Annotated in this window: 116 protein-coding genes, 1 riboswitch and 1 other annotated feature (2 of these 118 only partly in view); of the genes, 24 read left to right on the top strand and 92 right to left on the bottom strand. The window is 43.1% G+C overall.

What is annotated here, in order from left to right:
* From carB to NST79_RS08330, 42 genes are all read right to left on the bottom strand, one after another.
* Nucleotides 1-1,085 carry the 5' end (the start) of a carbamoyl-phosphate synthase (glutamine-hydrolyzing) large subunit gene (gene carB, locus NST79_RS08535; protein WP_212060504.1) on the bottom strand. Its footprint begins 2,131 nt before the window's first position, so the window shows 1,085 of its 3,216 coding nt (coding positions 1-1,085); the start codon lies at nt 1,083-1,085; its stop codon lies off the left edge, out of view.
* Nucleotides 1,070-2,164 (bottom strand): carbamoyl phosphate synthase small subunit, encoded by a 1,095-nt coding sequence (locus NST79_RS08530; protein WP_003232115.1) that lies wholly within the window; start codon nt 2,162-2,164, stop codon nt 1,070-1,072. Before NST79_RS08530 ends, carB begins: the two co-directional genes overlap by 16 nt.
* Nucleotides 2,161-3,447, bottom strand: a complete 1,287-nt coding sequence (locus NST79_RS08525; RefSeq protein ID WP_144482469.1) for a dihydroorotase — start codon at nt 3,445-3,447, stop codon at nt 2,161-2,163. Before NST79_RS08525 ends, NST79_RS08530 begins: the two co-directional genes overlap by 4 nt.
* Nucleotides 3,431-4,345: an aspartate carbamoyltransferase catalytic subunit gene (locus tag NST79_RS08520; RefSeq protein ID WP_015252126.1), complete on the bottom strand. Its 915-nt coding sequence runs from the start codon at nt 4,343-4,345 to the stop codon at nt 3,431-3,433. Before NST79_RS08520 ends, NST79_RS08525 begins: the two co-directional genes overlap by 17 nt.
* Before the next feature lie 144 nt (nt 4,346-4,489).
* Nucleotides 4,490-5,797, bottom strand: a complete 1,308-nt coding sequence (pyrP, locus tag NST79_RS08515; RefSeq protein ID WP_003221479.1) for a uracil permease PyrP — start codon at nt 5,795-5,797, stop codon at nt 4,490-4,492.
* Between the two features lie 173 nt (nt 5,798-5,970).
* Complete coding sequence (pyrR, locus tag NST79_RS08510) at nt 5,971-6,516, bottom strand: bifunctional pyrimidine operon transcriptional regulator/uracil phosphoribosyltransferase (protein WP_003232127.1); 546 nt, start codon at nt 6,514-6,516, stop codon at nt 5,971-5,973.
* 182 nt (nt 6,517-6,698) lie between these two features.
* Complete coding sequence (locus NST79_RS08505; RefSeq protein ID WP_003245307.1) at nt 6,699-7,610, bottom strand: RluA family pseudouridine synthase; 912 nt, start codon at nt 7,608-7,610, stop codon at nt 6,699-6,701.
* 1 nt (nt 7,611) lies between these two features.
* Nucleotides 7,612-8,076, bottom strand: coding sequence for a signal peptidase II (gene lspA, locus NST79_RS08500; protein WP_029317775.1), 465 nt, complete (start codon nt 8,074-8,076; stop codon nt 7,612-7,614).
* Between the two features lie 102 nt (nt 8,077-8,178).
* A complete protein-coding gene (ylyA, locus tag NST79_RS08495; protein WP_014479740.1) occupies nt 8,179-8,553 on the bottom strand; it encodes a sporulation-related RNA polymerase-binding protein YlyA in 375 nt (124 codons plus the stop codon).
* Between the two features lie 143 nt (nt 8,554-8,696).
* Entirely contained in the window at nt 8,697-11,462 is a 2,766-nt protein-coding gene (ileS, locus tag NST79_RS08490; RefSeq protein WP_029946171.1) for an isoleucine--tRNA ligase, read from the bottom strand.
* A 52-nt stretch (nt 11,463-11,514) separates the two neighbouring features.
* Nucleotides 11,515-11,741 (bottom strand) — a binding site (T-box leader).
* A 62-nt stretch (nt 11,742-11,803) separates the two neighbouring features.
* On the bottom strand, nt 11,804-12,298 hold the full coding sequence (gene divIVA, locus NST79_RS08485) for a septum site-determining protein DivIVA (RefSeq protein ID WP_003221468.1): 495 nt from the start codon (nt 12,296-12,298) through the stop codon (nt 11,804-11,806).
* A 93-nt stretch (nt 12,299-12,391) separates the two neighbouring features.
* Entirely contained in the window at nt 12,392-13,165 is a 774-nt protein-coding gene (locus tag NST79_RS08480; protein WP_015252130.1) for an RNA-binding protein, read from the bottom strand.
* Between the two features lie 60 nt (nt 13,166-13,225).
* Nucleotides 13,226-13,498 (bottom strand): YggT family protein, encoded by a 273-nt coding sequence (locus NST79_RS08475; protein ID WP_003221463.1) that lies wholly within the window; start codon nt 13,496-13,498, stop codon nt 13,226-13,228.
* A 6-nt stretch (nt 13,499-13,504) separates the two neighbouring features.
* The gene (gene sepF, locus NST79_RS08470; protein WP_003244791.1) at nt 13,505-13,960 is read right to left on the bottom strand and encodes a cell division protein SepF; all 456 of its coding nucleotides are present in this window, start codon (nt 13,958-13,960) and stop codon (nt 13,505-13,507) included.
* Nucleotides 13,957-14,649, bottom strand: a complete 693-nt coding sequence (locus NST79_RS08465) for a YggS family pyridoxal phosphate-dependent enzyme (RefSeq protein ID WP_014479734.1) — start codon at nt 14,647-14,649, stop codon at nt 13,957-13,959. Before NST79_RS08465 ends, sepF begins: the two co-directional genes overlap by 4 nt.
* A 6-nt stretch (nt 14,650-14,655) precedes the next feature.
* On the bottom strand, nt 14,656-15,492 hold the full coding sequence (gene pgeF / locus NST79_RS08460) for a peptidoglycan editing factor PgeF (RefSeq protein ID WP_212060505.1): 837 nt from the start codon (nt 15,490-15,492) through the stop codon (nt 14,656-14,658).
* Nucleotides 15,493-15,654: 162 nt separating this feature from the next.
* Nucleotides 15,655-15,900, bottom strand: coding sequence for a YlmC/YmxH family sporulation protein (locus NST79_RS08455; protein ID WP_003232153.1), 246 nt, complete (start codon nt 15,898-15,900; stop codon nt 15,655-15,657).
* Between the two features lie 82 nt (nt 15,901-15,982).
* A complete protein-coding gene (gene ylmB / locus NST79_RS08450; RefSeq protein WP_212060507.1) occupies nt 15,983-17,263 on the bottom strand; it encodes an acetylornithine deacetylase in 1,281 nt (426 codons plus the stop codon).
* Nucleotides 17,264-17,350: 87 nt separating this feature from the next.
* Nucleotides 17,351-17,452, bottom strand: a riboswitch (TPP riboswitch).
* A gap of 12 nt (nt 17,453-17,464) precedes the next feature.
* The gene (locus NST79_RS08445) at nt 17,465-18,259 is read right to left on the bottom strand and encodes an ABC transporter ATP-binding protein (protein ID WP_212060509.1); all 795 of its coding nucleotides are present in this window, start codon (nt 18,257-18,259) and stop codon (nt 17,465-17,467) included.
* 147 nt (nt 18,260-18,406) lie between these two features.
* Nucleotides 18,407-19,189: an RNA polymerase sporulation sigma factor SigG gene (gene sigG / locus NST79_RS08440; RefSeq protein ID WP_009967190.1), complete on the bottom strand. Its 783-nt coding sequence runs from the start codon at nt 19,187-19,189 to the stop codon at nt 18,407-18,409.
* Nucleotides 19,190-19,328: 139 nt separating this feature from the next.
* Nucleotides 19,329-20,048: an RNA polymerase sporulation sigma factor SigE gene (gene sigE / locus NST79_RS08435; protein ID WP_003221446.1), complete on the bottom strand. Its 720-nt coding sequence runs from the start codon at nt 20,046-20,048 to the stop codon at nt 19,329-19,331.
* Nucleotides 20,049-20,110: 62 nt separating this feature from the next.
* Nucleotides 20,111-21,040 carry a sigma-E processing peptidase SpoIIGA gene (spoIIGA, locus tag NST79_RS08430; RefSeq protein WP_003232163.1) on the bottom strand — a complete coding sequence of 310 codons (930 nt, stop codon included), beginning with the start codon at nt 21,038-21,040 and terminating at the stop codon, nt 20,111-20,113.
* 192 nt (nt 21,041-21,232) lie between these two features.
* Entirely contained in the window at nt 21,233-25,534 is a 4,302-nt protein-coding gene (locus NST79_RS08425) for a S8 family peptidase (protein WP_212060510.1), read from the bottom strand.
* A 302-nt stretch (nt 25,535-25,836) separates the two neighbouring features.
* Nucleotides 25,837-26,985: a cell division protein FtsZ gene (ftsZ, locus tag NST79_RS08420; protein ID WP_003232167.1), complete on the bottom strand. Its 1,149-nt coding sequence runs from the start codon at nt 26,983-26,985 to the stop codon at nt 25,837-25,839.
* A gap of 35 nt (nt 26,986-27,020) precedes the next feature.
* Nucleotides 27,021-28,343, bottom strand: coding sequence for a cell division protein FtsA (ftsA, locus tag NST79_RS08415; protein WP_003232169.1), 1,323 nt, complete (start codon nt 28,341-28,343; stop codon nt 27,021-27,023).
* Nucleotides 28,344-28,516: 173 nt separating this feature from the next.
* Complete coding sequence (locus tag NST79_RS08410; protein WP_003238683.1) at nt 28,517-28,882, bottom strand: small basic family protein; 366 nt, start codon at nt 28,880-28,882, stop codon at nt 28,517-28,519.
* Nucleotides 28,883-28,899: 17 nt separating this feature from the next.
* Complete coding sequence (locus tag NST79_RS08405) at nt 28,900-29,607, bottom strand: DUF881 domain-containing protein (RefSeq protein WP_015252136.1); 708 nt, start codon at nt 29,605-29,607, stop codon at nt 28,900-28,902.
* A gap of 22 nt (nt 29,608-29,629) precedes the next feature.
* Nucleotides 29,630-30,325, bottom strand: a complete 696-nt coding sequence (locus NST79_RS08400) for a DUF881 domain-containing protein (RefSeq protein ID WP_015483203.1) — start codon at nt 30,323-30,325, stop codon at nt 29,630-29,632.
* Nucleotides 30,322-31,113 carry a cell division protein DivIB gene (gene divIB, locus NST79_RS08395; protein ID WP_003232178.1) on the bottom strand — a complete coding sequence of 264 codons (792 nt, stop codon included), beginning with the start codon at nt 31,111-31,113 and terminating at the stop codon, nt 30,322-30,324. The genes NST79_RS08400 and divIB overlap by 4 nt, the downstream gene beginning before the upstream one ends.
* A 129-nt stretch (nt 31,114-31,242) precedes the next feature.
* Complete coding sequence (murB, locus tag NST79_RS08390; protein WP_003232182.1) at nt 31,243-32,154, bottom strand: UDP-N-acetylmuramate dehydrogenase; 912 nt, start codon at nt 32,152-32,154, stop codon at nt 31,243-31,245.
* 31 nt (nt 32,155-32,185) lie between these two features.
* The gene (gene murG, locus NST79_RS08385; RefSeq protein WP_212059689.1) at nt 32,186-33,277 is read right to left on the bottom strand and encodes an undecaprenyldiphospho-muramoylpentapeptide beta-N-acetylglucosaminyltransferase; all 1,092 of its coding nucleotides are present in this window, start codon (nt 33,275-33,277) and stop codon (nt 32,186-32,188) included.
* Between the two features lie 120 nt (nt 33,278-33,397).
* Nucleotides 33,398-34,498, bottom strand: coding sequence for a stage V sporulation protein E (spoVE, locus tag NST79_RS08380; protein WP_003244810.1), 1,101 nt, complete (start codon nt 34,496-34,498; stop codon nt 33,398-33,400).
* 60 nt (nt 34,499-34,558) lie between these two features.
* Nucleotides 34,559-35,914 (bottom strand): UDP-N-acetylmuramoyl-L-alanine--D-glutamate ligase, encoded by a 1,356-nt coding sequence (murD, locus tag NST79_RS08375; protein WP_163131322.1) that lies wholly within the window; start codon nt 35,912-35,914, stop codon nt 34,559-34,561.
* Nucleotides 35,915-36,889 carry a phospho-N-acetylmuramoyl-pentapeptide-transferase gene (gene mraY, locus NST79_RS08370; protein WP_003232192.1) on the bottom strand — a complete coding sequence of 325 codons (975 nt, stop codon included), beginning with the start codon at nt 36,887-36,889 and terminating at the stop codon, nt 35,915-35,917. It lies immediately after the preceding gene.
* Between the two features lie 111 nt (nt 36,890-37,000).
* The gene (locus NST79_RS08365) at nt 37,001-38,485 is read right to left on the bottom strand and encodes a UDP-N-acetylmuramoyl-L-alanyl-D-glutamate--2,6-diaminopimelate ligase (protein ID WP_003245326.1); all 1,485 of its coding nucleotides are present in this window, start codon (nt 38,483-38,485) and stop codon (nt 37,001-37,003) included.
* Between the two features lie 175 nt (nt 38,486-38,660).
* Nucleotides 38,661-40,601, bottom strand: coding sequence for a stage V sporulation protein D (locus NST79_RS08360; RefSeq protein ID WP_212059691.1), 1,941 nt, complete (start codon nt 40,599-40,601; stop codon nt 38,661-38,663).
* 116 nt (nt 40,602-40,717) lie between these two features.
* Nucleotides 40,718-42,868: a penicillin-binding protein 2B gene (pbpB, locus tag NST79_RS08355; RefSeq protein WP_151262160.1), complete on the bottom strand. Its 2,151-nt coding sequence runs from the start codon at nt 42,866-42,868 to the stop codon at nt 40,718-40,720.
* The gene (gene ftsL, locus NST79_RS08350; protein ID WP_003232200.1) at nt 42,865-43,218 is read right to left on the bottom strand and encodes a cell division protein FtsL; all 354 of its coding nucleotides are present in this window, start codon (nt 43,216-43,218) and stop codon (nt 42,865-42,867) included. Before ftsL ends, pbpB begins: the two co-directional genes overlap by 4 nt.
* A gap of 39 nt (nt 43,219-43,257) precedes the next feature.
* Nucleotides 43,258-44,193, bottom strand: a complete 936-nt coding sequence (rsmH, locus tag NST79_RS08345) for a 16S rRNA (cytosine(1402)-N(4))-methyltransferase RsmH (protein WP_014479723.1) — start codon at nt 44,191-44,193, stop codon at nt 43,258-43,260.
* Between the two features lie 69 nt (nt 44,194-44,262).
* Nucleotides 44,263-44,694: a division/cell wall cluster transcriptional repressor MraZ gene (gene mraZ, locus NST79_RS08340; RefSeq protein WP_003221402.1), complete on the bottom strand. Its 432-nt coding sequence runs from the start codon at nt 44,692-44,694 to the stop codon at nt 44,263-44,265.
* A 125-nt stretch (nt 44,695-44,819) separates the two neighbouring features.
* Nucleotides 44,820-46,439: a bacillithiol biosynthesis cysteine-adding enzyme BshC gene (bshC, locus tag NST79_RS08335; protein ID WP_017694820.1), complete on the bottom strand. Its 1,620-nt coding sequence runs from the start codon at nt 46,437-46,439 to the stop codon at nt 44,820-44,822.
* 70 nt (nt 46,440-46,509) lie between these two features.
* Nucleotides 46,510-47,406, bottom strand: coding sequence for a 2-dehydropantoate 2-reductase (locus NST79_RS08330; protein ID WP_029317765.1), 897 nt, complete (start codon nt 47,404-47,406; stop codon nt 46,510-46,512).
* Between the two features lie 159 nt (nt 47,407-47,565).
* Here NST79_RS08330 and NST79_RS08325 point away from each other — a divergent pair, with 159 nt between their 5' ends.
* The gene (locus tag NST79_RS08325; protein WP_014476736.1) at nt 47,566-48,048 is read left to right on the top strand and encodes an N-acetyltransferase; all 483 of its coding nucleotides are present in this window, start codon (nt 47,566-47,568) and stop codon (nt 48,046-48,048) included.
* A gap of 56 nt (nt 48,049-48,104) precedes the next feature.
* Here NST79_RS08325 and gerR read toward each other — a convergent pair whose 3' ends face one another.
* The 3 genes from gerR to NST79_RS08310 all read right to left on the bottom strand — a co-directional run bounded on the left by gerR (nt 48,105) and on the right by NST79_RS08310 (nt 49,551).
* Nucleotides 48,105-48,686 carry a sporulation specific transcriptional regulator GerR gene (gene gerR, locus NST79_RS08320; RefSeq protein ID WP_015383592.1) on the bottom strand — a complete coding sequence of 194 codons (582 nt, stop codon included), beginning with the start codon at nt 48,684-48,686 and terminating at the stop codon, nt 48,105-48,107.
* Nucleotides 48,687-48,831: 145 nt separating this feature from the next.
* Entirely contained in the window at nt 48,832-49,011 is a 180-nt protein-coding gene (gene rpmF / locus NST79_RS08315; protein WP_003154457.1) for a 50S ribosomal protein L32, read from the bottom strand.
* Between the two features lie 21 nt (nt 49,012-49,032).
* Entirely contained in the window at nt 49,033-49,551 is a 519-nt protein-coding gene (locus NST79_RS08310) for a DUF177 domain-containing protein (RefSeq protein ID WP_014479718.1), read from the bottom strand.
* 27 nt (nt 49,552-49,578) lie between these two features.
* Here NST79_RS08310 and NST79_RS08305 point away from each other — a divergent pair, with 27 nt between their 5' ends.
* Together NST79_RS08305 and NST79_RS08300 are read left to right on the top strand one after the other, a co-directional pair.
* On the top strand, nt 49,579-49,764 hold the full coding sequence (locus NST79_RS08305) for a hypothetical protein (protein WP_003232215.1): 186 nt from the start codon (nt 49,579-49,581) through the stop codon (nt 49,762-49,764).
* On the top strand, nt 49,761-51,008 hold the full coding sequence (locus NST79_RS08300; RefSeq protein ID WP_029317764.1) for a nucleotidyltransferase: 1,248 nt from the start codon (nt 49,761-49,763) through the stop codon (nt 51,006-51,008). The genes NST79_RS08305 and NST79_RS08300 overlap by 4 nt, the downstream gene beginning before the upstream one ends.
* A gap of 16 nt (nt 51,009-51,024) precedes the next feature.
* Here NST79_RS08300 and ddcP read toward each other — a convergent pair whose 3' ends face one another.
* Both ddcP and NST79_RS08290 read right to left on the bottom strand, forming a co-directional pair.
* Nucleotides 51,025-52,050 (bottom strand): protease DdcP, encoded by a 1,026-nt coding sequence (gene ddcP, locus NST79_RS08295; RefSeq protein ID WP_003245451.1) that lies wholly within the window; start codon nt 52,048-52,050, stop codon nt 51,025-51,027.
* A 1-nt stretch (nt 52,051) separates the two neighbouring features.
* Nucleotides 52,052-52,834, bottom strand: coding sequence for a patatin family protein (locus NST79_RS08290; protein WP_003232221.1), 783 nt, complete (start codon nt 52,832-52,834; stop codon nt 52,052-52,054).
* Between the two features lie 180 nt (nt 52,835-53,014).
* On the opposite strand from NST79_RS08290, the gene spoVV reads away from it, so the two are divergent.
* Nucleotides 53,015-54,241, top strand: coding sequence for a sporulation integral membrane protein YlbJ (spoVV, locus tag NST79_RS08285; protein ID WP_212059693.1), 1,227 nt, complete (start codon nt 53,015-53,017; stop codon nt 54,239-54,241).
* A 10-nt stretch (nt 54,242-54,251) separates the two neighbouring features.
* On the opposite strand, the gene coaD is transcribed toward spoVV, so the two are convergent.
* The 8 genes from coaD to NST79_RS08245 all read right to left on the bottom strand — a co-directional run bounded on the left by coaD (nt 54,252) and on the right by NST79_RS08245 (nt 58,966).
* On the bottom strand, nt 54,252-54,737 hold the full coding sequence (coaD, locus tag NST79_RS08280) for a pantetheine-phosphate adenylyltransferase (protein ID WP_003245283.1): 486 nt from the start codon (nt 54,735-54,737) through the stop codon (nt 54,252-54,254).
* 4 nt (nt 54,738-54,741) lie between these two features.
* On the bottom strand, nt 54,742-55,296 hold the full coding sequence (rsmD, locus tag NST79_RS08275) for a 16S rRNA (guanine(966)-N(2))-methyltransferase RsmD (protein ID WP_212059695.1): 555 nt from the start codon (nt 55,294-55,296) through the stop codon (nt 54,742-54,744).
* A gap of 322 nt (nt 55,297-55,618) precedes the next feature.
* Nucleotides 55,619-55,891 (bottom strand): YlbG family protein, encoded by a 273-nt coding sequence (locus tag NST79_RS08270; protein WP_015715839.1) that lies wholly within the window; start codon nt 55,889-55,891, stop codon nt 55,619-55,621.
* 54 nt (nt 55,892-55,945) lie between these two features.
* The gene (ricF, locus tag NST79_RS08265; RefSeq protein ID WP_003221370.1) at nt 55,946-56,395 is read right to left on the bottom strand and encodes a regulatory iron-sulfur-containing complex subunit RicF; all 450 of its coding nucleotides are present in this window, start codon (nt 56,393-56,395) and stop codon (nt 55,946-55,948) included.
* Between the two features lie 115 nt (nt 56,396-56,510).
* Nucleotides 56,511-56,750, bottom strand: coding sequence for a YlbE-like family protein (locus NST79_RS08260; RefSeq protein ID WP_003232231.1), 240 nt, complete (start codon nt 56,748-56,750; stop codon nt 56,511-56,513).
* A 15-nt stretch (nt 56,751-56,765) separates the two neighbouring features.
* On the bottom strand, nt 56,766-57,164 hold the full coding sequence (locus NST79_RS08255) for a YlbD family protein (protein WP_003232233.1): 399 nt from the start codon (nt 57,162-57,164) through the stop codon (nt 56,766-56,768).
* Between the two features lie 231 nt (nt 57,165-57,395).
* Nucleotides 57,396-58,436 (bottom strand): CAP domain-containing protein, encoded by a 1,041-nt coding sequence (locus NST79_RS08250; RefSeq protein WP_212059697.1) that lies wholly within the window; start codon nt 58,434-58,436, stop codon nt 57,396-57,398.
* Between the two features lie 83 nt (nt 58,437-58,519).
* Nucleotides 58,520-58,966, bottom strand: coding sequence for a CBS domain-containing protein (locus NST79_RS08245; protein ID WP_003221362.1), 447 nt, complete (start codon nt 58,964-58,966; stop codon nt 58,520-58,522).
* Between the two features lie 139 nt (nt 58,967-59,105).
* Between NST79_RS08245 and NST79_RS08240 the strand changes: the two genes are divergently transcribed.
* Nucleotides 59,106-59,468 (top strand): YugN family protein, encoded by a 363-nt coding sequence (locus NST79_RS08240; RefSeq protein WP_003232238.1) that lies wholly within the window; start codon nt 59,106-59,108, stop codon nt 59,466-59,468.
* Between the two features lie 31 nt (nt 59,469-59,499).
* On the opposite strand, the gene ctaG is transcribed toward NST79_RS08240, so the two are convergent.
* From ctaG to cyoE, 6 genes are all read right to left on the bottom strand, one after another.
* Complete coding sequence (ctaG, locus tag NST79_RS08235) at nt 59,500-60,393, bottom strand: cytochrome c oxidase assembly factor CtaG (protein ID WP_003244967.1); 894 nt, start codon at nt 60,391-60,393, stop codon at nt 59,500-59,502.
* 27 nt (nt 60,394-60,420) lie between these two features.
* Nucleotides 60,421-60,753 (bottom strand): cytochrome c oxidase subunit IVB, encoded by a 333-nt coding sequence (gene ctaF, locus NST79_RS08230; RefSeq protein WP_212059704.1) that lies wholly within the window; start codon nt 60,751-60,753, stop codon nt 60,421-60,423.
* A gap of 2 nt (nt 60,754-60,755) precedes the next feature.
* Nucleotides 60,756-61,379, bottom strand: a complete 624-nt coding sequence (gene ctaE, locus NST79_RS08225) for a cytochrome c oxidase subunit III (RefSeq protein WP_003232244.1) — start codon at nt 61,377-61,379, stop codon at nt 60,756-60,758.
* Nucleotides 61,379-63,247, bottom strand: coding sequence for a cytochrome c oxidase subunit I (gene ctaD / locus NST79_RS08220; protein WP_003232245.1), 1,869 nt, complete (start codon nt 63,245-63,247; stop codon nt 61,379-61,381). Before ctaD ends, ctaE begins: the two co-directional genes overlap by 1 nt.
* A 32-nt stretch (nt 63,248-63,279) precedes the next feature.
* A complete protein-coding gene (gene coxB, locus NST79_RS08215; RefSeq protein ID WP_014663859.1) occupies nt 63,280-64,350 on the bottom strand; it encodes a cytochrome c oxidase subunit II in 1,071 nt (356 codons plus the stop codon).
* 239 nt (nt 64,351-64,589) lie between these two features.
* Nucleotides 64,590-65,507: a heme o synthase gene (gene cyoE, locus NST79_RS08210; protein WP_003232250.1), complete on the bottom strand. Its 918-nt coding sequence runs from the start codon at nt 65,505-65,507 to the stop codon at nt 64,590-64,592.
* Between the two features lie 354 nt (nt 65,508-65,861).
* Between cyoE and ctaA the strand changes: the two genes are divergently transcribed.
* Complete coding sequence (ctaA, locus tag NST79_RS08205) at nt 65,862-66,782, top strand: heme A synthase CtaA (RefSeq protein WP_014476717.1); 921 nt, start codon at nt 65,862-65,864, stop codon at nt 66,780-66,782.
* A gap of 408 nt (nt 66,783-67,190) precedes the next feature.
* Here ctaA and pyc read toward each other — a convergent pair whose 3' ends face one another.
* The 4 genes from pyc to glsA form a co-directional block, all read right to left on the bottom strand.
* On the bottom strand, nt 67,191-70,637 hold the full coding sequence (gene pyc / locus NST79_RS08200; protein ID WP_116315524.1) for a pyruvate carboxylase: 3,447 nt from the start codon (nt 70,635-70,637) through the stop codon (nt 67,191-67,193).
* 74 nt (nt 70,638-70,711) lie between these two features.
* Nucleotides 70,712-71,923 (bottom strand): FtsW/RodA/SpoVE family cell cycle protein, encoded by a 1,212-nt coding sequence (gene ftsW, locus NST79_RS08195; RefSeq protein ID WP_212059046.1) that lies wholly within the window; start codon nt 71,921-71,923, stop codon nt 70,712-70,714.
* Nucleotides 71,924-72,128: 205 nt separating this feature from the next.
* Nucleotides 72,129-72,410 carry a YlaN family protein gene (locus NST79_RS08190; protein ID WP_003245286.1) on the bottom strand — a complete coding sequence of 94 codons (282 nt, stop codon included), beginning with the start codon at nt 72,408-72,410 and terminating at the stop codon, nt 72,129-72,131.
* Nucleotides 72,411-72,507: 97 nt separating this feature from the next.
* Nucleotides 72,508-73,437 (bottom strand): glutaminase A, encoded by a 930-nt coding sequence (gene glsA, locus NST79_RS08185; protein ID WP_003232263.1) that lies wholly within the window; start codon nt 73,435-73,437, stop codon nt 72,508-72,510.
* 102 nt (nt 73,438-73,539) lie between these two features.
* Between glsA and NST79_RS08180 the strand changes: the two genes are divergently transcribed.
* The gene (locus NST79_RS08180) at nt 73,540-74,025 is read left to right on the top strand and encodes a hypothetical protein (protein WP_003245279.1); all 486 of its coding nucleotides are present in this window, start codon (nt 73,540-73,542) and stop codon (nt 74,023-74,025) included.
* Between the two features lie 2 nt (nt 74,026-74,027).
* Here NST79_RS08180 and NST79_RS08175 read toward each other — a convergent pair whose 3' ends face one another.
* Complete coding sequence (locus tag NST79_RS08175; protein WP_003245272.1) at nt 74,028-75,356, bottom strand: PhoH family protein; 1,329 nt, start codon at nt 75,354-75,356, stop codon at nt 74,028-74,030.
* A 154-nt stretch (nt 75,357-75,510) separates the two neighbouring features.
* On the opposite strand from NST79_RS08175, the gene NST79_RS08170 reads away from it, so the two are divergent.
* Together NST79_RS08170 and NST79_RS08165 are read left to right on the top strand one after the other, a co-directional pair.
* The gene (locus NST79_RS08170; protein WP_003232269.1) at nt 75,511-76,140 is read left to right on the top strand and encodes a YhcN/YlaJ family sporulation lipoprotein; all 630 of its coding nucleotides are present in this window, start codon (nt 75,511-75,513) and stop codon (nt 76,138-76,140) included.
* 82 nt (nt 76,141-76,222) lie between these two features.
* Nucleotides 76,223-76,432 carry a YlaI family protein gene (locus NST79_RS08165; RefSeq protein ID WP_003232271.1) on the top strand — a complete coding sequence of 70 codons (210 nt, stop codon included), beginning with the start codon at nt 76,223-76,225 and terminating at the stop codon, nt 76,430-76,432.
* Nucleotides 76,433-76,487: 55 nt separating this feature from the next.
* On the opposite strand, the gene NST79_RS08160 is transcribed toward NST79_RS08165, so the two are convergent.
* Both NST79_RS08160 and typA read right to left on the bottom strand, forming a co-directional pair.
* Nucleotides 76,488-76,805 (bottom strand): YlaH-like family protein, encoded by a 318-nt coding sequence (locus NST79_RS08160; protein WP_003232274.1) that lies wholly within the window; start codon nt 76,803-76,805, stop codon nt 76,488-76,490.
* A 56-nt stretch (nt 76,806-76,861) separates the two neighbouring features.
* The gene (gene typA / locus NST79_RS08155) at nt 76,862-78,700 is read right to left on the bottom strand and encodes a translational GTPase TypA (protein ID WP_003232278.1); all 1,839 of its coding nucleotides are present in this window, start codon (nt 78,698-78,700) and stop codon (nt 76,862-76,864) included.
* 112 nt (nt 78,701-78,812) lie between these two features.
* Here typA and NST79_RS08150 point away from each other — a divergent pair, with 112 nt between their 5' ends.
* On the top strand, nt 78,813-79,001 hold the full coding sequence (locus NST79_RS08150; RefSeq protein WP_014476712.1) for a YlaF family protein: 189 nt from the start codon (nt 78,813-78,815) through the stop codon (nt 78,999-79,001).
* Between the two features lie 272 nt (nt 79,002-79,273).
* Complete coding sequence (locus tag NST79_RS08145) at nt 79,274-79,885, top strand: hypothetical protein (protein ID WP_015383573.1); 612 nt, start codon at nt 79,274-79,276, stop codon at nt 79,883-79,885.
* 39 nt (nt 79,886-79,924) lie between these two features.
* Here the strand turns inward: NST79_RS08145 and sigQ are convergent, their stop codons facing one another.
* Genes sigQ through NST79_RS08125 form a run of 4 tightly spaced genes read right to left on the bottom strand, consistent with a single transcriptional unit; the run spans nt 79,925 to nt 82,935 of the window.
* Nucleotides 79,925-80,218, bottom strand: a complete 294-nt coding sequence (gene sigQ, locus NST79_RS08140; protein WP_003232283.1) for an anti-SigP sigma factor SigQ — start codon at nt 80,216-80,218, stop codon at nt 79,925-79,927.
* Nucleotides 80,215-80,736: an RNA polymerase sigma factor YlaC gene (gene ylaC / locus NST79_RS08135; protein ID WP_038430006.1), complete on the bottom strand. Its 522-nt coding sequence runs from the start codon at nt 80,734-80,736 to the stop codon at nt 80,215-80,217. Before ylaC ends, sigQ begins: the two co-directional genes overlap by 4 nt.
* On the bottom strand, nt 80,736-81,005 hold the full coding sequence (locus NST79_RS08130) for a hypothetical protein (RefSeq protein ID WP_003232287.1): 270 nt from the start codon (nt 81,003-81,005) through the stop codon (nt 80,736-80,738). The genes ylaC and NST79_RS08130 overlap by 1 nt, the downstream gene beginning before the upstream one ends.
* A complete protein-coding gene (locus tag NST79_RS08125) occupies nt 80,995-82,935 on the bottom strand; it encodes a hypothetical protein (protein ID WP_212059048.1) in 1,941 nt (646 codons plus the stop codon). The genes NST79_RS08130 and NST79_RS08125 overlap by 11 nt, the downstream gene beginning before the upstream one ends.
* 284 nt (nt 82,936-83,219) lie before the next feature.
* On the opposite strand from NST79_RS08125, the gene nprE reads away from it, so the two are divergent.
* Entirely contained in the window at nt 83,220-84,785 is a 1,566-nt protein-coding gene (gene nprE, locus NST79_RS08120) for a neutral metalloprotease NprE (RefSeq protein ID WP_003245026.1), read from the top strand.
* A gap of 351 nt (nt 84,786-85,136) precedes the next feature.
* Nucleotides 85,137-86,051, top strand: a complete 915-nt coding sequence (locus tag NST79_RS08115; RefSeq protein WP_212059050.1) for a class I SAM-dependent methyltransferase — start codon at nt 85,137-85,139, stop codon at nt 86,049-86,051.
* Between the two features lie 76 nt (nt 86,052-86,127).
* Here NST79_RS08115 and NST79_RS08110 read toward each other — a convergent pair whose 3' ends face one another.
* The 3 genes from NST79_RS08110 to NST79_RS08100 form a co-directional block, all read right to left on the bottom strand.
* Nucleotides 86,128-86,556 (bottom strand): GNAT family N-acetyltransferase, encoded by a 429-nt coding sequence (locus NST79_RS08110; RefSeq protein WP_212059057.1) that lies wholly within the window; start codon nt 86,554-86,556, stop codon nt 86,128-86,130.
* Nucleotides 86,557-86,581: 25 nt separating this feature from the next.
* Nucleotides 86,582-87,379 carry an inositol-1-monophosphatase gene (suhB, locus tag NST79_RS08105; RefSeq protein WP_014476703.1) on the bottom strand — a complete coding sequence of 266 codons (798 nt, stop codon included), beginning with the start codon at nt 87,377-87,379 and terminating at the stop codon, nt 86,582-86,584.
* A 139-nt stretch (nt 87,380-87,518) separates the two neighbouring features.
* Nucleotides 87,519-87,707: a hypothetical protein gene (locus NST79_RS08100; RefSeq protein WP_009967148.1), complete on the bottom strand. Its 189-nt coding sequence runs from the start codon at nt 87,705-87,707 to the stop codon at nt 87,519-87,521.
* 239 nt (nt 87,708-87,946) lie between these two features.
* On the opposite strand from NST79_RS08100, the gene NST79_RS08095 reads away from it, so the two are divergent.
* Entirely contained in the window at nt 87,947-88,585 is a 639-nt protein-coding gene (locus NST79_RS08095) for a YktB family protein (protein ID WP_015252167.1), read from the top strand.
* A gap of 32 nt (nt 88,586-88,617) precedes the next feature.
* Here NST79_RS08095 and NST79_RS08090 read toward each other — a convergent pair whose 3' ends face one another.
* The gene (locus NST79_RS08090) at nt 88,618-88,884 is read right to left on the bottom strand and encodes a UPF0223 family protein (protein WP_014476700.1); all 267 of its coding nucleotides are present in this window, start codon (nt 88,882-88,884) and stop codon (nt 88,618-88,620) included.
* A gap of 184 nt (nt 88,885-89,068) precedes the next feature.
* Between NST79_RS08090 and speA the strand changes: the two genes are divergently transcribed.
* Complete coding sequence (gene speA / locus NST79_RS08085) at nt 89,069-90,541, top strand: arginine decarboxylase (RefSeq protein ID WP_017694801.1); 1,473 nt, start codon at nt 89,069-89,071, stop codon at nt 90,539-90,541.
* A 40-nt stretch (nt 90,542-90,581) separates the two neighbouring features.
* Here speA and NST79_RS08080 read toward each other — a convergent pair whose 3' ends face one another.
* Complete coding sequence (locus NST79_RS08080; protein ID WP_003232305.1) at nt 90,582-90,701, bottom strand: GapA-binding peptide SR1P; 120 nt, start codon at nt 90,699-90,701, stop codon at nt 90,582-90,584.
* Between the two features lie 417 nt (nt 90,702-91,118).
* Here NST79_RS08080 and slp point away from each other — a divergent pair, with 417 nt between their 5' ends.
* Nucleotides 91,119-91,493: a peptidoglycan-associated lipoprotein Slp gene (slp, locus tag NST79_RS08075; RefSeq protein WP_003245672.1), complete on the top strand. Its 375-nt coding sequence runs from the start codon at nt 91,119-91,121 to the stop codon at nt 91,491-91,493.
* A 44-nt stretch (nt 91,494-91,537) separates the two neighbouring features.
* Here the strand turns inward: slp and lpdA are convergent, their stop codons facing one another.
* From lpdA to NST79_RS08050, 5 genes are all read right to left on the bottom strand, one after another.
* The gene (gene lpdA, locus NST79_RS08070) at nt 91,538-92,950 is read right to left on the bottom strand and encodes a dihydrolipoyl dehydrogenase (protein ID WP_003232309.1); all 1,413 of its coding nucleotides are present in this window, start codon (nt 92,948-92,950) and stop codon (nt 91,538-91,540) included.
* Nucleotides 92,951-92,954: 4 nt separating this feature from the next.
* On the bottom strand, nt 92,955-94,283 hold the full coding sequence (gene pdhC / locus NST79_RS08065) for a pyruvate dehydrogenase complex dihydrolipoyllysine-residue acetyltransferase (RefSeq protein WP_003232311.1): 1,329 nt from the start codon (nt 94,281-94,283) through the stop codon (nt 92,955-92,957).
* A 114-nt stretch (nt 94,284-94,397) separates the two neighbouring features.
* Entirely contained in the window at nt 94,398-95,375 is a 978-nt protein-coding gene (gene pdhB / locus NST79_RS08060) for a pyruvate dehydrogenase complex E1 component subunit beta (protein WP_003232313.1), read from the bottom strand.
* Nucleotides 95,376-95,378: 3 nt separating this feature from the next.
* On the bottom strand, nt 95,379-96,494 hold the full coding sequence (gene pdhA, locus NST79_RS08055; RefSeq protein WP_003222294.1) for a pyruvate dehydrogenase (acetyl-transferring) E1 component subunit alpha: 1,116 nt from the start codon (nt 96,492-96,494) through the stop codon (nt 95,379-95,381).
* 423 nt (nt 96,495-96,917) lie between these two features.
* Entirely contained in the window at nt 96,918-97,589 is a 672-nt protein-coding gene (locus NST79_RS08050) for a YkyA family protein (protein ID WP_212059059.1), read from the bottom strand.
* A 213-nt stretch (nt 97,590-97,802) separates the two neighbouring features.
* On the opposite strand from NST79_RS08050, the gene NST79_RS08045 reads away from it, so the two are divergent.
* On the top strand, nt 97,803-97,961 hold the full coding sequence (locus tag NST79_RS08045) for a YjcZ family sporulation protein (protein ID WP_003232317.1): 159 nt from the start codon (nt 97,803-97,805) through the stop codon (nt 97,959-97,961).
* A 109-nt stretch (nt 97,962-98,070) separates the two neighbouring features.
* The gene (gene def / locus NST79_RS08040) at nt 98,071-98,625 is read left to right on the top strand and encodes a peptide deformylase (RefSeq protein ID WP_003245474.1); all 555 of its coding nucleotides are present in this window, start codon (nt 98,071-98,073) and stop codon (nt 98,623-98,625) included.
* A 35-nt stretch (nt 98,626-98,660) separates the two neighbouring features.
* Here def and NST79_RS08035 read toward each other — a convergent pair whose 3' ends face one another.
* On the bottom strand, nt 98,661-99,434 hold the full coding sequence (locus NST79_RS08035) for a Cof-type HAD-IIB family hydrolase (protein WP_015252170.1): 774 nt from the start codon (nt 99,432-99,434) through the stop codon (nt 98,661-98,663).
* Nucleotides 99,435-99,819: 385 nt separating this feature from the next.
* Here NST79_RS08035 and rnpZA point away from each other — a divergent pair, with 385 nt between their 5' ends.
* Both rnpZA and rnjA read left to right on the top strand, forming a co-directional pair.
* The gene (gene rnpZA / locus NST79_RS08030) at nt 99,820-100,029 is read left to right on the top strand and encodes an RNA polymerase subunit omega 1 (protein WP_003222303.1); all 210 of its coding nucleotides are present in this window, start codon (nt 99,820-99,822) and stop codon (nt 100,027-100,029) included.
* A gap of 5 nt (nt 100,030-100,034) precedes the next feature.
* The gene (rnjA, locus tag NST79_RS08025; protein WP_003245660.1) at nt 100,035-101,702 is read left to right on the top strand and encodes a ribonuclease J1; all 1,668 of its coding nucleotides are present in this window, start codon (nt 100,035-100,037) and stop codon (nt 101,700-101,702) included.
* Between the two features lie 33 nt (nt 101,703-101,735).
* Here the strand turns inward: rnjA and ade are convergent, their stop codons facing one another.
* The 5 genes from ade to abhA all read right to left on the bottom strand — a co-directional run bounded on the left by ade (nt 101,736) and on the right by abhA (nt 106,954).
* A complete protein-coding gene (gene ade, locus NST79_RS08020) occupies nt 101,736-103,472 on the bottom strand; it encodes an adenine deaminase (RefSeq protein ID WP_167559810.1) in 1,737 nt (578 codons plus the stop codon).
* 155 nt (nt 103,473-103,627) lie between these two features.
* Nucleotides 103,628-104,293 carry a Ktr system potassium transporter KtrC gene (gene ktrC / locus NST79_RS08015; protein ID WP_003222311.1) on the bottom strand — a complete coding sequence of 222 codons (666 nt, stop codon included), beginning with the start codon at nt 104,291-104,293 and terminating at the stop codon, nt 103,628-103,630.
* A gap of 63 nt (nt 104,294-104,356) precedes the next feature.
* Entirely contained in the window at nt 104,357-105,184 is an 828-nt protein-coding gene (locus NST79_RS08010; RefSeq protein ID WP_167559812.1) for a gamma-glutamylcyclotransferase, read from the bottom strand.
* 15 nt (nt 105,185-105,199) lie between these two features.
* Complete coding sequence (gene kinC, locus NST79_RS08005; RefSeq protein ID WP_003232333.1) at nt 105,200-106,486, bottom strand: two-component sensor histidine kinase KinC; 1,287 nt, start codon at nt 106,484-106,486, stop codon at nt 105,200-105,202.
* A gap of 189 nt (nt 106,487-106,675) precedes the next feature.
* A complete protein-coding gene (abhA, locus tag NST79_RS08000) occupies nt 106,676-106,954 on the bottom strand; it encodes a transcriptional regulator AbhA (RefSeq protein WP_003244728.1) in 279 nt (92 codons plus the stop codon).
* 283 nt (nt 106,955-107,237) lie between these two features.
* Between abhA and mreBH the strand changes: the two genes are divergently transcribed.
* The 3 genes from mreBH (at nt 107,238) to NST79_RS07985 (ending at nt 109,821) form a co-directional block, all read left to right on the top strand.
* Entirely contained in the window at nt 107,238-108,245 is a 1,008-nt protein-coding gene (mreBH, locus tag NST79_RS07995; RefSeq protein ID WP_003245743.1) for a cell shape-determining protein MreBH, read from the top strand.
* Between the two features lie 100 nt (nt 108,246-108,345).
* Nucleotides 108,346-108,480 (top strand): protein YkpC, encoded by a 135-nt coding sequence (locus tag NST79_RS07990; protein WP_003238865.1) that lies wholly within the window; start codon nt 108,346-108,348, stop codon nt 108,478-108,480.
* Nucleotides 108,481-108,588: 108 nt separating this feature from the next.
* Nucleotides 108,589-109,821, top strand: coding sequence for an aminopeptidase (locus tag NST79_RS07985; protein ID WP_003232341.1), 1,233 nt, complete (start codon nt 108,589-108,591; stop codon nt 109,819-109,821).
* Nucleotides 109,822-109,854: 33 nt separating this feature from the next.
* Here the strand turns inward: NST79_RS07985 and NST79_RS07980 are convergent, their stop codons facing one another.
* Nucleotides 109,855-110,766: a ketopantoate reductase family protein gene (locus NST79_RS07980; RefSeq protein ID WP_212059061.1), complete on the bottom strand. Its 912-nt coding sequence runs from the start codon at nt 110,764-110,766 to the stop codon at nt 109,855-109,857.
* A gap of 57 nt (nt 110,767-110,823) precedes the next feature.
* Entirely contained in the window at nt 110,824-112,446 is a 1,623-nt protein-coding gene (locus NST79_RS07975) for an ATP-binding cassette domain-containing protein (RefSeq protein WP_174223267.1), read from the bottom strand.
* Nucleotides 112,447-112,626: 180 nt separating this feature from the next.
* On the opposite strand from NST79_RS07975, the gene NST79_RS07970 reads away from it, so the two are divergent.
* Nucleotides 112,627-112,896: a hypothetical protein gene (locus tag NST79_RS07970; protein WP_003232345.1), complete on the top strand. Its 270-nt coding sequence runs from the start codon at nt 112,627-112,629 to the stop codon at nt 112,894-112,896.
* A 33-nt stretch (nt 112,897-112,929) separates the two neighbouring features.
* On the opposite strand, the gene lepB is transcribed toward NST79_RS07970, so the two are convergent.
* Together lepB and NST79_RS07960 are read right to left on the bottom strand one after the other, a co-directional pair.
* A complete protein-coding gene (lepB, locus tag NST79_RS07965; protein ID WP_029317744.1) occupies nt 112,930-113,511 on the bottom strand; it encodes a signal peptidase I in 582 nt (193 codons plus the stop codon).
* 144 nt (nt 113,512-113,655) lie between these two features.
* Nucleotides 113,656-115,343: the 3' portion of a fructose-specific PTS transporter subunit EIIC gene (locus tag NST79_RS07960; protein ID WP_212059062.1), read on the bottom strand. It continues 217 nt past the right edge of the window; only the last 1,688 of its 1,905 coding nucleotides appear in the window; its start codon lies beyond the right edge, outside the window — the gene reads right to left on this strand; its stop codon occupies nt 113,656-113,658.

Here is a 115,343-nt window from a genome sequence, read left to right as displayed (position 1 = left end):
AACGGCCAGCGCGGAATTTTGGATACGACATAGTCAAGAGCAGGTTCAAATGCTGCATATGTTTTTCCTGTCACCGGGTTCATCATTTCATCTAATGAAAGTCCGACTGCAATTTTAGCAGCGAGCTTTGCAATCGGGTATCCCGTTGCTTTTGATGCAAGGGCAGATGAACGGCTGACACGCGGATTTACTTCAATAATGTAATATTGGAAGCTGTCTGGATCTAAGGCGAGCTGGACATTACATCCGCCTTCGATCCCAAGCGCGCGAATCAGTTTTAACGATACATTCCGCAAGAGCTGATATTCGCGATCGCTGAGCGTTTGGCTCGGCGCAACAACAATACTGTCTCCAGTATGGATTCCAACTGGATCAATGTTTTCCATGTTACAAACGACAATGGCGTGATCCTGGCTATCTCTCATGACTTCATACTCGATTTCTTTATAGCCGGCGATGCTTTTTTCAAGCAGACATTGGTGTACCGGGCTTAATTTCAAGCCGTTCTCAACGATTTCTTTTAACTCTGTTTCATTCGAGCAGATGCCTCCGCCTGTTCCGCCTAATGTATATGCCGGGCGGACAATGACAGGGAATCCAATTTGACTGACGAATTTTTCTGCTTCTTCAAGGGAGTGAATAATCTCACTTTCAGGCACCGGTTCATTCAGTTCATTCATTAATGTTCTGAACAAGTCACGGTCTTCAGCTTGCTGAATCGCAGACAGTTTCGTGCCAAGCACTTCGACGCCGCATTCTGCCAAAACGCCTCTTTCAGAAAGCTCAACCGCAAGATTCAAACCGGTTTGGCCTCCGAGTGTAGGAAGAATGGCATCCGGGCGCTCTTTTCTGATGATTCGTGTCAGGAATTCAGGTGTGAGCGGTTCGATGTAAACCCGGTCAGCCATTTCTGTATCTGTCATGATCGTGGCAGGGTTTGAGTTGACAAGGATGACTTCATAACCTTCTTCTTTCAAAGCAAGACAGGCTTGTGTTCCCGCATAGTCAAATTCTGCTGCTTGGCCGATGATGATCGGTCCAGATCCGATTACTAAAATTTTGTTAATGTCTACGCGTTTTGGCATACCGCTTCCCCTTCTTTCTCTGTTGTTTCGATCATTTCGATGAATCTGTCAAATAGATGATTGGCATCCTCAGGACCAGGTGAGGCTTCGGGATGATATTGAACCGTAAATGCCGGCAATGTTTTATGCTTCAGCCCTTCAATCGTATCGTCGTTAATTGCGATATGCGTCACTTCCAGTTCTGTTTTACTGATAGACGAAACTGTATATCCATGGTTTTGAGATGTTAAGGCAACTTTTCCTGTAGCCAGCTCTTTTACCGGGTGGTTTGAGCCCCTGTGGCCGAATTTCATTTTTTCAGTATTCGCCCCGCACGCCAGCGCGAATAATTGGTGGCCGAGACATATTCCGAATAATGGCACTTTTCCAAGAACACCTTTAATCATTTCAATCGCTTCAGGCACATCCTTCGGGTCTCCAGGTCCGTTAGAAAGCATGATACCGTCCGGTTTCAGCTGAAGCACCTCTTCCGCTGTAATGTTGTAAGGCACAACGATGACGTCACATTTCCGTTTGTTCAGCTCTCTTAGAATCCCGTGTTTCATGCCGAAGTCAACCAAGACAATGCGTTTGCCTCTTCCCGGGCTCGGATATGCTGTTTTTGCTGATACTTGGGATACTTGATTTCTTGGCAATTCCGTTTCGTTCAGTCTTTTCAGCACTGCTTCGATATCTTCATCAGATGAAGCGAATGTTCCTTTTAGCGCGCCTGCCGTGCGGATCATTCTTGTCAGCTTCCTTGTATCAATTCCCTGGAGTCCGGGAATGTTTTTCATTTTTAAATACTCGTCTAAGGTGTATGCTGAACGCCAGTTGGAAGGCAGCTCACATAATTCTTTGATGATCAGCCCTTTGACAAAAGGGGTAATGGATTCAAAATCATCACGGTTAATGCCGTAATTTCCGATAAGCGGGTATGTTAATGTTACGATCTGTCCGCAGTAAGAAGGGTCAGATAAAATTTCCTGATAGCCTGTCATCCCAGTATTAAAAACGACTTCTCCCATGTTGTGTTCTAAGCTTCCGAAGGCTTCTCCCTCGAATACCGCTCCGTTTTCCAGTACTAATCGTCTCTTCATTTGACAAGTCTCCCCTCTTCATAAGCAAGCTTCCCTGCCGCAATTGTAGCGACCGGCCAGCCGGTGCAGCTGATGCCGTTGAATGGTGTATTTTTTCCTTTTGATAAAAATGTCTCTTTGTCTATAACTGCTTCTTTTTCTAAATCGATTAACGTAATGTCCGCAGCTTGCCCCGTTTGTAATGTTCCATATGGGAGACCGAACGCTTCGCATGGCTTGATTGTCATGTAGTCAATCAACTGCTTCAGCGACCAGCTGCCATTTTTGACAAAGTGTGTGTAAAGAAGCGGGAATGCTGTTTCTAAGCCGACAATTCCGAATGGCGCCAGTTTCATTTCTGTTTTTTTCTCTTCTTCCGTATGCGGTGCATGGTCTGTTGCGATAAAATCAATTGTTCCGTCTAAAAGACCTTCAATTAAAGCAGCTCTGTCTTCTGCACTGCGGAGCGGCGGATTCATTTTATAGTTTGTGTCCAGCCCCGGGATATCCTCATCACAAAGCAGCAAATGATGCGGCGACACTTCTGCTGTCACTCTGATTCCCGCTTTTTTCGCATCGCGTACAACTCTGACAGATTCTTTCGTGCTGATATGGCATACATGATAATGGCAGTTTGCCGCCTCAGCCAGCAGCACATCGCGGGCAATATGAACCGATTCACACACAGAAGGAATGCCGTTTAGCCCGTTCGCTTTGGAGAATGTCCCCTCATGTACGCTTCCTCCGTAAATTAAGGAGTTGTCCTCGCAATGTGCAACAATCGCTTTGTCAATTGCAGCTGCCCGTTTCATCGCTTCATACATCATTCCTGCTGTCTGTATACCAACACCGTCATCTGTAAAAGCAAATGCCCCGGCTTCTTTTAACGCTTCAAAGTTTGTCATTTCATCGCCGATTTGTCTGATCGTAATGGATGCATATGGAAGAACTCTGACGCATGATGTTTCTTTAATTCTGTTTTGCACCCATTCCATCTGCTCCTTTGTATCAGGAACCGGCCGCGTATTCGGCATTGCTGCTACTGTAGTATAGCCGCCGCGTGCCGCCGCTTTGGCCCCGGTTTCAATAGTTTCTTTTTTCTCTCCGCCCGGCTCTCTGAAATGCACGTGGAGATCAACAAACCCAGGTGAAACGAGCAAACCTTTCGCATCAATTACCGTTTCATTATCCGTTGCATCAAGCTTGCCGATTGCGGTGATGGTTTCTCCAGTCACTCGGATATCCGCTTCTGTTTTTTCACCATTTTCGTTTAGTATCCAGCCGTTTTTAATGAGATATGACATATGCTGCTTCTCCTCTTTTCACATTGGTTTGTAAGGCACGCTGTATCACTGCCATTCTGATAAATACGCCATTTTGCATTTGCTTGAAGATTCTTGATTTTTTGCTTTCTACTAAGCTGTCATCAATCTCCACTCCTCTGTTTACCGGAGCAGGATGCATGATGATCGCATGCTGCTTCATACGCTCAGCCCGTTCTACGGTCAAGCCGTATTTGTTTAAATAGCCTTCCTGGCTGACAGCGGACTGATGTCGTTCATTTTGAATGCGCAGCAGCATGACGACATCGGAAGACTCAACTGCTTCATCCATTGAGACATACGTGCCGAATGTATTTTCTTCATCCTGCCATGCCGAAGGGCCGGAAAATAGGACCCGGGCACCCAATCTTGTCAACACTTCCGCATTTGACCTTGCCACTCTGCTATGCTTGATGTCACCGTGAATGGAGACGGTAAGCCCTTTGAACGTATTGAACTCTTCATAAATCGTCATTAAATCAAGCAGTGATTGTGTCGGATGCTGGCCGCATCCGTCTCCCGCATTCAGAATCGGAATGTTCACCTGGCTGACAAGCTCTTCATAATACTCATCCTCACTGTGCCTGATGACGCAGACGTCCACACCGATTGATTCGAGCGTCCGGATCGTGTCATATAAGGTTTCGCCTTTTTGCACGCTTGTGCTTGTTCCATCAAGGTTGAGCACATTCATGCCCAGCTTTTTTTCTGCGACCTCAAAGCTGAACCGCGTTCTCGTGCTCGGTTCGAAAAACAGGTTTGCGGCAAACTTTCCTGTAAGCTGATTGTCTGTTTTTCCGCTTTTGAGATCTTGTGCTGTTTGAAGCAAATCTTTGATTTCCTCAGTGCTGAGTTCACTCATCGTCGTTAAATGCTTCATGTTCTTTCCCCTCTCTTTTCAACTTAAGGCTGAAAAAAACCCCGGTCTAAGATAGACTCGGGGTACGGTTAAATAGAGGGCAGCATTGAAGCTTCCTTCTCTTCATAACCCTTCCAAGCCTCTCTGGACTTTCATTAAAAGGTTTTAGATATGATGTTGTTCAGATGTGTCTGCCTGCTCTTCCTTCGCCTGCGGAAGAATCAGGTTTAAGATGACACCGACAATTGCGGCAAGCGCCATTCCTGACACTTGGAATCCGCCCTGAGATACTTGGATAAAAGCGCCACCTACACCGATGACAAGGATAACTGATGTAATAATGAGGTTTCTGTTGTTTTCATAATCAATTTTGTTATCAATCAGCATTCGCAGGCCGCTTGAAGCAATGATTCCGAACAGCAGGAAGGAGACGCCTCCCATGACCGCTGACGGCACTGAACTGATCAGCGCTGAAATTTTGCCGATAAAGCCGAAGCAAAGGGCAATCACTGCCGCGCCTCCTATGACAAAGACGCTGAATACTCTTGTGATGGCCAGCACGCCAATGTTTTCTCCGTAAGTAGTCGTCGGAGGGCCGCCGATCAGAGAAGCAAGAATTGTCGCCACGCTGTCACCCATAATGGAGCGATGCAGTCCCGGCTTTTTAATGAAATCTTGTCCAACAACCTTACTCAGCACCATTTGGTGGCCGATATGCTCTGACATTGTGACAAATGCGACAGGAACCATTGCGGCTGCGATGCCGAGTGTAACTGACGGTGAATAATCTTTGAACGGAATGATAAATTCAGGCACTGCGAACCATTTCGCGTCAAGCACCGGCTGGAAGTTGACAATCCCTTGAGTAAGGGCAAACAGGTATCCGCCGATGATTCCGATCAGAACCGGAATCAGGCTTAGAAATCCTCGTAAGAAAATCGCACAAATAATCGTAATTGCCAGCGTAACTCCTGCGACACTAAAGTGCTTTAAGCTGTAGACCAACTCACTCGCGTTTGGATCAGCATACATCGCCATGTTTACCGCAGTGCTTGCCAGTCCCAGCCCGATGACGATAATAACAGGCCCTACGACTACAGGCGGGAGAATCTTCATCAGCCATCCTGTTCCAAGCTGCCTAATCAATAAGGCAATCAGCCCGTACACCAGCCCTGCAAGAAACGCCCCAACCATTGCCGCTCCCGGCCCGCCGGTCGCTTTTACCAGAATGATCGGAGAAATAAAGGCGAAGGATGAACCGAGATACGCCGGAATTTGTCCTTTCGTAATAAGAAGGTACGCCAGTGTTCCGATGCCGCTTGTCACCAACGCCACAGCAGGACTCATTCCGACGAGCTTCGGAACCAAAATGGTTGAGCCAAACATGGCAAACAAATGCTGAAGGCTGAATGAAACCCAAGAGAAAGGTGTCGGGACATCCCTGACCCCTAAATTTACTTTTTTCTTACTCATGATGATTTCCCCCTGATTGTTGACTTTCATTTTAGGATGACTCAATGACTGTATAAAAAAACCTCTTTGCTTTTTTACGCAAAGAGGCATACAAAGACCTGCCGAATGCTTTTTGGGCCTTTGTTGTGCACCTCTTTGCAACCTCTCTGGATTGCCCTTAAAAAGGTGATCTATTATTCGTTTTCATAAATGGCGACGAGATCGTTTTGGTCTACCTCATCAAGCTGAACCATAACCTTTTCAGACTTTGATGTCGGGATGTTTTTCCCGATATAATCCGCTCGGATCGGCAGCTCCCGGTGTCCTCTGTCCACAAGCACTGCAAGCTGAATGGAGGAAGGTCTGCCTACATCAACAAGCGCATCCATTCCTGCTCTGACTGTTCTTCCGGTATACAGAACATCATCAACGAGAATGACTTTTTGATCTGTAATATCTACCGGAATATCTGCACCTTTTACAAGCGGTTCATCGTTGCTCGTTTTTTTAGAAAGATCGTCTCTGTAAAGAGTAATATCAATTTCACCGACTGTAACAGGATTTCCCTCAATCTGTTCAATGCGTTCCGCAAGGCGTTTTGCCAGGTAAATCCCTCTTGTCTTAATACCGACAAGAATGCAGTTATTCATTCCTTTATTGCGTTCGATCATTTCGTGAGCAATCCTGGTCAGCGCCCGTCTGATTGCCTGTTCGTCGAGAATGACAGCTTTTTGATTCAATGTGTGACACCTCACAGTTCATATAGAAGAAAAAACCCCTCCTGCCAGAGCATAGAGGGGTTTTAGGACAAGGTGCGCGCCTGTACACGCATCCCGTCTATCCGTTATCCTTCTCAGCCTCTCTGGACTGTTTTAAAGAATCTATTCAGCTTCGTTTATTATTTCAGAAAAGAAACCCTCTGTCAACCGTTTTTTCTGAGGTTTTCGATTAATTCTGCCATATCCTCAGGAAGCGGCGCTTCAAATTCGACATATTCTCCTGTTCGTGGATGGTCAAAACCTAAAACTCCCGCGTGAAGCGCTTGGCCATTAAAGTCGATTGTTTTTCTTGGGCCGTATTTCGGATCGCCTGCTAATGGGAATCCGATATATTTCATATGAACACGAATTTGATGGGTTCTCCCTGTTTCAAGCTGGCATTCCACTAACGTAAAATCCTGAAAACGCTCTAGTACATGAAAATGAGTGACAGCGTTTTTGCCATCACGTGTCACAGTCATGCTTTGACGGTCTTTCTTATCTCGTCCGATCGGCGCGTCAATTGTGCCGTCATCGTGAGAAATAAGCCCGTGGACAACTGCCGTATATTTCCGCGTGACCGTTTTGTTGACCAATTGGTTTACAAGTGACTCGTGCGCCATATCATTTTTCGCCACCATTAATAAACCGGACGTGTCCTTATCGATTCTGTGAACAATACCCGGACGCATCACGCCATTTATTCCGGAAAGGTCTGTGCAATGAGCCATAAGGCCGTTTACAAGTGTGCCCGTAAGATGCCCGGGTGCTGGGTGAACAACCATTCCGCGAGGTTTGTTGACGACCAGCACATCCTGGTCCTCATAATAAATATCCAGATCCATAGGCTCTGCCAGGACATCGAGCGCTTCCGGTTCGGGTACAGTGACGGTCACCTGATCACCCGGCTGAATTTTATAATTCGCTTTCACCGCGCTTCCGTTCACGACAACCTGTCCGTCTTTTACCCATTGCTGAACCTGGGTTCTTGACCAATCATTCTCAGTCGATGCCAAAAATTTATCAATCCGCTCACTTTTTTGTTCTTCTGAAGCGGTTATATCAATTTGATTCATGCTATTGCTCCTTTTTCTTTTTCCTGCTGTCCAACAGCATTTGTATAAATAAAAGCATTACGCCGACACATAGTGAAGAGTCCGCGATGTTAAATATCGGGTAATTGTAATTGACAATAATAACATGGATAAAATCCACAACTTCCTGTCTGACAGCCCGATCGATAAAGTTGCCGATGGCACCGCCAAGCATAAGTCCGAGGGCAACGCCAAGAAGCCTTTGTCCTTTTGTATAACGCTGTATGTAATAAACAATACCAATAATAACAGCGGTTGTTATGAGGTAGAAAAACCACATCTGACCCGCTAATATCCCCCATGCAGCACCCGTATTGCGATGGGAGGTGATATAGAATACCTGATCAATGATCGGAATGCTTTGGCCAAGTTCCATGTTCTTAACAACTAGCCATTTTGTCAATTGATCGGCTGCAATAATAAGTAGTGCAATCATATAATACAGCACAAACGTTCCTCCAGTTTACGGTTACTTTAATCCATTATGCATTTTATCAATAAAAAGCACTGGAGTAAAGAAATATCAGGCATAATAACCGGCCAGACACTGTTATTCATACAGTGCCTGACCATATTCGATATCCGTTGATTTCCATATCGGAAGCGTTTTTTTCTCAAATTGGACAGAATAAAGAAAATCGTTTGCTGTTCGGGCCGTCGGCAGCACTGCCAGCTTTGCAAGAGGAATGGGAGCCCCGGTTTCTTCACAGTATCCGAATGTGCCGTTTTCGATTTTGGACAATGCAAGGAGAACGTCTTGAAGCTCTTCTTTAATATGATAGATCAGAGTTGCTTTTTGTTTATGATTGATTGCTGCTTGCGGGCTTGTAGAAACCTGAAAGCAAGAATACTCAAATAATCTCGACTGTAATTCTTCTTTCATCAGAAGAAGTTCCGTATAAATTGCGGTCAGTTGATCATTCATTCTTCACAACTCCTGCTCTTAACGTAGTACCTTTATTGTTGCCTATGAATGATGATCTAAAGCCCATAAGATTTTTCCTGCCGTTCTAAAGGATGTCACTCTTGGCACAAAAAAAGCCCGGCTTTTACGCCGGGCCCTTTTCATTATTTTTGATAGTATTTTTCAACGATTTCAGCGTTGCGTAATGAAAGTGTAGGATATTTCGGATTTGCCCCTACATCTTTTGAAATCACACGAGATCTCTCACACATTTCGCCTTCCGCTTTCTCGACAGCGATTTTACCCGTCGCAAAGCTTTGCGCATCGTTCGGCGCTTCATTTTCTTCGCTGATTGTCAGTTCAGACACAATAAACAGCTGAGAAAGGTTTTCTTTTATGGAAGCCAAGAGCTCCTTGTTTTCTTTGTTTGGATACAATTTCAGGTTTGCTTCCAAAGATTTACCGATAATTTTTTCATTTCGCGCAGTTTCTAATGCTTTCAACACGTCATCACGAAGAGCCATAAAGCGGTCAAATTTTTCTTCAGTCGCTTCACTGTTTGGAACCGCGATTGTTTCCGGCATATCGGTCAGCTGAACGCTCTGCTCTTCAACAAATGTTAAATGAGACCACAATTCGTCTGCCGTATGTGGAAGGATAGGCGCTGAAAGCTTCACTAATGCAAGAAGCGTTTCATAGAATACTGTCTGCATGCTGCGTCTATCCGGATGATCCGCATGCTCGATGTAGACAATATCTTTTGCAAAATCAAGGTAGAATGAGCTCAATTCGATTGTGCAGAAATTATGAATGCTGTGATACACAACCGCAAATTCGTACTCATCATACGCTTTTTTCACTTTATCAATCAGCTTGTTCAGCTTAATCAGCATATACTGATCCACTTCGCGAAGATCTTCGACAGCCACCGCATTTGTTTTTGGATCAAAATCGAAAAGGTTGCCGTGAAGGAAACGGAACGTGTTGCGGATTTTACGATATACTTCCGCAACCTGCTTCAGAATGGCGTCAGACACGCGAACGTCCGCCTGATAATCCACTGAAGATACCCATAATCTTAAGATGTCGGCACCAAGCTGTTTCATGACTTTAGCCGGAACAACAACGTTACCGATTGATTTACTCATCTTGCGTCCTTCTCCATCCAGTGCGAACCCATGGCTGAGCACACCTTTATACGGCGCTTTCCCTGTTACGGCTACTGCTGTAGAAAGAGAAGAGTTAAACCAGCCGCGATATTGGTCAGATCCCTCTAGGTATAGATCAGCCGGGCGAACGAGGTCATCACGTTCTTCAAGCACTGCTTGATGTGAAGAGCCTGAATCAAACCAAACATCCATGATATCCTGTTCTTTTGTAAATGTGCCGTTCGGGCTGCCAGGATGCGTAAAGCCTTCCGGAAGAAGATCCTTTGCTTCTTTTTCAAACCAAATGTTTGATCCGTGCTGTCTGAACAATTCAGAAACATGTTCAATGGTTTCATCTGTAATAATCGGTTCTCCGTTTTCAGCGTAAAATACCGGAATCGGCACACCCCACGCACGCTGTCTGGAAATACACCAGTCTCCGCGGTCCCGAACCATGTTGTGCAAACGCTGCTCGCCCCATTCAGGAACCCATTTGGTTTCTTTAATGGCATCCAGCAGGTCTGATCTGAAATCTTTAATAGACGCAAACCATTGCGCTGTCGCTCTGAAAATGGTTGGTTTTTTCGTTCTCCAATCATGCGGATAAGAGTGAGTAATGAATTCAAGCTTCACAAGTGCGCCTTTTTCATCAAGCTGCTGTGTGATCGCTTTGTTTGCATCATCATAGAACATGCCTTCAAAGCCAGGAGCTTCGCTTGTCATTACACCTTTTTCATCGACCGGGCAAAGCACATCTAAACCGTATTTTTGGCCGATGATAAAGTCATCTTCCCCATGTCCTGGCGCTGTATGAACACAGCCTGTTCCGGCATCAGTTGTTACGTGTTCACCAAGCATAACGAGAGAGTCTCTGCCATATAGCGGGTGTTCAGCGATAATGTTCTCAAGGTCTTTCCCTTTGACCGTTCTTGTCACTTCATACTGATCAAATCCGCATGCCGATGCAACATTTTCGACTAAGGCACTTGCTACGACAAAGCGGTCTTCACCTACTGCAATCACGCTGTACTCAAGATCAGGGTGCACTGAGATTCCGAGGTTCGCCGGAATTGTCCAAGGCGTTGTTGTCCAAATGATGATGCGCTCGCCGTTTTCAAGAACGCCTTTTCCGTCTTTTACACCAAAAGCGACGTAAATAGATGCTGAACGTTTATCTTGATATTCGATCTCGGCTTCAGCCAGAGCAGACTCACTTGAAGGTGACCAGTTAACCGGTTTAAGGCCTTTGTAAATGTAGCCTCGTTTTGCCATTTCACCAAATACGCGGATTTGCTGCGCTTCGTATTCCGGTTTTAATGTCACATATGGGTTTTCCCAGTCACCGCGGACACCAAGACGTTTGAATTGCTCACGCTGTCCCTCGATTTGCTTCCAAGCGTACTCTTCGCATAGTTTGCGGAATTCCGCTACTGACATTTCTTTGCGGTTGACCTTTTTGTTTTTTGTCAGAGCTGTTTCAATTGGCAATCCGTGTGTATCCCAGCCCGGCACATACGGTGCGTTGTAGCCGCTCATTGATTTATAGCGGACAATGAAGTCTTTCAAAATCTTGTTAAGTGCATGGCCCATATGGATGTCGCCGTTTGCATACGGAGGTCCGTCATGTAAAACAAATTTCGGGCGGTCTTTCGTCCGTTCCTGAACAAGACGATAGATATCCTCTTCCTCCCATTTTTTTTGAATGTCAGGCTCACGGTTTGGCAAATTTCCACGCATCGGGAAATCTGTTTTCGGCATTAAGAGCGTGTCTTTAAAATCCATTTTCATTCCTCCACTGCATTTTTTCAGAAAATAAAAAAAGCCCTCTCATCCCATAAGGGACGAGAAAGCTTATCTCGCGGTACCACCCTTTTAGAAAAAGCCAGCATACGCTTTTTCCTCTTGAGCATCGTAACGTGATGAACGTCCTAACCTACTGTGAGTTCAGCAAGGAAACTAAAGGGCTGATCTACATGATTCCGGCCATCCCGGACTCTCACCATCTCCGGGTCGCTATGAAGGCCTGAAGGAAACATGACTGTCCCTTTCAACCGTTTTTTCATCTGAATTTATGAACGTATTATATTCGACAAGCTAAGAAAATGTCAAGATAATCAGAGAATTTATTCCTTTTCCTCAAATACAGCGTCGACTTCATACTCAAGGAGATGATCCCAATCGTCATTTTTCAGAAGATCAAGCTGAGCTTCAATCAGCATTTGGAAACGTGTTCTGAACACTTTAGACTGTTTTTTCAGCTCTTCAATTTCCATTGCAATTTTTCTTGATTTTGATAACGATTCGTTGATAATGCGATCAGCGTTTTTCTCCGCTTCCCGAACAATCAGCTTTGCCTCTTTTTGAGAATTGCGTTTTACGTCTTCAGCCGCTTCTTGAGCAACTAAAATTGATTTATTCAATGTTTCCTCAATATTGGCAAAGTGTCCGATTCTTTCATCTAGCTCATTGACTTTCGCTTCAAGCTCAGTTTTCTTGCGGAGAACAATTTCGTAATCTTTTCTGACTTGGGCTAGGAATTCATTTACTTCATCTTCATCATATCCGCGAAAACTTTTTGTAAACGTCTTGTTGTGAATATCATTTGGCGTTAATGGCATGATGCCACCTCCATTTTTACATTTCAGTACGGTTATCTAGTTCACATTATAAAACAAATTTCGCACAGATGGAGAAAAAAACTGAAAAACCGACTATTTTTGTCGTTCAAACGTAACTCTCCATTTGTCTTTTTTGGTTTTTCCTTCGATTTTTGTTAAGCTGCACCGGCCAAAACCTCTGATTGACAGCATGTCCCCTTCCGCGACTATGTATGAAGGATCTTCAACCACCTTCCAGTTCACTTTCACAAGGCCGTTTTTCACAAGCGTCTGTGATTTCTGGCGGGATTGCCTGCTCATAGAGGCGCAGACGGCGTCAAGCCTTAAAGAAGAAACCGTGTCATCTCTTATTTCGACATCAACTGCTGGAATGTTAAGGTCTGACAAGTCGATTTTCTCTAGGCTGACCGCCGCTTTGCCTGCTTGGGTCAGCTGTGCAGCCACAAAATCAGCGGTATCGGCTGAGACAATCAATTGCACTGCTGTCTCAGAAAACACGATGTCACCGAATTTTTGCCGCTTTAATCCTATGCCCATTAATGCACCAAGCAGAGAACGATGATCTACTGAGACAAACTTGTCAGCATAACGGACGTTAAACGCCTGCAATTCAAAATCCGATTCTTCCGGAGTAATGTACTCTGGATACAGAATCGCCCGTTTCCGCTCCGCTCTGTTATAACCGCCGGAAAAAGCAAGCCCGACGTCAGCCTGTCCCGTAACAGCAGAGAGGATGACCTGCTCTCGGGGGTCTAAAAAGTCGGTCAGCTTCATCCGGTACTGCTCCTGGACAATTCTTTTCCATTCGAGCGCCTGATCAATAAAGGCCCGCTCGTCTTTTCTGAAGTGCTGATATATATCGCTCATCGTCTTTCCCTTCTATGTAAAGAGGCTTGGCTGCTGCCAAGCCCCTATCAAACTGTCACATTAAAACGCAATCATGCGATAAAGTCCCCACAAGCCGGTTGTCGCAAACCGAAGCACAAGTATTGCTACGATTGGTGAAATATCCAGCATTGCAATCGGAGGGATGATTTTTCTGAATGGTTCGAGATATGGTTCACAAATCGAAGCCAAAAAACGCCCGACTGCTGTTTCCCTCGTACTCGGCACCCATGACATAAAAATATATATGATCAGGGCAAATGAGTATATTGTGATTAATAAGCTTAAAACCGAAAAAACTTGATAAAGGATCATCTCGCTTTACCACCTCTGATGTTCGTCTTCAGATATGAGCTCAGAAATTGTGCCTGATACATCTACGTTGTCAGGCGTGCAGAGGAAAATATCTGAGCCGATTCTTTGAATATCGCCGCCAATGGCATAAACGGTTCCGCTTAAAAAGTCAACAATCCGCTTCGCCTGGTCATGCTGTATCCGCTGAAGATTGACGACAACTGCCCGCCGGTTCTTCAAATGGTCGGCTATTTCCTGCGCCTCCGCATAAACGCGCGGCTCACTCAACACCACTTTAGAGGATTTCTGAACACTTTGCAAGCTCACTACATTCTGTTTGCCCGCAGGTTTATTCCCGTTGTAAGCCGGCTTTTCTTTTTGCTCATGCTCCTCATGAGATTCCCGCTCTGTCTCAATATATTCATATTCGTATTCTTCATCTTCCATTGAGAAAAAGTTTTTCAGTTTATTTTTCATACTCATTGCTGTACACCCCCTGTTTCATTTCCGACTAACGATGAGCCGATTCTAATATAAGTAGCTCCTTCTTCAATTGCAATTTCAAAATCATTTGACATGCCCATCGACAGTTCAGTACACGGAGCGTTCGGCTGGTTCAGCTTCTGAACCTGGTCACGGAGTTCTCTCAGCGACCTGAAACAGCTTCTGATCTGATCTTGATCATCAGTCAGCGGAGCCATTGTCATCAGCCCGGCAACAAGGATATGTTCGAAACCGGAAAGCTCCTGTATGAATGGAATGACTTCTTCTTTTTTCATGCCGTGTTTAGAAGGCTCAAGAGAGGTATTGACCTGCACAAAGCATCGTACAGTACCTTCAGCCCGTTTTTCAATTTCTTTCGCTAATGAGAGCCGGTCTAGGGAATGGATATAGGAAACCGCATTGACGACAGATTTTGCTTTTCTTGATTGCAGACTGCCGATAAAATGCCATTCCGGATTCCCTTTCATCAATTCCTGTTTGCGGAGCAGTTCCGCATCCCGATTCTCTCCGAGGCAGGTGATGCCAGCATCTACTGCCTCCTGTGCTCTTTCAGGCGATACATATTTAGTGACTGCAATAACCGTAACTTCATCGGAGCTGCGGCCCGATCTGTTACATGCTTCGTTTATTCGTTCGTTTATATGTCGTAAATTATCAACAACACGCAAGATCTTTTATGCCTCCTTCATTCCGATAAAGGACATCATCCGTCCAGTTTTCCCCTGATCGCGGCGGTGAGAATAGAAAAGAGACGGCTCGCTTTCCGTGCATAAACCGCTGACAGAAATTTGTTCACTTGCCAAACCGCTGTCCATCAGTATAAGACGGTTCAGCTCTTTCAGATCAAGCTGATATTGTGCCTTTGCCGTCTGATTAACGACAAGGTCTGCTGAAACCGGCAATGCGCGGACAGCATCCATGACGCGGTCGTCTACCGTATAGCATGCTCCGCTGATAGACGGGCCAATAACAGCGTAAATATCTGAGAGATTTGAACCTTCCTTCTCAGTCCATTGCTTCACCATTTCTCTGCCAATCTGTTTGACGGTGCCTTTCCACCCGGCATGGGCGACTCCGACAAGCGACTTAACCGGATCATAAAAGAAAAGAGGCACACAATCAGCAAAGCATAATGCTAAAAATACATTTTTTTCATTTGTATAGAGCCCGTCCGTTGCTTTTAGAGCCGTGTGATACTCACGGGCGCCTTTTCCCCTATCCCTCTGCGTCACTTTCTGAACGCGATTATCATGTGTCTGATCAGCGAATACCCAAGACTGCAAATCAGTATTAAACATATCGGCAATATATTCACGATTTTTAACTACATCTGCATCTTTGTCATGAACGTGCAATCCTGTATTTAACGATTCAAAAGGCTTTTGGCTGACACCGCCGTTTTTTGTCGTAAATCCGGCAATGACCTCTTTGTTGTTTTGATTCGTTTGAGCCCAGTCTTGTATCATGAGTGTCGAGGGTGTGGTAAGACTGAATGGGTGATATGTATTCATGATGATCCAACCTTTCGACAAACATTTAAAAAAGCGGAATTTCCCACTTATTTTACCACATCTTACTGCATTCGTTGAGCGCCGATTTGCATATTTCTAAATGAAATGTGCCGGAAGAATCGAGACTTCCGGCATTTGCCAATCTGCGGCAGACAAGCAGGTTTATGCATGCGGTTCACTTAATCGGACTAAGATTACATCTTCCCCGATTTTTACTATATTTCGCCATGGAATGACCAATTCCTCTTCTTTTCCAAAAAATCCGAGAACTTTCCCATTTCCTCCGAGTATGATCGCCTGAATTTTTCCAGTGGTCACATTGATATCAATATCACCAATACTCCCCAGCTTTTTTCCGTTTGAGACATTGACGACATCCTTTACCTGAAATTCTGAAATGCTGATCATTCCATCACGTCCTTTTTCCGTCCTTTTGTTCAAGTATATGAACGGGCAGGCTGAACCTTGTCAGCAAGAAGAAATTTTCATGTCATTGTTCTTTTTTCCGGCTGCACCAGCTGATGATAAAATCGAGTAAAATTTTTGTATACTCTACTAGCTGCTCAATCGATACCTTCTCGTTCACAGAGTGTGCATTGTGCAGATCTCCAGGACCGTATATTACGCATGGAATACCGGCATCATACAGCCATCCGCCATCTGTAACTGATTGAGAAACGTCAATAATTGGACACTCCCGTTTCACTTTCTGATGAGAGGCAGTTAGCGCTAAGACGCCTGGGTGGCCAGAGTCAACTTCCAATGCCGGAAAAATTTCTCCTCTGTCTTCTATCATAGATGAGCCTCCCCACTTGAATACAGGGCGGTTTTCCCTAAGCCAAATATCACTGTCACTCAGCCGATTGACGTAATCTTCTATTTCCGCTGCCACTTGGTCATGGGTTTCATTTGGATAAAAATGGACTGTGATCCACAGCCGGCATTCGTCCGCTATAAAAGCCGCATGTCTGCCGCCTTCTATAACTGCCGGATTAATCGTATTTGTGCCTGGTTTAAAACCGGGATAACTTTTCATAATGGACCAGTGGCGCTCAAGTTCACCGAGCCCCGCAATGATTTTCGCCATTTTTTCAATTGCGCTTGCTCCGAATGTTCCTCCGCCTGCGTGAATCATATTCCGTCTCGTTCCATCATGAAATGTTTGACTGCTTTTGATTTCAATCCAGCCTGTAATGACACCGCCTTGGCCTTGAATATGCATATCGCTCGTATCCGCGACAATTGCAAAATCAGCGTGGTAGCCCCTCTTGCAGCATTCAAGTGTGCCGGCCTCTCCAACTTCCTCCCCAATAACCGATTGCAGAATCAGATCACCTGGAAGCTCAATGCCGGCTTCACGAATTAATTTGACAGCAAACAGCACACAAGCCATTCCGTCCTTCATATCGGAAGCGCCTCGCCCGATTAAGAGACCGTTTTTTTCAATGGGATGAAACGGATCGTGCTTCCATTCTTCATCCTCTTTTACCTCTGCCACATCTACATGACCATTGATAATCAGGCTGTAATAATCTGCTGAATCTGTTCCCTTTAGCTTGCCGACAACATTGGGATCTCCAGGGTACACATCCCATTTGTCGATCGAGAATCCCAATTCATTTAAAAATCCCGCAATCCATGACTGAATGCCCTCTGTATTTCTTGCAGGCGGAGCGGGTGTTTGATAAGAAATCAGTGTTTTAGCAAGCTGAATAAGCTCCTCCTTTTGTTCTTCCACTTTTTTTTGCAAAGAGTCTATTTGTTGATCCAATGTAAATCCGCTCCTATTCTTTAAAATCAAAAAAGCCGTTTCAAATGTGATGAAACGGCTTAATAAAAACAAACGGAGTCCGATGTACTCCGCTTTTCACCGCTTCCCTCCGCTGGCATGATCCAGATCAGGTCAAAAGGGTTGAGACAAAGTCTCTCTCAGCTTCGTAAAGCACCCCTAGGATGAATCTATATATGTTTGTCAGGCATTCGTTATCGGCTCAGCTCTTGTTAAAAACGGCCGATCCTGATTCCATAATACATGGATTGGCGTATCAAAAAAAGCGGAAAGTATTTGATCAGTAAGCATTTCCTTTATTTCTCCGGATCCAAAGACCTCTCCCTGTTTTAATAAAAGGGCTTTATCAAAGACAGGCAAAATTTCTTCAGCATGATGAGTCACATAAAGGATAGATGGTGCATTTTCTTTGTTTGCAATGTATGTAATCGTATCTAACAACTTTTCCCGGGCAATAAAATCCAGTCCTGTGACTGGTTCATCCAGTATCAGCAACTCCGGATCGGCCATTAGTGCTCTAGCAATCAACGCTCTTTGTTTTTCCCCTTGAGAAAGGGTTTCATAGCGGCGATCGGCATATTCAATTGCTCCCAAGTCCTCTAACAAACCAATCGCTTTTTTCCTGGTTTCCTTACTTGGCGTTTCATATAACCCAATCGAAGCGTAAGCTCCGCTCAAAGCAATTTCAAAGGCTGAATCTGCCGGATACAATTTTTGCTGAAGAGCTGCTGAGACGAGGCCAATTTTACGTCTGAGCTTTTCCCCAAGCTCTGTTTTGCCAAATTCATGGCCAAGCACCTGCATCTCGCCTGATGTTGGAAAATAATATGAGCAAAGCATATTTAACAGCGCTGTCTTCCCGGCGCCATTTAGGCCGTAAAGCACCCAATTTTCCTTTTCTTCCACCTTCCAATGAATATCTCTCAGTATCCATTTCCCATTCCGTTTTAGTGAGACATTGTCAAGCTGCAAAATCATCGTGGTCCTCCTCTTTATTGCCTTTTATAATTGTTTTAATTTTCATAAAACTTTGTACGAACTAGGATACCTTACTTTTTCCAAAACGTAAACCATCCGTAATCAATAGAAAAGCCTTTAAAACAACATCGTTTTAAAGGCTTTTCATTATTGATGAATATTTTTATTCATTTGTTTGATAGCCGCTTTTTCAAGTCTGGACACCTGCGCTTGAGAAATTCCGATTTCCTCGGCGACTTCCATTTGGGTTTTCCCTTGGAAGAATCGCTTTCTCAAAATCATTTTTTCCCTATCATTCAGCCTTCTCATGCCCTCTTTTAAAGCCAGCTCTTCAATCCATTGTGAATCTGTGTTACGCTCATCACTGATTTGGTCCATCACATAGATCGGGTCTCCGCCATCGTTATAGATCGGTTCAAATAGAGAAACCGGATCCTGGATGGCATCAAGCGCAAATACAATTTCCTCATGCGGTACTTCAAGAACTTTTGCGATGTCTTCTGCAGTCGGCTCCTTGCTTGTCTCACTGATTAACCGCTCTCTTACCTGAAGCGCCTTGTAAGCGATATCCCGGAGTGATCTTGAGACACGGATCGGGTTATTATCGCGTAAATACCTGCGGATCTCTCCGATAATCATAGGTACAGCGTATGTTGAAAACTTAACATTGTGGCTTAGGTCAAAATTATCAATGGATTTCATTAGTCCGATGCAGCCGACTTGAAATAAGTCATCAACATACTCCCCTCTGTTATTAAATCGTTGAATGACACTTAAGACAAGACGCAAGTTCCCGTTTACAAGCTTTTCTCTTGCTGAATCATCGCCTTCATCCTGCAGCTGCCTAAACAGCTTTCTCATCTCTTCATTCTTGAGTACTGGTAATTTGGAGGTATCCACCCCGCAGATTTCGACTTTATTTCTCGACACTTTTTTCCCTCCCTACAGGAGCTGCTGTACAACGTTAAGTATCTCCTTGGGTGGGAAAAATATGCACTGCACTCAGACCGAAAAACTGTCGAAATCAGGAAATCCCTGTAAAATCAAGGGGTTCTAACCATAAAATTTTTTACACCATTTTGTTGAACTCTTTTCTCAACCTTTTTATAATTCTTTTCTCAAGCCGCGAAATATAAGACTGAGAAATCCCCATCATATCCGCTACATCCTTTTGGGTTTTTTCTTCTTCACCGACAAGCCCAAACCGCAGCTCCATGATTTGCTTTTCTCTCTCATTAAGCTGTTCAAGCGCTTTTTTCAAAAGCTTTTTATCGACGTTAGCTTCTATGTCTTTAGTGATGATGTCATCGTCAGTGCCGAGCACATCAGAAAGCAAAAGCTCATTGCCGTCCCAATCAATATTAAGCGGTTCATCAAAGGAAACCTCTGAACGGATTTTGTTATTTCTTCTTAAATACATCAGGATTTCATTTTCTATACACCGGGAGGCATAGGTAGCAAGCTTGATTTTCTTTTCTGGATTGAATGTATTCACAGCTTTGATTAGACCGATGGTACCGATGCTGATTAAATCCTCTATATTAATTCCCGTATTTTCAAATTTACGGGCGATATATACGACCAGACGCAAATTGCGTTCAATTAGAATGGCGCGCGCCGCCTGATCGCCGTTTGGGAGCTTCATTAACAAAACCTGCTCCTCATCTTTAGATAATGGAGGCGGCAGGGCTTCACTCCCGCCTATGTAATAGACTTCATCACTTTTCAGCCCAAGTTTCATCAGCAGCTTATACCAGAGGTGCGTCAACCGCAATTTCAGTTTTTTCATCTTCCTCTCCCTTCTAAATGTCACGCCGTTTGAGTATGATAAGTAACGGACATTTGCGAACATTATGAAACGTGTTTGACAGCCTTGCCCGAAAGCATTTTCGGATGAATAATCGCGTCAAACTCTCCATCTGCCGACAGCTTTGTTGTGCTGATACCGATTAAACATTTATCTGCAGAAATCATTTCTTCTTTTGTCATAATCGTTACGTGATCCGGTTTAACGCATAATAAAAATTGATTTTGCTGACCAACTCCCCTGTATGGAATCAACCTCATTTTATCTAAAAAGCGAAAGGAATCATCGAGCTGTTCGATGGCTTCCAATGGGTCTGTGTTTCGAATGATCATCGTTTCGGCTGTTCCGAAAATCGGCTCCAATTTATCAATGTAAATGATCATTACCGGTGTTTTTGTAAGAGGATCGTACAGCTGGTTACCGGAATCAATCAGGCCTCTGACATGAAGTGTTTGGCTGCCCAAATCTGCCTGCACGCTGACTCGTTCCTCATATTGAATGTTTTTTGTTTCAATATCTTCAATTCTTCTTTTAGAAAAAAACCATAATGCTGGAAAGCCACCAACAATAAACAACCAGCTGATCGGGTCTCCAAACCCTGTTTGATTGGTAATCATGACACCGTTTTGAACAATAGAATTTGACTGCAGCAAAGAATGGGCTCCGATAATTCCTCCCCCCATTAAAAAAGTGGCAAAATAAAAGGAAAACAAATTTTGAAAGAAAAACCGAAATCTTTTAAAGCCAAATGTCACCACCACAATCACAACTGAAAAAGCTAGCTTCCCAGCCGGATGTTCAACAATCGGCGAAAAAGGAGTAAACATCAAAAGGACAATACTGGAACCGATGAACGCTCCGCCTACCAGTCTTCTTTTTTTTACATGCCGTTTTAAAATAAATGCCGTGAGCAAAAGCAAAAGTGCATCAAAACAAAAGTTTAACAGCCAAATGACATCTAAATAGATTTTCACATCTGACTCCTTTCTTTCTTGCCTTACGCTGTTCCCCTTCTTGCTTCATAAGTATAAAGCAAGCTCTGTGGGAAAGTCTGTCAATTAATGTTGAGAGGAAAATACAATTTTTCAGGGAAATCTGCTTAATTTGTCGAGGAAGTATAATGAGAGGATATAAAAAAGCTGCCAATGACGGCAGCTTTTTTCCACTTAATTTTCTGTGTTGATATTAAGTTTTCCATTCGCAGTTTTTCTTGTTTCATTTCCATAATCATCTCGGACGATCACTTCTACTTTTGCTCCTTTTGCTTTAATAGAAGAAGTGGCTGTCCAATAGCCTTCATATCTCCCCGGAGAGATTTCTCTTAACGGGAGTTCGGTGGCGTTTTGCACACTCGCTCTTGCATTCGTCAGCGGCATACGAATGATAAACGTTGCATCCAAATCCTCAGCGCTTGAGAAAGCGATTTTCACAGATTCACCGACTTTTAAGTTTTTATCCTCTCCCGGAATTAAGCCGGAAATGACAGGCTTGTCAAAGTTCACATCAATGACTGTCTTTTTCGTCGTTTTGTTGCCTGCCAAGTCTGTAGCAATCACCTTGATTTCATTTCTTCCATATTCCAAAAGAATACGGGCTGAGTATGAACCATCAGCTACTGTTGCTTTTTTGCCATTCACCTTGACGTCTTTCAGATTGTCATCGGATACAGCCCCTTTGACAGTCAGCGTTTCTTTATTTGTTTTCCCGCCATCCTTTGGATTGTCCAGCGTTAACTCAGGCTTTTCTTGATCAAGCGTGACCGTGATTGGGCTGGAGGCATCTGTTGTTCCGTTGTCAGTTGATGCAGTTGCCGTCAGCTCATTTTCACCCTTGTTGAGTGTGATGCCTGCATGGAACGTGCCATCCGCAGCGGCTTTCGTTTCTCCTGCCTCTTTCTCTCCATTATAAATGTGTACCGTTGTACCAGGAGAAGCTTTTCCTTTTACAGTGACGCTATCCTTATTTGTGTATGATTTGTCTGTCGGTGAAGTAATCTCAGGTACAGCAGCTTCGTAATCAACTAATGCGCGAATCATATAGTTGCCGTCTGCTTTGTCACCCGGCTCCCATTGTCCACCTATATACTGCCAGTTGCGGCCGGAATTCTTGCCGGTTTCATCCATTGCCAGTCCAGGTGAATACGGGTCAGGTTTCGACTGGATATATACGAGATAAAAGTCTTTATCGACCATAATCCCTTTTGAACTGAGATCTACCTTAGTCCACTCGCCATTGCGAAGAGCTTCAGCGTTAAATGGCCCGGCAATTTTCTTGCCCGGTGCTCCGTCTTTTCCTGTGGCATCGTATACCTCAACCTTAAACTCTGTGCCGCCCGGATCTGGGAACTCTGTATCCCAGAATCTAAACAGCCCTCCTGTAAGCATGCCTTTGTCCTTGCCGTCAGCGAGCGTCATTTTTACCGCCCATCCGTTACCGGCAGCAAAATAGGAATTGGCATTCTCCGCTGTTCCGTCATCATATGCAATTTCACCCGGATAACCGACGAAAGGCTTCAATGCAGTTTCTTTTGTAACATCACCTTTTAACTCAACGGAAAATTCATCACTGTAATAACCCGGTGCAGCGACTTTAATCGTATAAGCGCCTTCATAGGCCTCCAGCGTATATTCACCTTTGTCGTTTGTCATAGCCGGTTCCACAGCAGCATCCTCTACAACATAAACGGAAGCGCCTGTTACCGGCTCTCCTGTCGTTTTATTGATGACCGTGCCTTTTAATGTGCCCTTCTTCATCTCTTCTAACGTAAAATTAGCTTGTGTCGTCTGATCCGTCTTTAAAGATACTTTTTGTGTTTTCGACTGATAACCATATGCTTCTGCCATAAGCGTATAGTCTCCCGCTTTGTGCTTCAGCGTGTACTGCCCTGTGGATTGATCTGAATATGTTGATTTTCCTGTTTCCACTACACTGACTTGTGCCCTGAGCGGCAAAACTTGAGGCTGTATAGCCTTGTTCTGATGTTTTACCGCTGTGTTTGCAGATGGCTTAGCCTTTTTCGGATTTACTGGCTTTTTCTTTTGCTTTCCAGACGGCTTTTCGACGCCCAGCTTATTCTTTTTGACTGTTTTTCCGGCTGATTTGTCAGAAAGCACTACATCATCAATATACCAGCCCTCTTTTGCAATGCTTTCATCAGATTGAAGGTTAAACATCACTTGAATGTTTTGGCCTTTATAAGCCGATAAATCAATTTCTTCGTCCGTCCAGCTTGATGTCTTTCCGTTATAGACACCAGCCTGCTCCCAATTCTTTTCACCTTCCGGAAGAACAAAAACGTAGCCGTAATCAAAATCATCCTCTAAATTGTGCCAGCTTTTAAATTGAAGGAACAGACTTCCTGAATCAGGTGCTTTAATAGGAGGCATAACAAGGTTCATGTTTGCTGAGTTGGCATAATTTCCTGTCAAATTCGTTCCATATACTTTTTCTCCGGATGCTGCTGTATTTGGGCCAGTTGACGGAACTCCCCATTCCCAGTTATTATTTGTTCCGCTCGCAACCCAGCCGCCGGGTGCAGTTTCAAAGTCCTGCTTATATCCCGCCGTGATGCTTGGTTTCACTGTTACATCGTATACGTCAGACGAAACGACATGACCGCCAAAATCGTGAATCATCCACTTATAGCTTAGTTTAGTTCCTTTTATATCTGGGATCTCTGCCTGATACGTTCCTTTTAGATGATCACCGCTGATTCGTTTAGCCGTTATTTCTGTCCATTCACCTTGATCAAGCTTGTAGGACAGCTTTACAGATGTCACACTCACATTGTCTTCAGCTGTCAAAGTCAGTGGCAGGCTACCACCTTCATAAGCTTCAGTTACTTTCTCATGCTGATAGACAGGAGGCTCTTGGTCATCCCCCTCTACAGAAACTTGTCCTTCCGCTTTGCCTAAACCATCTGTAACAGCGGATACAGCATCAAAAGCATTCACCAGACCATGGCCATATCCGTTATTCGGTGAATCAGGAAATGTTGAATCCGTGAGCGGTTCAGCCGTGCTGGTTAATATATCCTCCATCTCATCAACAGAAAGTGAGGCATTCGCCTGTTTCAGCAGTGCAGCAACAGCGGATACATGCGGCCCTGCCATTGATGTGCCGTCCCAACCATCCTCATATGTCTGACCAGGAACGGATGAACGAATATTAACGCCCGGTGCAGATATTTCCGGCTTTATCTCATCATATGGAGATGGCCCTTGAAGAGAAAAGTCAGCGAGCTTTTTATTGATATCAGTCGCTCCAGTTGCAAACGATTCTGGATAGTTTGCCGGATTTGCGATAGAACCAGGCCCGCCGGGAATAAAGAGATCCGTATTCCCCGCTGAAAACTCTGGGAAAATATCGGCCGCACGCCAGGCATTGACCATGTCTCTGTACCATTCATCAAGTCCAGAACCCCCTCCCCATGAGTTATTGACAACATCAGGAGCCATTTCCGGGTGGGGATTTCCTTCCGCGTCCTTTGGTGCTAAAACCCATTCACCAGCTTCCAAAATGTCAGCATCAGTGCCGCCATCTTCAGAGAACGCTTTAACAGCAATCCATTTTGCGCCAGGCGCTACACCGATTTGATTTGTTCCATCAGGTTCAGAGCCCACCATCGTGCCTGTCACATGGGTTCCATGAGCCAAATCATCATAAGGGCTTGCCTCGCCTGCTACGGCATCATACCAGTTCATTTCATTTTCAGGCTCATTAGGATTTTCCGGATTATATCCGCGATATTTCTCTTTTAATGCCGGATGATTCCATTCCACCCCGGTATCAATGGACGCAACAACCGTGCCAGTTCCATCATATCCAAGTGCCCAAGCTTTTGGAGCTTCGATTTGGTCTACATTCCATTCCACACCGTCAGTTGCTTTAACAGCTTTCTGTGCTTTTTTCATATTAAATGGGGAGGATGACTTAAAAAGCTGCCGTTTCTCATTAGGAAGCACCTTTTCCACTTCGGGAAACTGCGCCACTTTTTCCATAACCTCTTTTGAGGCATGAACAGCAATCCCGTTCACCACATAATAAGAATGAATTTGGTCTGCATTTCCTTTATCTTTCTGGGTGTTCAAGTATTTTAGGACATCTTGCTGGGATTCATCGGCTGTGACTTTTAAAGCTGACACAACAGCAGAACGCTTTTGATATTCCGCCTTAGCGGCAGACAGCTTCTTCGATTTCGCTTTTTTAACAGCCGCTTTTGCCGCTTTTTCTGTGTTAGCCTGATCTTTAAATTTAATCAGAAAAGTCGTTTTTTCTTTCTTTTTAAAGCTTTTCTTTAATGAACTCGAAATCTTGTTTTGAATGGATTCCGCAGATTGAAGCTCCTTTTTAACAGAAGGTGAGGTGACTTTACTGCTTGCCCCGGCTGATCCCGGAAACAGCAGTGAACTGATGACAACTGTACTTAAAACAGAGCTGATGAGTCTGTTTTTCGTTTTTTTCTTCATTTTCATCCCCCTTTTTCAACATGCTTTTTAAAAAAAGTGTCGTCCCTCCTTTTAATAATGAATGGTTTGTCAGAACATCGCTGTATATTAACTGTAGACAATCTGAATTACAGATATTGTCGTTTCATGTCATTCATTTTCCATATATATGAAAATGATAAAAATGTCACAAAAATAAATAGGTCTAATTATCTGTTTTGTTACTAAGCGAAGGAAGCAATAGGGAAAAAGACTTTATAAGAAGGAAAGTGTGAAGAGAAAAACAAAAAAGGACAAAATCGAAAACGATTTTGTCCTTTACATTAGCCGCGTTTATTACGGTTTCTTAAGAATGTCGGGATGTCAAGCGTATCATCAGCCGGCTGTGAAGTATGACGGCTTACTGTATTCTGCTGCTGAGGCTCCTCACGTTTTGGCTCACGCTTCGGAACACTTTGGTTGTGTGTTTTGATGCTTTGATTTAAGCTTGGACGCTGAGGCTTCGTCACGTCCTTCTCTTGTTCGATAAAGCCGGTTGCAATCACTGTCACCACAATCTCATCTTTTAGATTTTCATTAATAACAGAACCGAAAATCATGTTTACGTCTTGATCAGACGCCGAAGCGACAATGTCTGCTGCTTCCTGAACCTCATATAGGCTGAGGTTTGTTCCTCCAGTGATGTTCATGAGGACGCCTTGCGCACCGTCAATGGCCGCTTCAAGAAGCGGGCTGGAAATTGCTTTTTTTGCTGCCTCTGCCGCGCGATTTTCCCCAGTAGCAATACCGATACCCATCAAAGCAGATCCTTTGTTTGACATGATTGTTTTCACATCAGCAAAGTCAAGGTTGATAAGACCAGGTGTAGCAATCAAGTCAGAAATACCTTGAACCCCTTGGCGAAGTACGTTATCCGCTTCACGGAATGCTTCAAGCATCGGTGTGTTTTTATCAACAATTTCAAGGATACGGTCGTTCGGGATCACGATCAGTGTATCCACCGCTTCTTTCATTGCCGAGATTCCGCCTGCAGCCTGAAGCTGTCTTTTGCGTCCTTCGAAGGTAAACGGTCTTGTCACAACGCCGACAGTTAATGCGCCTAAGTCTTTCGCGATTTGTGCGATAACCGGTGCGGCACCTGTTCCTGTTCCGCCGCCCATACCAGCTGTCACGAATACCATGTCAGCACCTTTAAGTGCTTCTTCAATCTGCTCTTTGCTTTCTTCAGCGGCTTTTTTCCCGACCTCTGGATTCGCACCTGCTCCCAATCCTCTAGTCAGCTTTGCGCCGATTTGCATTTTCACTTCTGCTTTTGACAGGTTAAGAGCTTGAGCGTCCGTGTTTACCGCGATATACTCTACTCCTTGCACTTCATTTTCAATCATTCGGTTAACGGCGTTGTTTCCGCCGCCTCCTACTCCGATTACTTTAATTGATGCTAAGCCGTCTATGTTTGTTTCAAACTCCAACATGCTAAATCCTCCTAATCTGCCGAATGACTATCTATCTATTCCCAAAACATGCTTAATAGTTTTTTCATTTTGCTCTGTTTATTATGTTCGGCTTGTGTTTTTTGTTTTCCTTTTGGCCGCTGCTGCACCTCATTTTGGTGATGATGCTGCTCTTGTTCCTCAGATGATGAGACTGCGATTTCCTGTATCGCTTCTTCAGGCATCTTAAAGCCTATTTTTCTGCCTTGGATTCTTGCATTCCGGCAGGCGAATTGGATCAGGCCCACTCCCGTCATATATTGAGGATCTCTTACACCGATATAATTCGGGCTTGCCACTCTGACATTGTTTTGCAGCACATCCTGTGCCAAAGACATGACACCCGGCATAGCTGCTTGTCCTCCTGTCAGCACGAAGCCTCCCGGCAGATCGGTAATTCCCATACTGCGAAGCTCTTCTGAAACAATTTCAAGAATTTCTTCTACTCTCGCTTCAATGATATTCGCTGCTTCTTGCTGTGTAAATGTTTGTTTTTGATTGGTGCCTATAACGGTTACCTCAAATATTTCATCTTCCGAGGCTTCGTCATAGTAGGCATGTCCAAATTGCTTTTTCACGCGTTCTGCTTCTTCTGTTGACGTTCTCAATCCGATGGAGATATCTTTGGTGATATTTTCGCCTCCGAGAGGAATGACACGGGTAGAAGTGAGATGTCCGTTCTGGAATACGGCAATGGTTGTTGACCCTCCCCCTATATCAATGAGAGCCACACCAAGGTTTTTCTCGTCCTTTGATAATGCAGCAGAACCGGCTGCCAGCGGCTGAAGGCAAATATCAGTTATTTCAATACCAGCTCTTTCAACGCAGCGGAGTAAGTTATGTAAGATTGTTTTTGAACCGGTGATCAAGGTGCCCTCTACTTCTAAACGCACACCCAGCATTTTTTTCGGGTCGGTGATTTCATCTCTTCCATCTACGATAAACTGTTTAGGAATGACGTCAACAATCAGCTGTTCGTGCGGTACTGAAACAACCTGTGCCGCCTCCATGACACGGCGTACATCTTCAACCTGAATTTCTTTATTTTCACTGGAAACTGCTACAACACCGTTTGTATCTTGAATATTGATATAATTTCCATTAACGCCGACAATAGCTTTTCTAAGCGGAAAACCTACCATTCTTTCAGCTTGGTCAAACGCTTTTCTTATAGAATGAACGGTCTCATCTATATCAACGATTGAGCCTTTTTTCAACCCTTCAGACGGTACATTTCCCACACCGATAATATTAAGGGAATCATCTGTCATTTCTCCGACGATCACTTTTGTATTGGACGTACCGATGTCAAGACTGACGTAAAGTTCATTGTTGTTCATTCTATGGCACCTCCTCACATTTCGATCATTTCTATTCTATTATTTGCGGAACAACAATACAATGAATGTGGCTTTACAAGTGTGTAACAAAAAATAACAACAGAATATTTTTATGTGTTTTTCACATTTTATGTTTATTGAAAATATTCGTTATATCCTATGTATATCCTCTTTTATATCACATTTTTTTTATTTTTTTTAGAAAGAGTCCACTTTGTTAGTAGATTTCTTCTGATAACGGCTATATTCTGAAATAATCTGACTCCAAATGCGAATATACCTGCTAAATACAAGTCTACACCAAGATGGACTCCCAGAAAAGCTAAACTTATTGCCAATATAATATTAAAAAAGAAACCGGAAACAAATACCATTTCATCATATGTACCTTGTAAATGCGCCCTGATTCCGCCGATTAATGTATCAAGTGCGGCAAGCACCGCAAGCGATAAATAGTTTGAGTATTCACTCGGTATCGTTAAGTTTGTCATTAGTCCAATCGCTATTCCGAGCACCAGTCCCAACACGGGCAGCCACATGACAATTCTCCTCCTTTTCAGTCTTTAAGCAGTTTCAGCTGTTGTACGTCCAGTGGTCTGTCATATGCTTTTAATGTTAGTTTGCTTTCAGATTTACCGGCTTTTAATGCTAAATTTTCGGATGCAAAAAGATCCTCAAGGCCTGACCCCTTCACTCTGCTGTGTAACATGTCCGGATCTTTGGCAAGCACTTTTACTGTTAAAGGATAATCGTCAAGGGCGTATCCGTCTATTTTTGTAGTGCCGTTTATATCTCTGATGACTGTATGATTCACAACTCTTCGCTCGTTAATCGAGATATGCTCTGCACCGTATGAGTTGAGTTCATTAATCAGCTTTTTCAGCAAATCCGGAGGCGGATTTTCGACCGGCTCTCCTGTTAAGCTTTCAGAAAAAAGCGGGGAAATCGTAATGACAATTCCGCTACCTGTTATATCGGTCATGCCGGCTGTTTTTTTTAAGGATTGCAAGGTATTATTTAGCGCGGTTTCTTTTGTCATTTCTTTCGTTTGCGAATAGCTATTCAGAAGTTTGTCATATTTGTTTATTTCAGACAGCAGCTTTTCCTGCTTCTTCTGCTCTGATGTCAGCTCTTCCCTAATATCCCACATATCTCTTGTATCCCGGACTTTGGGGTGCTTTAACGAATTAAACTGAACAGATATCATCAGGCCGAAGATGACCATAAGCACACTGATGCTTATGAAGGAACGCTTTATTTTCAATCTGTTTCACCCGCTTTTTCAGTCATTCCTTCGTTTTCAGAATCGGTTTCATTTGTACGTTTTTCTCTTTTTCTGCCGACACAGAAATATGATCCATTGACAGCTGATCAATTAGGCCTCCAGCGATATTTAACGAGGGCAGCAGGACATCTGGATCTCCAATAGCGGATACCGTAAACGGAGCGGGATGCTGCACCCCGTCTACCGTTACCACAGGACCATTGCATTTGATATACGAATCATGCGTCAAACGCTGTCCATTAACGGCGACAGCTGCCGCTCCTGAGATATACAGTTCGTTTACTACTTGGAAGATATGGCTTTCGTGAACGATGTAACTATTCACATTCTCCCCTTCCGGTATGTATGACGCATCTTCCAATGTCACCTCAACGCCTTCTCCCTGCACACCGACTTCCCCAATATACATCCTGTATTTTTCTGTATCTTCGAGGACATTATAGTATTCCGACTTCTCTTTCTTCAGCTTATTTTCCGCCTGGCGGACTTTGTTTTGCTTTTGATATAATTCTTTTTCAAGCTTCTTATTTTCTTTCTCTTGTTTCAGAAGTTCATCTCTCAGCGCATATTCTTTTTTCCACTCTTCCGTCTCAGCCGCGCTTTTGTTGTTTTCTTTTGTCATTTGAAAAGAAAATGAAATCAAAAAACCTGCGATAAGCATAATCAAGGAAAGAAGGACTGCTGATTTGCCCCTCAATTTTCATCTTCCTTTTTAGCAGCTTTATCGTTTTTCCCAAACTCTTCAAAATAGGTGGCAACTTCTAAATGAATGATTCCTTTTTTATTGCTGCTTAGCTGTGAGATGATAGAAGGATACGTCTTCATTCGGTCTGCAAACGTTTTAATAGATGCCGTAACAACATAACCGTCGTTCATGTACAACTTAATACGGTTTTCATCCATTTTTACAGGCGTATAATAAATTTCTGAAATCGACTGTTTTAACGAATTTGACAACGCATCGAGCTGCTTGGCCATTTGAGACCGCTTCTTCGCGTTTGTCCAATTCACTAAAATCGGTCCGGCATCATCCGGCGTTACTTCGTTTGGCAGAACTGAGCCGTTTTCAAGCACTTCATAGTACACATCGTCTTTTTCTAAATAAGCAATCGCTTTATATTCTTCGATTGCAATGTTGATTTTATTAGGAAGCGATTTGCTGATCTCCGCTTTTTTCACTAATTTATTTTGCTGAATCTTCTTTTCTGTTTTTTGCTTGTCCAAACTCCAAAACTCAGTATCTCCGCTGTTAATATCGGAAAGGTCGATAATTTCCTTTTTTGATACATTTTCATTCCCTGTAACAGAGATTGTTGATACTTTACTGATTGGTGTTTGCAGGTACACAATGATCAGCACCATAATAAAAAAGAGCATAATAAATGAAATGAGACGGCGGTTTGCCTTTTGTTTCCTCTGCTCTTTAATTTTAGGGATCCGCTCTTCAATGTTAACGATTTTTTCTCGGTCTTGACCCGGGTTCATTGCCTGTTCACCTCATTCAAATGAAACAGCTGTTAAAAGTCTGTCTATTCCAAAACAAACGGCATACTATGATGCCGTTTGTCGTTTGCTTACAGTATATCATATGAACAGCTTCAGTCAGAACTTGAATCAGCGATTTCCGCCGATGATTTCAACCTCTGTGTGCATATCAATCTCGTATTTTTCACGGATTGTCTTTTTCACATGGTCAATGAGATCAAGCACATCTTTTGCTGATGCTCCTCCCGCATTGACGATGAAGTTTCCGTGCATCTCCGATATCTTTGCACCGCCGATTTGATATCCTTTCAAGCCTGCTTTTTCTACAAGGTTCCCGGCATGATTCGGAAGCGGATTTCTGAATATGCTTCCCGCACAAGGGCTTGAATACGGCTGTGTATTTTTTCTATAGTCTTTATTGCTTTGCATTTGCTGAACGATTGATTCCTTATCCTTCTGCTCCAGCTGCAAAACAGCTTCAAGGCAAACGCCCGGGCGTTTCTTTTGCAGTACAGATGTCCTGTAGCTGAAATCCATCTGCTCATTTGTCAGCCACTCAATCGTTCCGTCTTCAAATAAAATATGCGCTTTGACGAGGATCTCGCTCATATCAGAACCGTGAGCGCCGGCATTCATATAAACCGCTCCGCCGACTGATCCTGGAATGCCGGCAGCAAATTCCAAACCGGACAGGCCTTTTTTGCTCAATGATGTAGCAAGGCGGACCACCGAATAACCGCCTCCGACTGTTACTTGTTCCCCTTCAAGCTCCAAATGGTCAAGACCCGCCCCCAGCTTGATCACTACGCCTCTAATTCCTTCATCTAAAACAAGAAGATTTGATCCGCGGCCGATGACTGTCCACTTCACATCATATTTTTTAATCACGTCCATGATGTCTTTAACAGCATCTACACTGCTTGGAATGACCAATACATCCGCAGGTCCGCCGATTTTCATCGTTGTATGATTCGCGAGCGGTTCATTTGCAAGAACCTTGCCGACTTCTCGTTCTTTTAATTCCTGTATCACTTTCTCCATCGTAAACCTCCGCATTCCATTTGCTTTTCTACTATTTTTTTAATTCCTCGAGTACGCTGTATAAACGGGCAGCCGCGTCAGGAACACCGAGTGACTTTGTTCGTTCGCTCATTTCCTTTAACGTTTGCTCATTCAGTACAATCCGGTCTAGCGCTTCAATCAGCTTCTCCCCGCTGAGCTCTGTTTCTTTCAGTACAATCGCCGCATCATGCTGGCCAAGAGATCTCGCATTGACCTCCTGGTGATTCGCTGTCACATATGGACTCGGGATCAGAACACTTGGGATTCCGAGAGCAGTAATTTCCGCAATCGTTGTCGCACCGGCTCTGGCCACAATGACATCAATGGCCTTTAAATACTCAGGCATTTGATGAAGAAACGGCTTTGTGACCATATTATCAGCGGCACCCTTGCTTTTCAGCTCATTCATTACTTTTTCATAGTGAACTTCACCGGTGATATACAGCACTTGATAGTCTCTTGTTTTCAGCGCATCCTGCATGTCAATGACAGCGCGGTTAATCGGTGCAGCGCCTCGGCTTCCGCCGAAAATTAAGACCGTTTTTTTCTCTTCAGAAAGCCCAAATTCAGCCATTGATCGTCCCGTCTTTATTGAGACGACTTCAGAGGCTCTCGGGTTTCCCGTAAATACAACTTTCTCGCTAGGAAAATGTGATTTCGCTTCTTCAAAACAAATCGCTACTTTATTAACATATTTTGAAAGAAACTTATTCGTGATGCCCGGAAGGCTGTTTTGTTCATGGACAATAGTCGGAATTCCCATTTTCGCAGCGGCATAGACAACCGGCCCGCATACATAACCGCCCGTTCCAATTACGGCATCGGGCTTAAATTCCGCTAAATACGATTTACTCTTTTGGACGCCCTTCAGAAAACGCATCACAGTCTTGACATTTTCAAATGACAATTTTCTTTTAAATCCTGTAATTTCAATTGAACGAAACGGTATATTCTCCCGCTCAACAATTTTTTTCTCCAGCCCGTTTTCTGTTCCGATATATAAAAATTCCACATTAGGATGACGTCTTTGCACTTCTTTAATAAAAGCTAGCGCAGGATAAATATGTCCCCCTGTACCGCCTCCGCTTATTGCAATTCGCATTTCTTTTCCCCCAGTCTAAGTTTCTCTATAACATAACGATAACCCTGTTTTGTTGGACAGGGTTATCGCATCAATTGTTTCCAAGCTTCATGTTAGACAGGAAGCTTGGACATACATTCGTTAATACCTCGAGTAGCGGCTTACATTCAGCAGCACACCAACTGCCATCAGCATTAGAGTCAATGAAGAGCCTCCGTAGCTCAGAAACGGGAGCGTGATGCCTGTTACAGGAATCAGGCCCGTGACTACGCCGATATTGATCATGACTTGAATGGCAATCATTGAAATAATGCCGACTGCGACAAAGCTTCCGTACAGATCAGGCGCACCAAGCGCAATTCTGATTCCTCTCCACAGCAGGACGCTGAAGAGGAGCAAAATAAGTGTTCCCCCGATAAAGCCCAGCTCCTCTGACAAGATGGCGAAAATAAAGTCTGTTTGCGGCTCAGGCAGATAAAAGAACTTCTGTCTGCTTTGTCCGAGCCCCATTCCGAACAACCCGCCGGGCCCCACTGCATAAAGCGATTGAATGATCTGAAATCCGCTTCCGAGCGGGTCTTCCCATGGATTTAAGTATGAGGTAATCCGCTTTATCCGATATGGAGCCGATAGTACGAGCCCGACAAATCCGCTGAGGCCGATCAGCCCGAGAAAGACGAAATGGGCGATCCGTGCGCCGGCTACAAAAATCATGACAATACAAGTTCCGACCATAACTGTCCCCGTTCCGAGGTCAGGCTGGCACATGATAATCAAAAATGCTGAAAACACGATGCCAAGTGCAGGGACGAACCCCCGTCTGAACGATGTGATGTTTTTTTGTTTTTCAGAGAGAAATTTAGCAAGGAATGCAATCATCGCAAGCTTCATAAACTCTGAAGGCTGTATGCTGAATGCTCCGACTCCGATCCAGCTTCTTGAACCGTTCCGCACCATTCCGACGCCCGGTATCAAAACAAGCACCAGAAGGAAAAAGCAGATAACCATCAGCAATTTGGACCATGTCCTCCAAGTCCAATAATCGACATTCATGATAAAAAACATAGCAATGACGCCGATTCCCGCAAACAAAAGCTGCCGTTTCGCGAAAAAGAATGAGTCGTCAAATTTATAATCCGCCCATACCGCACTCGCACTGTACACCATAATTAATCCGATTGTTAATAATAATAACGTAATGATGACCAATAACAAATCAGGCGATGTTTTTTTAGTAGTCAAAGCAATCGACACCCCAAGCTTAAAGTCATTAGGGCTGCCGATTTACTTCAAGACAAGCCCTTACTTAAGCATATGCACGGCATCTATAAACATGTCACCGCGTTCTTCAAATGTTTTGAATTGATCCCAGCTCGCACACGCGGGTGACAGCAGGATGACATCTCCTTCATTTGAGAGCGCAAACGCCGCAGATACTGCTTGTTCAACATTATCGACACGTTTGACATGTTGTATTCCCAGTTCATTGCCGAGTTTCTCGAGTTTTGGCGCCGTCTGGCCAAATGTAAGCACTGCTTTGACATGCTTCATATAAGGTTTCAAGTCATCAAAACCATTTCCGCGATCCAGTCCGCCCGCAAGCAGAATGACCGGCTTATCAAAAGCTGAAAGCGCCTTGCTTGTCGCCAGAATGTTTGTTGCTTTACTGTCGTTATAAAATTTGCGGCCATTCACAGTTGTGACATATTGGAGGCGGTGCTTCACACCAGTAAAGCTTGTCAGCACCTTTTTAACCGCCTCATTGGATGCTCCTGCCGTTTTCACAACTGCAATAGCTGCTAAAATGTTCTCCAGGTTATGAGCACCGGGCAGCACAACCTCTTCCAGAGGAAGAATGGCTTCGCCGTTAAACATAATCATACTGTCTTTTACATATGCGCCCTGTTCAAGCGTTTTGCTGACTGAAAATGGGACGATTTCGGCTTTTCCGGCTTCAGCAAGACGCACGACGGTTTCATCATCCTGGTTGACAATAGCTTTATCTGAAGCAGTCTGATGAAGGTATACTTTCTGTTTCGCTTTTTCATAGTTTTCGCGCGTATGGTGATAATCCAGATGGGCGTCAAATACATTTAAAATCAGGCTGATTTCCGGTCTGAAAGCGTGTGTTCCCATCAGCTGAAACGAAGACAGTTCAGTAACGATCCATTCATCTCCATCAGCATGATAGGCAACCTCACTTGCGACTGTGCCGATGTTTCCGGCAATCAGTGCTTTTTGCGAGCCAGCTTTGAGCATTTCGTAAATTAGCGTTGTCGTGGTCGTTTTACCGTTCGATCCGGTAATCCCGATAAACTTGGCGCTGGTCAGGTAGTAAGCGAGCTCAATTTCCGTCCAAACCGGAATGCCTCTTTTCTCCGCTTCCTGAACCATAATATTTTCATAAGGAATTCCCGGGTTTTTGATCAGAATCGTGATTTGATGCTGATCGAACAGAGAAACTGGATGCTCTCCGCAAACAACTTCGATTCCTTTTTCAGAAAGCTTATGTGCCGGTTCATTTTCTTCAAAAGGCTTTTGGTCATTGACTGCAACATAAATGCCTTTTTCATGAAGAATGGAAGCCGCCGCATATCCGCTTTTCGCAAGCCCAAGGATTAAAAAATGCTGTTTCTGTAAAAATTGATCATTTTCCACTTATAACCACACCTCGATGTAAATTCCTAAAACGGCAAGCAAAAGTCCCGCAGCCCAAAACGTCACGACTACTCTCCATTCAGACCAGCCGACAAGCTCATAATGGTGATGAAGCGGACTCATTTTAAAGATTCGTTTACCTGTCGTTTTAAAGCTGATGACCTGCAAAATAACAGATAATGTCTCGATAACGAATACACCGCCGATGATAACCAGCAGGATCTCTAATTTCGTTAAAATGGCAATGGTAACGATTGCTCCTCCCAATGCAAGCGATCCCGTATCTCCCATAAAAACTTTGGCCGGATGAGCATTAAATACAAGGAAGCCCAGAACTGCACCGACAACGGCAACTGAGAAAATCGCTACGTCATATTGAGACTGATTCCATGCCAGAATGGCAAAGGCGCCAAAGGCAATCGCCGCAGTACCGGATAATAACCCGTCAAGGCCGTCAGTCAGGTTAACTGCGTTTGATCCGCCGACAAGCATAAAGAGCACAAGGATAAAGTAAGCCCAGCCAAGATCAAATGATAAGTCAGTTCCAGGAATGCGAATATCCGTCGCAAAATTGTAGTAATGATACACGGCGTAAAATACAACTGCAATAATAATTTGTCCGATCAGCTTTTGCTTTGATGTCAATCCAAGATTGCGCTTCATGACAACCTTGATGTAATCATCTAAAAAGCCAAGCAAACCGTAGCCTAGCGTAACAAACAGAAGCAGCACCATTTCGGGGCTTATTTCTGAAAACTTCTGTGTCATAACAATTGTTGTCACTATGATAGAAAGTATGATCATGACCCCGCCCATTGTCGGTGTCCCTGATTTTTTCTGATGTGATTTCGGTCCTTCTTCTCTAATACTCTGGCCGAATTTTAATCTTCTTAAAAACGGAATAAGAATCGGAGAGAGCAGAACACTAATTAAAAACCCCATTAAAATTGTAAACAGAATGACTTGCTCAAGCATTGTCCTTTTCTCCTCCTGTTTCTTTCAAACGACATACGTAGTTATCATATTCATGATTTTTTTCCATATGAAAAATCTTTTCAAGCTCCATTATTCAGTAACATCTCTTTCCTATGAATTCGTCTTATTCTTATTGAGTTCAACAATGGCTCTCGCCGCTACTTCAGCATCATCAAAATCGAAAGTTTCATTTCCGATCTGCTGATAGGTTTCATGTCCTTTTCCGGCAATGAGGACAACGTCGCCTTTTTTGGCATTGGCAATTGCGAAAAAGATCGCCTGCTCGCGGTTTGCAATACTGTGATAGTATGCGTTCTCTACCCCGGCTTCCATATCTCTTAAAATCGCGCGAGGATCTTCGCTTCTCGGGTTATCTGACGTGAAAATCGGCTCGTCAGCCAGCTCCACAGCAATTTTAGCCATTTTCGGGCGCTTCGTCTTATCTCTGTCTCCTCCGCAGCCGACAACGACAAATAGCTTTCCTTCCGTCATGTCTCTGCATGTCTCCAGCACATTTTCAAGGCTGTCCGGTGTGTGCGCGTAGTCTACAATGACAGGAAACTCCTGCTGCTGATTGACCAATTCAAAACGGCCTCTTACACCATGCAATTCTTCAACAGCCTCAGTGATGATTTCAAACGGTATGCCTGCTGCAATACATGTCGCAACAGCGGCCAGCACGTTATACACATTAAATTGTCCGACGAGAGACATCGTGATGTGCTTCGTGCCTTTGTTTGTCACGAGATCAAAGCTTGTGCCCTGTGCAGTGATACTGATGTTCTTCGCCATCACATCAGCATCGTTTTTAATTCCGTATGTAGAGATATGCGCAGCTGTTACCTTTTCAAAATAAGCGCTCGCCTCATCGTCAGCATTCAGGACGGCACGCTTTGGATGTTCATGGTTGAAAGCCCCGCCAAGTTGGGAAAAGAGCAAGCTTTTTGCATGCCGATACTCATCCATCGTTTTATGATAGTCCAGATGGTCCTGTGTTAAATTCGTAAACACGGCAATATCATAATCACAGCCATGGACGCGTCCTAAAGACAAAGCGTGGGAAGAAACCTCCATGATTGCAGTGTCAACGTGCTTGTCATTCATTTTCTTAAACGTTTTCTGCAGCGTGACGCTTTCCGGAGTCGTGTTTTTAACAGGAAGTGTTTCGTCTCCGATTTTCATATACATTGTACCGATCAAGCCTGTGCGTTTTCCCGCTTTTTTCAGAATCTCATCGACCATGTGGGTCGTTGATGTTTTGCCGTTTGTCCCTGTTATCCCAATCAGCTGAAGCTTCTTCGTCGGCTGTCCGTAAAACGCATCAGACAAAACGCTGAGCGCGCGAAGTGACTGCCGGACAATAATAACAGGAACATTCACATCGACCTCTCTTTCTGCCACAATAGCCGCTGCACCGTTTTCTACTGCTTTTTGCGCAAAATCGTGGCCATCCACCGTATACCCTTTTACACATACAAAAAGACTCCCTTTCTTTACTTCCCTGGAGTCCATCTCAATTGAAGTTATTTCAGGGTCTTGTGAGTCGTTTACAGAAGGTTCGGTTGTTAAGTATGTAAGCAGCTTTGTAAGTTTCATCGTATCAAACCTCTCAACATTCTAATTCGTTCTTTTTATCATTGAAGTCACATCAAATGATGTGGTAATGATTTTAAGCATACAGTTCATATTTTAGCGTAAATAAAAGGATACATCCAGCTAATCTTGAAAGATATCAGCATTTTTTCTGCAATAAAAGAATAGGCAGCCCGAATCAATCGGCTGCCTCCTTTTCATCTTCTTCAGTCAAATACACGCGTATCTTTGAGCCTTCTTTTACTTTCGTTCCGGCAGCTGGCGATTGTTTAACGATTTTGCTCCCTTTCCCGGAAGCATCCACATTGAGATTCACCAATAGTGACTCAAGATCTGAGACAGACATCCCTACAACATTCGGAACTTCTATTGTTTTTGTGTCGTTCCATTGGTATTTTTTCTCGATTTGATTTTTCCGGGGCTTCACACCAAGTTCCGGCAGACTGTCTCTCATAATATTTCCGACAATAGGCGCTGCAACCGTTCCGCCAAACTGAATCGTGCCTTTCGGGTTATCCACCGCAACGTAGACGACTAGACTCGGATCATCAGCGGGCGCGAAACCAATAAATGATACAATATGGTTGTTTTCAAGATATTTTCCATCTTTAACCTTTTGTGCAGTTCCCGTTTTTCCTCCGACACGATATCCTTCTACAAATGCATTGCGGCCGGTTCCTTCTGCGACGACGCTTTCTAGAGCATAGCGGATTTGTTTGGATGTTTCCTCAGCAATGACTTGTTTCTTTGCGATTGGTGATTGTTTTTTGACCGTTTTCTTCGTAACAGGATCGATCCATTCCTTTGCAATATAAGGTGTGTAGAGCGTTCCTCCGTTTACAGCGGCGGATACTGCTGCAACCTGCTGAATCGGCGTGACGGATACTCCCTGTCCGAAAGCCGTAGTTGCTTGCTCCACCGGGCCCACTCTCTCAAGCGGGAATAAGATGCCTGTTCCCTCGCCTTGGAGATCAATCCCCGTTTTTTGTCCAAAACCAAAGTCTTTGATATATTTGAAAAGCTTTTCCTTTCCTAAGCGCTCGCCTAATTCAACAAACCCCGGGTTGCAGGAGTTCTGCACAACTTCCAGATACGTCTGCAGCCCGTGCCCGCCTCTTTTCCAGCACCGCAGTCTCGCTCCGTCCACTTCCGCATGCCCTTTATCATAAAATTGATCCCGTTTCAAATTTACTTTTTGCTCTTCAAGGGCTGCTGCAAGTGTAATAATTTTAAAGGTAGATCCCGGTTCATACGTGCTCCATACTGGCAGATTTCGATTGTAGACGGACGGATCAACAGATTGGTAATCAGCAGGGTCGAAGTCAGGCCTGCTAGACATCCCCAAAATTTCTCCGTTTTTCGGATTCATGGCTACGGCAATCATGCCGTCCGGATGATATTTGGCCTCAGCGTTATCAAGCTCTCTTTCCATTATCGTCTGGACCTTTGAATCAACCGTCAGCTTCATATCAAGCCCATCCTTAGGCGGCGTATAGTCATCCGCTTCATCAGGCATTTTTTTCCCCTTGGCATCTGTATAAAACTTAACAGAACCTTTTTCCCCTTTTAAATCATCGTCGTAATAGGCTTCAAGTCCAAGGAGCCCTTGGTTGTCAATTCCTGCAAATCCAAGCACATGAGATAAAAAGCTGCCGAACGGGTAATGACGGATACTGTCCTCCGCAACATACACACCTTTTAAATCAAGCGCTTTAATTTCCTTCGCCTTCTCATTTGAAATTTTTCTCCCTTCAGGAGTGATCTTTTCGATTGACGCTTTTTTTGTCACATGTTTATATACTTTTTCTTCTGACATATTGAGCACCGCCGCAAGCTGCTTGCTCGTTTTCATCGGATTCTGAACTTGGCGCGGCACGACGAATACGGTCGGCGCACTTTTATTTGTTGCGAGCTTCACACCATTCCGATCCAGAATCTCGCCTCTCTCCGGCTCAAACGGCAAGTTACGGCTCCAGGAATCTTTCGCCAGCGAAGTCAGTTTTTCGCCCATCACAAACTGAACATACCCCAGCCTTGTATCAATGATCAGAAACACGATCACGCCAAAAAGCAAAACAAATAATAAACGTTTTCTAACCGTTACATTCGAGACGCGCAAGAGACCGTTCACTCCTTATTTAGGCTTGTTTCATTTTATGCCTGAAATTGGACAGGTAGAACGATGCTCCTCTGAAGGCATAAAAAAAGAAAGCCTGCATAACGCAAGCTTTCTTTTTAATCAGGATTTTTAAACTTAACCTTGATTACGGTTTTGTCTTTGATTTCTTTGTCTTTCTTAACACTTTGGCTGACAGCGTAGCCTTGCCCGTTTACTTCAATATGAATTCCCGCGAGCTCGCCGTATTGAAGAACCTCTCTTCTCGACCACCCTGTCATATCAGGCATTTTGATTTTGCCGCCCGTTTTCAGGAAGACCTTTTGATTGGTGAGAACTTCCTCATCCGCTTCCGGATACTGTTCTTTTACAGCGACATCACTGCCGATGACAATTGGTGTGAGATTCTCCTCTTTTGCTTTCTTTTGAGCAGCAGCTACCGTTTGATCTGTTAAATCAGGCATTGTCTGCGCTTTTGTTTCTTCCTTATCTGAGTCAGATTTTTCAGTTGGTTCAATGTTCAGGTAGTGCAGGCTGTTTTTCATTGTCGGGTTGAAGATTTCTGATACCGGATCTGAACTGCTTTGTCCTGCTTTGAGTTGCGGCTGCTGTACAGCAACATAAATTAAAAGCTCAGGATCATCTTTTGGTGCCATACCCATAAACGAAAAGATATAGTCATCTGTTCCGTCTAGATATCCGCCTTTACCGGCTATTTGCGCAGTACCTGTTTTCCCGGCAACATCAAATCCTTCGATTTTATAGGCTTGCCCTGTTCCGATTTTCGACGTAACAACTTCTCCCAATATATCCCGCACCTTTTTCGCTGTGCTTGCAGAAATTGGGGTTCCGGCTGATTCTGGCTTATTTTGATAGATGGTTTTATCTTTATCGGGATCAACGATATGGTCAATCACATAAGGTTTCATCATTTTGCCGTCATTCGCAATTGCCGTTGCGGCCTGAAGCTGCTGAATTGGTGTGACTGCAGACGCTTGTCCGTATGCGGTTGACGCCTTATCAAATTCATATTTAAAGTTGATTTTGCTAGAGACTTCTCCTGGCAAATCAATACCTGTTTTTTGATAAAAATTGAATTTGTGTAAATATTGATTAAGACGGTCATATCCCAGCTTTTCTTTCGCCAGTTTCGCAAATGCAACATTTGACGATCTAAGGACGCCGTCATGATAGGTTGTCGGCCCCCAGCCTATACCTCTATTATGGTCCCTGACAGGTTCCCCGCCAACTTCAAACGTACCTGATTTATATTTTTCGTTCGCATTAAACACGTTTTCCTGCATCGCAGCAGCGAGTGTAAAGATCTTCATCGTTGATCCGGGTTCATACGCATATGAAATCAAATCATTATAGTAGTTTGTCACATCCCGCTTGTTCGGATCAAAGCTTGGTCGCTGTCCCATGGCAAGGACTTTGCCTGTTTTCGGATCGACAACTGCGGCCATGATTTTTTTCGGATTATACTTTTGCGCTACTTTTGTCATGCTGTCTTCCAAAAAGGTTTGAATTTTCTGGTCAATGGTTAAATATACATTGTCACCATTTTTTGGCGCTGTAATTTTATTTTTGCTGTTCGGGAGCTCCCAGCCGGATTTGTCGCTTTCATATGTCACATATCCGTCGCGCTCCTTCAAATACTTATCCAGCACTTTTTCTAATCCCATCGCGCCGGAAATTTCATTTGTGTCTTGATCAACCTCGGCATAGCCGATTAAATTGGATGCGAAAATACCATTTGGATAGTAGCGTTTTGTATCCCGCAAAAATGAAATGCCCGGGAGTTTCAGCTTTTCGATTTTTTGCTTTTGTGAATACGTAATATCCCGGCCAGCTGATCCAAACTCGACTTGTTTTGCATTTTTATTTAAGATATCAAGGATGTCGGCCTTGTCCAAGTTTATCACTTTAGACAATGCTTCTGCCGTTTTTTCTTTGTTTACAACATGCTGAGGATGCTTGACATCAGTGGTCATTTTTTTATCGAGAATCGCAATCAGTTTATACGTCGCTGTGTCCTCTGCAATGACTTTTCCTTTTCGGTCTAAAATCGAGCCGCGGCTCGCTTCGATGGTCCGTTTCTTTTCATGCTGCTCTGTCGCTTTTGTCGCAAGCACTTCGCCATTCGCTTTTCCGGTTATTTGAATATATGCCATTCTCCCCAGGATGACAAAGAAAAAGAGAGCGAAACAAATACTTAGAATCGCTGCTCCTCTATTCATAAATTTATTCTTTTTTGGCATTTGAATCATTCCTGTATATTTTTCACTTTTTTATCTTTTAAATTCAAGCCGTTCTTTTTCGCAATGTCCATAATGCGCTGCGGTTTGCTTAAATCAGCAACGCTTTTTTCGAGGTCACCAATTTGCTTATTTTCGGATGAAATTTGCTCCTCAAGCTTTTGCACCTCAATATTGGTTTGATATGCTGCATACGCCTTCGATACGATCAAAAGCGATACGCTGAGCACCGCCGCAGCAAAGAGGACAAGAAGCACTTTTTCTCCGAGAGTAATGGAAGCCCTTTTCTTGACAATCACTTTTTTCTCAGGACTGATCGCATGCCGCTGCTGTTTCTCTGGTTGGTAAGCTAAATTGCTCATAGGCTGATGACCTCCTTTTAATTTTGCGTTCGCGTTTCGTTATTTTCTTTTTTCAGCAATCCGAAGCTTGGCAGAACGAGCCCGGTTGTTCTCTTCAAGCTCTTCTTGAGATGCCGTAATCGGTTTTCGTGTGATGAGCTTCAGCTCCGGTTCAAACTCTTCCGGTATAACAGGAAGCCCCGGAGGAAGTTCCGGAAGCGACGACTTTTCTTTAAAAGTGGTTTTGCAAATTCTGTCTTCTAGCGAGTGGAAGGTAATGACCGATACCCTGCCCCCTGGCTTCAGAACCTCAATTGCCTGCTCCAAAGCTTCTTCAAACACCCTAAGTTCATCGTTTACGGCAATTCTGATTGCCTGAAACACGCGTTTAGCGGGATGTCCGCCGCTCCTTCTCGCTGGAGCGGGAATCGCGTCTTTTATTAGATCGACCAGTTGGCCCGTAGTTTGAATAGGAGACTTCATTCTTGCCTCCTCAATTTTTCTGGCGATCTGTTTACTGAACTTCTCTTCTCCGTATTTAAAGAAAATACGGACGAGATCCTCATAGCGCCACTCATTAACGACTTCTTTCGCCGAAAGCGTAGCCGACTGGTCCATCCTCATGTCCAACGGTGCGTCATGATGGTAACTGAATCCGCGCTCCGGTGTATCCAGCTGCGGAGAGGACACCCCTAAATCAAATAAAATGCCGTCTACTTCTGTAATGCCTTGTTCATTCAAACATTCTTTTAAATACCTGAAATTGCTTTTAATCAGAATGAGCTGTCCTTTATAATCGGACAACACTTCTTTAGCATGCTGTAATGCCGTATCATCTTGGTCAAAAGCGATTAAACGCCCCTTCTCGGATAACTGCTGCAATAAGTATGTACTATGCCCAGCTCCGCCGAGTGTGCAGTCTACATATGTACCGTCTGGTTTAATATTAAGTCCGTCTACGGTTTCACGAAGAAGTACTGTCTTGTGTTGAAACATATTGTGTTGGTCCCACCTTTTATCAGGATGAATTGAAATTGTTTTTAGAGTGTTATACACGAAGAATCATTATATATCAAACCCAATCATGTTTTCAGCAATTTCAGCAAATGAATCTTCTTGCTCTTCTGTGTATTGTTCCCAAATTACTTTACTCCACAATTCAATTCGATTAGAAACCCCGATAACAACACATTCTTTTTCCAGTTTGGCGTAATTCAATAGAGATGATGCGATATTTACCCTGCCTTGCTTGTCCAGTTCGCATTCAGTCGCCCCTGAAAAGAAGAAACGGGTAAACGCGCGGGCATCTTTCTTTGTGAGAGGAAGAGCTTTTAGTTTTTCTTCAATTTGTTTCCATTCGTGCATAGGGTAGCCGAAGAGACATTGGTCAAGTCCTCTAGTCAGCACAAATTGCTCACCTAGGCCTTCTCTGAATTTAGCGGGTACGATCATGCGGCCTTTCGCATCGATGGTATGCTGATATTCACCCATAAACATGATCTCTTGCCCCACTTTCTCTCCTTAACTCACCACTATTCACCACTTCGCTCCACAACTTCATTTTACACTGTTTACCCATAAAAAAAAACCCTGAACTAGTCAGGGTTCTTTAAAACTTTATTTCAAAGTTTGACAACTTGATGTTGATTTTGAAAAGAAAATGGCAGATTCTTGAATGTCGTGAAGAATTTTGGACCGTACCTGTTCAAATAATACATGATATTCCAAATCCGTTCCTGCGGCGCAAGCAGCGGCTTAATGCTATTTTGAATTCTTTCATAATCCTTCAAGACGTAGCCTTCTTTTTCTTCAATTCGCTTCGTCACCGTGCGCTCTAAGAATTGAAGCTGATCCTGAATAAAAGCGGCATTTTTCAGGAGTAAAGGTTCCATGCTTTGATCAACCTTTAACGCCTCCTGCCGGACCGTTTTGTGAATCGCTTCAATTTGGCTTTTCGCCTGATCCATCACCGCCGTAAACTCTTCCGGAATCTGGCGCTCGAAGTATGTCTCTCTTTGATTCTCCGTTCCGCGCTCAATCGCGTCTTGTAACGAGATATTCCGTTCAGCCAGTTTTTTCTCAATATGCCGCTCAAGTATCGTAATGTTCAGCCTTGGCATGACAGGAGGCATTTTGAAGCCCATCACCGCAAAAGCCTGTTTGAGCTCGCCCCAATAGTTGATTTCTCCAGGCCCTGCAATAAATGCTAAAGTCGGAATGAGAAATTCCTGCATTAACGGTCTCGTTACAACATTGTTGCTGAAACGCTCTGGATGTTCTTCCATATGTGTATGAAGTTCATCCATCGTCCATCCTAGATCAAGCTCTTTGATGACAAATCGGCCGTTATCTTTTTCAATTAAAAAACGCTCATCTTCGTATTCATAAAACAGATTCGCCTGCTCTTTTCCGGACTCGATAATCGGTTTGTAGCCTGCTTGACGCATGAAGGCCTGCTGATCTGATACAGCCCGGGCGAGTTCATCATTTTCTCGAAGAATCTTTTGGAACATGGCCGTTTCCAGCTTTTTAATCCCCGGATCCCCAGAATTTAATAAAACTAAGCCCTCTTCTTGGAACAAATCCGCGATCAGCAGTTCAAAGAAGTCAGTAAACGTAACAGATTCCCTTAAACATCGTTTCACATTGTCGAGAAGTGTATTCGTATGGTCTGTTTCTTCAAAAGCGGCAAAAACATCATCTATCCACGCGGCACACTTTTCCTGATCAAGCGATGTACTCGCTGCTGATGATTTCTTCCAATAAGACTGAGGCAGCTTTTTTTTCACAGGCCCATTCTCTTCAGATGTGTGAACAAAATTAATCTCATCCAAATCGTGGTCTTCTCCAGCCACCCAGAAGATTGGTATGACAGGCACTTGCAGTTCCTTTTCTTGTTGCTTTGCTAAAACAATGATTGAAATGATTTTATGTATGGTGTAAAGCGGTCCTGTTAAAAGTCCTGCCTGCTGTCCGCCGACTACAGCGGCACTTGACGGGTCCTTCAGCTTCTCAATAGCAGACTGCATCGCACTTGAACCGAATTTATTATGGTAAGAGGTTAAGTACGCCGCCAATTCCTCTCTTGCGAAAAACCGGGAAGATAAGTCTTCCAGTCTTTCGCGCCACATGTCCTTATGATGAATACTGTAATCAAAAAAAGAAGACATTTCTTCTTTGCCATCTATATAGTGCTGTACAAACACATTCTGATTTTTGATGGAAAGTTCAGTTAGCTGCATCTTCTAGAACTTCCTTTCTCCAATAAATAGTTAGTGATCCGAAATGAGTATAGCATGTTACCGAAAAAGCTCAAAAGACTTTGTTTGCATTTCGCTCCAATGCTTTGATGCTGCCATATAAAAACTCTAGGTGGACTGCATCAAGACCTTGAAGACTTGCTTCCTTCAATAAGTACCCGATAATGGCGTCAGCTTCCGTCTGCCGGCCTCTAATGACGTCAACCAGCATTGATGAACGATTCTCTTTCGTTTGCCCACAAACGGCCTGAACCCGCTCCCAAGCCTTTTCTTCATTTTCAAGTTTTAAAATGCGGCATGCCTCCTGAAATACCAGCTTCATAAAAGCCAGATAAGCTGGCGTTGTCAGCAGTTCTCCATTTTTCACCTGCAATAAAGCAGTTAAAGGATTAATACACGCATTTACAATCAGCTTGCCCGTCAGCAGACGGTACCAATCCGTCTCATAATAAATCGGAAAATCCGAATGGTTATGCTGAAACAAGATGTTCAGCCGGTCTGGTTCAGCATCGTCGAACGCGCTCCATTTTATCGCACCTAAGCCTGTATGATCAACAGCTGTATCCGATTTTCTTACAGCTCCGTGCTCAACGATTCCAACATAAATGGAATGGCCAACGTGCCAGTCTTTTAGGTCGTGGATATGCCCCATGCCGTTTTGCAAAAATAATATATGCGTTTTCCCGATCCGTTCAAGCGACGAAAAAACAGATTGAAGCTGATGCTGCTTCACTGTCACGACAAGCAGGTCAAAGTCCGAATTGATACTCGTGTCCGCACTGCAATCAGCCCTGAATTCCTCCCCGCCTTTATAAAGCCGGATTCCTTCAGACTGAATGGCCGCAGCCTGTTCTTGCCGCCTCGTCACAACAGTCACGTCGTGATAAAGTGACAAATAATAGGCGCATAAAAGACCGACGGAGCCTCCGCCGATAATTCCAATTTTCATGATGTCACACCCAATTTAGCATTTACGTATTATCATAGCAGAAGTAAGAAGAAATTACTTCTCAAAGATCCCATGTGCTTAAAATTAAAGTTTAAATATTTGGATTTTTTAAATAAAGCGTTTACAATATATGTAGAAACAACAAAGGGGGAGATTTGTTTGACAAAGGTAGAACGTCTGCTTATCAACTATAAAACGCTGGAAGAATTCAAGAAATTCAAAGAATACGGCATTCAGGAGCTTTCAATGCTTGAAGAACTTCAGGATAATATTATTGAAAATGACAGCACCTCGCCTTTTTACGGGATTTATTTTGGCGATAAACTTGTAGCACGAATGAGTCTGTATCAAGTTAACGGCAAATCGAATCCCTATTTTGACAACCGCCAGGATTATTTGGAGCTGTGGAAGCTTGAGGTTCTTCCGGGCTACCAGAACAGGGGATACGGGAGAGCCTTGGTTGAATTTGCAAAATCATTCAAAATGCCGATCCGGACAAATCCGAGAATGAAATCAGCGGAATTTTGGAACAAAATGAACTTTAAAACTGTTAAGTATGATATGGCGAGGGACAAAGGGGAAAACCCGCTCATCTGGCATCCTGATATGGATCACGAAATGACACCAGGAGAGTCTGCATAGAAATCAAAACAACCGGCCTATTCTTACTATAGGGCCGGTTCATTTCAGGCGTTTCTTTACGTTTCTTGAGCCGCTTTTTTCATTCTTCCGTCTTCCTTCGAAACAACCATTTTTCTGGCCCGATCCATGATATCGATCAGTGCCTTGTAATCCTCTTCTGTCATCTCTAGCTGATTCCGCAATGTCTGATTTTCACTCCGCAAATCCTCAAGCTCTTTTTGCAGCGATTGGATTTGCTCCTTCAATTTTTCCCTTTCAAGCTGAAATTCTTGTGCAGACGGCGCTTCTTTGAATTGTTCGAGAAATTGGATGACATCCTGAATGGACAAATCTCGTTTTCCTTCCGACGATGCCGAGGCAGTCTGCTTCATGGAATTCGGCATATTGACCGAATGAACGCCGATTTGCTTTCTCAGTTCTTTCCTTTGCTTTTTTGCAAGCTCTATACCTGACTGGTATTGTTTTCTCACATACGAGTTCCACCTGAAACCACAGGCTGCCGCGGTTCTGGTCAGCGCCCTTCCAACCTCCTCAAAGGCTGAAAGCTGTGTTCCTCCCTCTCGAATATGACGAAGCACCACTTCTGCCAGCAGCAAATCCTCATCCTGAGTCCAAGCATCTTGTCTTGTAATGGTCAAATTCAATCTCCCTCCATGTCAGCTTATTTATCTCATACATATGCCGGTAATAGATTAGATAGACTATTTGCACTCACAAATTTTCCGCAAGCTGACAGGAAGAGAAAAAGAAAAAGCGCAGGGCTTTCACCCCGCGCTTTTCTTATTAGTTACTTTTTACATTTATGTCTTTGCCGTTGTATGATCCGCATGCTTTGCATACACGGTGAGACAACTTCATCTCTCCGCATGACGGACATTCTGTCATACCAGGTACATTAAGTTTGAAATGTGTACGGCGCAATCTTTTCTTCATTTTAGAAGTTCTTCTAAAAGGTACAGCCATTATTCCCACCTCCTTAAAGAGTTAAGATTCATCATCTTGTTTTAAGAGCTTTTCGAGGGCTGCAAGTCTCGGATCAACTTGATTCTTCTTGTCTTCTTCCGAAATGACTTGCCAATCCTTTCCTTCTTGAGGAGCAGCTCCTTTTTCTTGTTCAGATTCACAAAAGATTTGCATAGGGATTTCTAAAAGAATTTCTTCTTTCACGATCGGAGTTAAGTCGATAGTATCGTCCTCAACAATGTGAACGTCATCATCTTCTATATCATCCGTGTGATGAAATATAAACAGTTCTTTTGTTGAAATTTCAAATGGATACGGGACATCAACGAGTGTTCTTGAGCATGGCAAAATCATTTCGCCTGAAATTGTAAAATCAAACGAAACCTGTTTGGATTTGATATCCGCTCTGCCCTTCACCCGGACGGGAGAAATGCGGCGAATGTCAGAATTCAGCTTTGTCAGCTCATTTAACTCAACTGTTTCATCAAACTCAAAACTTTGTTTTGGCATTTGATGCAGCTGATAAATCGTCCATTTCATTTGTATCACCTCAGGAAAGCAACAAACATGATTATAGCTTTTAAGATTGTTTTTGTCAATATTTTTTCTTTACAGCATAATGCTGCCATTGAAGTATCGTTGACAGCGGAATATGCTATGCATACACTTAAAACAAAAATAAGGCGTAAGAGTTTTCATTTGCAAATGTACCATACGTTTTTAAACATAGCAAGAAAGGCGGAAAAAATATGAAAGCTGTCGGATTGGTGGTTGAATATAATCCCTTTCATAACGGTCACCTTTATCATGCCCAAACAGCAAAGCTGCAAACCGGATGTGACACGGCTGTCGCGGTCATGAGCGGACATTTTTTACAGCGCGGGGAACCCGCTGTTGTATCAAAATGGGCCCGAACAAAAATGGCGCTGCAAAGCGGAGTTGATCTTGTCATTGAGCTGCCTTATCTTTATGCCGTGCAAAAAGCAGACATTTTTGCACGCGGCAGTGTTTCCATCCTGAACGAACTTGAATGTGAGGCGCTGTTTTTCGGGAGTGAAAATGGGGATATCAAGCCTTTTTTAGAAACAGCACAGCTTATTGATGAGCATAAACATATATTGAATGACCGAATTAAAGAAGAACTTAAAAAGGGGGCCAGTTACCCAGCAGCGGCGGCTATCGCCTTCAGCTCCATTTTGCATACTGAAAGTGCACTTGACTTGTCAAAACCAAATAACATTTTGGGATACCAGTATGTGACCTCGATTCTAACCGGGGGATATCCTATGAAACCTTATACTACGGCACGAATCTCTTCGGACTATCATGATGCCGATCTCCCTGAAGGCGAAAACCATATAGCAAGTGCCACAAGCATTAGAAAAGCGATGATTGGCCAGAATCTCGAAGCCTGCCTTCGTTTTCTCCCTGCTGCATCTGCACGTGAATTAGCAGCTTACCGCAAATCTTTCGGATTGTGGCATACACCTGAAAGCTACTTTTCTTACTTAAAATACAGCCTTTCAACTGTAACGGCACGGGAATTACAGCAAGTATACGAGGTGGAGGAAGGTTTAGAGCACAGAATTATTCGTTCGATCAGAAAATCCAGCTCCTATCAGGAATTTATGGAACTGCTGAAAACAAAACGCTATACGTGGACAAGGCTCCAGCGGATGAATACACACATTTTAACCAGAACAAAAAAACAGGATATGCAAAAGCTGCTTGACAACGATAAGGTGCCGTATATCAGGCTTCTCGGCATGACGAAAAAAGGACAGGCTTATTTATCCGAAAAGAAAAAAGCACTGTCTGTTCCGCTTGTCAGCAAACTGTCCTCTTTCTCCCATCCAGCTCTCGATCTGGACGTAAAAGCAAGCAGGATTTACAGCCTGCCGATAGAAGAGCCGCTGAGAACTGAGTTTGACCTGCAGGAATACGGACATGCACCGATTCGATATGACGAAGATGAACAACATTTTTTAAATGTATAGAAAAAGCACCTGATTCTCAGGTGCTTTTCGCTTTCAGCTTATTCAAATAATCAATCGCATCCTGCATGGTATCAACAGGCACAATCTTCATATTTGAATCAATATCTTTTGCTGTTTTTACTGCGTTCTTATAATCGGAATTGCTGGCGCCGTTTTGATTTGGCGCGAAGAAAATGTCTTTTCCGGCTTTGTCTGCGGCGACGACTTTTTGATCAATGCCGCCGATCGGGCCTACTTTTCCATCAACATCAATGGTACCTGTTCCCGCAATATCGTAGCCTTTTGTTTCGTCTGGTTTTGTCAGCTGATTATAGATTTCAAGGGACATCATTAACCCTGCTGACGGGCCGCCAATATTTTCGATTTCAAAATCAATATCAGGCTCTACCTTCACGTTTCTGTCTGTATAAAGCGAAACTCCGATTCCTGCCCGATCCGGCTCATCAGGAAATTGTTTTAACGTAAGGGTGACACGCTTTTCTTTTTCTTCTCTTTCGATCTTTAACGTGACTTTATCTCCCGCTTTTTTGCTGCTGATATAATCAATCAGCTTTTCAGCAGACTGATAGTTTTTGCCGTCTGCGCTGATGATTTTATCACCGACTTCTATTTTCCCTTTTGCCGGCATGTTTTCTACAACTGAGCTTGCGTATATGCCGTTAAAGGAATAGCTGACTTTTTTTCCTGCCTTTTGATAGGCGGCTATAACCGCATTTTCTTGCGAGCTTTTCATCATTTGGAGCTGTCTTTTCATATACTCCTTATCTGACTCGCCTTCCTCCTTAATGCTCTCATCAGGAACAATTTCATAATAAGGGTGCATCTTTGCCCACACATATGTAAATGGATTAGCCGGTCCCACTTTAACAGTCATTAAGGACAGACTTCCTTTTTCCGGGTAGCCTCCCTCCACTTTTATCAATGAAGCAAGCTCTGTCGCTTCTCCCGGTTTTGTAATATAGTATGGAAGTTTTATAAATGATAAAACGGCGATCAGTATGAGGATGACGAGCATCCAGCTAAAATGTTTTTTACGTAGCAAATTATGAGCCCTCCCAATTCTCTATTTCTTTTCTTATCTTGCTGATCATTCGGTTTGTCGCCTCTTCGCCTGCCGATATCATTTCTTCAATATTGGCAAACGAGCTTGAGCTGTATGTTTCAAGGGAAGGGCGAATCATGATATCTGCGGCAATTGTTTGATGCCGCACTAATTCATTTTGCAGTATATCCATACTTTGCATAATCACATCAAAAATATGCACTGCTGTTTCAGTTTTTCGAACCCTGGAAACATCCGAAGCGATGATAATATCAGCTCCCATGTCTTTCACAACAGAAACCGGAATTCGATCGACGACCGCGCCGTCTACAAGAAGGCGTCCGTCCAGCCGCTGCGGAATAAAGATACCCGGGATGCTGATGCTGGCCCTCACTGCATCTGACACTGATCCTTTTCGGAACACAATCTTTTCTCCCGTCTGTAGATCACACGCAACAATGCCCAGCGGGATTTGAAGCTCTTCAATCGGTTTTCCGAATGTATAAGCATGCACAAGCTGTCTGACGCGGTCACCTTTTAAAAAACCGAGTTTCGGAACCGTATAATCAGCATAAAGCCTTCGTTTAAAGGCTTTGGCTACTTTTTTCATCGTTGCCACGTCATGTCCGGCGGCGTAAAAACTGCCCACCAAAGCGCCCATGCTGCTTCCTGCAATCATATCCACTTCAATTTGGTGCTTATGTAAACTGGAAAGCACACCGAGATGAGCAAGCCCTCTGGCCCCTCCCGATCCTAACGCTAACCCGATTTTAGGTTTGGCCAAAGCGTTAACCTCCTGCCTGAATTCCCTGTATACCGAATTCTATGGTCTAAACTGAACCCCTATGCTCGTATATTAGTACAAAGAATCAAGAGGACAGGTACTGCTTGGCCGTTTTACATCATACATTATTTTATCATGATATACATGTCATTGGGCATTTTTAGCATCGGGGAGGTAAGAATGAACTTGTCGAAGATTAATACACTTTTGATTGCCTCGTTTTTTCTTTTTTTAACAGCGACTGTCATCTCACATCCACAGGCCTCATTCGAAGCCTCTAAAACCGGGCTGTCTATGTGGTGGGAGGTTGTGTTTCCGTCATTGCTGCCATTTTTTATTCTGTCCGAACTCTTAATCGGCTTTGGCATTGTGCGGTTTGTCGGTGTTTTGCTTGAGCCTTTTATGCGGCCGATCTTTCGCGTGCCGGGTGTCGGCGGATTCGTTCTTGCTATGGGAATGGCATCAGGAAACCCAGCGGGCGCAAAACTCACTGCCCGTCTGCGGCAGGAAAATCAGATTTCAAGAGTAGAAGCAGAACGGCTCGCGTCGTTTACCAATTCTTCAAACCCGCTCTTTATTTTCGGCGCTGTTGCCGTCGGTTTCTTTCAAAACGCATCACTAGGCATTTTATTAGCTTCTGCACACTATTTAGGGAATCTGGCTGTCGGTTTAACAATGCGCTCCTATGGCCGCAAGGAAGAGCAGCATCTCAGAAGAAAGAAAACGATACCTTTCCCTTCAGTCAAAGATGCTTTACACGCTCTTCATACCGCCAGACTTGCAGAAAAACGGCCCTTGGGTAAAATTTTAGGCGACGCCGTGACGTCTTCTGTTCAAACGCTTCTTATGGTAGGCGGCTTTATTATTTTATTTTCTGTCTTCAATCGGCTGTTGTCAGTGGTCCAGCTGACTGATGTTTTGTCTGTTTTCACAAAAGGAGCACTGACTTTGTTTCAGCTTCCGACTCAATTGGACATTCCGCTTTTATCAGGGATGTTTGAAATTACATTAGGCAGCAAGCTTGTCAGCGAGACAGATGTTTCTCTTCTGCAAAAATCCATTATCGTCAGCTTTATTCTCGGGTTTAGCGGCTTTTCCGTACAAGCTCAGGTGGCAGGTATTTTATCGGAAACCGACATTAGATTTAAACCATTCTTTATCGCACGTTTGCTGCAGGGCGTTTATGCCGCTGTCTTCGTCATGTTTTTATGGAAACCTCTTTACACGGCATGGCATGATCCGTATCAGTATGTATTTAAATCTCTTAACAGCAGTGACATGCCAACTGCCTTTATAAACGGCTGGAATCTGCTTGTGCAGATCGGACCTGCTGTCACACTATGCGCGCTGTTTACGTACATTATCATTTTTTCTTACAGACTGACAAACGGAACAAAAAAAGGATGAGTCAAAACCCTCATCCTTGTCTGAATTTTTGCTGAAGCGCCAGCTCTACTTCCGGCGGTACAAACTCTGATACCGAGCCGTTGTATCTTGCCACTTCTTTTACGATGCTTGAACTTAGAAACGAATATTGATTGTTTGTCATCATAAAAAACGTCTCAATAGATTCATCAAGCACCCGGTTTACTGATGTCCCCTGCATCTCGTATTCAAAATCAGATACAGCTCTCAAGCCTCTTAAAATCGCTTTCGCATTTTTTCTTTTTGCATAATCAATTAACAGGCCTTGCGATGTTTCAACTGTTATGTTCGGAATGTCTTTTGTGACTTCTCTCAGAAGCTCACACCGTTCTTCCACACTGAACAAAGGCTTTTTTGAAGAATTATTCAGCACACATACATACACTTGTTCAAAAATATGCGCCCCGCGTTTGATGATGTCCAGATGCCCGTAGGTCACAGGATCAAAACTGCCGGGACAGACAGCTATACTCGCCACCTCACTACCCCCTCTTTTTATAAATCGCCACACCTGTTAACCCATAGGTTTCTTTTCTTGTCATCACAAGTTCTCCTACGGTTTCGGGAAGCTCGACCTCTCTGTCATGCTCAGCGACGATAAAGCCGTCTTCTTCCAGCATTTGATATTCATCAATCATCGTTAAAAGTGCTTTCAGCTTTTGTTCCTTATACGGCGGATCGAGAAAAATTCCGTGAAAGCCGGTTTCTCTTTTAGCAGCAGCGTGCAAAGCACGTTCCGCATCATTGCGGTATACCTGTGCATGTTTTGTAAGCTCCAGCGTTTTTAAATTAGATTTTACCGTTTGAATCGCTTTAAAATCACGGTCAACGAATATACAATGCTCAAACCCGCGTGAAAGCGCTTCGATTCCAAGACCTCCGCTCCCTGCGAATAAGTCAAGTCCCCTGCCCCCGTCAAAATAAGGGCCGATCATATTGAAAATGGATTCCTTCACTTTGTCGGTTGTCGGTCTTGTTGATGTTCCGGGTACAGCCTTTAGTGAACGGCCTTTTTTTGATCCAGAAATTACTCTCATGTTCCACACCACTTTTTCTAAAAGCTATTTTGTTTCTTTATTCGGCCGGACGCCGCTATGTACATAGAAAAAAATCAATCCTATCTTAACATAAAGCATTCTTCCAAACAATGAACGCTAATCTTGATAAACAGGTGTATAGGCAGCATGATCCTTGTCCATACTATAAGCAACAGCATCTAGAGGATGTTGTTGCCAACCGCGGAGAAGACTTACGTTTCCCCATAAGTTCTTCCTCCGGTTTCTCCTCTCCCTTTGCCTTCTCCTTAACATATTAAGGAATAGAAGGACCCCGCAGATGCCTGCGGGGATTTTTTTATAGCTATATGCCGATTTTATAATCGTATTCTTTTGCCTTATCAAGCTTTGACTCGAATTCCAATTTTAAAAACGGTTTATAAGAAGGCTCCACTTTTTTCACAAATGAGTAAGACGCAATCTTGTCCATTGTTTTTTCAATTTGGTTCATATCACAGTACAGTACGACATATTTTAATCGTTTTGATACATAGTGCACATTCCCGAACTTCCTCAGCATTTTGCTCTGCTTTAGGGAGTGCAGATACACAACCATGCCCTGGCGCCTATTCTCCAATACAATCACCTGCCTGTTTTCTCTTATATGTAAAAGACGAGACGGCCAGTCTCGTCAGGACACTTTACATCCGCAGCTTCCGCCTGAACCGCAACCGCCTCCGCATGAAGACAAACCGTCAAAATAAGGGTTCCCAGTCGGAACTTTCACATGCTCCGAAACAGCTGTCCCAATCTCAACGCTGACCTCATCAAGAATGGACTGGAGCTCATTTTCAGCTCTCTTGAAGTCAGCCACCTTATCGTTCAGGTCCAGCTCACGTTTGATCTCCCTCATTTTCCGGGATATTTCTCTATAGTCAGGATGATATTTGCCAAAACGCTGTACATCCTCATACTGCTCTTTTATTTTGATAAAAGAACGAATAATCCGACCTGCCTCTTCATCTTCCTGGAGACGCTTGTAACAATTGCGGTAGTTCTCAGCCGTCTCCGACTGCAGAATCATCTCGGCAAGCTGCTGAGCTTCACTTTGAAGCCGCACGGATTCCATCGTCGCATACATAACATGCACCTCCAGTTGTTAGTTTACCATGAAACCAGCCAATTGGAAAATGCTTAACCGCAGCCGTATACAAAACCTTATGTCCGCATGAAAAAAGACCCTTTTTCGGGGCCTTTTAATCTTTTGTCCGCATCGCTTGAAACATTTGCATCATCATTTGCGCCATTTGAATCCCGTTCGTAAACTGATTCACCCGATGGGGAATGGTTTTTTCATAAAAATTCATCATTTCAAGCTGAAAGGAGGACAGATCATCCGGTTTTCTTGAAAGCCTGCGGTACCATATCGGCTGTTCTCTGATGAATCGTTTCCGTTCTTCGTTTGCTAAAATATATTCCTGAACCTCTTTGCGCATATGAGCTCCCCTTTTTTAATCCTTTCGAAAAGAAAAAGGATGCTGTCCAGAGCCTGGCTGAGAATGCTTCTGTCCGCTTCCGGAAAATGTATTAAGAAGGCTTTGCAACGATGAGATCGACTGGCTCATTTTATTGATTTGTTCGTTCATTTGATTGACATCCATCTTTTTCACCGCTGTCACCATTTTCGAGACAAAATCATTTTTTTGCGGTGTTTCAGGCACAGCTTCAGAAGCTTCTTCCGGTTCCCGATACGGATCCCAAATCGGATCGCTCTCCCCGAAGAGGACCCAATTTTCATATACGTCCTGCCAGCTTCTTTGTTCTTTGCGCACTTCTTTTATCAGCTTGGGATGCTTTTTGACGAATTGTTTAAAGTCATTGATTGAATGATTGGCATGTTGATTCGCCACAATCCTCACCCCCTCCGAAAATCGTTACCTACTACAATGTATCGTTTTGTCGGGCATTGTGTTCGCCTATATTCATTCCCAAATGAATTTTTAGCGATATCCCTATACACTGGTGAAAAAGCCTGACTGAAGGGATGGGAAACGGCCTTATCTGTAAGCTATCAGCACATTCATTCAGACCAGCTTGTATGGAAATAGAAAAAGCCGGGAACCATTCGTCCGCGGCTTTCATTACCATCGCTTAATAAAATTTTGGGTGTAATATTTCCGGTCTACGCCGACACCAAGATGCGTATAATCTGAATTCAGAAGCGCTTTTCGATGACCTTCGCTATTCAGCCAGCCTTCTACAGCAGCCGGACCGTCCACATAATTGTATGCGATATTTTCTCCCGCTTGCTGAAAGTCAACATGCCCTTCTTCTAAGCGGTCTTTCAGCGAGCCGTATTTTTTAGAGACATGGGAGAAATAATTATTTTCCTTCATATCCTCACTATGCCCAAATGCCACTTCCGCCGTTGGCTGATCCCACTCAAGCTTCGTAAGTCCATGTTTAACGCGTATGACATTCGTCAAATCAAGGATTTGCTTTTCGCTCGTTGTTTGGATCTTTTTCCATTTCTCATCTGAAACGGCTTTCGGTTTAATTAATTCCCCGCGGTACACTACCTCATAAGGTCTTTGCTTTACAAAGGTCTGCGCATCAAACGCCCTGATGCTGGATAGCTTCCCCTCAAATTTGTCCATATACAGCTGGACATACATCTTTCCTACCTTTACAGTCGGTCTTGTATTGATATCTTCTTCAGAAAATTCAAAACGATAGGAATTTCCTTTATACTCTACATTCACAAATGGTGCCACCTGGGTGGTCTTGAATACTTCGCCAGTTGATTCTCCAATTTTGAAAGGCTTGGCGTTAATATCATTACCCGCCGCGAATAATGTGACCACTTTATTGTTTAATACCCCGATTTGGATATATTGATCCTTACCTTGATTGTATACCCACCAATCGTAATCATAAGCCGAAGGGTCAATACGTTCAGGTTCCCCAAGCTTTTTCGTTACTTCATCGGCGGGCTTGCCCATGAAGGACAATAACCCTGAAGTCGGCATATGTATTCGTTTGCCGCTTTGCGCTTCCTCATTCGACACCTGAGGCTCGCTGTCATTTGATTTCTTTTCAGGAACAGATCCATATTGAATAAACAGAACATAAGTTCCGCAGATAATCAAAAGGATAACCATTGCTCTCAATATATTTTTCAATCTATCACCCCCGTGGCGATTCACAATCTTTTGCTTACATCCCATTACAATACAGCCTATTTAACATGTCAAAGATTTATGTGTTAATGAAAAAAGCCTTCTTCTCTATTATCACCTTCGGAAATATCCGATAAGGCGCTGCCGGCACGTTCATTCGTTTGCTCAGATAAAGAAAGATCACCAAGCGTGACAATTCCAGTCAGTTTTTTATTTTTTGTAACTGGTATCCTTCTGAGCTGATGCGATGCCATCAAATGAAGAACCTCATCGACTGAAGCATCTTCCTCCACACTGACAGGTTTTTCAGTCATCGCGTCAGTGATTTTTTGCGAGTTCGGTTTTTTGATGGCGATTCCCCTTAATACGAGATCGCGGTCGGTTACGATGCCGACCAATGTTTCCCCGTCCTCATCAACTACCGGAATCGCTCCTACATTTGCGTCCTTCATCTTTACTGCAGCTTCATATACATTATCTAATACCGTGCAATATTGCAAGTCGGCTGTCATCAGATCTTTTATTTTTGTCATCCGTTTAACCTCCTTTAGTCTAGTGCTATTGTCGTCAAAATTTAATTTTTGCATACTTTCAAAAGAAGAAGATTCATTGAAAGTTTAACGCTTTCATACTATGATTGTCAGGAAAGGTAATTTTTATAAGGAGGGGTCAGTGTTGAAGTTTACTGAAAGCGGACTTGAAGGGGTTAAGGCTGAGCTCAGCTGGCTAGACGACTTAATGGAAAGCAAAGGTCTTATCAGAGCGGGTCAATGGGATTACGAGAGAGTCACCTATGACAAGAAGTTTTCGACGATTGAGGGTACGTTTTACCTGCGGATACAAGGTATTGCGGCAGAAGGCGATGTCGGAAGCGGGCGCGCCGTGATTCAATTAATGTCCCCTCTCCTAGGAAAGCATTACTACCCTCATGGAGTAGAATATGGAGAAACGGAAGAGTTTCCTGTACAGGTTGTGACAAAAAGCAAGGCACTGATTCAGGACATAGCCAACATGTTAAAAACAGTTCAAATGTAACGAAAAGGTACAGCATATTTCGCTGTACCTTTTATGATATCGTCTGCTGAATATACGGCGGCTCCTCCTGCCCGTCCTTTTCCCTTTCTTTCTTCACCCATTGGAAAAAAATAACAGCCAAAAAAGTACCGTACACAATTTCCTGAATGATTTTCATCATGACTGCTCCGAGCTGCTGATCCTCTAACAAAGGCAGTGTATTCAACATCTCTGGCCCTGTTAATGGGACCTGCCCCATCATATCCGCTGGCACGCAAAGCCTCATTGCCTCAGCCCATAAAGCCGGATCTGTATAGGTGGCGTATAACGGTGCACCGCTGAACATGATCAAGGCGCAAGCAGGTGTGAGCAGCATACCGTCCGCCATAATATAACCCAGCTTCATCAAGCCGCTGAGCTGCCGTAGACGCTCAACCTTATGAACAAGCGGCCACCACATGAAGAACGCAAGCACAAAGATAAGCCAAGTGATTAATGTATGGTAAAACGGATCTGTTTTGACAGTATCAAATATAAGCGGTACATGATATAAAGAAAAAATGCCGTTAAACAAAAGCAAAGCAATTAAAGGCGTCGTAAAAAAGGAAAAAACCGGTTTGATTGAAGGCCTGAAAATGATTTTTTCCCAGAGCCATGCAGGAATCCCCGCGATCAAAAGCGGCGGGACAACCAAATACAGGACGGCCATCTGCACCATATGTGCGCTGAACATAATATGTCCGAGCAGATCAACCGGGCTTCCCTCGGCTGCATATAAAAACAGCATCGCCGACAGAAAGCACACCATCTCTTTACCAGTTATTCGATTTGGCTTTGAAGACATTCGCCTATAAAAATAGAGATAAAGCGCCGTAATGCCTAACAGGATACAAAAAAGATAAGGGCTCCACATCGCGCGAAACCCGAATATCTCCAACTGATTCATTTCTTCACCTCCGGCGGCTGTTTCAAATTACCACCATATAATTGTCACAAACGCAAGCACAGTGATAAACGCGACAAACACCCCTGAATACAAAAACAGTGCCGGCGCCTCATGCCCTTTCTGATTCATATGCATGAAATAATACAGCTGAAAGATGACTTGAATTGCAGCTAGCAAAATAATGAAAGGAATCGTAAACCAGCTGCCGACACCGTCCGTGGCCACAGTCAGAAATGCAACAATCGTAAGACCGATCATTAAACCAAAAGACAGGACTTGATATTTCATCTCCCGGGCATGCTTTTTTTTCTTAAATTCAAGGTCGCTATTAATATGCCCTCTGCATTTTTTATCGACCATGTTTATCCCACCATCCCCATTAAATATACAACGGTAAAGATGAAGACCCACACGACATCAATAAAGTGCCAATAAAGGCTGGCAACGTAAAACTTAGGCGCCGTATACAGATTCAGCCCTCTCTTGGCATTGCGGATCATAAGCGTGCTGATCCACATAAGCCCAAATGCCACGTGGGCGCCGTGCGTACCGACAAGCGTGTAAAACGCAGAACCAAGGGCAGAGCTTGTGATGGTAAAGCCAAATTCATGGGTGTAATGCTTGAACTCATAGATTTCCAGTCCTAAAAAGCCCGCCCCCAATAAAATCGTAATTCCCAGCCAAAGCTGCATCTTGCCGAAGGAAAAGTTCTTCATGTGGTACATCGCGTACACACTCGTTAAACTGCTCGTTAATAGAAGCATTGTGGCAATGAATACAAGTGTCACATCGAACATTTCCGTCGTAGGCGGATCACCGGCATTTGAATTCCGAAGCGCAAGAAACGTGGCGAAGAGAGACGCAAACAGAACAGTCTCTCCGCCAAGAAAAAGCCAAAAGCCTAAAAATTTATTTTTCCCTTCCAGGGTTACTTTTTCAGGAGAAGCTGGAAAGGTTTCTGCGGTGAATTTTTCTTGAACTTGCATTATGCCTTCACCCCTTTATCATCGTTCGGCAGTTCCTCTTTATGAATATGATAGCCGTGATCATCAATTACTGAACGAAGCAGCATCGTAATAAATGTGATGCCGAGCCCGATAAAGATCACCGGCAGGCCCCAAGCGTAATCACTTCTGTACAGCAGCCCGAACGCTGCGACAAAAAGGCCGAAGGAAATGATGAGCGGCAGGATTGAGCCGTTTGGCATATGAATATCATCAACCGGTTCCGCCGGCGTCATTGATTTGTGCCCTGCCTGCTTCTCGATCCAAAGCGGATCAAGTCCTCTGACAAAAGGAAGCTGTTTAAAGTTATACTCCGGCGGCGGTGAAGAAACGGTCCATTCCAGCGTACGTCCGTCATGCCATGGATCAGCACCTACATATTCACCTTTTACCGATGTCCATATGACATTGACCAGCAGAAGAATAACAGCTGCCGCCATAAAAAACGCCCCGATTGTACTGATCAAGTTGCCGGTTTCCAGACCCTGTCCTGGCAAAAACGTATAAACCCGGCGCGGCATCCCCATTAAGCCGACAAAATGCTGAATGAAAAACGTGAGGTGAAAGCCGATAAAAAACAATACAAATGAAATTTTCCCCATCGTTTCATGCAGAATTTTACCGAACATTTTCGGCCACCAGAAATGAACACCGGCTAAAAGGCCGAATACAACGCCGCCAATAATGACGTAGTGGAAGTGCGCAACCACAAAATACGTATCATGAAACTGATAATCAGCCGCAGCAGCTGCCAGCATGACTCCCGTCACACCGCCGAGCACAAAGGATGGAATAAATGAGACAGCATACAGCATAGCGGTTGTATACTTCACATTTCCTCCCCAAATCGTCAACAGCCAGTTAAAAATCTTAATCCCGGTCGGAATCGCGATAGCCATTGTTGCAACCGCAAAAATCGCATTTGCAATTGGGCCGAGACCAGTCGTGAACATGTGGTGCACCCAAACCATAAAGCCCAGAAAGCCGATGAGCACGATTGCAAAAACCATTGAAGAATAGCCAAACAAACGCTTTCTGGCGAACACAGGGATGACCTCAGAAAAAATACCGAATGCAGGCAAAATTAGGATATAAACCTCCGGGTGGCCAAAAATCCAAAATAAATGTTCCCAAATGACCGTATTTCCGCCAAGCTCCGGATTAAAGAAATTGGTTCCGAACAGCCGATCCAGCATCATGAGAGCCAATCCAACCGTAAGCGGCGGAAACGCGAACAAAATCAATGCCGAGGCCACAAATGTCGTCCATGTAAACAAAGGCAGCCTCATATACGTCATGCCCGGAGCCCTCATGTTGATAATCGTGGCCAAAAAGTTAATCCCGGCTATCAGCGTCCCGAGCCCCGATATTTGGAGTCCGAGGACGAAAAAGTCTATGCCGTGCCCTTTAGAATGAAGCGAAAGTGAGGCATATGATGTCCAGCCCGCATCTGGCGCTCCGCCCAAAAACCAGCTTAGATTTAAGAAAATGCCCCCGAAAAAGAAGAGCCAAAAACCAAGCGCGTTTAAAAATGGAAACGAAACGTCCCGAGCCCCGATCTGCAAAGGCACAACCGCATTCATCAAGGCAAATAAGAGCGGCATCGCAGCCAGAAAGATCATCGTCGTTCCGTGCATAGTCATTACTTCATTGTACGCTTGAGCACTGAGAAACGCATTTTCCGGCTTTGCAAGCTGAATTCTGATAAACATCGCTTCAATTCCCCCGACAAGAAAGAAGAATCCCCCTGCCACTAAATAAAGAATCGCGATTTTTTTATGGTCCACCGTCGTCAAATAATCCCAAAGCATAGATCCGCGCGTCCGCTTTTCTGTAAGCGCATTCAACATATGTGACCTCCCCCAATATCTCCCTTTCTTCCCTACTTGCTTTCCGCTTTTAAGCCTTTTAAGTATTCATAAAGCGCATCTGTTTCGCTGTCTGAGAGCTTTGGATATGTGCCTGTCATTTTGTTCCCCGGCTTTATACTGTCAGGGTCCTTCAGCCAAGCCTTCACATTTTCTTTGTTGGCCTCTTTCACCCCTGCCACTTTTGTCCTTTCACCGAAGGTCGCCAAGTTAGGTGCCGTTCTAGCGGCTTCTGCACGCTTATCATTCGGCTCTACCGCATGGCAGCTCAGGCAGTTTTTCTCTTTAAACAGTTCTTCACCCTGCTTAGCCAAATCGCTCTCTGCTGTAGACTTATAGTTCTTCATTTCTTTTGTCCAGCCCTGAAATTCTTTTGCAGACATCGTCTTCACCTTAAAATCCATCAGCGCATGTGAAGGGCCGCAAAGCTCTGCACACTTCCCAAAAAACATATCTCCTGCCTCTTTGCTTCGTTTTGAATCAAATGTCAGGAAGAACTTATTTTCATTATCCGTATTCGTATCAAGTTTTCCTCCAACTGAAGGAATCCAGAAGGAATGTTTTACATCAGAGGCTTTTAAATTAAAATATACACGCTGATCTGTCGGTACAATCAGCTCCTGGCTTGTGATAATGCCGTAATCAGGGTACTCAAACTCCCACCAGTATAAATTTGCCCTAACATTGACTACAAGAGCATCCTCAGCTTTGCGGCCTTTTTTATCCATTGGTGATGTGTCCGCTAGCTCCAGCGTATATAATACAACAGGAATCACAAGAATAATGAGCAGCAAAATCGGGATCACGGTCCATGTGATTTCTAAAAATTTATTCCCCTCTACCTGTTTCGGTATCGTGTTCTCACCGACCCGTGATCTTCTGAATCTCACAATCACATAAAAGAAGATAACAGATACTACTGCAACAACAACAACCATAATCAATGTGCTGAGCACTGTCAGGTCATACTGTTTATCAGCCACCTCGCCAGCAGGCTTGAGCGTGGATAAAAAAGGTTTTCCACATCCGCTTAATAGAAGCGGCACTAAGGCTAATAATAAAATAAGACGCCAATGCTTTACCATTTCACCCAACCCCTTTTCTGGTCAATACAAAGGCGGAAAGCAGATCGAAATCTACCGCAATCCAACCTATCACCAATAAAGCACTTACATTTCCTCTTCTCTTAAATTATGAGTTTTTTTACTCAAAATGCCATCTATGTATAAAAGTAAAGCCGCCTGATTAAACAAGAGGTCAAGGCGGCATTTACTAGTTGTCATCGTTTATTTTGAAGCGATAAAACAAGCATCATATCTATTTTTTAGAAAAGCGTCAAGACAACCATGGCAACGAAATAGATTGTCATGTAGTTAAGCGAGTAAACGAACATCTGCGTTGCCCACTTCATGATATTCTTGGAGCGGAATCCCATTAAGCCAAGAATCAGCCAGCCGATATTTAACAGCAAGCCGAGAATGACAATCGGAAGACCCAGGCTACCAAGGAAAAACGGAAGCGGCATCAGGCACGCAACCCACACAATAATTTGTCTTTTTGTCACTTCAAAACCGTATACGACAGGAAGCATCGGAATATTTGCAGCTCTGTAATCCTCAGTTTTCTTGATAGCCAATGCTAAGAAGTGAGGAATCTGCCAAATAAATAAAATCATGAATAACACCCATGCTACGACACCGATATTCCCTTCCACTGCCGTCCATCCAATAAGCGGCGGCACTGCACCGGAAACGCTTCCTACTACTGTGTTAATCGTATAGCGGCGTTTCGTCCACATTGTGTACAATACAACATACGTAAAGACTCCGATAAAACCGATAACAGCAGCCATGACAGTTGTCATCAGCAGCATGATCAATCCTAAAGCAACCAGCAAAATTCCAGACCATAACGCCTGACTCGGCTGAATTTTACCCGTAACCGTCGGTCTTACTTTCGTACGCTCCATAAGATGGTCAATGTCCCGGTCATACCAGTTATTGATCGCGCAGGAGCCCGCAATAATCAGTGAAGACCCGATTAACGTAAGAAGAACGGTGTTTATATTGCCTAAAAAACTCAAACCGGAAATATGCAGTGCAAGCCACATTCCAGTGAAAGTCGTGATGAGGTTAGAATTGACGATCCCTATTTTAATAAGGGACAGAAAATCTTTCCATGCCGTTGTTTCTTCAATTTGTCCGTCTATAGCTGTATCATTTAAGATTCTGGAGTTAGCCATAACGTAAACCTCCCTTACAAACCTAACGCAGGAGAATAAAATAACCTGCAACTCTATCATACAAGATAACATCTTGTAAAAAAACATCCTATTAAATATTAAACGACAAACAGGAATTTATTTGTGAACTTTTTATGAATTTTACCAAAGATGAAGGCAATCTCCAAATCGGCATTGCGTTTACCTTATTTCTATCAGACCCGGCATGAATAATCAAGTGTACATTTTCCAGAAGCCGTCATTCTATTATATTTTTGTGAACAAAAGGCTCTGGGAATTGCCACAAAACACATATTCGCTTACACTTGGAACGTATATAAAATTGCAGCAGTATGTTGAGAAGGTGAATATTGTATGAATAAAGCATTAAAAGCTCTCGGTGTTCTGACGACATTTGTCATGCTAATTGTTTTAATCGGGGGTGCCCTCGTTACAAAAACAGGTTCCGGCCAAGGATGCGGCAGACAGTGGCCGCTGTGTCACGGCCGTTTTTTCCCTGAACTGAATCCGGCTTCAATTATTGAATGGAGCCACCGATTCGCAAGCGGAATCTCTATTATCCTTGTGCTAAGCCTTGCGTTTTGGTCATGGAGAAAAATCACGCCGATTTTTCGTGAAACAACGTTTCTCGCGATCATGTCAATTATCTTTTTATTTCTTCAGGCATTGCTTGGCGCATTGGCTGTCGTATTCGGTTCGAACGCGCTGATTATGGCGCTTCACTTCGGCATCTCATTAATTTCTTTTGCTTCAGTGCTTATTTTAACATTGCTCATATTTGAAGCTGATAAATCAGTCAGAACACTGGTTAAGCCGCTTCAAATCGGCAAAAAGATGCAATTTCACATGATAGGAATTTTGATATATTCCTATATCGTTGTGTATACAGGCGCATATGTAAGACACACTGAATCAAGCCTGGCATGCCCTGATGTGCCGCTGTGCAGCCCGCTGAACAATGGACTTCCGACCCAATTCCATGAATGGGTGCAAATGGGCCACAGAGCAGCAGCCTTACTGTTATTTGTATGGATTATTGTTGCCGCTGTTCATGCTATTACTTCCTATAAAGATCAAAAACAAATCTTTTGGGGTTGGATCTCATGTCTTATTTTTATTACATTACAGGCACTGTCCGGTATTATGATCGTATACACTGAACTCGCTCTGGGTTTTGCACTTGCCCACTCGTTCTTTATTGCCTGTCTGTTTGGCGTTCTATGCTACTTCTTATTATTGATTGCTCGTTTCCGTTATGAATCCAGGCAATCATAAGGACTCAAGACCAAAGCCTTAGGAGGCTTTGGTCTTTTTTCATGTCTTGTTTTGGCGCTTTATTGTTTCAATGGCCAGCCTTCGCTGAACTTGATGATCAGTGAGCGGCTCACTTCGGTCTGTCCCCTTTCTCATCGTGATTATAGAAATTTCATATGGATCTATAGTCCGCGAACATAAGTATTAAAGCCTTTTGGCCATTGGAAAATCAGATAGTGCTTAAAGAAATATGCATGGACTACTACAAAGCATCTAAAAAATTGGTGGTATACCTCTTTTTATTTTGGGCTTGTGACAGTACTCTATAATCTCTGAAGTCCCCTTATATCTCTTCTAACCATCTGTTTCACTCCACATTTTCTATAAAAAAACAAGAGTGTATATCATTGATATACACTCTTGTTTTTTTTATGCTTTTTCAATTTCGAGAAGCAGATCTCCCGTTTGGATCGGCTCACCATTTTTCACATGAACCTGCATGATTGTTCCTGAGAAAGGCGCCTGAACCGTTGTTTCCATTTTCATCGCTTCATTAATCATCAAATGATCACCTTTATTGACTTTTGTGCCTGCTTCAGCCAATACCTTAATAACTGTTCCAGGCATAGAAGCTGCGATGTGGCTTGGATTTGTCCGGTCTGCTTTCAGCCTTTCCTGAACGGAAGACTTAATGCTTTCATCTTTAATGACTACTTCACGCGGCTGCCCGTTGAGTTCGAAATAAACGACGCGGGTGGCATCAGGCTGAGGCTCACCGATTGAAATCAGCTTAACGATCAGCGTTTTGCCGCGCTCAATTTCAACTTCTATCTCTTCACCTAATGTCATACCGTAGAAGAATGTCGGTGTATCTAATACCGAGATGTCTCCATAGCTTTCTGTCGTTTTCACATAATCAGTGAAGACTTTAGGATAAAGGGCATATGCCACAGCATCCTGATCTGAAATTTCCAAGTTATGCTGCTCTTTAAATTCCTGTTTGATCGCTTCAAATGACACCGGCTCAAGCAGTTCGCCCGGTCTGACTGTAATCGGCTCCTGTCCTTTTAAGATCAGCTTTTGCAGTTTTTCCGGGAATCCGCCATGAGGCTGGCCGATATTTCCTTTGAAAAGCTCCACGACAGAATCAGGGAAATCTAAAGATTCACCTTTTTCGTAAACGTCTTTTTCAGTCAGATTGTTTTGCACCATGTAAAGTGCCATATCTCCGACAACTTTTGAGGAAGGCGTTACCTTGACGATGTCACCGAACATATCGTTCACGCGTCTGTACATTTCCTTGACTTCGTTCCATCGGTCGCCAAGGCCTACTCCCTTGGCCTGCTGCTGCAGGTTGCTGTATTGGCCCCCTGGCATTTCGTGTTCATAAATTTCAGTATGCGGAGACTTCATTCCGCTTTCAAATTCACTATAATATTTACGCACCGACTCCCAATATTGGGACAGCAATTCAACGCCTTGGACATTCATTTCCGGACGGCGGTCGTTGCCTTCCATCGCATGATAAAATCCGCTCGCGCTAGGCTGTGACGTTAATCCCGCCATTGAGCTGACCGCCACGTCTATGATATCAACGCCGGCTTCAACAGCTTTCGCATACATATAAATACCGTTTCCGCTCGTATCATGCGTATGAAGGTGAACCGGAATGTCGATCGTTTCTTTCAACGCAGAAACGAGTTCATATGCAGCCTGCGGTTTTAACAGCCCTGCCATATCTTTAATCCCGAGAATATGGGCTCCGGCCGCCTCAAGCTCCTTCGCCATCGATGTATAATATGCAAGGTCGTACTTCGTCCGGTTCTTGTCAAGGATATCTCCCGTATAACAAATCGCAGCTTCTGCCACTTTGCCGGTATCCCTAACAGCATCAATGGCTAACGTCATCCCTTTTACCCAGTTTAAGCTGTCGAAAATACGAAACACATCAATACCGGATTGAGCTGATTGCTTCACAAATTCTTTAATCACATTGTCCGGATAATTCGTATAGCCGACCGCATTTGATGAGCGAAGCAGCATCTGGAATAAGGTATTCGGCACTTCTTTGCGAAGATCTTCCAAACGCTTCCACGGATCTTCTTTCAGGAATCGGTAGGCTACATCGAAGGTCGCGCCTCCCCACATTTCCATACTGAATAGTTCAGGCCATAACGCAGCCGTCGGATTTGCGATTTTTTTCAAATCATGCGATCTGATTCTAGTTGCCAATAACGATTGGTGGGCATCTCTGAATGTCGTATCAGTTAAAAGGACAGATTTCTGCTCCTTAACCCAATTTGCAAGCCCTTCTGCACCTTTTTCATCAAGAATTTGCTTTGTTCCTCTGGCAGGCTGCTGATCAACGTCTACCTTTACGCTTAACGGTTTGTCAAACGCCGGTTTTTCTTTTTTCCCGATTCCAGGGAAGCCGTTCACTGTCACATTGCCGATGTAAGTGAGCATTTTCGTTCCGCGGTCTTTTTGTTTAGGGAATTTAAATAATTCAGGCGTTGTATCAATGAAAGACGTATCATATTGCCCTGTCAGGAACTTCTCATGTTTTGCAACGTTCTCAAGGAACGGAATGTTCGTTTTTATGCCTCTGATTCTAAACTCCTGAAGGTTTCGCACCATTTTGGCAGCTGCCTGTTCAAACGTTAAAGCCCAAGTTGAAAGCTTAACGAGAAGTGAATCATAGTATGGTGTGATCACGGCGCCCTGGAAGCTGTTTCCGGTATCAAGACGGACACCAAAACCGCCGCCTGAGCGGTAAGCCATGATTTTTCCTGTATCAGGCATGAAATCATTTTGCGGATCCTCAGTCGTAACCCGTGACTGAATGGCATAACCGATTGTAAAAATGTCCTTTTGCTCAGGAATATTTACTTTTTTGCTGTGAAGGCTGTGCCCTTGGGCAACAAGGATCTGAGTTTGAACAATATCGACACCAGTAATCATTTCTGTTATCGTGTGTTCAACTTGTACGCGAGGATTTACTTCAATAAAGTAGAACTCGTTGTTTGCAACAAGGAATTCGACCGTCCCCGCATTTATATAGTTTACATTTTTAGCAAGCGCAACTGCCGCCTCACAAATTTGATCCCTTAATTCAGGTGACAGCGAGACACTCGGCGCCACTTCAATGACCTTTTGATGGCGTCTTTGAACCGAACAATCCCTCTCAAAAAGATGGACGACATTTCCCTGCTTGTCTCCAATGACCTGAACCTCAATATGTTTCGGATTCTCAATTAATTTTTCTACATAAACTTCATCATTGCCAAAGGCTGCTTTCGCCTCTGATTTAGCACGCTCATATGCTTCTTTGACTTCACTTTCAGATCTGACAATCCGCATACCGCGGCCGCCGCCGCCAAGCGAGGCTTTAATGATGATCGGATAACCGTTAGCTTGTCCAAATTGTTCGACGGCTTCAAGCGTTTCGGCAGGACCGTCGCTTCCCGGAATCACGGGGATTCCCGCTTTTTCTGCCTGCTCACGCGCTTTTACCTTGTCACCAAACATATCGAGATGCTCGGATTTTGGACCAATGAATACGATGCCTTCTTCTTCACATCGTCTCGCAAAATGTATATTTTCAGATAAGAAACCGTATCCCGGATGAATTGCATCGACTTTGTTTCTTTTCGCAATATCAATGATACCTTCAATATCCAGATAAGCATCAATCGGTTTTTTCCCTTCACCGACCAAGTATGCTTCATCCGCTTTGTACCGATGGTAGGAACCGGAATCTTCTTTTGAATAGACCGCAACTGTACGAATATTCAACTCGGTACACGCCCGGAATATTCGGATTGCAATTTCTCCCCTGTTTGCTACTAATACTTTTTGTATCGATTGCTGAGACAAACTTTTCTCCCCCTTACCCGAATGGAATATAATCTATCATAGCGGAATATCCTTCCCCTGTACACACTTGTTTTTTACTGATAAACAGTTTTTTTGAGCTGTTTCTTTTTCATTCCCTTCGGAGCCAAGGGCTCTTTCTTTTTCTTATTCTCTGAATATTTCACAAACATGCTGATATTCGCTAATATCCCCATACTCCCCAGCAGCAGCACTAAAGAAGAGCCCCCGTAACTGATAAATGGCAGCGTAACCCCTGTAATCGGAATTAATCCGCTGACACCGCCAAGGTTAATAAACGACTGGATGGCAATCATGCTTGAAATGCCGATCGCCAGAAGACTTCCAAACGGGTCCTCACATTTTCTGGCAATATAAAAACCTTTTATGACGACAAAACCCAATAAGAAAATCACAAACAATACCCCAAAAATGCCGAGCTCTTCAGCAATAACAGCCATAATAAAGTCAGTGTGTGATTCAGGCAGATATCCGTATTTTTGGATACTTTCACCGAGCCCCAGGCCGAAAATGCCGCCTGAGCTGATCGCATAATAAGAATTGATCACTTGCAAACCTGATGAATTTGCATACTTAAATGGGTCTTCAAGACTCTCAAAACGCGCCAAACGGCCTTTAGTTAAAATTTGATCCTGATTTAAATAGAGAATCGGGCTGACTAAAATGAAAACAATTCCGCCGAGCAAAAGCAGCCTCACCAGCGTCTTTCCGCTGAAACCGGAGCACAAGATCATGCACGTCGCAATTAACCCTATAATCATGGCTGTACCGAAATCAGGCTGCATGGCAATTAACCCGCAAATCACAAGCGTCATGACTACCGGAGGGGCTACTCCCGTTAACAGATGGTCGATATAACTTTGTTTTTTTGCATATACGGCTGCAAGGTATAAAATCACGACCAGTTTCACAAACTCCCCCGGCTGAATACTCATTCCGCCGATTTTAAACCAGCTCTGCGCGTTTCCGGCAACATGCCCGAAAACAAACAGTGAGATAAGCGCAAGAATAGATACAAGCAGTATCCCCTTCTGAAACTTTTGATGGGCCAGTACTTTATAAGGAAACAACGCCATGAGAATAAATAGAGCGCCACCCGCAATTAAAGCAAACAGCTGCCGCATGAAGAAAAAATTACTGCTTACTCCATACCGGGAGACAGCCGTAATCATGCTTGAGCTGTATACCATCACTAAACCGAATCCGCATAATAAAACGATTGCGAATATCAGTGAGTAATCATAAGATTTTAGCATTTTTTTTAACATAACATCCTCTTCCCTGCTTCTAACTTCCATTATCTATGGTTTTTATGTATTTATCTTTTTTATTTTACTACAATTTATCAAACGAGACGAAGAATCTCTATACGATTCGGAAGGAATGTGTAAAAAAAGACCGTCTTTTATGAGATGAGAGAAAAATAGCGGTTATAAAAAAACCCAAACTGTTAATAAGTTTGAGTTTTATCATTTATTTAGCTGTAAACGCGTCATGTAAAGCAGACAATTCGCGTTCCAATGTGTATAAAAGGTCTTTACCGTCTTTTTCATCAACCAATCCCAGGCGGACAGCAAAATCGATTTCCCTCGAAAGCCCGAACATTTGAGTATCTAAAACCTCTTCATATAGAGGACATTGAGGCATCGTTAAGTTATCCATTTGTACTCGGATCAGCTTCAAAATCTTCTCAGCGTCAACTTTTAAGAGTTCAAAAGCTTTTTGCCGATGGTCAACTATCATCTCTGAAGCCAAAAGTATCCCTCCGTTCCCCAGGCGAGTACCTAATTCTTCTATTTATCATAAAGGGTATCAACAGAAAATGCAAGAGGATTTAAGCATATGACATAAATTAAAAAATACTCAGCCTGTACATCTCAGACATTATTTCCAAAAGCTTTACACCTGCAATGCTGTTCCCTTTTTCGTCTAATGCGGGGCCGAATATGCCGATCCCGAAATCGTAAGGCGAAATGCCCATAATCCCGCCGGATACGCCGCTTTTCGCAGGAATTCCGACCTTAATTGCGAATTCCCCGCTTGCATTATACATTCCGCACGTCACCATAAATGTTTTGCAAATTCTAGCGACATCTTTTGAGATGACTTGCTCCCCAGTCTCTGGATGTCTCCCGTTCAATGCAAATACAGATCCGATTTTCGCTAAATCCAAGCTGTTCATCTCAATCGCGCATTGCTTCGTGTATAAATCCATTACTGCCTCTACATCATCTTCAAAAATGCCGTACTGCTTCATATAATAACACATCGCCCGATTAATCATTGAAGTGCTGTATTCAGATTCAGCCACTTCCCGGCAGTATGTAATCTCTTGGTTGTTTGTCAGCCTTCTGATAAAAGAAAGCAAATAATCAAGTCTCTCTTTCACCGTTCTTCCTCTTATCAGACTTGTCACTACCAATGCCCCTGCATTAATCATAGGGTTTAACGGCTTGCTCGGATTCACCGTTTCGAGCTTTATAATTGAATTAAACGGATCACCGGTCGGCTCCTGTCCAACATAACTGAAGACCTTATCTTTGCCGTATTCCATTAATACCAAAGCAAGGGAAAGGACTTTCGATATACTTTGAAGCGTAAATGTTTTTTCTACGTCACCTGCTGACAGACAAACATTATTGGAATAATAAATCGCCACTGACAGGTCGTGTTTATCAGCTTTTGCCAAGGCGGGAATATAGCTGGCTACCTCCCCCTTGTCCGTTACTTTTTTCGCCTTTTTCACTAAGGCTTCAAGCTCATCATTATGCCGGCATACCATGCAAACACCCTCGTTCCCTCAGCATTTCAATACACATAATTTGTACACAAAGTGACAATTCATGCGAAAACTTTTATAATTTTGAGAGAAGGGGGTCATATCATGAGCGTTATCCAAGTAAAAGGCAATGTTACATATCCAATTACCATTGATCCAAGCGTATGGATTTTTGATGATCGCAAATTTTCGTTTGACCGCAAAGGGGACAGTCAAGACACATATTTACAATCAGCCGGGGATGAATCAGACCTTGATCCGGAACGCGTCATCAGAGAGGGGCGAATCGCGCCGCCTACATTAAAGACGGAAAAGCAATATGAGAAGCAAAAACTGATGAACGGCAGTTTCGCAATGAGACTTGGGACTGTCCTGAAAAATGCTGAGCCGAACAGCTCTGCGACACAATGTGTATTTGTCACAAGTTCGGGAAAGGCCGCCGTTTCTCTGGAAACCGCTCTGAACAGTATTGTCCATTTCAGTGAGGCAGGCAAGCCGATTCAAGAAGGCGGCCCCGTGCATATTTACTTTGAAGACCCGGTTCATCACAAACAGCCGATTACCGATGTAAAAGAGATCGAAATCATTTAATGTTACAGCAAATCAGCTGCGAGCTGGGCGAGACCTGATCTCTCACCTTTTAACAGCTTCACGCTGCCTGAGATGGGTTGTCCTTTAAACCGCTCAACCACATAGGCCAAACCATTGTTCAGACTGTCTAAATATGGGTGATCAATTTGTTCAGGGTCACCCATTAAGACAATTTTACTGCCTTCACCGACTCTCGTCAGCAACGTTTTCACCTCATGCCTGGTCAAATTTTGCGCTTCATCAATGATAATAAATTGATCTGGAATGCTTCTCCCTCTGATATAAGTCAGCGCCTCTACCTGAATTGAGCCAATTCCCGCCAAAATAGCATCAAGCTCCCCTGGTTTTTTCGCATTAAACAGAAACTCTAAGTTGTCAAAAATCGGCTGCATCCAAGGCTTTAGCTTTTCCTCTTTTTCGCCTGGCAAATACCCGATGTCCTTGCCAACAGGAACAATCGGCCTTGCGACGACCAGCTTTTTGTATATTCCCAAGTCTTCTGTCTGTAATAGCCCTGCCGCCAAAGCTAAGAGCGTTTTGCCGGTTCCCGCTTTGCCGATCAGGGTGACAAGCGGAATATCTTCCCGCAGCAAAAGCTCTAATGCCATTGTCTGCTGTACATTTTTCGGCCTGATTCCCCATATATGTTCATCATCAAATACGAGTCTTTTTAATACCGTTCCGGTTTTATCTGCAATTCCGACTGCCGAGGAGGATCCTCCTAGCTCATCCTTCATTAAAGCAAACTGATTCGGATAAAACGCATGCTGTTTCACATCGTTTACTGAAATTTGATTTTTTCCGTAAAAAGAGCTGAACAGCTGCTGGCTGATATATAAATCTTTATAGCCGCTGTACATTTCATCATTGTCCACAACCCGGTCATTCAAGAAATCTTCAGCAAGCAGTCCGATTGCGTCGGCTTTAACCCTGACCAGTACATCCTTACTGACGAGGATAACCGGCCTGCCATTTTCCTTGGTTTCTTCCTCGAGGCTTAAGTTTTTCGCAACGGCTAATATGCGATTATCGTTCGTCTTTTCAATAAAGATCTCTTGCAGCTGGTGAAACGAACGATGATTCAGTTCAATTCTCAGTGTGCCGCCGGTGTCAAGCGGTACATGCTCATGCAGCCTGCCCTTTTGTCTTAGCGCATCGATTAGCTTAGATACGTGCCTTGCATTCCTCCCAACTTCGTCCATATACCGTTTTTTTGAATCAACCTCTTCTAAAACGACAGCAGGGATGACAACCTCATTTTCTTCAAAAGAAAATATCGCGTTAGGATCCTGTAATAACACATTCGTATCTAACACATAAATTTTACTCAAGTCTCAGCCTCCTGATATAAGGGTCAAAGTTCTTCCTGCTTCTCTTTTGATGAAAAAGGTGAATGCCTGCTAAAATATATGTTTTTGTGCATAAAGATAGAAGGTTAATTCAACAATAAAATTAATGAAAGCATTTTAAGGAGGGAACCCGCAAGTGCGAATTCTTTTCATTATCATACAGCTGACACTTATCCTGTCCGCTTGTGCCTATCAACAAGGAAAACAGGGTCAGAATGTTGAAAAAGAATCAACAAGACAGCAGGAGACTAAACCGATTCACGTAAAGGACACAACTCAAGAAACAAAAGACAATGGAACAAGAACCGATATTGCCAAGCATCTTGTCAGCGTTGCTGAAAAAAACCCCGACGTCAAGGATGCAACAGCCGTTGTGCTGGGAGGCTATGCTGTTGTTGGGATTGATGTCGATGATACTTTGGACAGAAGCAAAGTGGAAACCATTAAATATTCTGTAGCTCAGGCGCTAAAGAATGATCGATATGGCGCAAACGCAGTGGTCATTGCTGATCCCGATACGGTCAGCCGCCTTCGTGAAATGAGCAGAGAAATCAGCGAAGGCCATCCGGTAACAGGCATACTGGATGAATTAGCTGCAATTGTCGGCCGAGTGCTTCCCGAAGTGCCTAACGATGTGATTGACAATGAAGACGAACCGCAAACAAAGCAGCAAAATGACCAATTAAATAGAAAACAGCAGCAGGAAATGGAGAAGGAGCAAAACGATCAATCTGATCATCATATGAAAAAGAACAACAATGACTAAGCTATAGCCTTGCGCTTTAGCTTTTTCTTATTTTGGACAGCTTCTGATCCGTGCTATAATACATGTTAGTGAAAGAGGTGATATGATGAGGGTCAAATGTTCTATTTGCGATAAAATTGAAACAATTGATGATGATACCCTGATCGCGAAACGGCTTCGAAACCGCCCGATCCATACATATATGTGCCAGGAATGCCACGATCGGATTGCCAAAAAAACAGAGGAACGGCTGAAAACGGGAAAATTTACTTTTCACCCCGGACAGCAGAAAAAAGAAAAAGTCAAAAAATAAAGCGGCCGCTTAACCATACAGAACACAAAAAAGACTCAGCTTTCAGCTGAGTCTTTTATGATTTTGCAGACTGTCCTTTTTTCGACTGATACAGCCGGATTTTGTAAATGATTAAAATCAGCGCAGCGACGACCAATCCTTCTGCCACGGGCAAAAACACCCCTAAAAAAGTCAAAACAGTGCAGCCCAACGCCAAAAATACATACACCACTGCAGATTTTAATACAGGAAGCCGTTTAGCAAATCCAAGCTTAAATACAATAACGGCCAACACAAAAATCGTGCCGTACAGCAGCCACATGCCTGCCGCAGGCTGCCGGTCTACTTGATATAGAGCGGCGAAGAACGACAGACGTTCGCTTACGTCATTCAAAAAGATTCCCTCCCCTGTAAACGTACGGGTTCTATCTTTTCAAATTCTGCACGAGATTAAGACAATCCTGCTGTTTTTTTCTTTTTAGCTGCTTTTTCACGTTCGTTCTTATTGAGGATCTTCTTTCTTAAACGGATGGATTCAGGTGTTACTTCACAATATTCATCTTCGTTTAAGTACTCTAGAGACTCCTCAAGAGACATGATGCGCGCTTTTTTAATTGTAGTTGTCTGATCCTTTGTCGCGGAACGGACGTTTGTTTGCTGTTTCATTTTGCTGACGTTAACAACAAGGTCATTGTCACGGTTATGCTCTCCAACGATCATTCCTTCGTATACTTCAGTACCCGGCTCAACGAAGATGACACCGCGGTCTTCAATTCCTTGAATACCGTATGATGTTGCTTTTCCGTTTTCCATTGACACAAGTACACCTTGACGGCGTCCGCCGACTTGGCCCGCCTGCATTGGCTGGTAGCTGTCAAACGTATGGTTCAAAATACCGAATCCGCGTGTTAATGATAGGAATTCTGTAGAGTAACCGATCAATCCGCGGGAAGGAACTGTAAAGATGAGACGGACTTGGCCGTTTCCGTTGTTGATCATATCAACCATTTCGCCTTTGCGGGCACCCATTGATTCCATGACAGAGCCAGTATGCTCTTCAGGAACATCAATTTGCACACGTTCAACAGGCTCACAGCGTACGCCGTCGATTTCTTTGATAATAACTTCAGGTTTTGACACTTGAAGTTCATAGCCCTCACGGCGCATATTTTCAATTAAAATTGACAAGTGCAGCTCACCGCGTCCTGAAACAACCCAAGCATCAGGAGAAGCTGTTGGCTCAACACGCAAGCTCACATCCGTCTGAAGCTGTGATTGAAGACGCTCTTCGATTTTGCGGGCCGTTACATATTTGCCTTCACGGCCTGCAAACGGACTGTTATTCACGACAAATGTCATTTGAAGTGTCGGCTCATCAATTCGAAGCACTGGAAGCGGATCTTGATGGTCTACAGGACATACCGTTTCACCAACGTTGATATCTTCCATCCCGGAAACCGCAACGAGGTCTCCCGCTTTTGCTTCTTCAATTTCCACACGCTTTAAGCCTTGGAAACCAAAAATCTTTGTAACACGGAATGACTTTGCCGTTCCGTCAAGCTTCATAAGAGAAACCTGCTGTCCGACTTTCATTGTGCCGCGGAATACGCGTCCGATTCCGATACGGCCTACATAGTCGTTGTAGTCAAGAAGGGCAACTTGGAATTGAAGCGGCTCCTCTGCATTATCAACAGGTGCCGGAACATGCTTAATAATGGTTTCATATAAAGCTTCCATGTTTTCATCCTGTTGTTTCGGATCAAGACTCGCTGTTCCATTAATCGCGGAAGCATATACCACTGGGAACTCAAGCTGCTCTTCATTAGCATCAAGCTCAATGAACAGATCCAGAACTTCATCGATAACTTCCTCTGGACGAGCAAAGTCACGGTCAATTTTGTTTACAACAACAACAGGGTTCAGGTTTTGCTCAAGAGCTTTTTTCAGAACAAAACGAGTTTGAGGCATACAGCCTTCATATGCGTCAACGACAAGCACTACGCCGTCAACCATTTTCATAATCCGTTCTACTTCTCCCCCAAAGTCTGCGTGTCCAGGGGTGTCCAAAATATTGATACGTGTATCTTTATAGTTAATCGCAGTATTTTTCGCCAATATTGTAATGCCGCGTTCGCGTTCAAGATCATTAGAGTCCATTGCGCGTTCAGCAACCTGTTCGTTGGCACGGAACGTACCAGCCTGATGTAAAAGCTGATCGACTAAAGTCGTTTTCCCATGGTCAACGTGGGCAATAATCGCGATGTTGCGAAGATCATTTCGAAGTTTCACTTTTTCATCTCCTAAAAAAATTAGATAACTTTCATATTATACCACACATCCTCTTTAAAAGCGTCACGTTTTTCAGTAAACTTAATATAAGACGTAAAAGGGGATGGAAAATATGAAAAAAATGAATTGGCTTTTACTATTATTTGCATTTGCAGCGGTTTTCAGCATTATGCTGATCGGCGTCTTTATCGCTGAAAAAAGCGCTATTGGCATCATCGCCAGCATTGTACTTGTTTGCGCTGTCATGGGCGGCGGATTTACATTAAAAAAGAAAATGCGCGAACAAGGCTTGCTTGATTAAAAGCATTGCCCCGCCGGCGACATTGTAATCAAAAAACACCGCAAAGATAGCGGTGTTTTCCATTTCTTTAAGCCTTATCTCCCCTGTTTCTTAGTCAGGAAGATGCAAATCATCCTTCATACATAGACAAACGTTCTAACGATCACACGTGCAGCCTTCAAAAAGTAGTTCGGCAACGATACACATAAAATACCATAGCGCCTATTCCTCCACCGGAAACTACTCCCTATAATGGAATTTGTAGCACAATTCATAAAAGGGAGAGAAGAAACATGAAGAAAACATTTGTAAAAAAAGCTATGTTAACGACTGCCGCAATGACATCAGCTGCTCTATTAACGTTCGGTCCTGATGCAGCCAGCGCAAAAACACTGGTTGATAACACTGCTGTTCAACTCCAGCATCAGGCGAGCACTAACGAAGATCTCAATACATTCATTGATATATTAAATCAATGTATATACGAACAAGACGGTGTATATTATTTTGACAGCGAAAAAGCTGTCGAGTTAGGAATGACAAAAGAAGAGGCTCAGGTAATTGCTACACTCTGGGAATCGACATCAGAATTTTTCAGCATTGTTTCACAATGTGTGTATCTCGAGGATGGAAATTACAAATTTGATACAGAAAAAGCAGTTGAACTTGGCTTCACAGAAAAAGAAGCACTTGCACTTGAACAATTTTTCTCCGCTGTTTCTCTCAAGATTCACATTCTTCAAGCAGCCATTGTGCTACAAGATGATGTGTACAGCTATGATAAAGACGCAGCGCTACAAGCAGGTGCAACGCCACTGCAAGCTGACGTTTATGAAAAACTCTTCAGTGCCCTGTCACAAGAACAGCTTGCCGCTATTTACGATATGATTCATCCCCAGGCTTAATGTAAAAAAGCGCTTGCCGGAATCGGACAAGCGCTTTTTTTATATCAGCAGTTTGATGATCAGCATCATGGCAACCGCCGCTCCAAACCAGCAGGCAGCTTTCATGATCAGTAATCCATAGTACCTCTGTTTAAAACGCAGTTCTTCTTCCGGCAGATAAGCCTCCTCAACGGCCTGTTCGCTTTCCAATTCAAATGGCTCAGCCATCGTGTCATACATGTCTCTGCAGCTGCTGCACATTTTTAAATGCTCTTCTATAACGTGTTCCGTTTCTCTTTTACAATCACCTTCAAGATACAGAGGAAGCAGGTCTCTTACTAGAAAGCAGGTCATATCCGCTCCTCCTCTCTACTTTTCGTCATGTTTTTCTTTAGCTCTAATCTAGCCCGGTGCAATGTGGTTTTCACCTTAGAAAGACTCCATCCTAATATCTCAGCGATTTCTTCATAAGAAAGCTCTTGGAATTCTCTTAAAATCAAAACGGATTGATGCTGATCTTTTAACTTCAGGAGCTCCTGCCGCAGTGTTTCGCTTTTCACCGTCCGTGACAGATACTGTTCAGGCTGGTCATAAGTTGTTTGCGTTAACCCTTCATTTTTGCTGATTTCAGTAAATTGGTATTTGACATCCCTTCGGTACCAATTGATAAAGGTATGATGCGCAATGGTGTAGAGCCATGTTCTGATGGAAGAATGCCCCCTAAACGAAGCCAGACCATTAAGAGCTTTTACAAACGTGTCCTGCGCTAAGTCCTTGGCTGTTTCAAGATGATGAGTCCTTCTGAATAAATAATTTAAAATTTCTTGATAATACTGCCGATACAAGTCCTCAATGGAATCCCTATGCTTCATTAAAAGTAAAACCACACCGTCATCCAAATGGCCAATAAAATGAAACAGATATACATGGAAGACAGGTATACTTTCATATATCTGATTTGGCTTTCTTCTTCAGCACCGGGACTTCTCTTTAAACAAGTTTTACTCTTTAAGTCTTCCGCATTCTTTTGAAATAGGGATTCATGCTGTTTCATCCATTCCATTGATTCATCCTCTAGCTCTCCTTCTTTATACAGGTCGTATAAGTCTACAAAAACAGACTCTTTTTCTTTATGATTCATAAAGACTTTTCACCTCTTGTGTTTCTCCATCCACTACATAGGCATCATGGCGATTTGAACCAAACGGCTGAATAATGATCAGCCATGCATAATGCCGTTCATCCCCTCTTTGAACGATAATCGGACGCATACGCTTTTTGTAAATAACATCCTGATATAGAGAAGCTACCTTTTCGTAAGCCAATGTTCCATTACGATACGTATAAGGGAATGACTGATCAGGTGTATCGCTGTATACATAAACGTTTAGCTGACCTTGATCTTCAAAAAACTCATATGTTTTAGAAGAATCAGTATACATCACCATGTCACCCTGACTGCTTTTTTTCTTCTTTTCTGATCCACGAGCATCGAAGATCGATAATATCTGATGCTGCATCCGGCTGTTAGCCATTGAGATATTCTTTTTCATCGGAAGCGAAAGACTATGTAAACAACCTGATTCGCCCTCAAATTCCAAAACAATTCCACCTTTTGTTTCCACTCTCACCATGCTTCCGAGCAGGCTATTGCTTTCAATATCAGTGATCTGATAAGGCTGTTTTGAGATGTTCAGCGCTGTAAACATTTGTTCCACTTTGTCTTGAATGTCTTGTTCCGTTATATGAACATGCAGAAGAGAGTCAAGCTGGTAAATCGATGGATCTTCACTAAAACCCATTAAGGTTTCCTTTTCCCAATAAAATACCGCGCCATCATCAGCATGATCTTTTTTATGAAGCTGGTTTTTCAGGTATATACGTACGACTGTCTGGCCGTCCTCATTTGATACCTTTGTTTCGATATGATCCTTATGTAACACACGTCCGTGTCGCTCAAGGAAAGCGATGGACTTCCGCTTGTACTCCTGATTCGTTAGCTTTTTCCCATGTGCTTTTTGTAAGTATTCATAATTACGAATCAGCTGCGATACTTCATCTACCTCAGCTTTGTAACCTTTGCTTTCAAATGAGTAGAAATAATGCACATCCATGTTTGTATCATGCAAATAAAGTGTTTCATCCGTAGGAAAAAATGACTTTAGTATCTGTTCCGCTTTTTCTGATGAAATGTGCTCCCCGACAAAATTGAATGAATCATGGACATTTGCTGGCTTTGATACAGCGAAAGCAGTCGTTCCTATGTTATATATCGGATTTAACAGCAGGACAAAAAACACCAGGACAGCCATCGTCACCCACTTATTCACACGCACATAAACCTTTCCTGACTTTTGGAACAGATGATAGCTCATCAAAAATCCCGCCATTGCCAAATAAATCGTATATGGCATTACTGCACCATAATCTTTTGAGATTTGATTGGGATATGGCGCAAGCAGCAAGACAAGCAGTCCGATAATCAGCGTATAAAATAAGCCTAGTAAGATCTTATCCGTTCTCCAATACAGCTTGAAAAACACTACATTCAACGCAATGGGAAGAGTGATGATGAAAAACAGAAACACGAATGCAATCGGCTCCATCCCATCCGGGTATTCCTTCCAATACGAAAAGAAACTAAAAATCATTTGTACGATCGGCAAACTGACAACGGCAAGGTCGAACGTATAAAACTTACCCTTTCCGCCATGATCACGCGGCATCAGCATATAGTGAAAAGCCGTCAGCAGCACATATCCGTATAACAAAAAATGCAGCAGCGGCAGCAGTTCTTTTCCGTCCTCTCTTAAGTAAGCGCTGGTGAAGTTTGTTGATTGCACCTGGTGAATAAGTTCAACAGACACTCCCGCCAGCAGCACAATCCGCAATATAACACCCGCCAAGAACATTGTGCGCTGCCGGTTTATTTTGGGATGATGCACCAAAAGATATAAGCCCGCCAGAACAACAATTGACCATTGAATCAGCAGGGTGCTTTGTCTGCTTAATATAAAATAACGTTCGAAATGCAATACATAATGACTGAATAACTCCAACACGAACAACAATCCTTTACTTCTTATTAAGGCCTCATTCGGTTAGACAGCGGACTTTTCAAAAAGTTTCAAGTTGAAACAAAAATATCTCATCTTCCCCTTGATATGTAAAAAACATAACTCTTGAGTGAACCGTCACATGACACTTGACTCATCTTGATATTATTCAACAAAAACAAACACAGGACAATACTATCAATTTTGTCTAGTTATGTTAGTTTTTGTTGAGTATTCCAGAATGCTAGTTTAATATAACAATATAAAGTTTTCAGTATTTTCAAAAAGGGGGATTTATTGTGGGTTTAGGTAAGAAATTGTCTGTTGCTGTCGCTGCTTCGTTTATGAGTTTATCAATCAGCCTGCCAGGTGTTCAGGCTGCTGAAGGTCATCAGCTTAAAGAGAATCAAACAAATTTCCTCTCCAAAAACGCGATTGCGCAATCAGAACTCTCTGCACCAAATGACAAGGCTGTCAAGCAGTTTTTGAAAAAGAACAGCAACATTTTTAAAGGTGACCCTTCCAAAAGGCTGAAGCTTGTTGAAAGCACGACTGATGCCCTTGGATACAAGCACTTTCGATATGCGCCTGTCGTTAACGGAGTGCCAATTAAAGATTCGCAAGTGATCGTTCACGTCGATAAATCCGATAATGTCTATGCGGTCAATGGTGAATTACACAATCAATCTGCTGCAAAAACAGATAACAGCCAAAAAGTCTCTTCCGAAAAAGCGCTGGCACTCGCTTTCAAAGCTATCGGCAAATCACCAGACGCTGTTTCTAACGGAGCGGCCAAAAACAGCAATAAAGCCGAATTAAAAGCGATAGAAACAAAAGACGGCAGCTATCGTCTTGCTTACGACGTGACGATTCGCTATGTCGAGCCTGAACCTGCAAACTGGGAAGTCTTAGTTGACGCCGAAACAGGCAGCATTTTAAAACAGCAAAATAAAGTAGAACATGCCGCCGCCACTGGAAGCGGAACAACTCTAAAGGGCGCAACTGTTCCTTTGAACATCTCTTATGAAGGCGGAAAATATGTTCTAAGAGATCTTTCAAAACCAACAGGCACCCAAATCATCACATATGATTTACAAAACAGACAAAGCCGCCTTCCGGGCACGCTTGTCTCAAGCACAACGAAAACATTTACATCTTCATCACAGCGGGCAGCCGTTGACGCACACTATAACCTCGGTAAAGTGTACGATTATTTTTATTCAAACTTTAAACGAAACAGCTATGATAACAAAGGCAGTAAAATCGTTTCTTCCGTTCACTACGGCACTCAATACAATAACGCTGCATGGACAGGAGACCAGATGATTTACGGTGATGGCGACGGTTCATTCTTCTCTCCGCTTTCCGGCTCATTAGATGTGACAGCGCATGAAATGACACATGGCGTCACCCAAGAAACAGCCAACTTGATTTATGAAAATCAGCCAGGTGCATTAAACGAGTCTTTCTCTGACGTATTCGGGTATTTTAACGATACAGAAGACTGGGACATCGGTGAAGACATTACGGTCAGCCAGCCTGCTCTTCGCAGCCTGTCCAACCCTACAAAATACAACCAGCCTGACAATTACGCCAATTACCGAAACCTTCCAAACACAGATGAAGGCGATTATGGCGGTGTACACACAAACAGCGGAATTCCAAACAAAGCCGCTTACAACACCATCACAAAACTTGGTGTATCTAAATCACAGCAAATCTATTACCGTGCGTTAACAACGTACCTCACGCCTTCTTCCACGTTCAAAGATGCCAAGGCAGCTCTCATTCAGTCTGCCCGTGACCTCTACGGCTCAACTGATGCCGCTAAAGTTGAAGCAGCCTGGAATGCTGTTGGATTGTAATATTAGAAAAAGCCTGAGATCCCTCAGGCTTTTATTGTTACATATCTTGATTTCTCTCTCAGCTGAAACGACGAAAAGATGCTGCCATGAGACAGAAAACCGCTCCTGATTTGCCAAAAGAGGGATGCAGCCGCAAGTACGCATTTTATAAAAGCTAATGATTCAGTCCACATAATTGATAGACGAATTCTGCTACAGGTCACGTGGCTATGTGAAGGATCGCGCGTCCAGTTAAGAGCAAAAACATTGACAAAAAAATTTATTTATGCTAAAATTTACTATTAATATATTTGTATGTATAATAAGATTCTCCTGGCCAGGGGAATCTTATTTTTTGTGGAGGATCATTTCATGAGGAAAAATGAGTCCAGCTTAACGTCTTTGATTTCAGCGTTTGCCCGTGCTTATCACAGCAAATATGACACACCTCCTATTTTTGATGATTTTATCGCAAAAGATCTCATTAACGAAAAAGAGTTTATCGACATCAGTAAAAATATGATTCAAGGAATATCGTTTTTCAACAAAGAGATCGCCGAACGTCTTCAAAATGATCCTGAAAAAATATTAAAATGGGTTGCACAAATCCAGCTGTCTCCCACGCCCCTAGCACGTGCTTCTTATTGTGAAAAAGTCTTGCACAACGAATTAATCCTGGGGGCAAAACAGTATGTCATTCTTGGAGCGGGGCTGGATACTTTCTGCTTTCGGCATCCAGAATTAGAAAACAGCTTACAGGTTTTCGAGGTTGATCATCCGGCTACACAGCAATTCAAAAAAAATAAGCTGAAGGATGCAAATCTGACAATTCCGGGTCATCTTCATTTTGTTCCTATGGATTTCACCAAAACGTTTTCGTATGATCCTCTCTTAGATGAAGGATTTAAAAACACAAAAACATTCTTCAGCCTTCTCGGAGTGTCTTATTATGTAACACGGGAAGAAAATGCAAGCTTGATCAGCAATTTATTTTCTCATGTCCCGCCTGGAAGCTCTATTGTTTTTGATTATGCGGACGAAACACTTTTTACAGCAAAAGGGACGTCGAATCGAGTTGAACATATGGTGAAGATGGCTGCCGCAAGCGGGGAACCGATGAAATCATGTTTCACTTATCAAGAGATTGAACATTTGTTAGAGTCATCTGGTTTACTGATCTATGAACATCTATCACCAGACGACATTAATGACCTTTTCTTTAGTAATCGAAAAGACAATTTGTCAGCGTTTGAAACGATTCATTATATTCATGCGGTAAAAAAATAATTTTCAAATCATCAGAAGCCTCTCAATGTTTGAGAGGCTTTTATTGAATCCGCATGCAGCAAATAAGCTGCCGTTATCATACGGCAGCTTCTGATAAAGGCTTCACCAGGATCATAAATGATTTGCCTTTCTCATCTTTTTCCGTTTTCAGCTGTTCAAAGCCGCATTGGCTTAAAAACAGTATCCATTCCGTGCGCTCAATGGGAACTCCCGCAAACATCGCTTTATGTTTCGCTCTAAGCAATTTGCTGATCTGTTCAATGATCATCTTCGCATGCCCCTTTTTTTCTTCAACCGGGTCAATCAGGACCGTTCCGAGCCACGGCTTACCGTTTGAAGGAGACCACTCGAGATGGTAGCTGACGGCAACAGGCATACCGTCTTTTTCCCATACAAGCCATGAACCGTTGTACATGGAGTAGGAAATGATATAGTCTTCTGCATCTTTATCTCCAAACTCCTCCTCTTTCCATACAGGATGAGCCTCCGCGAGCTTTTCTAACAAGCTGAGATCATCCTGCTCAAATGGCCTACTTCCCAGCATGAAGATACTCTTCAAATATCGTTTTATGTATAGATGGATTTCCGGCTAGCACACTGTGGTTTTCTAAAAAGGTAAACGGCTCTCCTTCAATGGTCGTATAGATGCCTCCTACTTCATTTAACAGCACACAGCCGGCTGCGTAGTCCCATGGCGCAAGCCGCATCGTGATGTAAGCATCTATTCTTCCTGCCGCGACATTTGCCAGCTCTAAAGCGGCAGAACCGTAGGAACGTGTGCCTCTGACTCTTTTCACAAGTGGCGCTAACACACTTTGATCAATTCTTCTGTTTTCCGTTACCCATGTTGCATTAATGGCAAGTATCGCTTCTTCAATGACGGTTTCTTTTAATGGAGCCAGCTTCGTTTCATTCATATAAGCTCCTCTGCCGCTAAATGCGTGATACAACTCATCGTGCACCACATCATAAATTAAACCGATTTTCCCTTCACCGTTTTCAAAAATCCCAATGGAAATCGCAAAATTTCTTTGCTGGTGCACAAAATTCATCGTCCCATCAATCGGATCAATAATCCATACGACTCCCTCAAGTGAGTGGATTTTGTCTCCTTGCCCCTCTTCACCGAGTATCCGATGTCCCGGAAATGTTTCTTGAATTCGATCAATGAAAAACTTTTCGGTTTCTTTGTCAATATTGGTGACTAAATCATTCGGATTTGATTTCGTTTCAATTGTCAGGCTTTCATGCATGGATTGTTTAATTCTCGCGCCTGCCTCTCTTATCCATTTCTTTGCAATCTCATCGATTTCCGTCCAATTTGTCATTCGTTCGTACCTCTCTTCTATGTAGACCTTTTATTTTATAGGATACTGATAACGGCAATGAAAAAGCAAGGAAAATGAAAAATATCCCTTCTCACGTAAAAACGAACCATTCATGCGGTTCGTTTTCACTATCGCTTTTTTACCCGTTAAGACGAATCCATTCTTTTCTAAGTCGCTCAAGTTTGTTTTTGCTTTGTTCAATCTGCTCTTCATTTTCTTTCTGCATTGCTTCATATAGGGTTGCCAATTCATAATCAACCTCTAGTCTCCAGACAGCAACACGATTGTTTTTCTCTTCCTTAAATCCCTCTTTTACAACTTGCCTCATTGTCTTTCGCCCCTTCCAGAGATCATTTGTTTGTAAAAAAGCATCCCATTTTGCCATTCAACAATGATTACTTCTTATATCGTATGATTGTTCTATTTACGCGCAACATGATTCTGAAAATTGTGTGTTTACCTACTCGTTTATTACCACATTTCCCCTTACTTCAAACGCGCTCAATCTTTTTGAAGCTCGTATGAACTGTGATAAAATATGTATACTTAGCATGAAGGAGGAAAATCATGACACAAATGCGTTTCACTGAAGAAGACTTTAACACATTTACAATAGAAGGCTTAGACGCGCGCATGGAAGTATTAAAAGAGACGGTCCGTCCGAAGCTTACAGCTCTAGGCGAACATTTTGCCCCAACTTTATCAGCTTTAACCGGAGATGAAATGTTTCCGCATGTGGCGAAGCACGCAAGAAGATCCGTCAATCCCCCGGCTGACAGCTGGGTGGCGTTCGCAAACAGCAAAAGAGGCTATAAAAAACTGCCGCATTTCCAAATTGGTTTATGGGAAAGCCACGTCTTTGTGTGGTTCGCGATTATTTATGAATCCCCTATCAAAGAAGAATACGGCAAATTGCTTGAAGTGAACCAAGAAACCATTACGAAAAATATCCCTGACAGCTTCGTTTGGTCTGCAGATCACACAAAACCGGGCGTACATAAACAGTCTGAAATGGACAAGGAACAACTGAAGACACTGTTTGAGCGTTTGCAGACTGTAAAGAAAGCTGAGCTGTTATGCGGCATCCAGCTCCAAAAAGAAGAAGTGCTGAATATGAATAACCAGGAATTCCTTCAGCGTATCGACGATGCCTTTAAGCAGCTTGCTTTTCTGTACCGTCTCACCCAAAAAGTATCACAAGCATAAAAAAGAGCCGGGATATCCCCCGGCTCTTTTTCTTACATCTTAATCTTCGCGTGATCAGATTCTCTCGCCTGTTTGACCGTGCGATAAGGAGAATATGTACTTTGTTCCTCAAACTCGCCGCATATCTTTTTTTCTTCGGCCTTCCCCGGTACAATTTCCTTGAAACGGCGGTAAGCTTTAAGCAGTTCTTCACGATCCGCCCCTTTTTCATATGCAAGCTCAACCTGCTGGAAAAATGCAATCACATCCACTGCTTCTTCGGTTGTCCAATCTTCATTCATCGGATATTGATACTCCATTTTCTTCACTCCTTATAGATTTACTTCCCTTAAGAGAAAGCATCTTCATTTGATCATAAATTGTTCTTTACATTCTTTCAAGTTCATAATATAATTCATTTGTTTTACGTCTAAAAAACGGTTGAGAAACTGATTTTAATACACACTATTATGCATAGGTATGATTACAAAGGTGGGAAAACAATTGTCGCAACATGAAACACCCTTATACACAGGACTTAAAAAGCATGCAAGCAGACAGCCTGTTCAATTCCATATTCCCGGCCATAAAAAAGGGGCAGGAATGGACCCAGAATTCAGACAATTTATCGGTGAAAACGCGTTAAGCATAGATTTAATTAATATTGAACCATTAGACGATCTGCACGCGCCAAAAGGCATTATTAAACAAGCACAAGATCTGGCTGCTGAAGCATTTGGAGCGGATCATACATTTTTTTCTGTTCAAGGAACAAGCGGCGCCATTATGACAATGGTAATGGCTGTTTGCGGGCCTGGTGATAAAATTATTATTCCAAGAAATGTTCATAAATCAATTATGACAGCTATTGTATTTTCCGGAGCGATTCCAATTTTTATTCATCCTGAAATTGACAATGAATTGGGCATCTCCCACGGCATTACACTTGAATCTGCTAAACGGGCGCTTACCGAACATCCGGATGCAAAAGGGCTTCTCGTCATCAACCCGACATATTTCGGTGTTGCAGCCGACTTAAAAAGCATCGTAGAACTCGCTCATTCGTTTGATGTGCCAGTGCTTGTGGATGAAGCACACGGCGTTCACATTCATTTTCACGACGAATTGCCGCTATCGGCCATGCAGGCAGGAGCGGACATAGCAGCGACAAGTGTACACAAGCTGGGCGGATCACTCACGCAAAGTTCGATTTTAAACATGAGAGAAGGCCTTGTATCAAAAGACAGAGTGCAATCCATCCTGAGCATGCTGACAACTACGTCAACTTCTTACTTGCTTCTTGCTTCTTTGGATGTTGCCAGAAAACGCCTTGCAACAGAAGGCCACCAGCTTGCTGAGGAAACACTAAAGCTTGCCAATCAGACGAGAGATCGCCTCAACCAGATTGAAGGCATTTATTGTGTCGGTTCTGAGATTCTTGGTTCGAAAGCAGCTTACAGCTATGATCCGACAAAATTGATTATCTCTGTGAAAAGTCTTGGCCTGACAGGACATGACGTGGAAAAATGGCTTCGTGAATCCTTTAATATTGAGGTTGAGCTTTCTGATCTGTACAATATTTTGTGTATTTTCACTCCTGGTGACAGCCAAAATGATGCAGACCGGCTTGTAGAGGCTTTAACTGAGATCGCACAGCAAATGTCAGAACAAGATGTAACACATCAGCAAACTGAGGTTCTGCTTCCAGAAATACCTTTATTGGCAATGACTCCGCGCGATGCTTTTTATGCAAATACGGAAGTCATCCCATTAAAAGAAGCATCCGGACGGATTATTGCTGAATTTGTCATGGTATATCCGCCTGGTATTCCAATCTTCATTCCAGGAGAAATTATTACAGAAGAAAACATCAGCTACATTTTTAAAAACCTTGACGCAGGCCTCCCTGTTCAAGGACCTGAGGACTCGACTTTACATATGATCCGGGTCATCAAAGAACAAAAAGCAATTCAATAAAAAATAAAAAGCATGCGGCTTAAAGCCGCATGCTTTTTTTTTACTCTTCATCAACAGGACATTGACATTGTCCGCAGCAAGTTCCATATAATGTTGTCACTTTCTCATCTTCAAAGTAATGAATGGCTTCGTTGCAATCTTGGCAAACAATCGTACCCATCTCTTATTCCCCATTTCTTTGAAATTTGAAAACGCTTAATTTCTTTTGTTGTTATTATATTAATATGTCACATTTAAAATGTCAACAATAAACTGTATAACACATTTAATTTTAGATCATCATATAGACCGTGCTTTTCCATTTTCCCTCATACAATATCTTCTTCATACAGAAGCTTTACTCGATATATATGCCACAGCACATAATGTAATTTCACGTTTTCTTGAACTTTCATCCAAGAATGCAGCAAAAAATTCAATATACCCAGGTTGCTATTTTAAACGATTGATATAATATGTAATTTCACTTTAAAAACGGTTTCAATTATATAACAATTAGGTAACAAGAAGCAGATTAAGCCGCCTCTCGTGATAAACTAAAGCTAGTTAACTACTGTTTATACAGAGGAGAAGATAGATGCGATATCGCGCGGTATTCCCCATGCTGATAATAGTATTTGCTTTATCGGGCTGTACGCTTTCCACCATCAATCCGATGAAAAAAAGCCGGATTGACAACATTCATCATACACAAATCCTGTTTTTTTCTGATGAGAACCAAATAGACCAGGAAGCGCCTTATTACGATGCACTGCTTGATTTAGAAAAAGATTATCCCGAGCAAATAGATAAAATGAAGGTCTATGATAAAAAAGAAGGCTGGGAAGATGAGATTGAAACTGTCCCTACCCTTATGGTTGTTGATCAGCGCCATGTCGTGGTGAAAATCGAGGGATGTGTGAAAAAGAAAGAAGACATCATTAAACCATTACAGCATGTGCTGTCAAAATAAAAAAACAGCCCCGCTTTGAGCGAGGGCTGTTTTTGATATGAAAATTATTTTACGATGTGAATCGGACTTCCGATTGCCACTTCAGCAGCTTCCATTGTGATTTCGCCCAATGTTGGGTGAGCGTGAATTGTCATCGCGATATCTTCAGCAGTCATGCCGCCTTCAATCGCTAAGCTTAATTCAGAAATCATATCAGAAGCACTTGCTCCGGCGATTTGCGCACCGATCACAAGACCGTCCTCTTTACGAGTGATCAGCTTCATGAAGCCGTCTGTTTCGTTAAGAGAAAGTGCGCGGCCGTTTGCTGCAAATGGGAATTTAGCAGCAACAATGTCAAGACCTTCTTCTTTCGCCTGTGCTTCAGTGTAACCAACTGATGCAAGTTCAGGCTCAGAGAAAACAACCGCAGGAATACCAAGGTAATCGATTTCTGCAGGCTCTCCAGCGATAGCTTCTGCTGCGATTTTACCTTCGTAAGATGCTTTATGAGCAAGCGGCGGTCCTTCGATGATATCACCGATTGCATAAATGTTAGGTACGTTTGTGCGGCACTGTTTGTCAGTTTTCACGATACCGCGGTCCGTCATTTCGATACCGACTTGCTCAAGACCAAGCTCATCAGTGTTTGGACGGCGTCCTACTGTAATCAATACGTAATCAGCATCAACAGTTTTTTCTTCGCCTTTTACTTCGAAAGTAACTGTTACGCCGTCTGGTCTTTCTTCAACGCCTTTAGCCATCGCGTTTGTATGGATTTCAACGTTGCCTTTTTTCTTCAGTCTGCGTGTAACGAGAGAACTCATTTGTTTTTCGAAGCCAGGAAGAATTTCATCTCCGCCTTCAAGAATAACAAGTTCAGTACCGAAGTTAGCATACGCAGTTCCAAGTTCAGTTCCGATGTATCCGCCGCCGATAACAACGAGCTTTTTAGGAATTTCTTTAAGAGCCAAAGCACCAGTTGAATTCAGCACACGCTCACTATATTTGAAGTTTGGCAATTCGATAGGACGAGATCCAGTAGCAATGATTGCGTTTTTGAACGTGTATGTTTGAGCAGAGTTCTCATCCATCACACGAACTGAATTGCTGTCTACAAAGTAAGCTTCACCTTTTACAACATCTACTTTGTTGCCTTTAAGAAGACCTGCTACACCGCCAGTAAGCTTGTTGACAACAGAAGCTTTCCATTCTTGAACTTTTGTGAAATCAACTGTTACATTCTCAGCAGTGATTCCCATGTCATCAGAATGTTTTGCATTCTCATAACGGTGACCTGCATTGATCAGCGCTTTTGAAGGGATACAACCAACGTTCAGACAAACGCCTCCAAGAGTTGCTTTTTCAACGACTGTTACTTTTTGTCCAAGCTGTGCAGCGCGGATGGCAGCTACATAGCCGCCAGGTCCCGCACCAATTACAAGAGTATCTGTTTCAATAGGGAAATCTCCTACTACCATAACATTACGCCTCCATTAAAATTAATTGTGGATCGTTCAGTAAACGCTTGATGTGATTTAATGCATTTTGCGCAGTTGCTCCGTCGATCATACGGTGGTCGAAGCTGAGAGAAAGAGCTAAGACTGGAGCTGCTACGATTTCGCCATCACGAACAATCGCTTTTTCTGCAATGCGTCCGATACCAAGAATCGCAACTTCTGGATGGTTGATAACCGGAGTGAACCATTGTCCGCCGGCAGAACCGATGTTTGTAATTGTGCAAGATGCGCCTTTCATTTCAGCTGGAGCAAGCTTGCCTTCACGAGCTTTTGTTGCAAGGCCATTGATTTCATCAGAAATTTCAAAGACAGATTTACGATCTGCATTTTTCACAACCGGTACAAGCAAGCCTTTTTCAGTGTCAGCAGCGATACCGATGTTGAAGTAATGTTTTTGGATGACTTCATCTGTTTTATCGTCAATTGACGTGTTTAAAACAGGGAATTTTTTCAGTGCAGATGTAAGAGCTTTTACAACGTAAGGCAAGTAAGTCAGCTTGATTCCTTGATCAGCAGCAACCTGTTTGAACTGTTTACGATGTGCAACAAGGTTTGTTACGTCCACTTCGTCCATTAACGTTACGTGAGGAGCAGTGTGTTTAGAGTTAACCATCGCTTTTGCAATTGCTTTACGGATACCGCTCATTTTTTCGCGTGTTTCTGGGAATTCGCCCTCTGGAGCTGGTGCAGCAGCCGGTTTAGCAGCTGTTTCTTGTGGTGCAGCTGTTTCTTGCGGTGCAGCTTCTTGCGCTCCTCCGTTTACAAAGCTGTCGATATCTTCTTTTACAACACGTCCGTTGTTGCCTGAACCAGTAACCTTACGGATGTCTACACCTTTTTCACGTGCATATTTACGTACGGAAGGCATAGCGATCACGCGTTTGTTCGGGTCAACTTCAGCTTGATCCTGCTGTCCTGCGCCAGTAGCTTTTGCAGGCTCTTGAGCTTGCTCTTCTTTCGCAACGTCTTGTCCAGCTTCTGCAGTTGACTGAACTTGTGCTTCAGTTTTCGCATCGTCAGACTCGTCGCTGCCTTTAAATTGAAGATCTTCGTAACCAGGTGCATCAAACGTAATAATCGTTTGTCCAACAGTTGCAACCGTTCCCTCTTCAACTTTTAATTCTAATACTTTTCCTTTAACAGGTGAAGGAATTTCTACTACTGCTTTATCATTTTGGACTTCAGCCAGTACATCATCTTCGTCTACCTCGTCGTTAGGCTTGACAAACCATTTTACGATTTCGCCTTCGTGGATACCTTCCCCGATATCTGGAAGTTTAAATTCAAATGCCACAGTTCTCGACCTCCTAGTTTGATTAAGCAATTTTAAAGTTTACATCGTAAGCATTGAAAACAGATATATAATAGAGGGAAAACGTTCATCTTCCCTCTCGATTATGCAGTTTGATTAAAATTCAAGCACTTTTCTTGCTGTTTCAAGAACGTCTTTATGGTTTGGAAGCCATACGCTCTCCGCTTGAGAGAAAGGAAATACTGTATCTGGCGCTGCAACGCGAAGTACAGGTGCTTCCAAGCTCAGGATCGCACGGTCATTAATTTCTGCTACTACGTTTGCAGCAATACCGGCTTGTTTTTGTGCCTCTTGAACGACAATCGCGCGTCCTGTTTTTTCTACAGAGGCGATAATTGTATCGATATCAAGTGGGCTTACTGTACGAAGGTCGACAACTTCAGCAGAAATGCCGTCTTTTTCAAGCTCATCAGCAGCTTTTAATGATTCATGAACCATTGCGCCGTAAGTGATGATTGAAAGATCAGTACCTTCACGTTTCACGTCAGCTTTTCCAAGCTCAATTGTGTATTCTTCTTCAGGAACTTCCTGACGGAAAGAACGGTAAAGCTTCATATGCTCTAAGAAGACAACAGGATCATTGTCTCTGATCGCAGAAATTAAAAGTCCTTTGGCATCGTAAGGAGTTGATGGAATAACAACTTTGATACCAGGCTGTTGTGCAACAAGACCTTCCAAGCTGTCAGCGTGAAGTTCAGGAGTATGAACACCGCCGCCGAATGGAGAACGAATTGTTACAGGTGAAGTCCAGCGTCCGCCAGAACGGTAGCGCATACGAGCCATTTGGCCAGAAACTGAATCCATTACTTCATAAACAAATCCGAAGAATTGGATTTCCATTACCGGACGGAAGCCGTTTAAGCCTAAACCAAGGGCAAGACCGCCGATACCAGATTCAGCAAGTGGCGTGTCAAACACACGGTCTTCACCGAATTCTTTTTGCAATCCTTCTGTCGCACGGAATACGCCGCCGTTTACACCAACGTCTTCTCCGAAAACTAAGACATTTTCGTCATTTTTCAGTTCTGTGCGTAACGCATCCGTGATTGCTTGAATCATTGTCATTTGCGCCATGGCTTACTTCGACTCCTTCTGTGTATAAATTTCAAATTGCTCCTCAAGGTTGTGAGGCATTTTTTCGTACATGATTTTCATTAAATCAGTTACTTTTTGCTTCGGTTCAGCATCAGCTTTTTTGATCGCTTGCTTAATTTCTTCTTTCGCATCCTCAATCACTTTTGCTTCTTCTTCTTCAGACCATAAGCCTTTGTTTTCAAGGAACGCACGGAAACGTACAAGCGGATCTTTTTGTTCCCACTCATTTTCGATTTCTTTTGTACGATATTTAGTAGGATCGTCACCAGCCATTGTGTGCGGGCCATAACGGAATGTAAGTGTTTCAATTAGTGTTGGACCTTCGCCGTTGATTGCGCGCTCGCGTGCTTCAGCAGTTGCTGCGTATACAGCAAGCGGATCCATTCCGTCTACTTGTACGCCGACAATACCGGCAGCTACAGCTTTTTGTGCAATTGTTTCAGCTGCAGATTGTTTTTCAACAGGAGTTGAAATCGCGTAACGGTTGTTTTGCACCACGAAGATTGCAGGTGCTTTATAAGCTCCGGCAAAGTTAATTCCTTCGTAGAAGTCCCCTTGAGAAGCTCCGCCGTCACCAGTGTAAGTGATTGCGACAGCTTTCTTACCGCGTTTTTTAAGACCTAGCGCAACACCGGCAGTTTGAATGTATTGAGCACCGATAATGATTTGTGGAGAAAGGGCATTCACATCATCAGGCATTTGGTTTCCTCTGAAATGTCCGCGAGAGAAAAGAAACGCTTGATATAATGGAAGGCCGTGCCAAATTAACTGAGGCACATCACGGTATCCAGGAAGAACAAAGTCTTCTTTTTCAAGCGCGAAATGCGTTGCAATCTGAGAAGCTTCTTGACCCGCAGTAGGAGCGTAAAATCCGAGACGTCCTTGACGGTTTAATGAGATAGAGCGTTGGTCAAGCACACGCGTAAATACCATGCGGCGCATTAGCTCTTTTAATTGATCATCAGTTAAATCAGGCATCGCCGCTTCATTCACGACTTCTCCCTTTTCATTTAAAATTTGGAACGTTTCGAACTGCTTTTTAATGGCATCAAATTGCTTCTTACTGTCAACGATAGCTTTTTTCGTTTTTGCAGCCATACTAAGTCACCTCTTCCTTTCTTTTAAACAGTCATTAGACGTGCATTCCTTTTATACATACAAACTTAGGGTACCCTAAAGTATCAGCAGTAAGTCGTATTATATTTTAGCCGATCCCCAGTTTGCCAAAACCTTTTATGTAGGATAGTTACACTCTGCTTTGAACTGTATTATTTCGAAGTTGTAAAAAACTAATACAACACCGCTTAACATGGATTAGTTTACACCAAATAAAGAAGAACCGTCAATCGTTTTCATCGCTGATTTTCAATAAATGTATTCGCTTTACATTTTCATCAAAAAAACAGATGCCAACCGCACCCAAAACTGTACTAGTATACCTTACTATGCTGTACTACAATAGAAATGAAAATTTTGAACGAAATCCGAATCGCATTTCATTCAAAAAAAGAGCTGATCGAGTCAGCTCTTTTTCACACGATAGCCTGCAGCATCATATAAATCTTCCCGGGCTTTATTATATTTTTCGGTTTGTTCATTAAATTCTCCGCTATATTTAAGGATCTTTTCATAAGAAGCATTGACTTTATCGATCTGCTGATCCAGATCATCTCTTGTCAAATCTTTGTCTTTCAGCTGCATATACAGTTTTTTATTAAGCTCAAGCGCTTTTTTATACTCTTTATACATAGTGCCATATGATGTATATCTTTTTTCCATATGGTTTGCTGCGGCATCGGCCTTTTCTTTTATGTCTTTTTCCTTAATATGTTCCGCTGACGTTTTTGCTTCCTCAAATTCTGTTTCCGATTTTTTCATGCTGTCATTTTCAAGCTTTAGGTGTTCTTCGCGCTTGCTGACATTTTCAAGCGCCTTATTAGATAAAGCAACAATTTTTTTATAATCATCCATATTGAGCTTCATAACACTATCGTAAAGCTGATTTTCTTTGGCCTCTAATTCTTTGAGTGTGTTTTGTTCTTCTTGAAACTGCTTTTCCGATTCCGCGGCTTTTTCTAATGAATGATGAAGTGAATCAACCGGGTCCTGTCCCATGCATCCTGTTAATATTAGTGCCATGGCACAAAAAGCTCCGATCTTGATTCCAGTCCGCCGTTTTATAGCGTCTTTCACGTTAAATCCCCCAATCTTGACAATTTCTACTATAGAATCCATGGGGACATTTGGCAATAGCCGTGCTGTATAAATGCAATACTGAAATTAAATCAAAAAAGTGAAAAATCAGGACAGATGACCATACAACTTTTTTGTTTTTACATAGGTTATATTAGACGCTATGCCTACTTATAAAGGCTCTGGCGTAATTAAAAGAGGAGGTTATGTAATATGTATGGATATGGTTACGGCGGAGGCTGCTGCAGTTATGGTGGTTACGGATATGGTGGCTGCGGATATGGCTACGGCCGCACCTTTGCGCTAATCGTTGTTTTATTCATTCTGTTAATCATTGTCGGAGCTGCTTATTTAGGTGGAGGCTGTTGCTAACCACACAGCATGAAATTGACCAGCCATATACGGCTGGTCATTCGTTTCGTTGCACCTTTGTGAAGAAATCCGATATAATTTACATATTAAGCTTTAGGAGTGAAGTTTCTTGATTACTATGGAAAACATCGTACGTGACGGCCATCCAGCCCTCAGAGAGACTGCCGAACCTGTTGAGCTGCCTCCAACTGATGCAGAAAAACAGCAGCTGGCCGACATGATCGAATTTGTTAAAAACAGCCAAAATCCAGAATTAGCCGAAAAATACAAGCTGCGCCCTGGCGTAGGACTCGCAGCTCCTCAAATTAATATCAAAAAACGAATGATCGCCGTTCATGCGGAAGATGCTTCCGGTAAATTATACAGCTATGCTCTGTTTAATCCTAAGATCGTCAGCCATTCAGTTGAAAAAAGCTACTTAACAAGCGGCGAGGGCTGCCTCTCTGTAGATGAAGCGATTCCCGGTTATGTTCCCCGCTATGCTCGCATCAGAGTAAAAGGAACAACACTAGAAGGCGAAAATATTGATATTCGTTTAAAAGGATTTCCGGCTATTGTGTTTCAGCATGAGATCGATCATTTGAACGGCGTTATGTTCTATGATCATATTGACAAGGAAAATCCTTTCAAAGAACCTGAAAATGCAATCGCAATTGAGCGCTAAAAGAAAAAACGGCTGGCACAATGCCAGCCATTTCTTTATTTTAAAAGGCCCAATTCTTTGACAGCGTATGCAATTCCATCCTCGTCCACCGGTTTTGTTACAAAGTCCGCGATTTCTTTCAGTTCGGGAACAGCATTTCCCATAGCAACGCCTGTCCCAACATATTCAATCATTTGCAGATCATTTAATCCGTCGCCGAAAGCATATGTATCGCCGATATCAAACGGAAGACGCTCAATCACTTTTTTGATTCCTTCTGCCTTCGAACCTCCGTGCGGCAGAACATCAGTCGATAGCTCATGCCAGCGAACTAGATCAAACTCAGGAAAAGCGGCATAAGCTTTTTCTTCTTCATCCTGACAAAATAAAAGAAGCTGAAAAATTTCTTTTCCTTCATAAAAAAGGTCATCGGTCTCTGGGTAATCGGTTTTAAGGCTGCCGATTCCCTCGAGAACATGAGGGTGATCCGCAACAGTCGCTTTCATCGTGTCCTCAGCCATAAACACAACAGGATGCTTGCCTTCATCCGCCTGCTTTAATAATCGCCTGATTGCATCTTCAGGCAGCGGATTTTTATAAATCACTTGATTTTCAAAGACAACAAACTGTCCATTGTAGGAAATAAATGAGTGGATGCCCAGCTCCTCCAAAATCGGCTTAACCAAAAATGGAGACCGGCCGCTGGCAATAAACACATGATGCCCTTGGCGCTGCAGCTCCGCCACGGTTTTTCTCGTACTTTCCGGTATATTCTTATCATGATCATATATTGTGCCGTCAATATCAAAAAAGATTAATTTAGAATCCATCGCAACTTCCCCTTTATCGTCTTGGTCTGCAATTCCCACCCTCATCATACAAAAAGATTGTCATTCAGCAAACAATTTCGTTCAAAAATCATATTAAATTCCATTAATAACCACGAAAAGTCTTCCTCAATCTCCGTATACTATTTGTATAAAAAAACTCTGGGACAAATATTTTAATAAAGGAGGAACTGGCTAATGCTGCGTAAATTAAGAAAGAAACTCAGAAGACAATGGAACGGAATGCTCCGTAAGAAAGCAATTGCCTGACAAGGGATCTTTCACTTTTTGAGAGATCCTTATTTTGCTCAAGGCTTTCCTTATATTCCGTTTTCGAATATAATAGAATGAGCGAGTCTAACATACGGCATTTAAGGAGAGATTTGGAATGATTTATAAGGTATTTTATCAAGAGAAGGCTGACGAAGTACCTGTTCGGGAAAAGACAGATTCACTTTATATTGAAGGCGTATCTGAGCGTGACGTCAGAACAAAGCTGAAAGAAAAGAAATTTAATATTGAGTTTATTACACCTGTTGATGGTGCATTCTTAGAATATGAACAACAGAGCGAAAATTTTAAAGTATTGGAGTTATGAGCGGTATGAAATTTGTAAAAAATGATCAGACTGCTGTTTTCGCCCTCGGAGGTTTGGGCGAAATCGGTAAAAATACGTACGCGGTGCAATTCCAGGATGAAATTGTACTGATTGATGCGGGGATCAAGTTTCCCGAGGACGAACTGCTCGGAATTGACTACGTCATCCCTGATTATACGTATTTAGTCAAAAACGAAGATAAAATTAAAGGGCTTTTTATCACCCACGGGCACGAAGACCACATCGGTGGTATTCCATACCTGCTCAGACAAGTGAATATTCCTGTATACGGCGGAAAACTCGCGATCGGCTTACTTCGGAATAAACTTGAAGAGCATGGATTATTGAGACAGACGAAACTGAACATTATCGGCGAGGATGATATTGTAAAGTTCCGCAAAACGGCTGTGTCATTCTTCAGAACAACACACAGTATTCCGGATTCCTACGGCATTGTTGTAAAAACGCCGCCCGGAAACATCGTACATACTGGGGATTTCAAATTCGACTTTACTCCAGTCGGCGAGCCGGCAAACTTAACGAAAATGGCCGAAATCGGTAAGGAAGGCGTTTTGTGCCTTCTTTCAGACAGCACAAACAGTGAAAATCCGGAGTTTACCATGTCTGAACGCCGTGTAGGAGAAAGCATTCATGACATTTTCCGCAAGGTGGACGGCCGAATTATCTTCGCTACATTTGCGTCGAATATTCACCGCTTGCAGCAGGTAATTGAAGCTGCTGTACAAAATGGAAGAAAAGTTGCCGTATTTGGACGCAGTATGGAATCGGCTATCGAAATTGGACAGACACTCGGTTATATTAACTGTCCTAAAAATACGTTTATTGAGCATAACGAAATCAATCGTATGCCTGCTAATAAAGTAACAATTTTATGTACAGGAAGCCAAGGGGAACCAATGGCGGCGTTATCAAGAATTGCAAACGGCACACACCGCCAAATTTCAATCAATCCTGGGGATACGGTCGTATTTTCTTCATCCCCTATCCCAGGCAACACAATCAGCGTGAGTCGAACAATCAACCAGCTGTATCGTGCGGGTGCTGAGGTTATTCACGGCCCTCTTAACGATATCCATACATCCGGTCACGGCGGACAAGAAGAACAGAAGCTGATGCTTCGTTTAATCAAGCCTAAATTCTTCATGCCGATTCACGGTGAGTACAGAATGCAAAAGATGCATGTCAAGCTTGCAACAGATTGTGGCATCCCAGAGGAAAACTGCTTTATCATGGATAATGGTGAAGTATTAGCACTTAAAGGCGATGAGGCTTCAGTTGCAGGAAAAATCCCGTCCGGTTCAGTGTACATTGACGGAAGCGGTATCGGTGATATTGGCAATATCGTACTTCGTGATCGCAGAATTCTCTCTGAAGAAGGACTTGTCATCGTTGTTGTCAGCATTGACATGGACGACTTCAAGATTTCAGCGGGTCCAGATTTGATTTCCAGAGGATTTGTGTACATGAGAGAATCTGGCGACTTGATCAACGACGCTCAAGAGCTCATTTCAAATCACTTACAAAAAGTAATGGAACGAAAAACGACTCAATGGTCTGAAATCAAAAACGAGATTACAGACACTCTTGCGCCTTTCTTGTACGAAAAAACAAAGCGCCGTCCAATGATCCTGCCGATCATTATGGAGGTTTAAAAAAAGAGGCACTCCCTAAGGGAGTGCCTCTTTTTATTGCAGTGATATGTGTTGAAATGATTTTACATCGAATAATCCCGTAGTCGTCATTTTAATATCAGGAATGACAGGCAAAGCTAAAAACGACAATGTCAAAAATGGATTAAATCCGCCTGTGAAACCGATTAACGGCAATTTATCATGAAGCGTCAGCAAGCTTTGATTCACTTGCTCTGCAGATTGGTCGGATAATAACCCTGCAATCGGCAACGGTACTGAATGGAGCTCTTCCCCATTTTTTATAATCGTTAATCCTCCGCCAATTTCCTGCAGCTTATTAACTGCCGCCGCGATATCCTCATCATTCGTTCCGACAGCAATAATATTATGGGAGTCGTGTGAAATGGTTGTGGCAATCGCTCCGCTCTTGAATCCAAAACCTTTCACAACACCAAGTCCGGTTTCTTTCAATCCTTTATGCCGCTCGACAACTGCAATCTTTAACAAATCAAACTCAGTGTCAGGCTCAAATTCGCGGGCATCAGGAGCCGGAACTTGTACTAATCTTGTTTCAAGCTGATTTGGTATGATTTGAATGACATTGATTTGCTGCTCTGAATCGATTGGCATATGAAAATCCTGTTTGTTAAGAGGAGCAGCAAGCTTAACAGAATCAAGCAGTGCCTGATCTGGTGCTGCAGTTGAAGCATGATCCTGATAGACCGCTTTGCTGTCTTCAGCAACAGTCTGCCCTTTTACCATCGTCATTGTGACAGTGACATTTTCCAGATCAGATACAAAGAGCAAATCAGCGTCAAAACCCGGGGCAATCGCTCCCTTTGTATCTAATCCGTAGCACTCGGCCGCATTGAGGCTTCCTAATTGATAGGCTAAAAACGGATCAAGTCCGGCTTGAATCGCCATTTTCACCTGATGGTTTACACTTCCCTCTGACAATAAATCATCCACATGCTTATCATCCGTACAGAAAAAGAACCGGCGTGCGTTCTTTTCATTTACCGCCGGCAGCACATTGAGCGTGTTTTTGGCGACTGATCCTTCACGCATCATGACATACATGCCTCTTCTGATACGATCAAGGGCTTCTTCCTTCGATGTTACTTCATGGTCGTTTAAGACAAAGGCGGTTCTGTAAATGTTAATGAGGTCTGTTGATAAACCAGCTAAATGACCGTCTATCCGTTTTCCTGCCACACGGGCATCGAGCAGTTTCTGAACCATGTCTTCTTCAGCCTGCTGAACCGACACATAATCCATAACTTCAGCCAGCCCTAATACTTCTTCTTCTTCTTCATAAAAAGGCTTGAGATCGGCAGCTTTGAGAATTGCGCCTGATCGCTCAAAACTTGCGGCAGGCACACTGGAAGGAAGCATAAAATGGATATTCAGCGGTGTATGCCGAGCTTGTTCAAGCATAAACACAATCCCTTTTTCACCAGACACATTCGCGATCTCATGCGGATCTGTAACGACCGTCGTCACGCCATGAGGCAACACTGCTTTAGCGAACTCAATCGGTGTAACCATTGATGACTCAATATGTACATGTCCATCAATAAAACCCGGAACAATCATTTGTCCCTCTGCATCAATGGTATTTTCGCCTTCATACTCACCGAGGCCTACAATAACTCCATCTGTAATCGCAATATCTTCATATATCCATTCTTGATTATATACGTCCATGATTTTTCCGTTCTTAATGACGATATCAGCTTTTTGTCTTTTGGCCGAAGCATTCAGCCTATTGACTAGCGCTTCTTTATTCAAATAGGCCCCTCCTCTTTTTTATTATATGGTACAATATGCTATCGGAACGCCTGTGCTTAGTCAATGAAATTTTAAGAACTTGGCGCTCAGTTCATTAAAGTTGTTATATTCTGATAATATGAAAAACCGCCCTTTGAGGACGGCTTATTTGACTGCTATTTTGTATGAAGAACTCTTTTTTCGAAACGGGAGATGTCTGTAACTGATCCAATAACAATGAGTATATCTTCTTGGTGGATGACTTCGGTTGCAAGCGGTGATACGATGACTTCCTTGCCCCTTTTTATGGCTACGATGTTAATACCGTATTTCGCGCGAATATCTAAATCGAGAAGTGTATTTCCAGCCAGGCGGCTGTTAGCTACGATTTCAACAAGACTATGCTCTTCAGACAGCTCCAAATAGTCAAGTACATTGTTGGACACGATATTATGCGCAATTCGTTTTGCCATATCGCGTTCCGGGTGGACGATGTGATCCGCGCCAATTTTAGACAGCACTTTTTCGTGATAATCGTTCTGCGCTTTAACTGTAATCGTATGGACGCCAAGTTCTTTCAGAATGAGTGTCGTTAAAATACTCGCTTGAATATTTTCCCCGATTGCTACAATAACGTGGTCAAAATTTCGCAGGCCTAAATTTTTCAGGACAGATTCGTCTGTCGAATCACCGATAACTGCGTGAGATGCAATCTTGGCATACTCGTTGACTTTATCTTCATCGATATCCATTGCCATAACCTCGACGCCTTCTTCGCTTAATGCTTTGCAAATACTGCCACCAAAACGGCCCAGCCCAATTACCGCAAATTCTTTTTTCATCGTGGTGCTCCTTTATACGGACATGATATTGATCAAATTTTATCATATTCTTTTGTTACAGTGTTATCCTTTTGGCAGCGAATTCATATACCGCTTGAGCTTTTCAGTAAACTCAGGCGACAAATACAGCTCCGCTCCGCGTTCGATTTCAATCTGATAGTGCTGAGGCGGGGCAATTTCCGCTTCTTTTTGGAGGACGAGAAAGGTTAAGCAGTCTTTGTAGTGCCTTCCGCCAGCTTCAACGTCTACAAATGCCGGCCGATACGTAAGAGATTCGACACCCTCCCTTTTATATAGATAGGAGAGAGCAGAATAAGGAATACGGTATAAAACGCCTTCTGTTGTTCCTCCGTCTTCCAACATGTCCGCTCTTGAACCGTCATCCCTTTTTAGCGTGAAGCAAGTTGTGTATCCTTTTAAAACAGCTCTTCCTACTGGATCTTGAAAATAGTGATCGACTCCCGCTTTTTGAAAGCGGGCATTATCCATGCATGATCCATAGGCAAAATAATAAATGGGATTTTTCGATTTGCTGATCATCTGATGTTCTTTCCAGTCGCCGCTGCTTATTTTCGTAAAGCCGGCAAACCCGTCTTTGTTCATAAAATAAATAAGCGCATTTTTAATCCCGACATCCGTTTCTACAAACACCGTTTGTTTATGATATCCTTGAAAAAATTGATCGAGGTTATGTATACACAATTCATCTGCTTCATATACTTCGCCGTATATATAGCCTTCACCATTAAAAACAGCTGTGGGCCCCTCTTTTGCAGCAAACAAACTTCCCTTTGTTCTCGCCTGCTCATTGATACATGCCGATTGTGCCAGCAAATGATGGTTTTTTTCATGCTTTCTTAATGTCCCGTATACAAACAGAAGCGAGTTCACTTTATTTTTCTCCTCTCAGCTGTCTGATTTTAAAGGCAAAACCACTTGAAAGACGCTGCCTTTTCCAGCTTCACTTTCGATTTTCAATTCCCCGTCATGTTCCTTCAGGATTCTCAAACAAATGGGAAGTCCCAGTCCAGTGCCCTTTTCTTTTGTTGAATAAAAAGGTTTGCCAATCTGCTTCAGCTTTTCCTGCGGCATGCCGTTTCCTTCATCCTTTACGCTTATCACTGCATGAGAGGCGGTTTTAGCAGTTGAAATGGTGACGACACCGCCCTTTGGCATTGCCTCAATTCCGTTTTTAATGATGTTGATAAAGACCTGCTTCAGCTGATTTTCGTCTCCATTAATCATACAGCCATCTGTCTCTTTGAAATTTTTCTCTATGACGATATTGGACAGAATGGCATTGGTATCAAGCAATGTCGTGACTTGTTTCAAGATCTCATTAAGCTGGTGTGTTTTAAATGTGATTGCCTGCGGTTTTGCAAGCAGCAGCAGCTCGCTGAGCACTAAATCGATTCTTTTAATCTCTGAAAAGATGATGTCAAAATAGTCTTTTCTGTCCGGATATTGTGTTTTCATAATCTGGAGGAAACCGCTGACAGATGTTAAAGGGTTTCTGACCTCATGAGCAATACCTGCGGCAAGTTCACTTGTGATTGATAGTTTCTGGGATTCCCTCGCCAGCCGTTCATTAATCTCAATGAGCTCATCTTCAGCCTCTTTCCGCTCAGTGATATCTGACATTGTACCCAGGCTGCCTGTAAATTGGTCATCCCGGTCATAGTAAAGTTTATAATGAACTTCTCCCCAAAAAATCGTGCCGTTTTTTGTCACGTATTTTGCCGTAAACATGCCAGAAGACGCTTTGTTTTGGATTTGGGTGTTAATGTGGTCGGCTACGTGCTTTTCTTTTATGAAGTAATCGTTATACATTGTTCCCATACATTCACTGATTGAAAACCCGGTTATAGATGCCCACGCTTGGTTTAAATATGTAATTTCACCTTTTGCATTCGTTTGAAATACGATTTCCTGCAAATTATCCATGATGCGGTTTTTTTCTTCAGAAAGCTGTTTATACTTCCATTCGTTATCCTTCATTTTCTTAACCAGCTGCTGTTTCTCATCAATATAATAAGCCAACATCCAGACACTTACCAGCGTGACTGCAGTATACACAATATCAACAGGCCAATTAATCGGGTTTTTGCCTATAAAATAAAATAAATAATCCCAAAACATTATAAAAATCATTGCCAAAATGATGGAAATGATACGAGCTTGATATTTTCTCATATGACCACCTGCCGCTTGTGTTTCTCTACTTATTGTACCATTCTTCGACAAATAATTGAGTAAAATATGTAAAGTATCCCAAATCATTCATTACCAAATATCTTGATGTCTTATCTTAGGCGGCGGTAATCAAAAATTGGCACGCAAAAAAGGCGGAGATGATATCACTCCGCCTTTTTTAGCATAATTTTATTCTTTTAAAGCGGCTTGAATTTCTTCGAGAAGCAGCTGTGCACCCTCAGGGCTTAGCGTAATTTTACCGTTGCCGTATTCTTTATTTTCTGAAGTGATTTCTCCAGTCATTAAACAAACGCCATGAGGTTTGTACTTTTTCAAGATAATTTTATCTCCGTCAACAAAAAACTCAATGCTGTCTTTTATGGCAATATCCAATGCCCGTCTCAACTCAATCGGCATGACAATGCGGCCTAATTCATCTACTTTTCTCACAACACCTATTGATTTCATAAAAACCCTTCTTCCTTTAAATGTTTCTTTTCTCATGTAATGTTTTAAGGATGTACCTCAATATATCGTAGACGAATGAAACTTTGAAAAAGTTTCCCGCTTTCTATAAGAATTACAAGATATTTTTTCCATAAAACCGAAAAATGTATTACTTCTGTTACACAGTTCCTTGATTTTTTACAAAAACATTTCTTTACCGACGCACACCCCCAAAAATCGCAGTATTTCTGAGAAACTTTAAATGTAGAATCATATTAAATTAGGATAGAGATTGGGTGAAAACATGTTTCAATCAACTGAAATCGGGATTGACTTAGGAACAGCTAATATACTTGTTTACAGCAAAAATAAAGGGATTATCCTAAATGAACCATCTGTTGTCGCAGTGGATACGACGACAAAAGCAGTGCTTGCAATCGGAGCTGACGCGAAAAACATGATCGGTAAAACACCGGGAAAAATTGTCGCTGTCAGACCGATGAAAGATGGCGTGATCGCAGACTATGATATGACAACTGACCTGCTAAAGCACATTATGAAAAAAGCAGCAAAAAGCATCGGCATGTCGTTCAGAAAACCGAACGTAGTCGTTTGCACACCATCAGGCTCAACAGCAGTAGAACGCCGCGCCATCAGTGATGCGGTGAAAAATTGCGGCGCGAAAAACGTTCATTTAATCGAAGAGCCAGTTGCAGCCGCCATCGGAGCGGATTTACCGGTTGATGAGCCGGTTGCCAATGTGGTAGTAGATATCGGCGGAGGGACGACAGAGGTCGCTATTATTTCCTTCGGTGGCGTTGTTTCCTGCCATTCTATCAGGATCGGCGGAGACCAGCTTGATGAGGATATCGTTTCTTTCGTCCGTAAAAAATACAATTTGCTGATCGGCGAACGCACAGCTGAGCAGGTAAAAATGGAAATTGGCCATGCTCTGATTGAACATATACCAGAGGCAATGGAAATTCGGGGACGCGACCTCGTGACAGGTCTTCCAAAAACCATTATGCTTCAATCCAACGAAATTCAAGATGCAATGCGTGAATCCCTCCTGCATATTCTTGAAGCCATCAGAGCGACACTTGAGGACTGTCCGCCTGAATTGAGCGGAGATATTGTTGATCGCGGCGTTATTTTAACAGGCGGCGGCGCGCTCCTTAATGGAATTAAAGAATGGCTCACAGAAGAGATTGTCGTGCCTGTACACGTGGCGCAAAACCCGCTTGAATCTGTAGCAATCGGCACAGGCCGTTCTTTAGAAGTGATTGATAAGCTGCAAAAGGCAATTAAATAGTCTTTACCCGCAAAATTCTCACACGCGGCAAATTTCTTGCTTCTTTTTTCCTCACTTCCTTCATATTGTGGGAAATGGAGAAACGTTAAGGAGGAAACAGATGCTAAGAGATTTAGGAAGAAGAGTAGCGATCGCAGCCATTTTAAGCGGAATTATTCTTGGAGGCATGAGCATTTCTTTGGCAAATATGCCTCATTCGCCTGCAGGCGGCACTGTAAAACTGAATCATCCATAATATTGAAAAACCCAAGACGTGTCGTTTTGGGTTTTTCACTTTGGGCTCCTTCTTTCCTTTATAGGATCATATTTGATATGATGAGAAAAAAGCTTGGAGGAATGATTCATGGATTCATTTTCACAGAAATTAAATACATATGCACAGCTGGCGGTAGAAGTCGGCGTTAATGTCCAAAAAGGCCAGTATGTAGTCGTAAATGCTTCAACAGACGTTCGGGATTTTGTCCGTTTAATTGTAAAACACGCATATGAAAAGGGCGCAAAAAACGTCACCGTGAATTGGCAGGATGACGAAGTCGCCAAATTAAAATACGAACTTGCGCCGTTTGAAGCATTTGAAGAATATCCTGAATGGGAAGCAAAAGGCAGAGAAGAGCTTGCCAAAAATGGAGCTGCTTTCATTTCTGTTGTGTCGTCAAACCCAGACTTGCTAAAAGGTATAGATTCCAAACGGATTGCGGCATTCCAAAAAGCAGCAGGCAAAGCATTACATACATACAGACAATATATTCAATCAGACAAAGTCAGCTGGACTGTCGTAGGTGCGGCATCAGCAGGCTGGGCTCACAAGGTGTTTCCTGGCAAATCAGAGGAGGAAGCGATCCACCTTCTGTGGGAAGAAATTTTTAAAGCGACGCGCGTAAATGAAGACAACCCGGTTCAGGCGTGGATCAATCATGACCAAAATCTTCATGAAAAAGTTGACCATTTGAACGAGAGACATTACGCTGCCTTACATTATCAAGCTGAAGGAACTGATTTAACAATTAAGCTGCCTAGGAAGCATGTTTGGGCAGGTGCGGGAAGCGTGAATGAAAGCGGCCATGAGTTTATGGCCAATATGCCGACAGAAGAAGTATTCACGCTGCCGCAAAAAGACGGGGTTGACGGAGTGGTATCAAGCACAAAACCATTAAGCTACGGCGGAAATATTATTGAAAATTTCACCCTGACGTTTGAAAATGGCCGTATAGTCGACATTAAAGCTGAAAAAGGTGAGGATATTTTAAAAGAACTGGTGGAAACAGATGAAGGTTCTCACTATTTAGGTGAAGTGGCACTTGTTCCTTACGATTCGCCTATATCACAATCAAACATTCTTTTCTATAACACGCTGTTTGATGAAAACGCGTCAAATCATTTGGCGATCGGAAGCGCCTATGCCTTTAATATTGAAGGCGGAAAGCAGATGTCTCGTGAAGAGCTTGTCAAAGAAGGCCTAAATGAGAGCATTACACACGTGGACTTTATGATCGGTTCTAAGGATATGAATATTGACGGAATTACGGCAGACGGGAAAAGAGAGCCTATCTTCAGAAACGGAAATTGGGCTTTTTAAGTAAATAAAAGGAGGCTTTTCCGCCTCCTTTTTTTATTTTTCTGCTTCATACATTTGCAGATTCGCATAAACTGTTTCTAATACTGGTGCAGCGAGAGATAAACGTTTAGCTTTTTCAAGCAAAAATCCATGCAGGTGGTCGCCTTCTGTCGTTTGGCCGTTTTCCATATCCCGAAGCATGGAGGACTTCATATGATAAGACATGCTGGTCATCGTACGAAAGCTCTCTTCCTCAAGATCCGGATCAGCCGGAACACCTTCTTTTCGTAAAACAGCGCAAATTTCCCCAATAAGAGTTTGGGCCGTGTGACGTCCGGCTTCTGTGGCGAGGATTGGGCCAAGCGGTCGTTGAAATAACGTTGTGATCCCCGCTTGCGCTACAATAAAGAGATACTTTTTCCAAATGTCCTTCTCGATATGCCCGCTAATGATGACTTCAGCCTTCACACCTGAAAACGCCTCTTCAAGCGCTCTTATCCGCTCCGTACGCTCGCCGTTCCATTCTCCAAATACAAAACGATGCGATGCGCTCGTATGATGAATTTCTCCTTTGTTGTCTAAAGCACTTTCTATAAAACACAGGCCGCCCAGCACCTGTTCTTTTGAAAATGCCGCAAATAGCTGCTCATAGTGGCGGTACCCATTTAAAAAAGGGATAATGACAGATTCCTGATGGATAAATGGTTTGACATCGTCTATCACTTGACCAAGCGAGTATGCTTTAGAAGCAATGATAACGACATCAAATTGCCCTGTTTCTCCGGCACTGATTAGTTCGGGCTGAAATGATACATTCCCTTTTTCACTATGGATGACAAGCCCGGTTTTTTTCAGCTGCTCAGCTCGTTTTTGGCGCACGAGAAATGTCACATCATTTCCTTTCTCCGAAAGCCGTCCGCCAATATACCCACCTACTCCACCTGCTCCGACAACCAAAAATTTCATGTTGTGATCTCCTTTCATATTTAGGTATCAAAAAAAGCAGAGAAATCTCTGCTTTTTTTATTCCGCGTATAGTTCAGTCAATTTTTTCTGCACATCAGCATTTTCAAGGAACTCGTCATAGCTCATTTGCTTATCGACGATGCCGTTAGGTGTAATTTCTATAATTCTGTTGGCAATGGTCTGCACAAACTGATGGTCATGGGAAGTAAACAGCATAGCGCCTTTAAAGCTGATTAAGCCGTTATTGAGCGCTGTAATGGACTCTAGGTCTAAATGGTTAGTCGGCTCATCCAAAATTAAAATATTGGCGCCAGAAAGCATCGCTTTCGACAGCATACAGCGGACCTTTTCTCCCCCGGAAAGTACATTTGCTTTTTTGTGGACTTCTTCTCCAGAGAACAGCATGCGTCCTAAGAAACCGCGTAAAAAGCTCTCACTTTGGTCGTGCGGAGAATATTGGCGAAGCCAGTCTACAAGGTCCAGATCACTGCCTTCGAAATATTCGCTGTTGTCTTTTGGAAAATACGCTTGAGATGTGGTAACACCCCATTTAAACGTTCCGCTGTCAGCTTCCATTTCCCCGGAAATGATTTTAAACAGCGTAGTAACAGCAAGTTCGTTTCGGCCAGTGAAAGCAATTTTATCTTCTCGATTCATAATAAAGCTGACATTGTCAAGCACCTTTACGCCATCGATTGTTTTTGTTAAGCCTTCCACGCGAAGAACATCATTTCCGATTTCCCGTTCCGGCGTGAAGTTAACATAAGGATAGCGGCGGGAAGACGGTTTAATATCATCCAGCGTGATTTTTTCGAGAAGTTTCTTTCTTGATGTAGCCTGCTTAGATTTAGACGCATTGGCGCTGAATCTAGCGACAAACTCTTGAAGCTGTTTAATCTGCTCTTCTTTTTTCTTGTTCGCTTCTTGAGAAAGCTTTAACGCCAGTTGGCTTGACTCGTACCAGAAATCATAGTTTCCGACATAGATTTGAATTTTGTTAAAATCAAGGTCGGCAATGTGCGTACATACTTTATTTAAAAAGTGACGGTCATGGGATACGACAATAACTGTGTTTTCAAAGTTAATCAGAAACTCTTCAAGCCACTGAATTGCCTGAAGGTCCAGGTGGTTCGTCGGCTCATCGAGCAGCAGAACATCCGGCTTGCCGAATAATGCCTGTGCCAAGAGAACTTTTACCTTCTCCGAACCGCCGAGGTCTGCCATCTTTTTTGTGTGCAGATCTTCTGAGATACCAAGGCCTTTTAACAGGATCGCAGCTTCACTTTCCGCTTCCCAACCGTTCAGTTCCGCGAATTCACCTTCTAGCTCAGCAGCACGAATCCCATCCTCATCTGAGAAATCAGGCTTCATGTAAATAGCGTCTTTCTCCTGCATGACTTCATACAGGCGTTTGTGGCCCATAATGACCACTTTCAGCACTTCATACTCTTCGTACTCAAAATGGTTCTGCTTCAAGACGGCAAGACGCTCGCCAGGACTCATATGCACGTCGCCTGTCTGAGGCTCGATTTCGCCTGACAGCACCTTTAGAAACGTTGATTTACCGGCACCGTTTGCACCAATTAACCCATAGCAGTTGCCTGGGGTAAATTTAATATTAACATCTTCAAATAACTTGCGATCCGCAAACCGCAAGCTTACATTATTTACAGCAATCATTTATTATCCTCCATCATGTCTATCATCAATAAAAGTATACCATGAATGCAGGGCAAGAGAAATGATTCCCTGATAAAACAGAGAGAAAACACTTATACACCCAAACCAGCCAGCTGTGTTACAATTAAAGAGAGAGAATGCATCCGCCTGGAAAATTACACACTCTCATGGAGGAACACGTTGAGGCTTTTAACACTTACTGAATATTGCTTACTGATCTTTTTTACGGGCTTTTACCTTGCCGTAACAGGCTTTACCGCCAAAGATATCGGCTTATATATAGGCATAGCCCTTATTTACATATTTTCGCACATTTTTTCTAAACGGCTATTAGAAAAGCGCGGAAAAGAGAACAAACAGGTTCACCTTTTCTTCAGTGTGCTGGCTATTATCGGTTCAGTGTTCATCACGGTTTTATGCATTGCATTGGTCGCTTCTTTTTCAAAATAAAAACGCCTGCTGTCCTAGGCCAGCAAGGCGTTTTTATTTTGTTTGACGCATTTCGTTAAACGGGAAAAAGACAAACTTCGATGTGCCGACAATTCGATCTTCCGCGATCAGTCCCAGCCCGTTTCGGCTGTCCATAGAATTCAGCCGGTTATCTCCCATGACAAAGTATTTGTCTTTCGGAACCTTAACCGGTCCAAAGTCTCCTGTCAGACTGACACCAAGTTTTTCTGCTTCCTTCTTGTTTTTAGACAAGTAAGGCTCGGCTACTTTTTTACCGTTTATATAAAGCGTGTCATCCTTCATTTGAACGGTTTCTCCAGGCTTTCCGATCAATCTTTTTACATAATGGATTTTAGAAGTTTCACCGTTGATAATAACTATATCTCCGCGCTTCAGCTCGCCGATATAGTTGACTGTTTTATTCACAAACAGCCTTTCTCCGTCATGTAATGTGGGATACATAGATGAACCTTCAACTAAATACGGTTCAAACAAAAAGTGACGGATCAGGAGAGCCAGCAGAACAGCGATGACAATCGCTTTACCCCATTCCAGGTACGTATTGGTTTTTTTCTTCGCCGTTTTCTCAGTATTCGTATTTTTTTCCTCGGTCAAAGTGTTTCCTCCTAGACAATTGCTATGTCAGTTGTTTCTCTTCTTTTACTTTATCATAAAAAAGAATAAAATACATAACTTAACCGCGCTCCCTGCCGGCCGGATAAGAAAAAGCGTCCTTTCGAACCAAGGACGCTTTTTTTCTTATTTTTCTGTAACAGGTTTTTTGACGATACCGAGGATAATTGCCATCACAACAGCACCGATCACGATACTTAAAAGGTAAAGCATCGGATGGTTTGTAATGAAAGCTACGAATACTCCTCCATGAGGCGCCGGAAGCGTTACTCGGAAGAATTCAGTTAATCCGCCGGCAACAGCTGCACCGACTACAGCAGCTGGAATGACGCGAAGCGGATCAGCCGCAGCAAATGGGATCGCTCCCTCTGTTACGAAAGCAGCTCCCATGAAATAGCATGTAATACCAGCTTCACGGTCACGCTGAGTGAATTTGTTTCTGAAAATGGTTGTTGCAAGTGCGATACCAAGCGGAGGAACCATACCGCCGGCCATGATTGCTGCATGAGGCGCATAGTTGCCTGCATCGATCATGGCGATACCGAACGTAAAGGCTGCTTTATTAAGCGGGCCGCCCATATCGATCGCCATCATGCCGCCCAAGATAATACCCATTAACACAAGGTTTCCAGTACCAAGGCTTTCAAGCCAGTTTGTTAAGAAATTCATAAAAGCTGCTACAGGTGTATTGACGACAAATTGCATTAATACGCCAGTGATAAAAATACCGAACAGCGGGTAAATCAAAACAGGTTTTAATCCATCAAGTGACTGAGGGATAAACGTAAATACTTTCTTCAGTAAAATCACGACATAACCGGCAAGGAATCCGGCAATTAAGCCGCCTAAGAATCCAGCATTCGCTTGAGTAGCCATAAATCCTCCGACCATACCAGGCGCAAAACCAGGACGATCTGCAATACTCATCGCAATGAAACCGGCCAGAACTGCAACAATGAGTTTTAATGCATTGTCGCCGCCGATAAAGTTTAATGCTGCTGCAAACGTGTTGTAGCTAGGATCATTCGGATCAGCAGAGTGAATTCCCCAGAAGAATGAAATCGCAACGAGAATACCGCCGCCGACTACGAACGGAAGCATGTTGCTGACACCGCTCATCAGGTGCTTATAAAACGCGTTTCCGATACCGCTTCCAGACTTGCCTTTCGCTTCTTCATCATCGTTTGAAGCTGCCGAACCGCCGCCGCTGCCTTGATAAATCGGCGCATCTTGATTCATCGCTTTTTCGATAAGCTCTTGCGGACGTCTGATACCCGCCGTTACAGGAACTTGAAGTACGCGCTTGCCTTTAAAACGTTCCATTTCAACCTGCTTGTCCGCTGCGACAATGATTGCAGGTGCATCTTCGATTTCTTGGGCAGTGAGCTTGTGCTTAATGCCGCTTGACCCATTTGTTTCGACCTTAATTTCCACACCAAGCTCTTTCGCTTTTTCTTTAAGGGCATCCGCAGCCATGAATGTATGGGCAATACCTGTCGGGCATGCAGTAACCGCTAAAATTTTCCCTTTTCCGGCAGGTGCTGGTGCCGCTTCTTCTTCTTCCTCTTCGTCATCATCTTTATCGTGCTGATTAATAATGTCGATGATGACATCTTCAGACTCAGCTTCAAGGAGCTGCTTACGGATTTCTTCACGCATTAACAGCGTTGAAAGTCTTGACAATGCTTCAAGGTGAGTGTTGTTTGCGCCTTCAGTCGCCGCAATCATGAACACTAAGTGAGCCGGCTGGCCGTCTAATGATTCATAATCGACGCCGTCTTTTGAACGTCCGAACGCGATCGCCGGGTTGATAA

The organism is Bacillus sp. PS196, from assembly GCF_037963555.1.
In the GTDB taxonomy this organism is placed as follows: Bacteria; Bacillota; Bacilli; order Bacillales; family Bacillaceae; genus Bacillus; species Bacillus subtilis.
Note: the sequence above shows the minus strand (reverse complement) of the source record. Positions and strands in the feature narration are given on the sequence as shown.

What these genes read in the sequence shown, in the direction of transcription:
- NST79_RS08530 (WP_003232115.1), bottom strand. Translation starts at nt 2,164, where the DNA reads ATGAAGAGACGATTAGTACTGGAAAACGGAGCGGTATTCGAGGGAGAA.
- NST79_RS08525 (WP_144482469.1), bottom strand. Translation starts at nt 3,447, where the DNA reads ATGTCATATCTCATTAAAAACGGCTGGATACTAAACGAAAATGGTGAA.
- NST79_RS08520 (WP_015252126.1), bottom strand. Translation starts at nt 4,345, where the DNA reads ATGAAGCATTTAACGACGATGAGTGAACTCAGCACTGAGGAAATCAAA.
- pyrP (WP_003221479.1), bottom strand. Translation starts at nt 5,797, where the DNA reads ATGAGTAAGAAAAAAGTAAATTTAGGGGTCAGGGATGTCCCGACACCT.
- NST79_RS08505 (WP_003245307.1), bottom strand. Translation starts at nt 7,610, where the DNA reads ATGAATCAAATTGATATAACCGCTTCAGAAGAACAAAAAAGTGAGCGG.
- ylyA (WP_014479740.1), bottom strand. Translation starts at nt 8,553, where the DNA reads ATGAATGATCAACTGACCGCAATTTATACGGAACTTCTTCTGATGAAA.
- ileS (WP_029946171.1), bottom strand. Translation starts at nt 11,462, where the DNA reads ATGGATTTTAAAGACACGCTCTTAATGCCGAAAACAGATTTCCCGATG.
- divIVA (WP_003221468.1), bottom strand. Translation starts at nt 12,298, where the DNA reads ATGCCATTAACGCCAAATGATATTCACAACAAGACGTTTACAAAAAGT.
- NST79_RS08480 (WP_015252130.1), bottom strand. Translation starts at nt 13,165, where the DNA reads ATGAGCGATATATATCAGCACTTCAGAAAAGACGAGCGGGCCTTTATT.
- NST79_RS08475 (WP_003221463.1), bottom strand. Translation starts at nt 13,498, where the DNA reads ATGATCCTTTATCAAGTTTTTTCGGTTTTAAGCTTATTAATCACAATA.
- sepF (WP_003244791.1), bottom strand. Translation starts at nt 13,960, where the DNA reads ATGAGTATGAAAAATAAACTGAAAAACTTTTTCTCAATGGAAGATGAA.
- pgeF (WP_212060505.1), bottom strand. Translation starts at nt 15,492, where the DNA reads ATGAATACATATCACCCATTCAGTCTTACCACACCCTCGACACTCATG.
- NST79_RS08455 (WP_003232153.1), bottom strand. Translation starts at nt 15,900, where the DNA reads ATGATCAGCATTTCAGAATTTCAGGTAAAGGATGTCGTCAATGTCTCA.
- NST79_RS08445 (WP_212060509.1), bottom strand. Translation starts at nt 18,259, where the DNA reads ATGATTTTGCAGCTTGACAATGTCTCACTAAAACGGAATGGGAAATGG.
- sigE (WP_003221446.1), bottom strand. Translation starts at nt 20,048, where the DNA reads ATGAAAAAACTGAAATTGCGGTTGACGCACCTCTGGTATAAGCTGCTG.
- NST79_RS08425 (WP_212060510.1), bottom strand. Translation starts at nt 25,534, where the DNA reads ATGAAGAAAAAAACGAAAAACAGACTCATCAGCTCTGTTTTAAGTACA.
- ftsZ (WP_003232167.1), bottom strand. Translation starts at nt 26,985, where the DNA reads ATGTTGGAGTTTGAAACAAACATAGACGGCTTAGCATCAATTAAAGTA.
- ftsA (WP_003232169.1), bottom strand. Translation starts at nt 28,343, where the DNA reads ATGAACAACAATGAACTTTACGTCAGTCTTGACATCGGTACGTCCAAT.
- NST79_RS08410 (WP_003238683.1), bottom strand. Translation starts at nt 28,882, where the DNA reads ATGTGGCTGCCCGTGTTGGGACTGGTGCTCGGAATAGCGATTGGACTA.
- divIB (WP_003232178.1), bottom strand. Translation starts at nt 31,113, where the DNA reads ATGAACCCGGGTCAAGACCGAGAAAAAATCGTTAACATTGAAGAGCGG.
- murB (WP_003232182.1), bottom strand. Translation starts at nt 32,154, where the DNA reads ATGGAGAAAGTGATACAGGAATTAAAAGAACGAGAAGTCGGCAAGGTT.
- murG (WP_212059689.1), bottom strand. Translation starts at nt 33,277, where the DNA reads ATGCGAATTGCAATAAGCGGAGGCGGTACAGGGGGACATATTTATCCT.
- mraY (WP_003232192.1), bottom strand. Translation starts at nt 36,889, where the DNA reads ATGCTTGAGCAAGTCATTCTGTTTACAATTTTAATGGGGTTTTTAATT.
- NST79_RS08365 (WP_003245326.1), bottom strand. Translation starts at nt 38,485, where the DNA reads ATGAAACTTACAAAGCTGCTTACATACTTAACAACCGAACCTTCTGTA.
- pbpB (WP_151262160.1), bottom strand. Translation starts at nt 42,868, where the DNA reads ATGATTCAAATGCCAAAAAAGAATAAATTTATGAATAGAGGAGCAGCG.
- ftsL (WP_003232200.1), bottom strand. Translation starts at nt 43,218, where the DNA reads ATGAGCAATTTAGCTTACCAACCAGAGAAACAGCAGCGGCATGCGATC.
- rsmH (WP_014479723.1), bottom strand. Translation starts at nt 44,193, where the DNA reads ATGTTTCAACACAAGACAGTACTTCTTCGTGAAACCGTAGACGGACTT.
- mraZ (WP_003221402.1), bottom strand. Translation starts at nt 44,694, where the DNA reads ATGTTTATGGGTGAATATCAGCATACCATCGATGCGAAAGGCCGCATG.
- bshC (WP_017694820.1), bottom strand. Translation starts at nt 46,439, where the DNA reads ATGCAGCTAACTGAACTTTCCATCAAAAATCAGAATGTGTTTGTACAG.
- NST79_RS08330 (WP_029317765.1), bottom strand. Translation starts at nt 47,406, where the DNA reads ATGAAAATTGGAATTATCGGCGGAGGCTCCGTCGGTCTTTTATGCGCC.
- rpmF (WP_003154457.1), bottom strand. Translation starts at nt 49,011, where the DNA reads ATGGCTGTACCTTTTAGAAGAACTTCTAAAATGAAGAAAAGATTGCGC.
- NST79_RS08310 (WP_014479718.1), bottom strand. Translation starts at nt 49,551, where the DNA reads ATGAAATGGACGATTTATCAGCTGCATCAAATGCCAAAACAAAGTTTT.
- NST79_RS08305 (WP_003232215.1), top strand. Translation starts at nt 49,579, where the DNA reads ATGATTATAGCTTTTAAGATTGTTTTTGTCAATATTTTTTCTTTACAG.
- NST79_RS08300 (WP_029317764.1), top strand. Translation starts at nt 49,761, where the DNA reads ATGAAAGCTGTCGGATTGGTGGTTGAATATAATCCCTTTCATAACGGT.
- spoVV (WP_212059693.1), top strand. Translation starts at nt 53,015, where the DNA reads ATGAACTTGTCGAAGATTAATACACTTTTGATTGCCTCGTTTTTTCTT.
- rsmD (WP_212059695.1), bottom strand. Translation starts at nt 55,296, where the DNA reads ATGAGAGTAATTTCTGGATCAAAAAAAGGCCGTTCACTAAAGGCTGTA.
- ricF (WP_003221370.1), bottom strand. Translation starts at nt 56,395, where the DNA reads ATGTATGCGACGATGGAATCCGTGCGGCTTCAAAGTGAAGCTCAGCAG.
- NST79_RS08260 (WP_003232231.1), bottom strand. Translation starts at nt 56,750, where the DNA reads ATGCGCAAAGAGGTTCAGGAATATATTTTAGCAAACGAAGAACGGAAA.
- NST79_RS08245 (WP_003221362.1), bottom strand. Translation starts at nt 58,966, where the DNA reads ATGACAAAAATAAAAGATCTGATGACAGCCGACTTGCAATATTGCACG.
- ctaG (WP_003244967.1), bottom strand. Translation starts at nt 60,393, where the DNA reads ATGAATCAGTTGGAGATATTCGGGTTTCGCGCGATGTGGAGCCCTTAT.
- ctaF (WP_212059704.1), bottom strand. Translation starts at nt 60,753, where the DNA reads ATGGTCGATAAAAAATGCAGAGGGCATATTAATAGCGACCTTGAATTT.
- ctaE (WP_003232244.1), bottom strand. Translation starts at nt 61,379, where the DNA reads ATGCAAGTTCAAGAAAAATTCACCGCAGAAACCTTTCCAGCTTCTCCT.
- ctaD (WP_003232245.1), bottom strand. Translation starts at nt 63,247, where the DNA reads ATGTTGAATGCGCTTACAGAAAAGCGGACGCGCGGATCTATGCTTTGG.
- coxB (WP_014663859.1), bottom strand. Translation starts at nt 64,350, where the DNA reads ATGGTAAAGCATTGGCGTCTTATTTTATTATTAGCCTTAGTGCCGCTT.
- cyoE (WP_003232250.1), bottom strand. Translation starts at nt 65,507, where the DNA reads ATGGCTAACTCCAGAATCTTAAATGATACAGCTATAGACGGACAAATT.
- ctaA (WP_014476717.1), top strand. Translation starts at nt 65,862, where the DNA reads ATGAATAAAGCATTAAAAGCTCTCGGTGTTCTGACGACATTTGTCATG.
- ftsW (WP_212059046.1), bottom strand. Translation starts at nt 71,923, where the DNA reads ATGTTAAAAAAAATGCTAAAATCTTATGATTACTCACTGATATTCGCA.
- glsA (WP_003232263.1), bottom strand. Translation starts at nt 73,437, where the DNA reads ATGGTATGCCGGCATAATGATGAGCTTGAAGCCTTAGTGAAAAAGGCG.
- NST79_RS08180 (WP_003245279.1), top strand. Translation starts at nt 73,540, where the DNA reads ATGAGCGTTATCCAAGTAAAAGGCAATGTTACATATCCAATTACCATT.
- NST79_RS08165 (WP_003232271.1), top strand. Translation starts at nt 76,223, where the DNA reads ATGATGAGGGTCAAATGTTCTATTTGCGATAAAATTGAAACAATTGAT.
- NST79_RS08150 (WP_014476712.1), top strand. Translation starts at nt 78,813, where the DNA reads ATGAAAAAAATGAATTGGCTTTTACTATTATTTGCATTTGCAGCGGTT.
- NST79_RS08145 (WP_015383573.1), top strand. Translation starts at nt 79,274, where the DNA reads ATGAAGAAAACATTTGTAAAAAAAGCTATGTTAACGACTGCCGCAATG.
- sigQ (WP_003232283.1), bottom strand. Translation starts at nt 80,218, where the DNA reads ATGACCTGCTTTCTAGTAAGAGACCTGCTTCCTCTGTATCTTGAAGGT.
- ylaC (WP_038430006.1), bottom strand. Translation starts at nt 80,736, where the DNA reads ATGAAGCATAGGGATTCCATTGAGGACTTGTATCGGCAGTATTATCAA.
- NST79_RS08130 (WP_003232287.1), bottom strand. Translation starts at nt 81,005, where the DNA reads ATGAATCATAAAGAAAAAGAGTCTGTTTTTGTAGACTTATACGACCTG.
- NST79_RS08115 (WP_212059050.1), top strand. Translation starts at nt 85,137, where the DNA reads ATGAGGAAAAATGAGTCCAGCTTAACGTCTTTGATTTCAGCGTTTGCC.
- suhB (WP_014476703.1), bottom strand. Translation starts at nt 87,379, where the DNA reads ATGACAAATTGGACGGAAATCGATGAGATTGCAAAGAAATGGATAAGA.
- NST79_RS08100 (WP_009967148.1), bottom strand. Translation starts at nt 87,707, where the DNA reads ATGAGGCAAGTTGTAAAAGAGGGATTTAAGGAAGAGAAAAACAATCGT.
- NST79_RS08095 (WP_015252167.1), top strand. Translation starts at nt 87,947, where the DNA reads ATGACACAAATGCGTTTCACTGAAGAAGACTTTAACACATTTACAATA.
- NST79_RS08090 (WP_014476700.1), bottom strand. Translation starts at nt 88,884, where the DNA reads ATGGAGTATCAATATCCGATGAATGAAGATTGGACAACCGAAGAAGCA.
- NST79_RS08080 (WP_003232305.1), bottom strand. Translation starts at nt 90,701, where the DNA reads ATGGGTACGATTGTTTGCCAAGATTGCAACGAAGCCATTCATTACTTT.
- slp (WP_003245672.1), top strand. Translation starts at nt 91,119, where the DNA reads ATGCGATATCGCGCGGTATTCCCCATGCTGATAATAGTATTTGCTTTA.
- lpdA (WP_003232309.1), bottom strand. Translation starts at nt 92,950, where the DNA reads ATGGTAGTAGGAGATTTCCCTATTGAAACAGATACTCTTGTAATTGGT.
- pdhB (WP_003232313.1), bottom strand. Translation starts at nt 95,375, where the DNA reads ATGGCGCAAATGACAATGATTCAAGCAATCACGGATGCGTTACGCACA.
- pdhA (WP_003222294.1), bottom strand. Translation starts at nt 96,494, where the DNA reads ATGGCTGCAAAAACGAAAAAAGCTATCGTTGACAGTAAGAAGCAATTT.
- NST79_RS08045 (WP_003232317.1), top strand. Translation starts at nt 97,803, where the DNA reads ATGTATGGATATGGTTACGGCGGAGGCTGCTGCAGTTATGGTGGTTAC.
- NST79_RS08035 (WP_015252170.1), bottom strand. Translation starts at nt 99,434, where the DNA reads ATGGATTCTAAATTAATCTTTTTTGATATTGACGGCACAATATATGAT.
- rnpZA (WP_003222303.1), top strand. Translation starts at nt 99,820, where the DNA reads ATGATTTATAAGGTATTTTATCAAGAGAAGGCTGACGAAGTACCTGTT.
- rnjA (WP_003245660.1), top strand. Translation starts at nt 100,035, where the DNA reads ATGAAATTTGTAAAAAATGATCAGACTGCTGTTTTCGCCCTCGGAGGT.
- ktrC (WP_003222311.1), bottom strand. Translation starts at nt 104,293, where the DNA reads ATGAAAAAAGAATTTGCGGTAATTGGGCTGGGCCGTTTTGGTGGCAGT.
- kinC (WP_003232333.1), bottom strand. Translation starts at nt 106,486, where the DNA reads ATGAGAAAATATCAAGCTCGTATCATTTCCATCATTTTGGCAATGATT.
- abhA (WP_003244728.1), bottom strand. Translation starts at nt 106,954, where the DNA reads ATGAAATCAATAGGTGTTGTGAGAAAAGTAGATGAATTAGGCCGCATT.
- mreBH (WP_003245743.1), top strand. Translation starts at nt 107,238, where the DNA reads ATGTTTCAATCAACTGAAATCGGGATTGACTTAGGAACAGCTAATATA.
- NST79_RS07990 (WP_003238865.1), top strand. Translation starts at nt 108,346, where the DNA reads ATGCTAAGAGATTTAGGAAGAAGAGTAGCGATCGCAGCCATTTTAAGC.
- NST79_RS07985 (WP_003232341.1), top strand. Translation starts at nt 108,589, where the DNA reads ATGGATTCATTTTCACAGAAATTAAATACATATGCACAGCTGGCGGTA.
- NST79_RS07980 (WP_212059061.1), bottom strand. Translation starts at nt 110,766, where the DNA reads ATGAAATTTTTGGTTGTCGGAGCAGGTGGAGTAGGTGGGTATATTGGC.
- NST79_RS07975 (WP_174223267.1), bottom strand. Translation starts at nt 112,446, where the DNA reads ATGATTGCTGTAAATAATGTAAGCTTGCGGTTTGCGGATCGCAAGTTA.